The organism is Streptomyces mangrovisoli (assembly GCF_000974985.2).
GTDB classification, from domain to species: Bacteria; Actinomycetota; Actinomycetes; order Streptomycetales; family Streptomycetaceae; genus Streptomyces; species Streptomyces mangrovisoli.
On record NZ_LAVA02000005.1, the window covers coordinates 57,143 to 158,326 of the forward strand.

Genomic DNA, 101,184 nt, shown 5'->3' on the forward strand with positions numbered 1-101,184 from the left:
CGTCCGGCGCCACCTCGCCCTCCGGCGCCGCGCTGACCCTGGACATGTCCTTCGACACCGGCGGCACGGACGGCAAGGGCGTCGTACGGCTCGACCTCGACCCCGCGGCCACCGGCCCCAACACACTCGACCTCTACGTGCAGCGGCCCAACGGGCGGGCCTTCGACATCCCCGAGGTGAAGGTGGCCTTCACCCTGGAGACGAGGAACATCGGCCCGCTGACCGTCGCCCCCGACCATGTCGCCACCGGGCACTGGAAGGCCACCGGGGTCCAGCTCCCGCTGTCCGGCAGCTGGAAGGTCGCCGTGACCGTGCGCACCTCCGACATCGACCAGGTCACCATCTCCAAGAACGCGCAGATCGGCTGAACGCACCCATGCCTGAAAAGTCCGTCCCTCGGGCCCGCACCGCCGCCGCCGACGCGTCCGGTGCCGCGCCCGACACCGCCGAGAACGCCCGCGAGGGCGTCTCCCGGCGGCGGCTGCTCGGCACCGCGGGCGCGACCGGGCTGGTGCTCGGCGCGGCCGGTGCCGCCGCGGGCTACGCCTCCGCGCCCGCCGCCGCCACCCCCCTCACCTCGCTCGGCGCCGACCGCGCGATGTTTCACGGGAAACATCAGCCCGGCATCACCGAGGGCCTCCAGGCCAAGGGCCATCTCGTCGCCTTCGACCTGACGCCCGGCGCGGGCCGTACCCAGGCCGCCTCCCTGCTGCGGCGCTGGTCGGCGACGGCCGAACGGCTGATGGCGGGCGAGGCCGCCGACCACGACGACACGGACGTGGCCCGCGACGCCGGCCCCTCGTCCCTGACGGTCACCTTCGGCTTCGGGCACGGCTTCTTCTCCCGGACCGGCCTGGAGAAGCAGCGCCCGGCATCGCTCGACCCGCTGCCGGACTTCTCCTCCGACCACCTCGACAGGTCCCGCAGCGACGGCGACCTGTGGGTGCAGATCGGCGCCGACGACGCGCTGGTCGCCTTCCACGCGCTGCGCGCGATCCAGAAGGACGCGGGCGACGCGGCCCGGATCCGCTGGCAGATGAACGGCTTCAACCGCTCGCCCGGCGCCACCGCCCACCCCATGACCGCGCGCAACCTCATGGGTCAGATCGACGGCACCCGCAACCCCAAGCCGTCCGAGTCCGACTTCGACCAGCGGATCTTCGTCCCGGCCTCCGGGTCGAGCGACCCGGCCTGGATGGCGAACGGCTCCTACGCCGTCGTACGCCGTATCCGGATGCTGCTCGACGACTGGGAGAAGCTGTCGCCCGGCGCGCAGGAGGCCGTCATCGGGCGCCGCAAGTCCGACGGCGCCCCGCTGTCCGGCGGGACCGAGACGACCGCGATGGACCTCGACAAGGTCGACAAGAACGGGGACTACGTCGTTCCGCTCACCGCGCACGCCCGCATCACCCGGCCCGACCGCAACGGCGGCGCGGCGATGCTCCGGCGCCCCTTCTCCTACCACGACGGCTACGAGGCGGACGGCACCCCGGACGCCGGCCTGCTCTTCGTCTGCTGGCAGGCCGACCCGCTGCGCGGCTTCGTCACCGTGCAGCGCAAGCTCGACCGGGGCGACGCGCTGTCGAAGTACATCCGGCACGAGGCCAGCGGCCTGTTCGCGGTGCCCGGCGGGGCGGCGAAGGGCGAGTACGTGGGGCAGCGGCTGCTGGAGAGCTGAGGGATGCACCCTCTCGCCCGTGGGCCCGTCACCCGCGGGTGGCGCTCTCGTGAGACGCCCGCCCCGCGTTCCCGCGAGGCCACTAGGGTGAGGACATGCCTGCGAGCTACGCCTATCTGGGCCCCGAGGGCACCTTCACGGAGGTCGCCCTGCGTACGCTTCCCGAAGCGGCCACCCGGGAGCTGATCCCGTACGTGTCGGTGCAGTCCGCGCTGGACGCGGTGCGCGGCGGGGAGGCCGAAGCGGCGTTCGTGCCGATCGAGAACTCCGTCGAGGGCGGCATCACCGCCACGCTCGACGAACTCGTCGCGGGCAGCCCGCTGATGATCTACCGCGAGGTGCTGCTGTCCATCACCTTCGCGCTGCTGGTCAGGCCGGGCACGCAGCTGACGGACATCAAGACGGTCTCCGCCCACCCCGCAGCCCAGCCGCAGGTGCGCAACTGGCTGCGGGCCAACCTGCCCGACGCCGTCTGGGAGTCCGCCGCCTCCAACGCGGACGCCGCCCGGCTGGTCCAGGAGGGCCGCTACGACGCCGCCTTCGCGGGCGAGTTCGCGGCCGCCCGGTACGGACTCGTGGCCCTGGAGAGCGGGATCCACGACGCGGAGAACGCGCAGACGCGCTTCGTCCTGGTGGGCCGCCCGGCCCGGCCCGCGGCCCCGACCGGCGCCGACAAGACGTCCGTCGTGCTCTGGCAGAACGACGACCACCCCGGTGGGCTGCGCGATCTGCTGGGCGAGTTCGCCACCCGCGGCATCAACCTGATGCTGCTCCAGTCGCGTCCGACCGGCGAGGGCATCGGCAACTACTGCTTCTGCGTCGACGCCGAGGGCCACATCTCCGACCGCAAGGTCGCCGAGGCGCTGACGGGCCTGAAGCGGATCTGTCTCCAGGTGCGTTTCCTGGGCTCCTATCCGCGGGCGGACATCACGCTCGACGAGGTGCGCGCCCCGCTGCCGGGAACCTCGGACGAGGAATTCGTGGCTGCCTCCGACTGGGTGGCGCGCTGCCAGGACGGGCGTTTCTAGACCGCCCCTCCGGGTTGCCGGGAGGCCCCCATTCGGGCTGCCGAAACGTTTCGGGTATGTTTCCGGACGGTCCTACCTGCATATTGTGGTTATCCACAGGAGTTATCCACAGGGCCGCTTCTCGACCTGGGGACAAGTCGACAAGCAAGGGCCACTCAGTCGACAAATCCGCCTCGGGCGGCCCGACAGGGGCCACGCCACACGGGTCACCCTTCGTCCCTTCGTTTCCTTTGGTTCACCATATGGAGCGACCTTTTTCCACCCGAATGCGAGCTTCACGCCGGTTTACACCGGGAATTCGTCGGTACCCGCCGAACTACCGGAGTGATCAATTCCGATATCCACAGATCGTCCACACACCCTGTGGATAACTCCTCCGGAGCGGTGCCCGGCTGTGGACAACGACCCCCTCAAATCCCGGACCGCACAAGGGATGTGGGTCAACCCGCCGCCGCGCCCCTGCCTCCTCCCGGGGAGCGGGACCCACTTTATTGACACAGAGGGCAAATGCCGCATAACCGAACGTAAGCGGCGGTTCGGAATAGTGAGTCGTGAGCGATGACCACGCACCGGTAGCCTTGACCGCGTGATTGACCTTCGCCTGCTCCGTGAGGACCCCGACCGTGTGCGCGCCTCGCAGCGCGCCCGTGGAGAGGACGTCGCGCTCGTCGACTCTCTCCTCTCCGCCGACGAGCGGCGCAGGTCGTCCGGCGTCCGCTTCGACGAGCTGCGCGCCGAGCAGAGGACGCTCGGCAAGCTCGTCGCCAAGGCGTCCGGTGACGAGAAGGCCGAGCTGCTGAAGAGGGCCCAGCAGCTCGCCGCCGACGTCAAGACCGCCGACGCCGAGCGCGACGCGGCCGACACCGAGACCCAGGAGCTGCTGCTCCAGCTCGGCAACCTCGTCCACCCCGACGTGCCCGTCGGCGGCGAGGAGGACTTCGTCACCCTCGAGACGCACGGCACGATCCGCGACTTCGGCGCCGAGGGCTTCGAGCCCAAGGACCACCTGGAGCTCGGCCAGATCCTCGGCGCGATCGACGTGGAGCGCGGCGCCAAGGTCTCCGGCTCGCGGTTCTACTTCCTGACCGGCGTGGGCGCCCTGCTGGAGCTCGCCCTCGTCAACGCGGCGATCGCCCAGGCGACCGCGGCCGGCTTCACGCCGATGCTGACCCCCGCCCTGGTGCGCCCCCAGTCGATGGCGGGCACCGGCTTCCTCGGCCAGGCGGCGCAGGACGTCTACCACCTCGACAAGGACGACCTGTACCTGGTCGGCACGTCGGAGGTGCCGCTGGCGGCCTACCACATGGACGAGATCATCGAGGCGGACCGCCTGCCGCTGCGCTACGCGGGCTTCTCGCCCTGCTTCCGCCGCGAGGCCGGTTCGCACGGCAAGGACACCAAGGGCATCTTCCGCGTCCACCAGTTCGACAAGGTGGAGATGTTCACCTACGTCCTCCCCGAGGACTCGCAGGACGAGCACAAGCGCCTGCTGGAGTGGGAGAAGCAGTGGCTGACCTCGCTGGAGCTGCCGTTCCGGGTGATCGACGTCGCCACCGGTGACCTCGGCTCCTCGGCGTCGCGCAAGTTCGACTGCGAGGCGTGGATCCCGACCCAGGGCAAGTACCGCGAGCTGACGTCGACGTCGGACTGCACCGAGTTCCAGTCCCGCCGGCTCCAGATCCGGGTCCGCGACGGCAAGCAGGTCCGCCCGCTGGCCACGCTCAACGGCACCCTGTGCGCCGTACCGCGCACGATCGTGGCGATCCTGGAGAACCACCAGCAGGCCGACGGCTCGGTGTGGGTCCCCGAGGTGCTGCGCCCGTACCTCGGCGGCCGGGAGGTCCTGGAGCCGGTGTCCAAGTGAGCACGGCCTTTCCCTACCGGCTGATCGCCACCGATCTCGACGGCACGCTGCTGCGCTCCGACGAGTCGGTCTCCGCGCGCACCCGTGACGCGCTCGCCGCGGCCACCGCGGCGGGCGCCGCGCACATCGTCGTGACGGGCCGCGCGGTCCCTTGGACCCGGCACATCCTGGACGACCTCGGCTACCGCGGCCTCGCGGTCTGCGGTCAGGGCGCCCAGGTCTACGACGCCGGCGAGCACCGCCTGCTCACCTCCGTGACGCTGGACCGGCAGCTGGCCGCGGTGGCGCTCGCGAAGATCGAGGCGGAGGTCGGCCCGCTGTTCCTGGCGGCCAGCCGCGACGGCCTCGACGGCGACGTCCTGGTCGGCCCCGGCTACGCGGTCACGGGCCACCTGCCGTCGACGCCGTTCACCGACCCGGCGGACCTGTGGTCGGCCCCGCTGAACAAGCTCTACATACAGCATCCGGAGCTCTCGGACGACGAGCTGGCCGAGGCGTCCCGGCAAGCCGCGGGCGGCTTCGTCGAGGTCGCGATGGCGGGCGAGGGGATCGTCGAGCTGCTGCCGCTCGGGCTGTCCAAGGCCACGGGCCTGTCGCTGGCGGCCCGCCGGCTCGGCCTGAAGGCCGCGGACACGATCGCGTTCGGCGACATGCCCAACGACATCCCGATGTTCGCGTGGTCCGCCCACGGCGTCGCGATGGCCAACGCCCACCAGGAGCTGCACGCGGTGGCGGACGAGGTCACGGCCTCCAACGAGGAGGACGGCATCGCGGTCGTACTGGAGCGTCTGCTGCCCTGACGTGCGTTCCGGCGCCGTGTCGCTCTGACGTCCGTACCGGAGCCTGTGCCCGCCCCTACCGGGCGGTGCGGTCCCCGGGGGGCGTGTCGGCGGCACCGGGGGTGGGCGGCCCACGCGAGAGCGACGTCGCGTGCTCGAAGCGGCCGCCCCGGGCGTCCCCGTGCGGGGCGGGCTCCATGGAGGAGTGGCGATCACTCCGGAGCCCGCCGGGAACTGCCCTGTCGGAAACCGGGCGCACTGCCGTGCAGGGGCGTTCGCCCGGTTCCTCCCCCAGTCGGTGCCAACACCACTGTGCCGGTGGGCCGGGGGCGGACGCCATCGAATTACGCGCCCCCGGGCACGGATGCCTACGTGCGGCGCCACCTGCGCCGCCGCGCCTTGCTGAAGAACCAGCCCGCGGGCGGCTCGTCCGAACGCCACGGCTGCGGCTCGGGCCGCTCCGCGCGCCAGCGGGCGGCCAGCATCCTGGCCCGGGCGGACGGCTCGGAGGTCCCGGCGGCCCGTATGAAGTCCTCGTCGAGCACGACGCCGTCCCAGCCGTCGTGGCCCGCAACCTCTTCCGCCATCCCCGTTCCTCCTCGGACCGCCTCGCATCCCCTCGGCCCAGTGTGCCGGGAGGCAGGTGAAACCCCCGTCAAGAAGCCCGCGGCAGCGAAGCGAGCCGGTCTGAAGCCCGCTGGAGCGGAGCCCGCCGTCGGAGCGGAGCTCTCACTCCTCGCCCGCCAGCGTCAGCGACCGCAGCTTCTGGCCCGCGTACCAGGTGGCCCCGACGGTCACCGCCACCAGCAGCACCGTCGCGGTCGTCAGGCCCACGTCCGAGGTGATCAGGGTCTGGTCGCCGGAGACCTTGTGGGCGACGGCCAGCGACCACTGCTGGACGCTCAGCGTGCGCGCGCCCGGCACCAGGGAGCCGAACAGCGCCTCCCAGACCAGCGCGTAGACCAGACCGAACACGACGGCGTGCCGGGACACCGTGCCGAGCAGCAGGAACAGCGCCGCGTACGCGATCGAGGCGACCAGCGCGGCCACCGTGTAGGCGACGGCGACCTGCTGGCCGTTGCCGTTCAGGATCAGCCCGGCGATCAGGGTCGGCAGGGCGGAGAACACCATCGTCACGGCGATCGCCACGATGAGCTTGGTGAAGATGATCGTCGGCCGCTTCAGCGGCTTGGACAGCAGGTACACCACCGAGCCGTCGTCGATCTCCGGACCGATCGCGCCGGTGCCCGCGATGACGCCGATGATCGGCACCATGGTGGCGAGCCCGAGCCCGCCGAGCAGGTCTGCCGCGGTCTGGTCGTCGGCGCCCGCGAGGCCCCGTACCACCGCCGCGATCACGATCAGCAGCAGCGGCAGCGCGCCCAGGATGAGGGCGCGGCGCCGGCCGAGCAGGGCCCGGTACGTCAGCCGGGCGACTGTGGGGTCGTACATCGTTGGCCTCCTACGCCGCGACCAGATACGAGAAGACGGACTCGAGGGACTCGTCGGACGGCGAGACCGTGAGCAGCCGGATGCCGTGGTCCCTGGCCACGCGGGGCAGCAGGGTGGTGAACCGGGCGAAGTCGACCGCCTGGACGCGCAGCGCGCCCTCGGTGTGGTCGACCTCGATGCCGGACGTCGACGGGTCGGCGATCAGCGCGGCCGCCAGGGCGCGGTCGTCGCTGGAGCGCACCAGGTAGCGGTGCGGCCGGTCGGTCATGAGCCGGCGGATGCGGCGGAAGTCGCCGCTGGCCGCGTGCCGGCCGGCGACGATCACCTCGATGTGCCGGGCGAGCTGCTCGACCTCTTCGAGGATGTGCGAGGAGAACAGCACGGTGCGGCCCTCGTCGCCCATGCGCCGCAGCAGCTCCATGAGCTGCATGCGCTGGCGCGGGTCCATGCCGTTGAAGGGCTCGTCGAGCAGCAGCAGCGACGGGTCGTGGACGAGCGCGCTCGCCATCTTCACGCGCTGCCGCATCCCCTTGGAGTAGGTGGAGATCTTCCGGTCCTGCGCGTACTCCATCTCCACGGTGGCGAGCGCGCGAGCGGCGGCCTTGGGGCCCAGCCCGTGCAACTCGGCGTTGGCGACGACGAATTCGCGTCCGGTGAGGAAGTCGTACATCGCCTCGCGCTCGGGTACGACGCCGATCTGCCGGTAGATCTCCTCGTTGCGCCACACCGCCTTGCCGTCGAGGGTGACGGTGCCGGTGGAGGGCGCGAGGAAGCCGCCCATCATGTTGAGGAGGGTGGACTTGCCGGCGCCGTTGGGGCCGAGCAGTCCGGTGACGCCGGGGCCGACGGTCATGGTGATGTCGTTGACGGCGACCACGTTGCCGAACCAGCGGGAGACGTGGTCGAGCTGGAGCGTGGTCACAGGCCCACCTTCCGGTAGCGGCGGATCAGCAGGCCGTAGCAGGCCGCGACGAGCCCGAGGACGACCAGGACGTAGACGGCGCCCTGCGCGTGGCTCGGTCCGGCGGCCGCGCCGCCGGGGAAGGCGGAGGTCGCGCCGAGGAACGCGCTCTGCACCCCGTCGACGAGGGTGACCGGCGAGAACAGGCCGAACCAGGGCACGGTGTGCGTGCTGCCCTGGGCGTCGGCGATCGCCTGGACGGTGGAGACGGCGCCGTAGGAGATGGTCAGGACGGCGATGACGGCGGCGATGCCGAAGCCGCGGCGCGGGGTGACCGAGGCGATCACCAGGCCGATGCCGGCGAACAGCAGCGAGAGCAGGACGACGGACACGAGTCCCTGGCCGAATCCCTTGGTCTGGTCGGTGAAGTCCATCTTCGCCAGCAGCGCGCCGATGTAGAGCACGAGCAGCGGTGCGGCGGTGAGGACGAGGAGGGCGGACGCCAGCGCGGCGAACTTCGCCTGCACGTAGTCGGCCGCCCGGATCGGCCGCGAGAAGTACAGCGGCACGGTCTTGAAGCGCAGGTCGCGCGAGACCGACTGGGGCGCCTGCGAGGCGACGTACAGGCTGATGACGGCCTGCATGATGATCGCGTAGCGCGTGTAGTCGACCGGCAGGTCCTTCGCCTTCGTGGCGACGGCGACGGCCACCATGATGGCGGCGGGCACGCACATCACCGCGAACAGCAGCATGGGCAGCACCTTCGACTTCAGCGAGCGGCCGAGGCCGTAAGCGCCGCGCAGGGACTGCGAGTAGAGCGACAGACGGGCGTAACTGCGGCCGAGGCGCGGGCCGTCGTAGCCGCGGTAGCCGATGTCGTGGATGCGGGTCTGGTCGCCCTGGGGTGCCGCGGACGTCCGCATGGGCTGTTCAACCGCCATGGCCGGCCGCCTCCTTCGGGTGATGCGCGTGGTCCGCCGCCGCGTGCTGTGCGTGGCCGGCGGCGGGGGCGTTCGCGTGGTCCGCGCCGTCGTGGAAGACCTCGGAGATGTGGTGCCTGCGCTGTTCCATGCGGACCAGGCCGAGGCCGAGGTCGGCGACCACGTCGCGCACGACGTCGTACGTCTCCTCGCCCTCCGCGGTGAGCAGCAGGATGCGCCCGGCGCCGGGCAGGCCGGAGCCGTCGTGGGTGTCGAGCCCGCGCGCGGCCAGCGCCTCACGCACCGCGCGGGTGCCGTCGGGGTGCTCGTCGCTGTCGGTGACCTCGATCGCCAGGGTGGTCGTGGTCTGCGTGAACTCCCGTGTGGAGCTGGAGCGCAGCAGCTTGCCGCCGTCGACGACGACCACGTGGTCGCAGGTGCGCTCCAGCTCGCCGAGCAGGTGCGAGGTGACCAGGACGGAGATGCCGAAGTCGGTGTGGATGCGGCGGATCAGGCCGAGCATCTCGTCCCGGCCGACCGGGTCGAGGCCGTTGGTCGGCTCGTCGAGGAAGACCAGCTGGGGGTCGTGCACGAGCGCCTGGGCGAGCTTCACGCGCTGCTTCATGCCGGTCGAGTAGCCGCCGATGGGGCGGTACCGCTCCTCGTAGAGGCCGACATGGCGCAGGGTGTCCGCGGTGCGTTCGCGCGCTGCGGTGGCCGGCAGTCCCGACATCCGGGCCATGTGCACGACGAACTCGGTGGCCGAGACGTCGGGCGGCAGGCAGTCGTGCTCCGGCATGTAGCCGACCCGCTCGCGGATGGCGGCGCCCTCGGTGGCCACGTCGAGGCCGAGCACCTCGGCGCGGCCCTCGGAGGCGGGGGAGAGCCCCAGCAGGATCTTGATCAGCGTGGACTTGCCGGCGCCGTTGGCGCCGACCAGCCCCGTCACACCGGGTCCCACGTCCACGGAGAGCCGGTCGAGCGCGGTCACCCTCGGGAACCGCTTGCTCAGGCTTTCGGTCACGATCACAGTCACGTCCACGACGGTAGTGACGCGGGCCACGCCGGTCGTCAGACCGGAGAGCCGTCTTCGCGTCAGACTCCAGTCGTACGGGTCCTTAGGGGACACCCTGCCTGAGGGCTACCGGGGCGGGTCCGGCGAGGGGGCGGCGGGGCGGACCGGGGCGGGTCCGGCGAGCGGGCGGCGGGGCGGGTCCGGCGGGCGACGGGGTGGGGCGGGGCTGGTCGCGCTCGGCCCCGATCCGGCACCGAGGGCCCTGTTGACGAACTCTCTAACAACTGCGAGATTCACCGGTGTCACGTTACGGGCACGTACCGCCACCGAAGCGGACGATCCGGTGACGGACCGCAAGTGCCGTACGGAGCAGTCGGGTCGGGCACCAGGGGTGACCGGGGTGGAGGACGAGTGACGCTGGCAGGTGCGCGTGAGCGCCGGGTGCGGACCGGCGGGATCGAGCTGTGCGTGGCCGAGCTGGGCGCCCCCGAGCGGCCCACGGTGGTCCTGGTGCACGGCTACCCCGACTCCAAGGAGGTGTGGTCCGAGGTCGCGGCCCGGCTGGCGGACCGCTTCCACGTCGTGCTCTACGACGTCCGGGGCCACGGCCGCTCCACGGCGCCCCGCCCGCTGCGCGGCGGCTTCACCCTGGAGAAGCTGACCGACGACTTCCTGGCGGTGGTCGACGCCGTCAGCCCGGACCGGCCGGTGCACGTGGTGGGGCACGACTGGGGCTCGGTGCAGTCCTGGGAGTTCGTCACCGTGCGGCGCACCGAGGGTCGCGTCGCCTCCTTCACCTCGCTCTCGGGGCCGTCCCTGGACCACTTCGGCCACTGGATCGCCGGCCGGCTCCGCCGCCCGACGCCGCGCCGGGCGGCCCAACTCCTCGGCCAGGGAGCCCGATCCTGGTACGTCTACCTGCTGCACACCCCGGTCCTGCCCGAACTGGCCTGGCGCGGCCCGCTCGGCAAGCGGTGGCCGGCCCTCCTGGAGCGCTTCGAGAAGGTGCCCGGCGGCGACCACCCGGCGCCCTCCCTGCCCACGGACGCGGCCCACGGCGCCTGGCTCTACCGGGACAACGTCCGCGCCCGGCTGCGTCGGCCGCGCCAAGACCCCTACGCGCACGTGCCCGTTCAGCTGATCACGCCGCTCGGCGACGCCTTCCTCTCGCCGCAGCTCTACGACGAGCTGGAGCGGTGGGCGCCCCGGCTGACCCGTCGCACGCTGCCCGCCGGACACTGGACGCCCCGCACCCGCCCCGACCAACTGACTGCCTGGGTGACCGAGTTCGTGACCGCCGTCGAGGGCGGCAGGAGCGAGGTGACGACCGGCGGCCGCCATGCCGACCGGTTCGGCGGGCAGTTGGTCGTCGTCACCGGGGCGGGCGACGGGGTCGGACGGGCCACCGCACTCGCCTTCGCGGAGGCGGGCGCGCGCGTGATGGCCGTGGACCGGGACGCCGAGTCGGCCGCCCGCACCGCCGAACTGGCCCGGCTGATGGGCGCGTCGGCGGCTTGGGCGGAGACGGTCGACGTCTCCGACGAGCGCGCCATGGAGAAGCTCGCGGAGCGCACGGCCGCCGCGCACGGCGTGGTGGACGTGCTGGTGAACACCGCGGGCGTCGGCCTGTCGGGCTCCTTCCTCGACACCACGGCCGAGGACTGGCGCAGGCTCCTCGACGTCAACCTGTTCGGTGTGATCCACAGTTGCCGTCTCTTCGGCGGGCAGATGGCCGAGCGCGGGCAGGGCGGTCACATCGTCAACATCGCCGCGACGGCGTCGCACCGGCCGACCAGGGCGTCCCGGGCACTGCCCGCCTACATCACCTCCAAGACAGCGGTGTTGACCCTCAGCGAGTGCCTGCGCGCCGAGCTCGCGGACCGGGGGATCGGCGTGAGCGCGGTCTGCCACGGACCGGACCGATCCGCCAACTGGGCACCGGAGAAGGTGGCTCAGGCCGTGGTGGAGGCGGTGACGGACAACAAGGGCGTGGTGCGGCGCCGTTGGCCAAAGAGGGTACGAAATCGGTGATGTTGGGGCTTTGTCAGTCAAGTGGTGATGATCTTAATGATGTTGGGCAAATGGCTTCGAACGGAGGGTAGTTGTCCACAGGTTCGCCAATTAGCCTGTGGATAACACCACTTGGTTGTGGATCAAACCTCCGGCACAAAATCACATGCGTGATTCACGTCTCGACCGGCACGCTGGTGGGATGAACGAAGGACACGACAGCACGAGCGATACGAAGGACAGCTCGCGCGATCATGCGAAGAAGGATCGTCGGACAGACGCGGCCGACGACGAGCGGCGCACCGTGAAGGTGTCCAAGTACCTCTCCAAGCACCTGCGCCACCAGCCCGAGCGCATCGGGCTCACCCTCGACCCGGCCGGCTGGGTCGAGATCGACACCCTGCTCGCCGCGACCGCCGCGCACGGCTTCCGCATCACGCGTGCCGAGCTGGACCACGTGGTCGCGGCCAACGACAAGCAGCGGTTCGCCGTCGACGGCACCCGCATCCGCGCCAGCCAGGGACACAGCGTGGAGGTCGACCTCGGGCTGCCCGCCGCGGTCCCTCCGCCGTACCTGTACCACGGGACCGTGGCCCGCAATCTGGACGCCATCCGCGCCGAGGGGCTGCGGCCCATGAACCGCCACGACGTGCATCTCTCGGCCGACCGCGAGACCGCGACCCGGGTCGGGTCCCGCCGCGGACGCCCCGTCGTGCTCGCCGTCGACGCCGGCGCCATGCACCGGGACGGCCATGTCTTCCAGGTCAGCGCCAACGGCGTCTGGCTCACCCCATCGGTGCCGACGCGCTATCTGCGGTTCCCTGCGGGGCACTGAGCGGGGGGTGTCCGCCGGAGCCGGGGCCGCACCGGCGCGGGCCTGCTGCCTGCCTGGCAGGGCATTAGTCTCGGACGCATGAGCCTGCGTCTGAGCACCGTGATCCTCCCCCACCGCCGCTGGCACGAAGGCGGCCGCGCCACCTGGACACGTGCCGAGCAGCTCGGCTTCCACGCCGCCTACACCTACGACCACCTGTCCTGGCGCACCTTCCGCGACGGCCCGTGGTTCGGGGCGATCCCCACCCTGACGGCCGCCGCGTCCGTCACCGAGCGGATGCGCCTCGGCACGCTCGTGACCTCCCCCAACTTCCGCCACCCGGTGACCCTCGCCAAGGAACTGATCTCCCTCGACGACGTCTCCGGCGGCCGCGTCACGCTGGGCGTCGGCGCGGGCGGCACCGGCTTCGACGCCACCGCGCTCGGCCAGGAGCCCTGGACGCCCCGTGAGCGCGCCGACCGGTTCGCCGAGTTCGTGCCGCTGCTCGACCGCCTGCTCACCCAGGACGCGGTGTCCTACGAGGGCAACTTCTACTCGGCGCACGAGGCGCGCAACATCCCCGGCTGCGTGCAGCGGCCCCGGCTGCCGTTCGCGGTCGCCGCGACGGGCCCGCGCGGGCTGCGGCTGGCGGCGAGGTACGGCCAGGCGTGGGTGACCACGGGCGACCCGAAGCTGTACGAGACGGGTACGCCCGAGCAGTCCGTCCAGGCGCTGCGCGACCAGGGGGAGCGGCTCGCGGACGCCTGCGCCGCCCTCGGCCGGGACGCCGCGGAGCTGGACCGCGTCCTGCTCACCGGGTTCACCCCGGACCGCACCCGGCCGCTGGAGTCCCTCGACGCGTTCGTCGACTTCGCCGGCCGCCACCGCGCGCTGGGCTTCACGGAGATCGTGGTCCACTGGCCCATCCCCGGCACCGACTTCGCCGCCGACGAGAAGGTCTTCGAGCGCATCGCCCTGGAGGCGGCACAGCAGCTGGACTGACGCGGCGTCGCCGCGCACCGCCACGGCGAGCCACGGCCGTGGGGCCGCGCGCCGCCGCGGGCGCACGGCTGTGGCAGCCGTGGTGGAGCGGCCGTGGCGGCCGTGGCGGCCGGGCTGTGGATCGCCGTGGCCGCCGGGCTGTGGATCTCCGTGGCGGCCCGGCTGTGGCTCGTCCGTGCGCACCGCCGCACGGCCGTGCGGGCATATGCGGAAGAATGAGCCGGTGACCTCAGCGACCCGACAGCCCGAGACACCGCCGGCCGCCCTGCCCCCGCGGCTGATCGCCACGGACCTCGACGGCACCCTGCTGCGCGACGACAAGTCCGTGTCGCCGCGCACGGTCGCCGCCCTCGCCGCCGCCGAGGAGGCCGGCATCGAGGTCTTCTTCGTCACCGGCCGCCCGGCCCGCTGGATGGACGTGGTCAGCGACCACGTGCACGGCCACGGCCTGGCGATCGTCGGCAACGGCGCGGCCGTGGTCGACCTGCACGGCGGCCCCGGCGCCCACCGCTTCGTCAAGGTGCGCGACCTCGCCCCGCAGAACGCGCTGGACGCCGTACGGCTGCTGCGCGAAGCGGTGCCCGGCACGGTGTACGCCGTCGAGCAGACCTACGGCTTCCACCAGGAGCCGGACTACCCCCCGCTGCACATGGAGACGCCCGACAACCTGGCGCCCGCGGAGGAGGTGCTGCTGCCGGGCGGGGTCGCCGAGGGCGAGCCCGTGCTCAAGATCCTGGCCTACCACCCCACGATCGACCCGGACGCCTTCCTCACCCTGGCGCGCCTCGCGGTCGGCGACCGCGCCACGGTCACCCGCTCCAGCCCGAGCGCGCTGCTGGAGCTGAGCGGTCCCGGCGTCTCCAAGGCGAGCACCCTCGCCCTGTGCTGCGCCGAGCGCGGCATCGCGCCCGAGGAGGTCGTCGCCTTCGGTGACATGCCGAACGACGTCGAGATGCTCACCTGGGCGGGCCGCTCGTACGCGATGGGCAACGCTCACCCCGACGCCGTCGCCGCTGCGTCCGGCCGGACGACCGCCAACAACGAGGACGGCGTGGCCGTCGTGATCGAACGCCTGCTGGCCGAGCGGCTGTAGGACGCGCGGGGGGAGCGCGCCCCGCCCCGCCCCGCCTGGCACGCGAGCGGGGCGGCGGGCGGGGCGGCGGGCGGCGGCTGTGGAGCCGGCCGTACCGCCCTCAGCCTCCGATCAGCTCCCCCGCCCCCACCAGCGCGTCCGTCGCCCGCTCGCGTTCCAGCATCGTCCGCAGCGGCCCGTCCACGGCGGCCAGCTCGGCGTACGTCCCGCGCTGTGTCACCCGGCCCGCGTCGAGCACGATCACCTCGTCCACGGCGTCGAGCCCGGCCAGCCGGTGCGTGATCAGCAGGGTCGTCCGGCCCTCCGTGGCGGCGAGCAGGTCGGCGGTGAGCGCGTCCGCCGTCGGCAGGTCCAGATGCTCGGCGGGCTCGTCGAGCACCAGCACGGGGAAACCGGCGAGCAGCGCGCGGGCCAGCGCCAGGCGCTGACGCTGGCCCCCGGACAGCCGCGCGCCGTGCTCGCCCACCAGCGTGTCGAGCCCGTCGGGCAGCGAGTCGGCCCACGCGAGCAGCCGGGCCCGTTCCAGCGCGTCCCGCAGGTCGGCCTCCGTCGCGTCCTTCCTGGCCAGCAGCAGGTTCTCGCGCACGGAGCTGTCGAAGAGGTGTGCGTCCTGCGCGCACAGCCCGACCAGCCGCCGTACGTCGTCGCCGGCCGGCGCGTACGCGTCCACACCGCCCAGCGTGTAGGCGCCCGCGTCCGCGTCGAGGAACCGCAGCAGCACCTGCGCGAGGGTCGTCTTGCCGGAGCCGGACGGGCCGACCACGGCGATCCGGCGGCCCCGTGCGAGCGTCAGGTCGACCCCGGCGAGCGCGTCCCGGTCCTGTCCGGGGTAGCGGGCCGTCAGCCCCTTGAGGACGAGCGGGAACGGCGACGCGGGCGCCCGGCGCGGCGCGGCCGGTTCCCGGACGGGCTCGGGGGCGTCCAGGACCTCGTACACCCGCTCCGCGCTCCGGCGCACCCGCTGCCAGTACTGCGCCGCGAGCGGCAGCCCGAGGACCGACTCGAAGGCCGCCAGGGGGGTGAGGACGACGACGGCCGTCAGGACCCCGTCGAGCCGGCCCGCGGCGACGGCCTGGACGGCCACGAGCGCCATGCCCGTGACGGTCAGGCCGGACACCAGCGCGGTGAGCCCGTCGCCGAGCGCGGTGGCGGCGGCGGTGCGCCGGGCGATCCGGGTGAGCAGGCGGTCGGCGCCGCCCGCCTCGGCGGTGCGGGCGGGCAGCGCGCCCGCCACGGTCAGCTCCGCGGTGCCGGTGAGCAGGTCGGTGACCCGGGTGGCGAGCGCGCCGCGGGCGGGCGCCAGCCTGCGCTCGGCGCGGCGGGCCACCGCGTCGGTCACCAGCGGCACCCCCACCCCGGCGGCGAGGAGCCCGGCGGCGAGCACGGCGCCCGCCGCGGGCAGCAGCCAGGCCGTGAAGGCGACGGAACCGGCGGACACCGCGAGGGCCACGCCCGCGGGCAGCAGCCAGCGGAGCCAGTAGTCCTGGAGCGCGTCCACGTCCGCGACGAGCCGGGACAGCAGGTCGCCCCGGCGCGCGTCGCGCAGACCCGCGGGGGCCAGCCGCTCCAGGCGCCGGTAGACGGCCACCCGGGTGTCCGCCAGCATCCGCAGCACGGCGTCGTGGGAGACGAGACGCTCCGCGTACCGGAACACCGCCCGTCCGATGCCGAAGGCGCGCGTCGCGGTGACGGCCACCATCAGATACAGCACCGGCGGCTGCTGCGCGGCCCGGGAGATCAGCCAGCCCGACGTGGCCATGAGGCCGATCGCGCTGCCGAGCGCGAGCGTGCCGAGGAGCAGTGCGAGCGCCGGCCGGCCGCGCCGCGGGCCCGACATGGCCCGCACGCGGGCGAGCACATCTCGCCGGTCCCCGGACCCGGGGACGCCCGTACCGGCGTCCTCGCCGCCGCCGCGCGAGCCGGACCCGGCGTGTTCGGCGTGCTCCCCGCCGTCCCCGTACTCCCCGCCGTCGCCGTTCTGCCGGTCGTCTCGACCGGGAGCCTGCGTTCCTTCGTGGACACCGACGCCGACAGCAAGCGCATGGGTGGCGGTGGCGATGGCGGCCGGCACGGCATCGGCCGCGGCGGGCGCCGTGAGCGGCGGCGCCGCCCGCCGGGGTGCCTGCGTCGGCAGTTCGGCCGGTTCCAGCCGCACCACCCGGTCCGCCACGTCCAGCAGCGCCGGCCGGTGCACCACGAGCAGGACCGTCCGCCCCGCGGCCAGCCTGCGCACGGCCTCGACGACCTCGGCCTCGGTACGGCCGTCCAGCGCCGCCGTCGGCTCGTCGAGCAGCAGGACCGGGCGGTCGGCGAGAAAGGCGCGGGCCAGCGCCAGCCGCTGCCGCTGACCGGCGGAGAGCCCGGCCCCGTCCTCGCCGAGGACCGTCCGCACGCCCTCGGGCAGCGCGTCCACGAACTCCAGCGCCCCGGCGTCGCCCAGCGCCCGCCGTACGGCCGCGTCGTCCGCGTCGGGCCGGGCCAGCCGTACGTTCTCCGCGATCGTCCCGGCGTACAGATGCGGCCGCTGCGGCACCCACGCCACCTGGGCGCGCCACTGCTCCAGGTCGACGTCCGTGAGGTCGGCTCCCCCGATCCCCACCCGGCCCTCGGCCGGCCGTACGAACCCGAGCAGCACGTTCAGCAGCGTCGACTTGCCCGCGCCGCTGGGGCCGACGAGCGCGACGGTCTCGCCGGGCTCCACGGTGAACGACGCCCGGGTCACCGCGTCCCCGGAGCGGCCGGGGAAGCGGACCGTGACGTCCTCGAAGGCGACGGCTCCGGCCGGGACCGGCCGGGTGCCGGACGCGGGCACCTCGGTCTCCAGCACGGTGAAGAGTTCCTCTGCCGCGGCGAGCCCCTCCGCCGCCGCGTGGTACTGCGCCCCCACCTGACGCAGCGGCAGATACGCCTCCGGTGCCAGCACCAGGACCAGCAGGCCGTTGTAGAGGTCCATGTCACCGTGGACCAGCCGCATTCCGATGGTGACGGCGACCAGGGCGACCGAGAGTGTGGCCAGCAGTTCCAGCGCGAACGACGACAGGAAGGCGATCCGCAGGGTGCGCATGGTCGCCTGCCGGTAGGCGCCGGTGATGCGCCGGATGGACTCGGCCTGTGCCTTGGCCCGGCCGAAGACCTTCAGGGTGGGCAGCCCCGCCACCACGTCCAGGAAGTGTCCGGACAGCCGGGACAGCAGCCGCCACTGACGCTCCATCCGCGACTGGGTGGCCCAGCCGATGAGGATCATGAACAGCGGGATGAGCGGGAGGGTGGCGACGATGAGGGCCGCCGAGACCCAGTCCTCGGTGACGATCCGCGCGAGGACCGCGACCGGCACGACCACCGCGAGCCCCAACTGCGGCAGATAGCGCGAGAAGTAGTCGTCCAGGGCGTCGATGCCACGGGTGGCCAGGGCCACCAGCGATCCGGTCCGCTGCCCGCTCAGCCATCCGGGCCCGAGCGCGACGGCGCGCTCCAGCAGCCGTCCGCGCAGTTCGGACTTGACGGCCGCGCTCGCCCGGTGGGCGGCGAGTTCGGTGAGCCAGGCGACCAGCGCCCGGCCACAGGCGACGGCCACCAGCAGCAGCAAGGGCGTGCCCAGTGCACCGGCCGACCGGCCGTGCTGGAAGGCCCCGACCACGATCTCGGCGATCAGCATCGCCTGGGCGATGACCAGTCCCGCGCCGAGAGCGCCGAGGAAGACCATCGCCCCGAGGAAGAGGCGAGTGGCGTGTGCGTGACGCAGCAGGCGCGGATCGATTGGTTTCACGTGAAACATGCCTTTCGGCCCGAAGAAGGGTGTTTCACGTGAAACACGCTGAACACCCCTCCTGCCAGACTCAGTGCGCGGCTTCGGCGATGTGCTGCGTGCCGATCCGCTTGCGGAAGACCCAGTACGTCCATCCCTGGTAGAGCAGGACGATCGGCGTGGCGATGCCGGCGCACCAGGTCATGATCTTCAGGGTGTAGTGGCTCGACGAGGCGTTGGAGACGGTGAGGCTCCAGTCCGCGTTGAGGCTCGACGGCATGACGTTCGGGAAGAGCGTCAGGAAGAGCATCGCCACGGCGGCCACGATGGTGACGCCGGAGAGGGCGAACGCCCAGCCCTCGCGGCCGATCTGGTTCGCCGCCAGCGCTGCGACCAGCGCGACGACGGCCACGAGCATCGCGGCCAGGGACGCGCCGTCACCGTGGGCGGCCTGGGTCCAGATCAGGAAGACCAGGGCCAGCGCGGCCGTGACGAGTCCGAGCACCAGGGCGAGCCTGCGGGCCCGGTCACGGATGTCCCCGAGGGTCTTCAGGGCCGTGAACACCGCACCGTGGAAGGTGAACAGCGTCAGCGTGACCAGTCCGCCGATCACCGCGTACGGGTTGAGCAGATCCCAGAAGGTGCCGACGTACTCGTGATGCCGGTCGATCTTCACGCCGCGCACGATGTTGGCGAAGGCGACGCCCCACAGGAACGCCGGGATCAGGGAGGTCCAGAAGATCGCGTGTTCCCAGTTGGTCTGCCAGTTCTCCTCGGGCCGCTTGGCCCGGTACTCGAAGGCCACCCCCCTGACGATCAGGCAGACCAGGATGATCAGCAACGGCAGATAGAAGCCGGAGAAGAGGGTGGCGTACCACTCGGGGAAGGCGGCGAAGGTGGCGCCGCCGGCCGTGAGCAGCCAGACCTCGTTGCCGTCCCAGACGGGTCCGATCGTGTTGATCAGCACCCGCTTCTCGGTCCGGTCGCGGGCGAGCAGTTTGGTGAGGATGCCGACCCCGAAGTCGAACCCCTCCAGGAAGAAGTAACCGATCCACAGGACGGCGATCAGGACGAACCAGACGTCGTGCAGTTCCATGACTGTGCAGCTCCCTCGGCCTAGTACGAGAAGGCCATCGGCTTGTCGGCGTCACGGGAGTCGCCGCCGATCTTCGTGGGCGGGTTGAGGTCGTCGTCGGTGAGCTCGGGCGGACCGGCCTTGATGTACTTGACCAGCAGCTTGACCTCGATCACGGCGAGGATCGCGTAGAGCGCGGTGAAGACGGTCATCGAGGTGATGACCTCGCCCTGGGAGACGCCGGGGGAGACCGCGCTGCGCGTCTGGAGGACGCCGTAGACGACCCACGGCTGACGGCCCATCTCGGTGAAGATCCAGCCCCAGGAGTTGGCGATCAGCGGGAAGCCCAGGGTCCAGATGGCGATGAGCCAGTACAGCCTGGAGAGCTTCGGGCCGAGCGCCTTCTTCCGGAAGAGCACCAGGTGCGGCACCTCGTCCTCACCCACCCTCAGATGCTCGGGCAGCATGAACTTCTTGCGGGTGAGCCAGAGTCCGACCAGGCCGATGGCGAAGGACGCCATGCCGAAGCCGATCATCCAGCGGAACGCCCAGAAGGTGACGGGAATGATCGGCCGGTAGTCACCGGGACCGTACTTCTCCTGCTCGGCCTTGTTGGTGTCGTTGATGCCGGGGACGTAGGAGTTGAAGTCGTCGTCGGCGAGGAAGGACAGTATCCCGGGGATGGACAGTTCGACCGTGTTGTGGCCCTTGCTCACGTCGCCGTAGGCGAAGATCGAGAACGGGGCGGACTCCTGACCGTCCCACAGCGCCTCGGCCGCGGCCATCTTCATCGGCTGCTGCTTGAACATGACCTTGCCGAGGGTGTCACCGCTGATCGCGGTGAGCAGGCCCGCGATCACGACCGTGACCAGCCCCAGCCGCAGCGACGACTTCATCACCGCCACATGCCGCTTGCGGAACAGGTGGAAGGCAGCGATGCCGACCATGAACGCGCCACCGGTCAGGAACGAGGCGGTGAGCGTGTGGAACGCCTGGGCCAGCGCGGTGTTCTGGGTCAGCACCTGCCAGAAGTCGGTCAGTTCGGCACGGCCCCTGGCCTTGTTGATCTTGTAGCCGACCGGGTGCTGCATCCACGAGTTGGCCGCCAGGATGAAGTAGGCGGACAGGATCGTGCCGATCGAGACCATCCAGATGCAGGCCAGATGGATCCGCTTCGGCAGCTTGTCCCAGCCGAAGATCCACAGCCCGATGAAGGTGGACTCGAAGAAGAAGGCGATCAACGCCTCGAACGCCAGCGGAGCGCCGAAGATGTCACCGACGAAGCGCGAGTAGTCCGACCAGTTCATGCCGAACTGGAACTCCTGCACGATGCCGGTGACCACACCCATCGCGATGTTGATCAGGAACAGCTTGCCCCAGAACTTCGTGGCCTTGAGGTACTTCTCCTTCTCGGTCCGGACCCAGGCGGTCTGCAGGCCGGCCGTGAGCGCGGCCAGCGAGATCGTCAGCGGGACGAACAAGAAGTGATAGACGGTGGTGATGCCGAACTGCCATCGCGCCAGGGTCTCTGGCGCCAAAGCCAAATCCATGTCGTCGGTCTCCTAGTGTCGCCGTGGTCACAAGCGGCAGTTTGCCCCGGATTCAAAACACAAACTGGGACCAACCGGGACACGTTTGTGAACGCGTTCACATTCACAAGCAAGTATGACGCATGGCCGTTCGAACCCTCAGGGGTGGGGGGTCCCTTCTCCGCCCCGCCGGTCCCGCGCGGCAGGGACCGGTGGCCCTCTGGCGCGGCGGCAGGGGATGTGCGGAGGTCCGCCCCGCCTCGCGCTCCCGGCTTCGGCTTCCGGCTTCGGGCTTCCGGCTTCCGGCTTCCGGCTTCCGGCAGCACAACGGCCCCGTGCGGGGCGGCCCGAGAGCCGCCCCGCACGGGGCCGTACGACGTCTCGCGCCGGGCGGCGCGGGTGTCCCGCTAGAGCTCCTTGTTGAACCCTTCCGCCACCTTCAGGAAGATGTCGTTCGCCTCGGCCTCCCCGATCGTCACGCGCACTCCCTCGCCCGCGAACGGCCGGACCACCACACCGTGCTGCTCGCACGCCGCCGCGAAGGCGAGCGTCTGCTCCCCCAGCCGCAGCCAGATGAAGTTCGCCTGGCTCTCGGGCACCGTCCAGCCCTGTCCACGCAGGCCCTCGACCACCCGGTTGCGCTCGCAGACCAGCGAGCCGACCCGGCCGAGCAGTTCGTCCTCGGCGCGCAGCGAGGCGATGGCCGCCTCCTGCGCGAGCTGGCTGACGCCGAACGGCACCGCCGTCTTGCGCAGCGCCGCCGCCACCGGCTCGTGCGCGACGGCGAAGCCGATCCGCAGCCCGGCGAGGCCGTACGCCTTGGAGAAGGTCCGCAGGACGCAGACGTTGGGGCGGCTGCGGTACAGCTCGATGCCGTCCGGGACCTCGGGGTCGCGGATGAACTCCCGGTACGCCTCGTCGAGCACCACGAGCACATCGCCGGGCACCCGGTCCAGGAACCGCTCCAGCTCGGCCCGCCGCACGGCGGTGCCGGTCGGGTTGTTGGGGTTGCAGACGAAGATCAACCGGGTCCGGTCGGTGATCGCCTCCGCCATCGCGTCCAGGTCGTGCACCTCGTCGGGCGGCAGCGGCACCTGGACCGGGCGGGCGCCGCTGATCTGCGTGATGATCGGGTACGCCTCGAAGGACCGCCAGGCGTAGATCACCTCGTCACCGGGGCCGCTCGTGGCCTGGACCAGCTGCTGGGCGACGCCCACCGAGCCGGTGCCGGTGGCGATGTGCTCGACCGGCACCCCGAACCGCTCCGCGAGCTCCAGGGTCAGGCCGGTGCAGGCCAGGTCGGGGTAGCGGTTGAAGGACGCGGCCGCCGCCGTGACGCTCTCCATCACGCCGGGCAGCGGCGGATAGGGGTTCTCGTTGGAGGACAGCTTGTAGGCCACCGGTCCGCCGGCGGCCGCGGGCTTGCCCGGCTTGTAGGTGGGGATACCCTCCAGCTCGGCGCGCAGCTTGGGGCTCGTCTCGCTCACCGCAGTCCTCCTCGTGACCACCGGCGGCCCGTCCGCACCGCCGGCTTCCAATACTCCACACCTTATGAGGATTCGGCCCGGCTGCGAATAGCTGAGCGCCGCGTCGACCCGAGGGCCCCGGCCACGCGGATCCCGGACGCGGAATCAGGTGTTCCGACCGCTGTCGCGCATCCGAATCGGAAACCGGCTGTGAACCCCATATGTCACACCGACATCAGGGGCACCACTGTACGAATCCACACCAACAAGAGGGCGCGTCGCACATATATCTACGCGCCGGTGGCTCACGCCGTGGCGCGCATCCCTCGTACAGGTGAGTTGAGACCTCTTCGAGACATGGAGGGGGCGACAGGTCCATGCGCGGTGACACGTCACGTACCACTATTGGATCGTTCAACTGACTTTCATTCCCAGGCAGTTGAGGCCTTTTGACCTTGCAGAAACGTGCCTGTCAACGCCTGCATATGCGTCCGCCCTACCCCACCGCATGAGCCCTACTATCGGCTCGCCATGACAGCAGCAGGGAAGCACCAGGTGAGCCGCGCGGAAACCTCACGTCGAAGCAGCCGGCCGGGTCGGGCGGGCATCAGGGACGTCGCCGCCGCCGCCGGGGTCTCCATCACGACCGTCTCCGACGCCCTGAACGGCAAGGGCAGGCTCCCGGACGCCACCCGCCGCCATGTACGCGAGGTCGCCGACCGGCTGGGGTACCGCCCGTCAGCCGCGGCCCGCACGCTCCGCACCGGCAAGTCGGGCCTCATCGGCCTGACCGTGACGACGTACGGGGATGAACCTTTCACCTTCACCGAGTTCGCGTACTTCGCCGAGATGGCCCGCGCGGCCACCTCCGCCGCGCTCGCCCGCGGCTACGCCCTGGTGATCCTTCCGGCGACCTCCCGCCACGACGTGTGGTCCAACGTCGCCCTCGACGGCACGGTCGTCATCGACCCCTCCGACCAGGACCCGGTCGTCAGCGAGCTGGTCCGCCAGGGCCTGCCCGTCGTCTCCGACGGCCGCCCGGCCGGCTCGCTGCCGGTCACCGCCTGGGTGGACAACGACCACGAGGCCGCGGTCCTCGGCATCCTCGACCATCTGGCCGCCGCCGGCGCCCGCCGCATCGGCCTGCTGACCGGCACCACCACCGACACGTACACCCGTCTGTCGACCACCGCCTATCTGCGCTGGTGCGAGCGCGTCGGTCAGACCCCGGTCTACGAGGCGTACCCGGCGCACGACCCGTGCGCGGGCGCCGTGGCCGCCGACCGGCTGCTGGCCCGGCCGGACCGTCCCGACGCCGTCTACGGACTGTTCGACCCCAACGGCACCGACCTGCTCGCCGCCGCCCGCCGCTACGGCCTGCGCGTCCCCGACGACCTGCTGCTCGTCTGCTGCAGCGAGTCCGCGGTCTACGCCACCACCGAGCCGCCCATCACGACCCTGTCGCTGAAGCCGCGCCGCATCGGCACCGCCGTCGTGCAGCTGCTCATCGACGCCATCGAGGGGCTCGAGTCCGACCAGCCGGTCGAGCAGGTGATACCGACCGAGCTGATCGTGCGTACCTCGTCCCAGCGACGCCCGCCACGCACCACCGTCAGCCCGCCGCGGACCCCCGAAGAGGGGTAGCCTGCCCACCACGCAACGCCCGGAGCCCCACCCAAACGGGGCGAAAGCCGCGGTGAACCGGAGCCTTGCTCTGATTCACCACCCCTGGGTCATCACATGGCGCGATCCGCATTCCTATGATGGGCCCACGACACCGCGGGCCGCTGCGACCAGGCAGTCCGATGCGGTGCAGATGCGGCGCGATGGTGGAGGGGTCTGATGACTCAGGGGGCCGGTCAGGGACCCGAGACGGAGCGGACGGCGACGTTGCGCGACTTCCGGGTGCCGGGGTACGTCCATGAGACCGGTCCGTACGCCCAGAGCCCCCATGCCGAGGAGGCCGTACGCCCCGTCGAGGAGCCACCCGTGGAGCTCCCGGAGGGCTACACGCCCACCCAGCGCGACCTGCCGGTCATCAACCGCGGCGACACCGTCCAGGTCGCCGTGGCCCCGGTGCCCCGCCCGGCCCAGCCCGGTCAGGGACCCGGCCCGCTGTTCGTCGTGGGCGACGTGCACGGCTATCTCGACGAGCTGCTCGCCGCGCTGCGCGAGCAGGGCCTCGTCGACGAGGCCGGCCAGTGGTGCGCCGGCACCGCGCGGCTGTGGTTCCTCGGCGACTTCACCGACCGCGGCCCCGACGGCATCGGCGTCATCGACCTGGTGATGCGGCTGTCCGCCGAGGCGGCCGCGGCCGGCGGCTACTGCAAGGCGCTCATGGGCAACCACGAGCTGCTGCTGCTCGGCGCGAAGCGGTTCGCCGACACCCCCGTCAACTCCGGCGCGGGCACCGCCACCTTCCAGGCCGCCTGGCTGCTCAACGGCGGCCAGAAGACCGACATGGACCGCCTCCAGGACCACCACCTCCAGTGGATGGCGCGCCTCGACGCCGTGGAGGAGGTCGACGGCCATCTGCTCGTGCACTCCGACACCACCGCCTATCTCGACTACGGCGACTCGATCGAGGCGGTCAACGACACCATCCACGACACCCTCACCCGCAACGACGCGGACGAGGTGTGGGATCTGTTCCGCAAGTTCACCAAGCGCTTCTCCTTCCGCGACGAGGGCGGCGCGGACGCCGTGCGCTCCCTGCTCGATACGTACGGCGGCACCCGCATCGTTCACGGGCACAGCCCGATCCCCTATCTGCTGAGCGAGTCGGGCCCCGAGGAGGGCGACGAGACCGCGAGCCCCGTGATCGACGGTCCGCACGTCTACGCCGACGGACTCGCCATCGCGATGGACGGCGGCGTGACCATGGCCGGAAAGCTGCTGGTCCAGCAACTGCCGCTGCGCGACTGAGGGTTCACCCGGCCGGTTCCGCCCGGCCTGGGACCGTGCAGGGCAGGGGCCAATTTCCGGAAACCCCCTGTCACCGCGTGCCGTCCCCGCTCTACCATCGGCTTATCCGTAGCAGGCTCCCCTCCGTTTCTGCCCGACGGCTCGTCAGCGTGCGAGCCCCAAGCCCTACGGAGCATCGGGGGATGCACATGAACAGCGTTCCGCAGCACCTGCTGAGCGAGGACCGCCAGGAATACGAGCGGATCCTCGATGAGGCGCTGCGCTCCGCACCTCACCGCCCGGAACTGGCCGCTGTGGGTCAGCGGCTCAATGTCGAACAGCTGCGCACCATGGCGCTGAACGCCACCACCCTCATCACGGCGGCCGCGGCGACCGAGTACCAGCACTACGTGAAGGTCCGCGAGGAACTGCGCCGACCGGCGCCGTCCACCCCGTCCACCGCGACCGGCTCCGAAGAGCCGGGCGTCGGCGCGATGGGGCTCGCCACCACCATGGGAGAGGTCGCCGAGACCGCCGGCGCGGGCGCCGTCGCCGTCGTCGCCGTCCTCGCTCCCGTCCTCGCCGGCACGGCCGCGGCGATCTTCCTGCTCGTCGGGTACGTCCTGAAGATGCTGGACCCGGAGCCGGCGTTCGCCCGCACCATGCTCACCGCGGGCTGGGTGTTCGGCGCGATGACCGCGGCGGCGATCCTCGTAGCCGCGGTCGGGCTGCTGCTCACCGCGCTGCGCAACCGGCCCGCCTTCGAGCACGGGCCGTACGCGGAGCTCTCCGAGGAGGTCGCGCTCGCCAGGGAGTCCTGGCGCGAGGCCCTGCTCGAGCGGGGCGTCCTGCCCTTCCTGCGGGACGCCCTCGCCGACCCCGGCACCGCCGCCGCACTGCACCGCGTGGCGCCGGAACCGGAGCCGACCGGCCGTATGCCGCACCTGGGCTACGGCCGCCCCGGCTTCAGCAGCCCGGACGACGGCCCGGCACCCGGCCACCGCCCCAGCTTCACCAGCCCGGACTTCACCAGTCCGGACTTCGGCGGCCCGGAGCACCAGCCGGAATGACCCTCGGCTTGCGCGTCCCCGCTCCACGAGGGGAAGCGCAGGCCGAACCCCCGGCCCGAGGCCCCGCCCCCGCCTGCCCGCACGGCGGGTGACCCGTCATGCCCGCGCACGGCCGGGCCGGGGCCGCCGACCCGCCGTCAGTCCGCGATCGGCAGATAGACCCGGTTCCCGCTCGCCGCGAACTCCTTGGACTTCTGGAGCATCCCCTCGGCGACCTCCTCGGGCGAGGCGCCCTCGCCGGCCGCGCCGCCGAACTGCTCGGTGATGGTGTGGCTGATCTTCATCGAGCAGAACTTGGGCCCGCACATGGAGCAGAAGTGGGCCGTCTTCGCGGGCTCGGCCGGAAGGGTCTCGTCGTGGAACTCCCGGGCCGTGTCCGGGTCGAGGGCCAGGTTGAACTGGTCCTCCCACCGGAACTCGAACCGCGCGTCGGACAGGGCGTCGTCCCAGTCCTGCGCACCGGGGTGGCCCTTGGCCAGGTCGGCCGCGTGCGCCGCGATCTTGTAGGTGATCACGCCAGTCTTGACGTCGTCGCGGTTGGGCAGACCCAGGTGCTCCTTGGGCGTCACGTAGCAGAGCATCGCCGTGCCCCACCAGGCGATCATCGCGGCGCCGATACCGGAGGTGATGTGGTCGTAGGCCGGCGCGACGTCCGTGGTCAGCGGGCCGAGCGTATAGAACGGAGCCTCATCGCAGATCTCCTGCTGAAGGTCGATGTTCTCCTTGATCTTGTGCATCGGGACATGTCCCGGGCCCTCGATCATCGTCTGTACATCGAAACGCCTGGCGATCCGGTTGAGTTCCCCGAGCGTGCGCAACTCCGCGAACTGCGCCGCGTCGTTGGCGTCCGCGATGGACCCCGGGCGCAGCCCGTCGCCCAGCGAGTACGTGACGTCGTAGGCGGCGAGGATCTCGCAGAGCTCCTCGAAGTTCTCGTAGAGGAACGACTCCCGGTGGTGCGCCAGGCACCAGGCCGCCATGATCGACCCGCCGCGGGAGACGATGCCCGTCTTGCGGTTCGCCGTGAGCGGGACGAACGGCAGGCGGACCCCCGCGTGCACCGTCATGTAGTCCACGCCCTGTTCGGCCTGCTCGATGACGGTGTCCTTGTAGATCTCCCAGCTCAGTTCCTCGGCCCGGCCGTCGACCTTCTCCAGCGCCTGGTAGAGCGGCACCGTGCCGATGGGAACGGGGGAGTTGCGCAGCACCCATTCACGCGTGGTGTGGATGTTGCGCCCGGTGGAGAGGTCCATGACCGTGTCGGCGCCCCAGCGGGTGGCCCAGGTCATCTTCTCCACCTCCTCCTCGATGGAGGACGTCACGGCGGAGTTGCCGATGTTGGCGTTGACCTTCACCAGGAACCGCTTGCCGATGATCATCGGCTCGATCTCCGGGTGGTTGACGTTCGCCGGAAGCACCGCGCGGCCGGCCGCGATCTCCTCGCGGACCACTTCGGGGGAGACGTTCTCCCGGAGGGCGACGAACTCCATCTCCGGCGTCACCTCGCCCCGCCGCGCGTACGCCAGTTGCGTGACCGCCCCGCCGTCCCGGCTGCGGCGCGGCTGGCGCGGGCGGCCGGGGAAGACCGCGTCGAGGTTGCGCAGCCCGCCGCGCGGCGAGGTGTGCTTGATGCCGTCGTCCTCCGGGCGGACGGGGCGGCCCGCGTACTCCTCGGTGTCGCCGCGGGCGATGATCCAGTTGTCCCGCAGCGGGGCCAGCCCCCTGCGGACGTCGGTGTCGACGAACGGATCGGTGTACGGGCCCGAGGTGTCGTACAGCGTGACCGACTGCCCGTTGGTGAGATGCACCTGACGGACCGGCACCCGCAGATCGGGGCGCGAGCCCTCGACATACGCCTTGTGCCAGCCGTTGGACTTCCCGGCCTCCGTCGCGCTCGATCCCTCGGTGGAGATCTGCGTGGAGGCAGGCGTGCGTGCGTCCTTGTTGGTCATGAGACCTACTCCCTACGCCGGCATTACCCGGTAACAGGTTCGGCGGTCGACGCAGCGGTCACCGTCGGTCGAGGTCTCCGGGGAACATCGTCTGTTCCACGTGAAACATCGCAACGACGGAGGTCAGCGCCCTCTCAGCCCGGTGCTCCGAGCTCCCGCGTGTGCAAAGGTGCCTCCACGCTAGCGTCATGTGTGGCACGAAGAACAGTGCGCCTCCCGCGTTCTTGCGATGATGCGCCGGTGACCACGACACACCGGCCTCCGTTTCCCCCTCCCGATCAGGGCGGCCCGCATCACCATGGGCCGGGCGACGGGCAGCCGTACGAGGACGGCCGGCGACACGCACCGGACGGCGTCCATCGGCACACGTCCGACGGCGGCCACGGCCATCCACGCCCCGGCGGAGAGGGCCCCGGCGGCCACGGTGACCGGCGCCCGCAGGAACACGGCGCCGGACACGGGCACGGTCACAGCCACAGCCATGGCCCCGCAGCGCCCGTCTCCCGGCGGCTGCGCCGGGTGATCGCGGCGATCCTGATCCCCTTCGCCGCGGCGGTCGTGGTGGGCCTCGTCGTCCTCTGGCCCGGTGGCGCACCGCCGCACCAGCGCACGGGCGTCGGCTTCGACCGCCAGACCCAGCCGGCCACCGTCACCCAAGTGGTCAGCGTGAGCTGCAAGTCGGTGGGCGCCTCCAGCGGCGGCTCGGGCAGCGCCGATTCCGCCTCCGCCGATTCCGCCGGCTCCGCCGCGGACTCCGGCTCGGGCGGCACCTGCAAGAAGGCGACCGTCCGGGTCGACTCCGGCAAGAACAAGGGCCGTACCTTCACCGAGATCGTGCAGCCGGACCAGTCCCGTCAGCTGCACCAGGGCGAGAAGGTCGAGGCCGCCTACGAGCCGACCGCGCCCAAGGACCTGCAGTACTCGGTCGCCGATGTGAACCGCCGCTTCCCGGTCGCCCTGCTCGCCGGGATCTTCGCGCTCGCCGTCGTGGTGGTGGGCCGGATGCGCGGCGTCATGGCCCTGGTGGCGCTGACCATCAGCTTCCTGGTGCTGACGTTCTTCATCCTCCCGGCCGTCCTCCAGGGTTCCGACCCGCTGATCGTGGCCGTCGTCGGGTCGAGCGCCATCATGCTGATCGCCCTGTATCTGTGCCACGGACTGTCGGCCAGAACCTCGGTGGCCGTGCTCGGCACCCTGGTCTCGTTGTCGCTGATCGGCGTGCTCGGTTCCCAGTTCATCGACTGGTCGGCGCTCACCGGCAACACGGACGACAACACCGGTCTGATCCACGGCCTGTACCCGTCGATCGACATGAGCGGCCTGCTGCTGGCCGGCGTCATCATCGGCTCGCTCGGCGTCCTCGACGATGTGACGGTCACCCAGACATCCGCGGTCTGGGAGCTGCACGAGGCCAATCCAGCACTGGGGCGGCGCGAGTTGTACCGCGCGGGCATCCGGATCGGCCGCGACCACATCGCGTCCGTCGTCAACACCCTGGTGCTCGCCTACGCGGGTGCGGCGCTGCCGCTCCTGCTGCTGTTCTCGATCGCGCAGAGCAGCGTGGGAACGGTCGCCAACAGCGAACTGGTCGCCGAGGAGATCGTCCGCACGCTGGTCGGCTCGATCGGCCTGGTCGCCTCGGTGCCGGTCACCACGGCGCTCGCGGCCCTCGTGGTCGCCGCCGACCGTCCGCATCCGGAGACGGCGGCGGGTTCGGCGGCAGGGCACCCGCCGGCCGCAGGGACCATGGGCTCGGCGGCCGCCGGGACCGCACCGGTGCCGCCCGCCCGGGGCGGGCGGGGCCGACGCCGCAAGCGGTGACCGAGACCTTCGGCAGAAGCGTTACTGCGGAGCCCAGGACGGGCTGAAGCGACCACGGCACCGCCGTCGTGACCGCCGTGGCGCTTCAGCCCGCGCTCTGTTCCTCGGCCAGGATCCGGTCCAGGGCCTCGTCGAGATGCGCGTCGAAGTCGGCGAGCGCGCCCTCCTGGCCCAGCGGCACCAGTCGGTCGGTCCGGTCCAGGAACGCCACGAGCGGCGCCGCGCCGGAGCGGAACAGCGCGTGGTCGGTACCGACCTGAAGGCGGATCAGCACATCGCCCGCCGTCTCCGGCTCGGCCGGGGTGATCCGCACATCTCCGTCCCCGCTCGGCCCGCTGACTCCGTCGATCAGCAGCTCCCGACCGAAGGCCCAGGTCACCGGGGCGTCCCCGGGCAGATGGAAGGTCAGGCGCACCGCGTAGGGATCGCCGAGCTCGTACCGCAGTTCCACCGGGATACGAAAGGAGAGCTCCTCGGAGACGAGAAAGCTCATCATGACCTCTGCCTGTACGGACTCGCGCATCGCCTATCCCGTCATATGACACCGACTGGCCGGGAATCATCCCTTGGACCCCGATGGCATCTTGCTCAACGTGTATGCCAGATCACAAGGAGTGAGTTTTCAGATACTGATAGAGAGCGGGAAGGCCTCTGGCAGGCGCCCGATCTCCTGCTGCAGCCACTGCACCGCGGGCAGCAGACGGTCCGCCTGGTGGGAAGGGAGGGACAGAGCCACGGTGGCGGCCGTCGACCCCATCGTCAGGGGGATCGCGGCGCACACCACCCCCAGCGCGTACTCCTGCCGTTCGAGCACCGGTTCCATGCGTCCGACGCGCTCCAGGCGCCGCAGCAGTGCCTTGTCGTCACGGACCGTGTACGGGGTGAGGGACCGCACGGGATAGCGGCTGAGATGGTCGCGGCGGGCTTCCTCGTCCAGTTGGGACAGCAGGCACTGCCCGACCGCATGGGCGTGGGCGGTCTGCCGGAAGTCGGCCCACTCCTCGACCGCGGGGCTGCCCACGGAGTCGGAGACGGACAGGACGGTGATCTCGCCGTCGCGATAGACCGCGTAGTAGATCGGCGCACCGATCGAATCACGCCATCCTGCCAGGGTGTCGATCACCATGCTGCGACGTTTCTGCTCCGCTCCGCTGCTGTGGAGCCGGGCGGCCGCCTCGCCGAGGAAGAACAGGCCCTTGTCACGCCGTAGATAGCCCTCGTGGACCAGCGTGCGCAGCAGGTGGTAGGCGGTGGGCAGAGCGAGGCCGGTCTCGCGGGCCAATTGCTTTGCGGGGGCGCCCTGTTCGTGCGCGGCGACGGACTCCAGCAGCCGCATCGCGCGCTGCACCGAGCCGATGAGCGTGGCCGTCCGGTCCTGGGGCGGGTCCTGCGGCTCTTCCCGCGATCCCGGCTCCGCCGCGGCCCGGGGCTGGGTCGGCATCCCGGGGGGACACCGCTGGAGCGGTGGTACGGGGAAGGCGTGCGGTTGTGCGGTTGCGGTGTCAGCCGTGGCCAAGGGGGCACTCCCGGAGCGAGGGGGCAGCCCGTGTGGGGAGACACGGGTGGGGGGTGTACTCCGCCCGCGGGGCATCGACCCCGCGTCGATGCCCGGACTCTAACCGTGTGCCACCGTGTGACGTCGGCCTGTCAGCAAAACTTCCCTCCCGCGAGGGAACCGGCGTTACCTGTGACCGCCGGTCCCCGGGGTGCTCACCAGTCGCTGCGGGACGAGGAGCTCGACATGAACTTCCGCACCACGTAGATCAGACCGCCGACGAGGGCGACGAAGACCAGCAGCTTGAACAGCAGACCGATCACGAAGCCGACCACGGTCGCTATCAGTCCGCCGAAGACGACCAGGGCGATGACCGGCACCGCGACCCACTTCACCCACCACGGCAGACCCGAGAAGATCTCACCCATTGCCCTCGTCCCTTGCCTTCCTGCCCCGTCCTGTGTACCGGGTTCGGTCGAATGCCCGCACCTTCTGGTGCCGGATCATGCTGCCTTGCTGTCTTCGATGCTAGGGCCGGGAGGGGGTCCGGCGGACGTCTCGTATCCCTTGTCCTCCCCTGACCGATCCCCTAGGGAACCCGGAGACGCCGGCTCAGGCCTCGGGCGGAGAGAACACCACCAGGACCCTGAGGTCCTCGCTGATGTGGTGGAACTTGTGGGCGACCCCGGCCGGCACGTACACGACGCTGCCGCGGGCCACCTGCGTGGTCTCCAGGCCCACCGTGATCGCCGCGCGGCCGCTGACGACGAAGTAGACCTCGTCCTGCCGATGCGGGGACTGCGGGTCGTGGGCGCCCGCGTCGAGCGCGTACAGGCCGACCGACATGTTCCGCTCACGCAGAAACTGCAGGTACGCCCCGTCGTTGGCGGCGCGTTCCGCCTCCAGTTCATCAAGCCGGAATGCCTTCATGGTCCTTGCCCACACTCCTCATGGATCTCTTCTGTCACGATCAGACACATGAAGAATTTCGTAGTCAAGACGATAGCCAACGCCGGCGCCCTGGCGGTCGCCGTATGGCTGCTCGACAAGATCACCCTGACCGGTGACAGCACGGCCAAGAAGGCGTGGACGCTGCTCCTCGTCGCGTTGGTGTTCGGAGTGGTGAACTGGCTGGTCAAGCCGATCGTCAAGGTCCTGACCTTCCCCCTGTTCATCCTGACGCTCGGCCTGATCACCCTGGTGGTCAACGCGCTGATGCTGCTGCTGACCTCCTGGCTCTGCGACAAGCTGAATCTGAGCTTCCATGTCGAGGGCTTCTGGACGGCCGTATGGGGCGGTCTGATCATTTCGATCGTGTCCTGGGCGCTCAACATGGTCCTGCCGGACGAGGACTGAGGACGAAGAGAACCGGGAACCGAGGACGAGGACTGAGCACGATGACCTACCGCGTCTGTTTCGTCTGCACGGGCAACATCTGCCGTTCCCCGATGGCCGAATCCGTCTTCCGCGCGCGGGTGGCGGAGGCCGGGCTCGAGGATCTGGTGGAGGTGGACAGCGCCGGGACCGACGGCTGGCACGAGGGCGACGGCGCCGATCCGCGCACCGTCGACGTGCTGGATGAGCGGGGCTACGCCGTCGCGCACACCGCCCGGCGCTTCCAGCCGTCCTGGTTCTCCCGGCTCGACCTCGTGATCGCGCTCGACGCCGGCCACCTCAGGGCCCTGCGCCGGATCGCGCCCACACCCGAGGACGCGGCCAAGGTCCGGCTGCTGCGGTCGTACGACCCCGCGGCCGGCGACGACCTCGACGTGCCGGATCCGTACTACGGCGGCCGGGACGGCTTCGAGGAGTGCCTGGAGATGGTGGAGTCGGCGAGCACCGCCCTGCTCGCCGGCATCCGCGACGAGGTGGGAGGCCGGGCCGCATGAGCACGGCTTCCGATCACGACGGCACGCGTCCGGCGCCCGCCGGCGAGGGCACGCGCGCCGTGCGAGCGGGTCTGCCCGAGCCCGTCAAGCACGAACCCACGCTGCCGGGACCGGTCTTCGCCGCGCACTACCACCTGCCCGGCGACCCCACCGGCCCCTACACCTACGGCCGTGACGAGAACCCGACCTGGAGCCATCTGGAGCGGGCCGTCGGAGAACTGGAGGCACCCGGGCAGGAGGGCGTGCAGACCCTGGTGTTCGCCTCCGGCATGGCGGCGATCTCCGCGGTGCTCTTCTCCCAGCTGCGCTCCGGCGACGCCGTGGTGCTCCCGGACGACGGCTACCAGGCGCTGCCCCTGGTGCGGGCCCAGCTGGAGGCCTACGGCATCGAGGTGCGCACCGCGCCGACCGGCGGCGACGCCCAGCTCGGCGTCCTCGACGGGGCGCGGCTGCTGTGGATCGAGTCCCCGTCCAACCCGGGGCTGGACGTCGCCGACATCCACCGGCTCGCCGAGGCGGCCCACGCGCGCGGCGCCCTGGTGGCCGTGGACAACACGCTGGCGACACCGCTCGGACAGCGGCCGCTGGAACTCGGCGCCGACTTCTCCGTGGCGAGCGGCACCAAGCAGCTCACCGGGCACGGCGACATCCTGCTCGGCTACGTCACAGGACGGGACGAGCAGGCCATGGCCGCCGTACGCCGCTGGCGCAAGATCGTCGGTGCGATCAGCGGCCCCATGGAGGCGTGGCTGGCACACCGCTCCCTGGCCACGCTCGCGCTGCGGGTGGAGCGGCAGAGCGCGACCGCCCTCACCCTCGCGAAGGCCCTGCGCGAACGCCCGGAGGTGACCGGGCTGCGCTACCCCGGCCTGCCGGACGATCCCTCCCACGTCGTCGCGGCGCGGCAGATGCGGCGCTTCGGATGCGTGGTGTCCTTCACGCTGCCCACGCGCGCACGGGCCGACCGGTTCCTCGAGGCGCTGCGCCTGGTGGACGACGCCACCAGCTTCGGCGGGGTGCGCTCCACCGCCGAGCGGCGTGGCCGCTGGGGCGGGGACGCCGTACCGGAGGGGTTCATTCGTCTGTCGGTCGGTGCGGAGGACGCCGAGGACCTGGTGGCGGACGTGGTGCGTGCGCTGGACGAGTCGGCGCGGTGAGCGCTTTACGGACGCCCCGTCGGTGTACGGCTACGCACAACGGACGGTCCGAGCCTCCCCCCTCGTGGCTCGGACCGCCCTCGGTTCCGCGCGCGAAGAACCGCGCGAACCAGGCTAGTTGACTCTGCGTCAGTGTCCAATCACGGTAGCGACAGATCCCTATCGACTTATTTATAGTTGGGGCCCTGCCCAGGGGGCCGCGGCAAGGGCAGGGACTGGGGAGGACGTGCCATGGATCTGGCCTTGCTGCGCACTTTCGTGACCGTGCACCGGGCCGGCTCCTTCACCCGCGCCGCCGCCCTGCTCGGCCTCTCGCAGCCGGCCGTCACCTCCCAGATCCGCACCCTGGAACGGCAGCTGGGGCGCCCGCTCTTCCTGCGCCAGGCGCGTGGGGTGACCCCCACGACCATCGGCGACGAACTCGCGCACAAGGCCGCCCCGCATCTCGACGCTCTGGTGGAGATAGCCGAAACCGGCCTGGACGAGGACTCCTCTTTACGCACCCTGCACCTCGCCGGGCCGCCGGAGTTCACCGCCGAGCGGGCCCTGCCGGCCCTGACCGAGCTGACCGGCGACGACGGGCAGGGCTTCGCCCTGCGGGCCTCCTTCGGCAACGCCGAGGAGACGCTGGAGGGGCTGGCCGCCGGACATCATGATCTGGCCATCAGTACGGCCCGTCCGCGGGGTCCTCTGCTCACCGCGACTGCGCTCTGCGACGAGGAGCACGTCCTCATCGCCTCCTGCCGGTGGGCCAAACAGATCGAGGCCCCGACGCGGCCCGGCACCGGCGCCTCCGCACTGGCGGATCTTCCCCTCGTCGAGGTCCACGAGTCGCTGCCGTTCGTCTCGCGCTACTGGGCGTCCGTCTTCGACTCCCGCCCCTCGTCCTCCGGCACGGTGATCGTCCCCGATCTGCGGGCGGTCCTCGCCTGCGCGATCGCGGGCGCCGGGATCGCGGTGCTGCCGCGCTATCTGTGCGCTCCCGCGCTGGAACGGGGCGAGGTCGTCGCGCTGCACGAGCCCGCCGTGCCGCCGCTGCGGACCTATTTCCTGGTGGTGCGCACGGGCACGCTGGCCATGCCGCACATCGCGCGCGCTTACGACTGGCTGCAACGGGCGGCTTCGGAGTGGTCCTGACCGCCTCGGGACGTCGTGATGTTTCACGTGGAACCAGGCGGGCCACATTTCTCCCATGACCGTCCGACCCGTGGTCAAGCGCACCGCACGCGCCGTCCTGCTGGACGGCGACGACCTGATCCTGATCAAGCGCACCAAGCCCGGCGTCGATCCGTACTGGGTGACACCCGGCGGCGGCGTCGAGCCGACGGACGCGACCGTCGTCGACGCCCTGCACCGCGAGGTCTACGAGGAGCTCGGCGCCAAGATCTGCGATGTGGTGCCCTGCTTCGTCGACACCGTGGAACACATCGGCGAGGACGGCGGCGCGACCGGCGTGAAGGTGCAGCACTTCTTCGTCTGCCGCCTGGAGTCGATGGATCCCGCCCTGCGGCACGGGCCGGAGATCGAGGAGCCCCTGGGCGAGTACGAGATCGTGCGCGTGCCGTTCACGCGGGTCGGGATCGCGTCCGTGCACATGGTGCCGCTGTCGCTCCGCCACTACCTCGACGGCAATATCGAGGGTGTCCGTGCCATGCACGCGCCCGATCTCGGCTGACATGGCATGTTTCACGTGAAACACCCTGAATCCGTCGGGGACTTGTGCGCAGGGCCACGACATGGCCAAAAGCACGGGCGTCTCCCCTGAAACGGCTGGACGCCGGGGGTACCTGTCGGACAGCCTGACCTGCGTGCCGACCTCTCCCCTCGCCGCTCTGCCCATTCGCCGCCTGACGCTTCGCGATCTCACCGCCTGCGCCGACTTGTCCGAGGACCGGGGGTGGCCACGGGAGGAACACAAGTGGGGCTTCCTGCTCACCGCAGGACGCGGCTACGGCATCGACGACCCCGACGGCGGACTCGCCGCGGCCTGTGTCGTCACCGAGTACGGCGGACCCGGCTCCCGTATCGAACTGGGCGCCATCGGCATGGTGCTGGTCGCCGAGCGCCACAGTCGCCAGGGCATCGGACGGCGGCTGATGCACCACGTCGTCGCCACGATGGGGACCACCCCGCTCACCCTGCACGCGACCCCCTTCGGCCGCCCGCTCTACGAGGAACTCGGCTTCAAGGTCACCGGCCGCGCGGAGATGCTGCGCGGCCACTTCACCGCCGACGACACGGATCCGAGGGTTGCCACCCGGGCGGTCACCGCCGAGGACCTCACCACGATCATCAGGCTCGACGAAGAGGTCTTCGGCACCGATCGCACCCACATCATCACCCGGCTCCCCGCCTTCGCCGACCAGCTGCGGGTGGCCGAGGAACACGGCCGGATCATCGGTTACGCCGGCGCCTGGCCGAACATGCGCGACCTCGTCGTAGGCCCGCTGATCGCCCGCGACCCCGAGACGGCGAAGGCCCTCGTCGCCTCGATCGCGGCCCGCACGGACCGGCCGCTGCGCACCGACATCGACGTACGGCACGAAAGCCTGCTGGCGTGGGCGAAGGAGCACGGCCTGGCACCGGCCGGCTTCAACGCCGTCATGACGTACGGGATCACCGAGCTGCCCGGGGACTGGACGCGACGCTTCGCCCCGCTGACGGTCGCGGCGGGCTGAGCACGGCGGGGCGGCTCCTCCCCGGGGGAAGAGCCGCCCTTCTGCCTGCCGGGCCCGACGAGGGCCCGACGGGCGCCGTCAGCGGCCGCTGCGCACCGTCAGTGGCCGCTGTGCGCCTCCGGAGCAGCCGCCTGGCCCGACGGGCGCCTCGCGGAAGCGAAAGGCCGTCAGGCGAGCGTCTCGGCCGCCGCCGTCGCGAAGGAGTGGTCCTGCTCGGGAGCTCCGCCGCCGACGCCCACGGCGCCGACGAGCCGGCCGTCGCGCCGCACCGGGACACCTCCGGCGATGAACAGCAGCGGCCGGTCGAGGGCGGTGGGCAGGGTGTGGAAGAGCCCGCCCGGCTGCACGGCGTCCACGAGGTCGGCGGTGGGCGCGTTCAGCTGGAGCGCCGTGTATGCCTTGCGGGTGCTGGTCTCCCCGGAGATCAGCACGGCACGGTCGTCCCGCCGGAAGGCCAGCAGGTGGCCACCGGCGTCCAGCACGGTGACGCTGACGGCGACTCCGGCGGCGTCGGCGGCTTCACGGGCGGTGGCGACGAGGGCTTCCGCGTCCTCGATGGTCAGCGGGGCGACGGTGGTGGCGGTGGTCATGGGGTCGTTCTCCTTGCGTGTGGTGCTTGGGGTCGGGAGCCCGGTGCCCGGTCGTAGGGGCGGGGTTCAGCGACCGGTGGGGGTCAGGGGTGCGCCGGGCTGCGGCGCTCGGCGGGGACGGAGCCCGCGACGGCGGCGGTGGCCGAGGTGGCGGTGGACACCGGGGCGGTGGACACCGGTGCGGATGGGGCGACGCCACGGCGTTCGAGCGTGGCCGACAGGACCGCGAGCACGAGGGCGGCCGCCGCGAGTGCCGCACCGACCCAGTTGGGGGCGGTGTAGCCGAGGCCCGCGGAGATCACGAGGCCGCCGAGCCAGGCGGACAGTGCGTTGCCGAGGTTGAAGGCGCCGATGTTCACGGCCGACGCCAGCGTCGGGGCGCCGTGCGCCTGGTCCAGGACGCGCTTCTGGAGCGGGGGGACCGTGGCGAAGCCGAGGGCGCCGATCAGGGTGATCGTGACGGCCGCGAGGACCTTGTCGTGCGCGGTGACCGTGAAGAGCGCGAGCACCACGGCCAGGGCGCCGAGCGAGACGTACAGCATCGGCATCAGGGCGCGGTCGGCGAACCGCCCGCCGAGAAGGTTGCCGCCGACCATGCCGAGTCCGAAGAGGACCAGCAGCCAGGTGACCGAGCCGTCCGCGTAGCCGGCCACGTGGGTCATCATCGGCGCGATGTAGGTGACGGCCGCGAAGACGCCGCCGAAGCCGAGGACGGTCATCGCCATGGCGAGCAGCACCTGGGTGTTCCTGAAGGCGGCCAGTTCGTGACGCAGGCGCACACCCTCCGGCCGCGGCATCTCGGGGACGAGCCGGGCGACACCGGCCAGGCCCACCACGCCGAGGGCGGCGACGATGCCGAAGGTCACCCGCCAGCCGACATGCTGTCCGACGAGCGTGCCCAGCGGGACGCCGACCACATTCGCCACGGTCAGACCGGTGAACATCAGCGCGATGGCGCCGGCCTTCTTCTGCGGCGCGACCAGTTCCGCCGCGACCACCGAGCCGATGCCGAAGAAGGCGCCGTGGGCGAGGGACGCGACGATCCGGCCGATCAGCATCACGGCGAAGGTGGGGGCGACGGCCGAGAGCAGGTTCCCGGCGATGAAGAGGCCCATCAGCACCATCAGCATCCGCTTGCGCGGGACCTTGGTGCCGAGGACGGTCATCAGCGGAGCGCCGACCACCACGCCCAGGGCGTAGCCGGTCACCAGCAGGCCCGCGGTGGGGATGGAGACCCCGAAGTCGCCGGCGACCTCGGGCAGCAGGCCCATGATCACGAACTCGGTGGTGCCGATTCCGAAGGCCCCGATCGCGAGGGCCAGAAGCGCGAGAGGCATGTGGGGGTACACCTTCCCAGAGATTGCAGATGCGCTTTGCGTGCGTCCACAATAATTGCAGACGCGGGATACTTGCAAGCGACGGCTATCGCGGGGCTGCCCTATCCTGGACGCAGCCGCTCAGGGACGGAGGAAAGCCATGACAGCGACGGATCCCGCGCTCACCGCCCTCTCCCAGGGCTGGTGCGCCCTGTCTCTGCTGCACGGGAGGATCGAGGCGCACATCGAGCGCGCGCTCCAGGCCGGGCACCGGCTGAGCGTGCGGGAGTACTCGCTGCTCGACGTGCTCAGCAGGCAGCACGACGGCGAGGGGGGCCATCTCCAGATGAAGCAGGTCGCCGACGCGGTCGTGCTCAGCCAGAGCGCCACCACCCGCCTGGTCACCCGGCTGGAGGACCGTGGGCTGCTCGAGCGCTACCTCTGCCCGACCGACCGCCGCGGCATCTACACCAACGTCACGGAGACGGGCCGAGAGCTCCTGGAGGAGGCTCGCCCGACCAACGACTCCGCCCTGCGCGAGGCCCTGGACGAGGCGGCCCTGAACCCCGAACTGGCCCCGCTGGTCCGGGTCGTGGAGTCGCTGCACGCCCCGGCGGAGGGCGCGGGGCTGCCCGCATAGGGTGCGGGCATGGAAGATCTCGAAGGTGCCGGTCCGGATCTCGTCATACGTCCCGCCGTCGCCACCGATGTGCCCGCGATCGTCGCCCTGCTCGCGGACGATCCGCTCGGTGCGCAGCGCGAATCGCCGGACGACCCGGCCCCGTACCTGGCCGCGTTCCAGCGGATCGACGCCGATCCGAACCAGCATCTGGTCGTCGCGGTCCGCGCGGACCAATTGATCGGAACCCTCCAGCTCACGATCGTCCCGGGGCTGTCCCGGCGCGGCGCCACGCGCTCGATCATCGAGGCCGTCCGAATCCACGCGGACGAGCGCGGCAGCGGTCTGGGCAGCCGTTTCATCGAGTGGGCGGTCGCGGAGTCCCGGCGTCAGGGCTGCCGGTTGGTGCAGCTCACGTCCGACGCCTCGCGCACCGACGCCCATCGCTTCTACGAGCGTCTCGGTTTCACGGCGTCGCACGTGGGCTTCAAGCTCGCGCTCTGAGGGCGGCCACCGCCGCAGCCATGGCCACGAGCACGACCACGAGCCACAGCCACAGCCACGGACGCGCTCCGCGGCAGCACGTCCGAGGGGCCCTGTTTCACGTGAAACAGGGCCCCTCGGACGTCACCTCGTTCGCCGTGCCGTCATCCGATCCCCCGCCAGCCCTCCGGGTCGACCCCGCCGGGCACCGGAGCGCCCTCCTCGTACGGCTGGCGGGTGAACACGAACGACCCGAGGTCCAGATGGCTCACCGCCCCGTCGGGTCGGCGTACGGCCCTCAGGAGCTCTCCGGCGTAGTAGCCCTCCAGGCCGGTCCAGGTACCGTCGCCGTTCGCGCGGAACCGGGAGCGCCGGCCTTTGCCGGACAACGGCTCCAACGACAGCAGCCCGTCGGCCGTGAGACGCAGACCGTAGCCGTACGTCCCCCAGTACCACTGCCCGGCGAGTTCCAGCAGCGCCGGATCGACCTCGCGCAGCGGCCGCCACGGCTCGGGAATCCTGGGCTCGGCCTCGGCGACGATCCGCACGAGATCGGCTGCCACGGCGGACAGTTGGGGCCCGGAGGTGCAGTTGGCCAGCACCACGGCGGCGACATCGTCCTCGACGCCGAGGGTCAGGTTCGCGAGGAAACCCGGCAGCGAACCGGAGTGCCCCGCCAGCAGCCGGCCGTCCCGGTACTGAATCTGCATCCCCAGCCCGTACGCGACGCCGTCCGCCACGTCCGCGACCTCCATCGGCGTGGCGGGCGTACGCATCTCCGCCACCGAAGCGGCGCTCAGGACCCGTTCGTCGCCCCGCGTCAGGAAGGCGGCGAACCGCGCCAGGTCGCCCGTGGTGGACCAGAGCTGACCCGCGGGAGCCATCCGGCCGAGATCCTCGGAGGGCTCGGGCAGCAGGGCGTCGGCCCAGGGATGCACGGCCCAGCCCCCGGCGTGCGGCGCCTCGGGTCGACCGCTCGTGCGCAGCAGGCCCAGCGGCTGGAGCACCTCGGCGCGCAGCACGTCCTCCCAGGGCGCCCCGCGCACCTCCTCCACCAGCGCGCCGAGCAGGGTGAAACCCGGGTTGGAGTAGTGGTGGCGACGGCCGACGGGGTGCAGGAAGGGCCGTTCACCGAGCACGTCGGCCAGCTCGGGCCGCACCGAGCCGGGGGTCCGCTCCCACCACGGGCCCGGTGACTCCGCCGCCAGGCCGCCGCTGTGGGCGAGCAGTTCGGCGATCGTGGCCTCCCCCGCTCCGGTGCCCGGCAGATGCTTCTCCAGCGGGTCGGCCAGGTCGAGCAGGCCCTCGTCGCGCAGCCGCAGCACCAGGACGGCGGTGAAGGTCTTGGTGATGGAGCCGATCCGGTACTGCACGTCGTCGTCCGGCGCGTGCCCGTCGACGGAGGTGCGCGCACCCGTCCACACGGCCCGCCCGTCCCGTACGACCGTGGCCACGAGCGACGGCGCCCGCCCCTCGGCCTGCGCCACGGCGACCCGGTGCAGCAGAGCCCGTCGCGTACCGGGAAGCAGCTCTTCCTGAGGTGTTGTCATGGGCCCAGTCCACCTGCCGGGCCACCGCACGTCGAGCCCATTTCGCCGGGCGCGGCCCAGGTCAGGTCTGTGCCATGTCCACGAAGCGCGAGTAGTGGCCCTGGAAGGCGACCGTGATCGTCGCTGTGGGGCCGTTACGGTGCTTGGCCACGATGAGGTCGGCCTCGCCGGCGCGCGGGGATTCCTTCTCGTAGGCGTCCTCGCGGTGCAGCAGGATGACCATGTCCGCGTCCTGCTCGATGGAGCCGGACTCACGCAGGTCGGACACCATGGGCTTCTTGTCGGTGCGCTGCTCGGGGCCACGGTTCAGCTGGGAGAGCGCGATCACCGGGATCTCCAGCTCCTTGGCGAGCAGCTTGAGGTTACGGGACATGTCCGAGACCTCCTGCTGACGGCTCTCGGCGCGCTTGGAGCCGCCGGACTGCATCAGCTGGAGGTAGTCGATGACGACCAGCTTGATGTCATTGCGCTGCTTGAGGCGGCGGCACTTGGCACGGATCTCCATCATCGACAGGTTCGGGGAATCGTCGATGAACAGAGGGGCCGCGGACACGTCGGGCATCCGACGGGCGAGCCGGGTCCAGTCCTCGTCGGTCATGGTTCCGGAGCGCATGTGGTGCAGGGCGACCCGGGCCTCCGCCGACAGCAGACGCATCGCGATCTCGTTGCGGCCCATCTCCAGGGAGAAGATGACGCTGGGCAGGTTGTGCTTGATCGACGCGGCACGCGCGAAGTCCAGCGCGAGCGTCGACTTACCCATGGCGGGACGGGCCGCGATGACGATCATCTGCCCCGGGTGCAGACCGTTGGTGAGGGAGTCGAAGTCGGTGAATCCCGTGGGCACACCGGTCATCTCGCCGCTGCGCGAGCCGATCGCCTCGATCTCGTCGAGCGCGCCCTCCATGATGTCGCCGAGCGGGAGGTAGTCCTCGCTGGTGCGCTGCTCGGTGACCGCGTAGATCTCGGCCTGCGCGCGGTTGACGATCTCGTCGACGTCGTCGTCCGCCGCGTACCCCATCTGGGTGATGCGGGTGCCGGCCTCGACCAGGCGGCGCAGCACGGCGCGTTCGTGGACGATCTCCGCGTAGTACTCGGCGTTGGCCGCCGTGGGCACGGTCTGGACGAGCGTGTGCAGGTACGCCGCGCCGCCGACCTTGTTGATCTCGCCGCGCTTGGTCAGCTCGGCCGCGATGGTGATGGGGTCGGCCGGCTCGCCCTTGGCGTAGATGTCCAGGATCGCCTGGAAGATCGTCTCGTGGGCGGGCTTGTAGAAGTCGTGGCCCTTGATCACCTCGACGACGTCGGCGATGGCGTCCTTGGACAGGAGCATGCCACCGAGCACGGACTGCTCGGCGTCGAGGTCCTGCGGGGGGAGCCGCTCGAAGGAGGGACCCGCACCGTCCCACGCGCCGCCCTCGCGACCACGGTCGTGCTGCTCGTCACGTGTCCGGCCGCCGTCCCGGCGGCGGGTGGCGGGCAGGCGATCACTGGGACCACTGTCGGCCCACGGATCGTCCAAGGGCTCGGAAATGCTCACCGAACCGCCTCCTCCCGTCCGCGCTGCGGACCTCGCCGTGCCTCTTTGTTCTACGGCACAGCACTGACAACTAAGGGACCCAACTCCGGTTGTGGCGCGTCGGTTTTGTGGTGGTTCCGAGGCCTGGGGATGGAAGCGGGCGCCGGACCACGTTAGGCCCGTCGGCACCGTCAGCCAATCTGGTTATCCACAGGCCATGTGGACGACGGCCCCGATGCTGTGGAGAACTCGGCAAAACCTGTGTACGAGTCGGTGGACAGCCCTGTGAACAAGACCTCGGAACTTCCGCGCAACAGTCTCTGACCTGCATCTTTCCCATCCACCGGCTGTGCAGAAGAAAAACTTCCCCAGTCGGCGCAAGATCCCCTCCCACAAGCCGGGCGAGCGCCCGCCACCGAAGGATCAGTAAGGGTCAGTATGGGATTGCATCTCTTACCTGTGGACGATTAGATTAGTGCGTATGACACAGGCTTCCGAAGCGACCCGGGCAACCCGGCGACAGCACGACCGCGAGATCGTGGCACTGGCCGTCCCGGCCTTCGGCGCACTGGTCGCCGAGCCCCTCTTCGTCATGGCCGACAGCGCGATCGTCGGCCATCTCGGCACGGCCCAGCTCGCCGGACTCGGCATCGCCTCGGCCCTGCTCACCACCGCGGTGAGCGTCTTCGTCTTCCTCGCCTACGCCACCACGGCGGCCGTGGCCCGGCGGGTCGGCGCGGGCGATCTGCCGGCCGCCATCCGTCAGGGCATGGACGGCATCTGGCTCGCCCTGCTCCTGGGCGCCGGGGTGATCGTCGTGGCTCTGTCCACGGCACCCGGGCTGGTGGACCTCTTCGGCGCCTCCGACACCGCGGCGCCGTACGCGACGACCTATCTGCGGATCTCGTCCCTCGGCATCCCCGCGATGCTCGTGGTGCTGGCCGCCACCGGGGTCCTGCGCGGACTCCAGAACACCCGCACCCCGCTGTATGTCGCCGTCGCGGGCTTCGTCGCCAACGCCGCTCTCAACGCGGCGCTCGTCTACGGCGCGGGTCTCGGTATCGCGGGCTCCGCGTGGGGGACCGTCATCGCCCAGTGCGGCATGGCCGCGGTCTATCTCGCCGTCGTCATCCGCGGCGCCCGCGAGCACGGCGCCTCCCTGCGCCCTGATGCCGCCGGCATCAGGGCGTCGGCCCAGGCAGGAGTGCCTCTGCTGATCCGCACGCTCTCCCTGAGAGCGATCCTCCTGATCGCCACTGCCGTGGCCGCCCGGCTCGGTGACGCCGACATCGCCGCGCACCAGATCGTGCTGTCGCTGTGGAGCCTGCTCGCCTTCGCCCTCGACGCCATCGCCATCGCCGGTCAGGCCATCATCGGCCGCTACCTCGGGGCGGACGACGCCCCCGGAGCACGGGAAGCCTGCCGCAGGATGGTGCAGTGGGGCATCGCGACGGGGACCGTGCTCGGTCTGCTGCTGGTGCTGGCCCGGCCGTTGTTCCTGCCGCTGTTCACCAGCGACTCCTCGGTGACGGACGCGGCGCTTCCCGCACTGCTGCTGGTGGCGCTCTCCCAGCCGCTCTGCGGCATCGTCTTCGTCCTGGACGGCGTCCTGATGGGCGCCGGTGACGGGCCCTATCTGGCGGGCGCGATGGTGATCACCCTGGCGGTGTTCGCCCCGGCCGCTCTGCTGGTGCCCGTGCTGGGCGGCGGACTCACCGCGCTCTGGGGAGCCATGGCACTGATGATGGCCGTGCGGACGCTGACCCTCTGGCTGAGGGCACGCTCGGGCCGCTGGATCGTGACCGGCGCGACCCGCTGAAGCGGTTTCACGTGAAACAGCGCACCACGGCACGTTTCACGTGAAACGTGCGCTCGGCGCGGAGACGGAAGGCAAGCGAAAGGGGCCGCACCAGGCAGGTGCGGCCCCTCTACGACTGCTCAGCGCGACGATCAGGCCGCGACGACCTCGATGTTGACCTTGGCGGCAACCTCGGGGTGCAGACGCACGGACGTCTCGTGGGCGCCCAGGGTCTTGATCGGCGAACCGACCTCGATGCGACGCTTGTCGACGTCGGGGCCACCGGCAGCCTTGATCGCGGAAGCGATGTCGGCCTGGGTGACGGAACCGAACAGACGGCCCGCGTCGCCCGAACGGACGGCCAGACGGACCTTGACGCCCTCGAGCTGGGCCTTCACAGCGTTGGCCTGCTCGATGGTCTGGATCTCGTGGATCTTGCGAGCGCGACGGATCTGCTCGACGTCCTTCTCGCCACCCTTGGTCCAGCGGATAGCGAACTTCCGCGGGATCAGGTAGTTGCGAGCGTAGCCGTCCTTGACGTCAACGACGTCGCCGGCGGCACCGAGGCCAGAGACCTCGTGGGTCAGGATGATCTTCATGTTTCTGTCACCCTTCCCTTAGCGCGCGGTGGACGTGTAGGGCAGCAGCGCCATCTCACGGCTGTTCTTCACGGCCGTGGCGACGTCACGCTGGTGCTGCGTGCAGTTGCCGGTCACGCGGCGGGCACGGATCTTGCCGCGGTCGGAAATGAACTTCCGCAGCATGTTCGTGTCCTTGTAGTCCACGTACGTGACCTTGTCCTTGCAGAAAGCGCAGACCTTCTTCTTCGGCTTGCGCACAGGCGGCTTCGCCATGGTGTATCTCCTGTGTGATCAAGAAGTTTGGGTACGACCCGCCCTCCGGCCCGGGGGCCTAGAAGGGGGGTTCGTCCGAGTAGCCGCCGCCGGAACCGCCGGAGCCACCGCCCCAGCCGCCGCCGCCACCCTGGTTGCCACCGGCGGGAGCGCCGGAAGCCCACGGGTCGTCGGCCTGCTGGCCGCCCTGCTGGCCGCCACCGGAGCCGCCGCCCCAGCCGCCGCCCTGCTGGCCGCCACCGCCGCCGTAGTTGCCGCCGCCACCCTGGCCACCGCGGCCGGAGGTCTTGGTGACCTTGGCCGTGGCATTGCGCAGGCTGGGACCGACTTCCTCGACGTCCAGCTCGTAGACCGTGCGCTTGACGCCGTCGCGGTCGTCGTAGGACCGCTGCTTCAGCCGGCCCTGCACGAGAACGCGCATGCCCTTCTGAAGCGACTCGGCGACGTTCTCCGCCGCCTGGCGCCAGACCGAGCAGGTCAGGAACAGGCTCTCGCCGTCCTTCCACTCGTTCGTCTGACGGTCGAAGGTGCGGGGAGTGGACGCGATGCGGAACTTCGCGACCGCCGCACCGGACGGGGTGAAGCGCAGCTCGGGGTCATCGACAAGATTGCCGACAACCGTGATGACGGTCTCGCCTGCCATGGGGGAACCTCTCGGCGGGTTTGCTGCTGGCTGCTGGTGCTGCTACTCGAAATCCCGAGAACGACTGAGCGGAGGCTCAGTGGGTCTCGGGACGGAGGACCTTGGTCCGGAGGACCGACTCGTTCAGGTTCATCTGGCGGTCGAGCTCCTTGACGACCGCAGGCTCGGCCTGCAGGTCGATGACCGAGTAGATGCCCTCGGGCTTCTTCTTGATCTCGTACGAGAGACGACGACGGCCCCAGGTGTCGACCTTCTCCACCTTGCCGCCGCCATCGCGGACGACAGAGAGGAAGTTCTCGATCAGCGGGGAGACAGAACGCTCCTCGAGATCGGGGTCGAGGATGACCATCACCTCGTAGTGACGCATGTGGAACCCACCTCCTTCGGACTCAGCGGCCACGGTCGTTCCGTGGCAGGAGGGTTGTGATGCGTACGCAACGGTATCGGCCGCCACTGACAATCGGGGTTCCCTCTCGGGTTCCGCGTCAGGGCATGGGCAGACACCGGTGCAGACGGTACAGAGTACCCGCACACCCGCTTCCGGTTGAAATCCTGCGGTGGGGACCGTCAGTCTGTACGCATCGGGTGTGTATGGCGCTACGATGCGCCGCCTTCCGCAGGAGGTGCCCCATGGCACAGGCATTGCGACCGAACACCGCCGGATCCCTCTTCGCCACCGATGGCAAGGCCCATCCCGTCCAGGACACGCTGATGGCCGTGACCCTGGTGCTGGGTGTGGTGGCCTTCGTCACCGGGTTCTTCGACAACCTGCATCTGCTCGCCTCCTGGGCCGGCCTGGTGGGCATCCTCACCGGCGCCTACGGCCAGTGGATCTCGGAGACCACGCGGGAGCGCTTCGGCCTGATCCTGGGTCTCGGTGCCTCCGGCGTGGGCTTCTTCCTCGGCATGGCCAACGGCGGGCTCTTCTGACAGAAACCACCACGGAACGCCCCGACCGCGGCCTGGCCGGGGCGTTCCTCCCGTACGCACGGTCGGGTCGCGGGCGAGGCGCAGTAGGCTTCGCGCGAGAGCCGGAGCCCCTGAACCCATGGGGACACACCAGCCCGAGGAGCCTCCCGAATGAGCCTGACCCTGAGGACGATCAGCCGCGAGCAGCATCTGGCATACATCCAGAGTCTGCCGTCGGCCAGCCACATGCAGGTCCCCGCATGGGCCGACGTCAAGGCTGAGTGGCGCTCCGAGAACCTCGGGTGGTTCGACGACCGCACCGGCGAGCTGGTCGGTGCGGGCATGGTCCTCTACCGCCAGCTGCCGAAGCTCAAGCGCTACCTCGCGTACCTGCCCGAGGGCCCGGTCATCAACTGGTACGCGCCGAACCTCGACGAGTGGCTCCAGCCGATGCTCGCGCACCTCAAGCAGCAGGGCGCTTTCTCGGTGAAGATGGGTCCCCCGGTGATCATCCGGCGCTGGGACGCGCCCTCCATCAAGCAGGGCATCCAGGACCCGGACGTGAAGCGGCTGCGCGACATCGAGGCCGACTTCATCGAGCCGCGCGCCTTCGAGGTGGCCGACAAGCTGCGCCGCATGGGCTGGCAGCAGGGCGAGGACGGCGGCGCCGGCTTCGGCGACGTCCAGCCGCGCTACGTCTTCCAGGTGCCGCTGGCGAATCGTTCCCTGGAGGAGGTCCACCGGGACTTCAACCAGCTGTGGCGCCGCAACATCAAGAAGGCCGAGAAGGCGGGCGTGGAGGTCGTCCAGGGCGGCTACCACGACCTGGAGGAGTGGCAGCGGCTGTACGAGATCACGGCCGTGCGCGACCACTTCCGGCCGCGCCCGCTGTCGTACTTCCAGCGCATGTGGACGGCCCTCAACACCGAGGACCCCAACCGCATGCGGCTGTACTTCGCGCGCCACAACGGCGTGAACCTCTCCGCGGCGACCATGCTGATCGTCGGCGGGCACGTCTGGTACTCCTACGGCGCCTCCGACAACATCGGCCGCGAGGTGCGGCCGTCCAACGCCATGCAGTGGCGGATGCTGCGCGACGCCTACGCGCTCGGCGCCACCGTCTACGACCTGCGTGGCATCTCCGACTCGCTGGACGAGACCGATCACCTCTTCGGTCTGATCCAGTTCAAGGTGGGCACCGGCGGACAGGCCGCCGAGTACCTCGGCGAGTGGGACTTCCCGCTCAACAAGCTGCTCCACAAGGCGCTCGACATCTACATGTCGCGTCGCTGACCGCGCCACCACACCTTCACCCCCTACACCGCTGCAACCAGAAAGGTTCCGGGTCCGGCCATGGCGCTCACGCTCTACGTCGACACCGCGCGCTGGCGGGCGCACCACAAGCACGTGCAGGAGCAGTTCCCGGGCCTCGTCCCGGTCTGCAAGGGCAACGGCTACGGCTTCGGCCACGAGCGGCTGGCCGAGGAGGCCACCCGCCTCGGCTCGGACGTGCTCGCTGTCGGCACGACGTACGAGGCCGCGCGGATCAAGGACTGGTTCGGCGGCGATCTGCTGGTGCTGACGCCGTACCGACGCGGCGAGGAGCCCGTCCCGCTGCCCGACCGGGTCATCCGGTCGGTCTCCTCCGTCGACGGCGTGTACGGCCTCGTGGGCGCCCGTGTGGTCATCGAGGTCATGTCCTCGATGAAGCGGCACGGCGTCAGCGAGCAGGAGCTGGCGCAGCTGCACTCCGCCATCGAGAACGTGCGCCTGGAGGGCTTCGCGATCCATCTGCCGCTGGACCGCACCGACGGCTCGGACGCCGTCGAGGAGGTCATCGGCTGGATGGACCGGCTGCGCGCCGCCCGGCTGCCGCTGCACACGATGTTCGTCAGCCACCTCAAGGCCGAGGAGCTCCACCGGCTGCAGCAGCAGTTCCCGCAGACCCACTTCCGCGCCCGCATCGGCACGCGGCTGTGGCTGGGTGACCACGACGCCACCGAGTACCGGGGCGCCGTCCTGGACGTCACGCGCGTGGCCAAGGGCGACCGCTTCGGCTACCGCCAGCAGAAGGCGGCCTCGGACGGCTTCCTGGTGGTCGTGGCCGGCGGTACCTCGCACGGCGTGGGCCTGGAGGCCCCGAAGGCGCTGCACGGCGTCATGCCGCGCGCCAAGGGTGTCGCCCGGGCCGGTCTCGCGACGGTGAACCGCAACCTCTCCCCGTTCGTCTGGGGTGGCAAGCAGCGCTGGTTCGCGGAGCCGCCGCACATGCAGGTCTCGATCCTCTTCGTGCCCTCGGACGCGCCCGAGCCCCAGGTGGGCGAGGAGCTGGTGGCCCATCTGCGTCACACCACCACGCAGTTCGACCGGATCGTGGACCGCTGACGGTCCAACAGCAACGCGAAGGGCCGTACACGGATCGCCGTGTACGGCCCTTTCGCTTGGCCCGCGGCCGTGCCGGCGGACTCTCGTGACCCCGCCGGCACGGCCGCTTCCGTTCGTGTTCGCTCAGAGCGAACTACCGTCGCCCGGCTGCTCCTTGCCCCAGTCCACGGTGGATCCGCCGAGCGGAGCGGCATGCCGCGGGGGCCGGGCGGCACCACCCAGGACGAAGACGTCCTCCGCGCCGTCGAGCACGCCTCCCGAGGGGTCGTCGTCGCCGGCCAGGCGCACCACGTCCCGCTCCGGCATCAGGATGTCCCGTACGACCACGGCGCACAGGTAGAGCGTGCCCAGCAGGTGCACGGCGATCGCCCAGTGGTAGCCGTGCGTGGGCAGTCCCTTGTGGGCGTCCCCGCTCGTCGTGTACGCGAGGTACATCCAGATGCCCAGGTAGTACGCCACCTCGCAGACCTGCCAGACGAGGAAGTCGCGCCACTTGGGCCGGGCCAGCACCGCCAGGGGGACCAGCCAGAGCACGTACTGCGGCGAGTACACCTTGTTGGTGAGGATGAAGGCGGCCACGACCAGGAAGGCGAGCTGGGCGAAGCGGGGGCGGCGCGGGGCGGTCAGCGCGAGCACCCCGATACCGACGAAGCAGAGCAGCACCAGCACGGTGGCGGCGGTGTTGACGAAGTCGGTGGTCGGCGGCGTGGTCGAGTTCTGGGCCCAGATGAGCCAGAAGGAGCCGAAGTCCACGCCCCGCTCCTGGCTGAAGCGGTAGAACTTCGACCACCCGTCGAAGGCGAACAGCATCACGGGCAGGTTCACCACGAGCCAGGCGACGACGGCGCCCCCGACGGCCTTCCCGAAGTCCCGCCACTTGCCGGCACGCCAGCACAGCAGGAACAGCGGGCCCAGCAGGAAGACGGGATAGAGCTTGGCGGCCGTGGCGAGGCCCAGGAGGACACCGAAGGCCAGGGAGCGACCGCGGGCCCACATCAGCATCGCCGCGGCCGTCAGAGCGACCGCCAGCAGGTCCCAGTTGATCGTGGCGGTGAGCACGAAGGCGGGCGCCAGAGCGACCAGCAGACCGTCCCAGGGGCGCCGGGCGTGCGTACGCGAGACGCATACGGCGATGACGGCCGCGCAGGCCATCAGCATCCCCGCGTTGACCATCCAGTACCACTGCTCCTGGTGCTGGAGGGTGCCACTGCCCGGCGTGAGCCAGGCGGCCACCTCCATGAACACACCGGTGAGCACCGGGTACTCGAGGTAGTCCATGTCGCCGGGCAGCTTGTCGAAGTACGGCACCAGCCCGTCGGCGAATCCGCGGCCCTGGTAGAGGTGCGGGATGTCCGAGTAGCAGGCGTGCGTGTACTGCGTGCTGGCGCCGAAGAACCAGCCGCTGTCGTAGCAGGGCGCCTTCTGGATCAGACCGAGGGCGAACATGCCGATCGCCACGAGCACGACGACCCGCACGGGGGTCCACCAGGTCGTGCCGAGCAGCGCACGCCGTCCGATCGGTCCACCGATCAGCTCGCTGCCGCGCGCGGCGATCTCGTCCTCCCGCGTGGGCCGTACCGTCTCGGCCTCGGCCTCGGCCTCGTGAACGCTCGCTGGCGTCGATTCTGCACTGGGCATGGGCACATCCTGCCGTACGTGTCTGGGAATACGCCGAGGGCCGCCGCACCTGGTCGGTGCGGCGGCCCGTGTTTCACGTGAAACACCCGCAGCGGGCGAAAACCGGCTAAGGGGTCCGGGTGGCGCTAATTGTTCCCGCCACCGGTCACGAGGCCGCCGTTGCCGTTGCCTCTGGTGGTGGTGCCGGTCGACTCCGTGGCGCTCGGTGAAGAGGACGTACCGCCGTCGGTGGTTCCTCCGTCGGTACCTCCGTCCGTCGAGTCGCACTTCCACGAGTTGAACGCGTTGCAGGTGTCCGTCGCGGTGGGTGTCGGCGACTCGTACGTCTCGCTGGGCGTGGCACTCGGCGACTCCGTGGCCGTCTCGCTCGGCGTGGCGCTGACGGTCGGGGTCGGCGACGGGGCGCCGGACTCGTCATCGACGACACCGATCTTCTCGGCGTCGGGGAAGCCGCTGTCCGACTTGCCGTCCAGAGCGACCTTCATGTACTCGGTCCAGATCGACGTCGGGATGTCACCACCGTGGATGGACTCGACGCCCGCGGTGCCGTTCATGGAGAGCAGCTTGTGGTCCTTGGGGTCCTCGCGGAACATCGCGACCGAGGTCGACAGCTGCTGGGTGTAGCCGACGAACCAGGCCGACTTGTTGCTGTCGGTGGTACCGGTCTTGCCGGCCGCCGTACGGCCCAGGGCCAGGGCGTTCTTACCCGTACCGTTCTTGATGACGTTCTCGAGGGTGTCGGTGACGTTGTTCGCCACGTTCTCCGGCATCGCCTGCGTGGCCTTCGCGGGCTTGGTGAAGCTGGGCACCGGCTGACCGTCGTGGTTGACCGAGGTCACCGAGTACGGGTCCGTGTGCTTGCCCGACGCGGCGAACGTCGAGTAGGCGTCGGCCATACGGATCGCACTCGGGGTCGAGGTGCCGATCGCGAAGGACGGGTTCAGCGTGGAGAAGCTCGCGTCCAGGATGCCCGACGCCTTGGCGACGTCCCGCACCTTGGTCATCCCCACGTCCATGCCCAGCTGCACGAAGGGCGTGTTGATGGACTGCTCCATCGCCTTGCGCAGCGTGATGTAACCCCAGGCGTGGTCGCTCTCGTTGCGCTGCCGGAAGATCGACTGGTCCTTGTTCAGGTAGTACGAGCCGTCGGCGTTCTTGACCTTGAGGTTGTCGTTGCCGTTGTACTTGGCCAGCGGCGACAAGCCATCGGGACTGGTCTTGGCCGTGCCGTACTCCATGGCGGCCGCCAGCACGAACGGCTTCCACGTCGAGCCGACGGGGACACCGGAGGTGTCGGCGTTGTTCGTGAAGTGGCCGTTCTCGTAGCCGTCACCGCCGTAGAGGGCGACGATCGCTCCGTCGTTGGGCACCACCGACGCGGCACCGAACTGCACGTTCTTGTCGAGGTCGCGCTTCTTCGGGTCGAGGCGCGCCTTCTGGATCTTCTTGACGGCGGCGCTCAGAGCGTTGACGTCCTTCTTCACGAAGGTCGTACGGATCTGGTAGCCGCCCTGGTCGAACTGGGCCTCGGTGATGTCGGAGTGGGCCAGGACGTACTTCTTGGCCGTGTCCGCCAGGTAGCTGATCTGGCCGGTCATGCCCTTGGTCGCCTTGCGGCCGTCGGGCATCGGGTACTTCTTGATCGCCGTCTGGTACTTGGCGTCGGTGAGGTGCCCGTCCTTGTGCATCTCCTCGAGGATCCAGCTCCAGCGTTCCTCGGAGCGCTCACGGTTGGCCTTGGGCGTGGCCGTGCTGTCGAGGCTCTCGTTGCCCGCGGGGTCGTAGTACGTCGGACCCTTGAGCAGAGCCGCGAGGAAGGCGCACTGGCTGTCCGTCAGCTTCACCGCGTCCACGCCGTAGTAGGTCCGGGCGGCGGCCTGGATGCCGTAGGCGCCACGGCCGTAGTACGAGGTGTTCAGGTAGCCCTGGAGGATCTGCGACTTGGAGAGCTTCGTGCCCACCTTGATGGAGATGAACATCTCCTTGAACTTGCGCGAGATCGTCTGGTCCTGGCTCAGGTAGGTGTTCTTGACGAACTGCTGGGTGATCGTCGAACCACCCTGCGTCTCACCACCGCGCGCCATGTTGACCAGGGCTCGGGCGATACCCGTGGGGTCGACACCGGAGTCCTGGTAGAAGCTCTTGTTCTCGGCCGAGATGACCGCGTACTGCATGGACTTCGGGATCTGGTCGATGGTGACGTTCTGCCGGTTCACACCGGTGCCGGTCGCCACCATCTGTTCACCGTTGGACCAGTAGTAGACGTTGTTCTGCGACTTGGCGGCGTCGTTCTCGCTGGGGATGCCGACCATCGCGTACGCGACGCCGACCATCGCCACGAGGCTGCCGAAGAAGAAGATGCTCAGTCCGGAGACGAGCTTCCACGACGGCACCCATCGACGCCACCCGTACTTGTCGAAGCGCGGGTAGTCGATGATCCGCTTCTTGCCGGGGCCCTGACCGCCGTTACCTCCGCGTCCCGGGCCGTTCGGGCCACCGGGACCACCGGGTCCACGGCGGCCGTTGTCCGCCGCTCTGCGGCGGTTCCCTGTGCTTCTCTGAGCCGCGCGCCGGGCCTCGGCCCGGCCGGCGTACGGACGCTCGTCGTCTTCATGGGCACTCGGCCCATAGGAATCGGAAGGAGATCCGGTGGCGCCACGCGGATCCGCGCGGCGGCCGGAGGACGAGCCGGACTGGCCGCGTCGGGCCGCGGCACGTCCGCCTCCCTGCGGCGGCGGCGGTTTGCGACGGTGCTCGCTCATCGAACGATTACTCCTCGGGCAGGCGCACCCTTGCGCGCCTGGAAACGGCGGCTGGTTTCCGGTCCCCCCGAAGTACGGATGTGGTCGGTCTCTCATTCACCCGTACTGCACCGAGGCCGAGGACGTCCCCAGGCGTCACTCGGTTCCCGGCGGTATGCATGCCGCACAGGCTACGCGCCGTCAAAACCTGCCTAGCCCCGAACTTCACCCCAAATCAGGCACTTTGCCGCCGACGAATCAGTGATGTGATCCCGTTCACCCTCCCCCCTCTTGTCGCATCCGCAAGGTCGTTCTATCGTGCTGATGTATCGAGTCGATACATCAGCGCGAGATAAGCGGTTCCGAGACCGAGAGGAGGCGACCATGAGCCGGCGTTCCGGCATCCTCGAGTTCGCCGTACTCGGTCTCCTCCGCGAGTCCCCGATGCACGGCTACGAGCTGCGCAAGCGCCTCAACACGTCACTGGGCGTGTTCCGCGCGTTCAGCTACGGGACGCTGTACCCCTGCCTGAAGACGCTGGTCGCCAACGGCTGGTTGATCGAGGAGTCGCACAGCGGCCCCGAGGACGCCCTCGCCGCTCCACTGGCCGGCCGCCGCGCCAAGATCGTCTACCGGCTGACGGCGGACGGTAAGGAACACTTCGAGCAGCTCCTGTCCCAGACGGGCCCGGACGCGTACGAGGACGAGCACTTCGCCGCGCGCTTCGCCTTCTTCGGGCAGACCTCGCGCGATGTGCGGATGCGGGTGCTCGAGGGCCGCCGCAGTCGGCTGGAGGAGCGCCTGGAGAAGATGCGCGCCTCGCTGACGCGGACCCGGGAACGACTCGACGACTACACGCTTGAGCTCCAGCGCCACGGAATGGAGTCCGTGGAGCGCGAAGTGCGCTGGCTGAACGAGCTCATCGAGAGCGAGCGGGCCGGGCGGGACCTGAAAGGTCCTGCTTCCGGGGGGTCCGCTCAGCAGGACACATCCAATGGATCGACGGGCGTCCTGCCCCGGCCCGGGGACGCCCCCAGGACGGATGCGCCCGGCGAAACCGCCACGTGATGGCCCATTCAGGGCGTCACCCGTACACACAGGGAGCAACCGGAATGGGTTCGGTTCGCGTAGCCATCGTCGGCGTGGGCAACTGCGCCGCCTCGCTGGTTCAGGGCGTCGAGTACTACAAGGACGCCGACCCGGCGACCAAGGTCCCCGGCCTGATGCACGTGCAGTTCGGCGACTACCACGTCGGTGACGTCGAGTTCGTCGCCGCGTTCGACGTCGACGCGAAGAAGGTCGGCCTCGACCTCTCCGACGCCATCGGTGCCAGCGAGAACAACACCATCAAGATCTGCGACGTCCCGAACAAGGGCGTCACGGTCCAGCGTGGTCACACCCTGGACGGTCTCGGTAAGTACTACCGCCTGACCATCGAGGAGTCCGCCGAGGCCCCGGTCGACGTGGTCCAGGTCCTCAAGGACCAGCAGGTCGACGTTCTCGTCTGCTACCTGCCCGTGGGCTCCGAGGACGCGGCGAAGTTCTACGCCCAGTGCGCCATCGACGCCAAGGTCGCCTTCGTCAACGCCCTCCCGGTCTTCATCGCCGGCACCAAGGAGTGGGCGGACAAGTTCACCGAGGCCGGCGTGCCGATCGTCGGTGACGACATCAAGTCGCAGGTCGGCGCCACCATCACGCACCGCGTGATGGCGAAGCTGTTCGAGGACCGCGGTGTCCGTCTCGAGCGCACCATGCAGCTCAACGTCGGCGGCAACATGGACTTCAAGAACATGCTCGAGCGTGACCGCCTCGAGTCGAAGAAGATCTCCAAGACGCAGGCCGTCACCTCCCAGATCCCCGACCGGGACCTCGGCGAGAAGAACGTCCACATCGGCCCGTCCGACTACGTCGCCTGGCTCGACGACCGCAAGTGGGCGTACGTCCGCCTCGAGGGCCGCGCCTTCGGTGACGTCCCGCTGAACCTGGAGTACAAGCTCGAGGTCTGGGACTCCCCGAACTCCGCGGGTGTGATCATCGACGCGCTGCGCGCCGCGAAGATCGCCAAGGACCGCGGCATCGGCGGCCCGATCCTGTCGGCCTCCAGCTACTTCATGAAGTCCCCGCCGGTCCAGTACTTCGACGACGAGGCCTTCGCCAACGTCGAGAAGTTCATCAAGGGCGAAGTCGAGCGCTAAGCACCGCGAACGCTCCTGCCAGGGCTGAAAGGGTCCCCGGGTATCTGCCCGGGGACCCTTCCCATATGTGAGGCTGTGCCCCATGTCCGTCGCGCGCGACCTGCGGGTCCTGCTCCGCCTTCGGAACTTCCGGCGGCTGCTCGCCGTACGGCTGCTCTCCCAGGGCGCCGATGGGGTCTACCAGGTCGCGCTGGCGGCCTACGTGGTGTTCTCACCGGAGAAGCAGACCTCCCCCGCGGCGATCGCCTCGGCCATGGCGGTCCTGCTGCTGCCCTACTCGCTGGTGGGCCCGTTCGCCGGTGTCCTCCTCGACCGCTGGCGGCGGCGCCAGGTCTTTCTGTACGGCAATCTGCTGCGCTCCGTGCTGTCGGTGGCGACGGCCCTGCTGATGCTCAGCCCGGCGCCCGACTGGCTGTTCTACCTCTCCGCCCTCTGCGTCACCGCGGTCAACCGCTTCGTCCTGGCCGGCCTGTCCGCCGCGCTGCCCCGGGTGGTGGACAGCGAGCGCCTGGTGACGGCCAACTCCCTCTCCCCGACGGCCGGCACGCTGGCCGCCTCCGTGGGCGGCGGACTCGCCTTCGTCGTCCGGCTGGCGGTCGCGGACACCGACGCCGCGGTGGTGCTGCTCGCGGCCGCCCTCTACCTGTGCGGAGCGTTCGCGTCGCTCTCCCTGGCGCCGGAACTGCTCGGGCCGGACCGCGCGATGGTCCAGCCCCGGCTGCGCGAGGCACTCGCGGGCACCAGCCGCGATCTCGCCGCGGGCGTACGGCATCTCGCGGCGCCCGGCCGACGCGCGGCCGCCTGGGCGCTCCTCGCGATGACGCTGATGCGCTTCTGCTACGGCGCCCTGCTCGTCATGCTGCTGATGCTGTGCCGCTACACGCTGACCTCGACCACGGACGACGGGCTCCGGCTGCTCGGACTCGTCCTGGGTGTCTCCGCGGCCGGATTCTTCGCCGCCGCGGTGATCACCCCCTGGGCCGTCGAGCGCCTCGGGCCGGGCCGCTGGATCGCCGTCTGCGCCGGATCGGCGGCCGTCCTGGCACCCGCCCTCGGCCTGTCCTTCGCCACGGTGCCGCTCCTCGCCGCGGCGTTCGTCCTCGGCGTCACCACGCAGGGCGCGAAGATCGCGACCGACACGATCGTGCAGTCCACGGTCGACGACGCCTTCCGGGGCCGGATCTTCTCCGTCTACGACGTGCTGTTCAACGTGGCGTTCGTGGGCGCCGCCGCGGTGGCCGCCCTGATGCTGCCGCCGGACGGGAGATCGGTCGTGCTGGTGGTCGCCGTCGCTCTTGTGTACAGCGTGGTTGCGGCGACTATGGCCCGTTTTGAGCGCGGCCGAGTGTCACATCAGTGACACAGACACCCCCCTTGGTCGGTGGCATGTCAGACCGGCCGGATACCTTACGTGGGTCTTATCTCGCGCACAGCGCATCCACATTCCTTGGGGGACCCCCGTGACCGTTCCGCCGCCTCCGCAGGGCCAGAATCCATACGCCCAGACGCCTCCGCCGCCCGCGGGGCAGCAGCCCGGCCAGCCGTACCCGCCGCAGCAGCCGTACGCGCCGTTCCCGCAGCAGCAGGGCGCCCCGCTGCCGCCGGCGCCCGTGCCGCCCCGCAAGGGCGGAAAGAAGGCGCTGCGGGTCATAGGCTCGATCGCTGTCGTGCTTGTCGTCGCCCTTCTGAAGTTCGGCGCCTTCTTCGGCATCAGCTGGTTCTTCGACCGCGACGACGCGGAGAAGACCTCTGTCGGCTCCTGCATGCACAACGACGGCACCTACTCCAGCCCCGACCTCAACGAGGTCGACTGCTCGTCGAGCGACGCCCAGTACAAGGTTCTCCAGAAGTTCGATGACTCGAGCGACGAGGACAAGTGCAAGGCGGTCACGGACTCGACGATCTACTACGTCCAGTCCGGCAACGGCCACGACGTGGTGCTGTGCCTGAAGGAGACCAAGTAGTCACCGGCACCAGGCAAGCAAGAGGGGCGATGTTTCACGTGAAACATCGCCCCTTCTACATGTCCGCCCCAGCCTCGGTCCGGACGCGGTCCTGTTTCACGTGAAACATGGGACCCGACCACCCGGCCTCGACCTCAGTTCTGCTCGGCCCACCACTCCTTGAGGGCGGTCACCGCAGCGTCGTAGCCCATGGGGCCGTGTTCCAGGCGCAGCTCCATCATGTGCGAGTACGCCTTGCCGACGACCGGTCCGGGGCGGACGTCCAGGATCTGCATGATCTGGTTGCCGTCGAGGTCCGGGCGGATCGCGTCCAGCTCCTCCTGCGCCTGAAGCTCGGCGATCCGCTCCTCCAGGCCGTCGTACGCCCGGGAGAGGGCCGCGGCCTTGCGCTTGTTGCGCGTGGTGCAGTCGGAGCGGGTCAGCTTGTGGAGGCGGTCGAGGAGCGGGCCGCCGTCACGGACATAGCGGCGGACCGCCGAGTCCGTCCATTCCCCGGTGCCGTAGCCGTGGAAGCGGAGGTGGAGTTCGACCAGGCGTGAGACGTCCTTCACGAGCTCGTTGGAGTACTTGAGCGCCGTCATCCGCTTCTTGGTCATCTTCGCGCCGACCATCTCGTGGTGGTGGAACGAGACCCGGCCGTCCCCCTCGAAGCGGCGGGTGCGCGGCTTGCCGATGTCGTGCAGCAGGGCGGCCAGCCGGAGGGTGAGATCGGGGCCGTCCTGCTCCAGCGCGATGGCCTGCTCCAGAACGATCAGCGAGTGGTCGTAGACGTCCTTGTGCCGGTGGTGCTCGTCGCTCTCCAGCCGGAGCGCCGGCAGCTCGGGCAGGACCCGGTCGGCGAGGCCGGTGTCGACGAGCAGGCTCAGGCCCTTGCGCGGGTGCTCGGAGAGGATCAGCTTGTTCAGCTCGTCCCGGACCCGCTCGGCCGACACGATCTCGATGCGGTCGGACATCTCCTTCATCGCCGTGACGACCTCGGGGGCGACCTCGAAGTCGAGCTGGGCGGCGAAGCGGGCGGCCCGCATCATGCGCAGCGGGTCGTCCGAGAAGGAGTCCTCGGGGGTCCCGGGGGTGCGCAGCACGCGGGCGGCGAGATCGCCGAGTCCGTCGTGCGGATCGACGAACTCCTTCTGCGGGAGAGCCAGCGCCATCGCGTTCACGGTGAAGTCCCGGCGGACGAGGTCCTCCTCGATGGAGTCGCCGTACGACACCTCAGGCTTGCGTGAGGTCCGGTCGTAGGCCTCCGACCGATAGGTCGTGACCTCGATCTGGTAGCCGTCCTTCTGCGCACCCACCGTGCCGAAGGCGATCCCCACCTCCCACAGGGCGTCCGCCCACGGCCGCACGATCTTCAGTACGTCCTCGGGACGGGCGTCGGTCGTGAAGTCCAGGTCGTTGCCGAGCCGGCCGAGCAGCGCGTCCCGGACCGAACCGCCGACCAGGGCGAGCGAGAACCCGGCCTGCTGGAAGCGGTGGGCGAGGTCGTCGGCGACCGGAGCGACCTGTAGCCGCTCGCTCACGGTGCGCTGCCGCTCCTGACTCGGGGCGGTGGTGGGGGTGTCTTCGTTGGCGTTCGGCACAACAGAAGAGGGTACGTGCCCCGGGCCGCTCACTGCTTCTGCAATACCCACGCGGGTAGACCGCCGTATATCCGGGCAAGGCGAGTTCCTGTGACTTTCACCCCGTGTCCTCTGGATACGGGTACATAGAGGACGCGAGACGGTGCCGCCCCGATCTTGTGGGCCGGTCCGCGGCACTTCCCCTCAGCGCGCATCGTTACCATGCGTGGACGCACATGGGGACGACCAGACGACCACTGACGACGAGGGACGGGCGAGCGCGTGGCCGAGGCGGCAGACTTCCAGGGGATGAGTCCCTCACCTGCCCGCCGCTGGCTGCGGCGCACCGGGGCATTGCTCGCCGGAGCGCCGCTGCTGGTCGGCCTGCTCCAGCTGCCCGCCGCCACGGCCGCCCAGGCCGCTCCAGAGGCGTCCCCGAAGGCGGCGTCCGGCTCCAGCACGGTCTCCGTCTCCCTGGACACCCTGAGCCCCAGCGCGCCGACGGACGGGGACACCCTGACCGTGTCCGGCACGGTGACCAACAACGGCAAGCAGACCGTCACCGACGCCCACGTGGGCCTGCGGGTGGGTCCCTCACTGACCACGCGCTCGGAGATCGACAACGCCGCCAAGCGCACCGGCTACACCCCGGGGGCCGACCCCGAGGAGGTCGGCGACAAGTACCAGGAGAAGTTCTCCTCGCTCACTCCCGGGGTCGCCGAGCACTTCAGCATCTCGGTGCCGGTCGACAAGCTCGATCTCGGTGACGACGGGGTGTACCAGCTGGGCGTCTCCCTCACCGGTGAGACCTCCGCGCAGCCCTGGGAGCAGGTCCTCGGCATCCAGCGGACGTTCCTGCCCTGGCAGGCCGACGAGGCCGACACCAAGACGAAGACGACGTTCCTGTGGCCGCTGATCTCCACCGTCCACATGACGGCCGAGTCCGGACCCGGCGACAAGCAGACCCCGGTCTTCACCAACGACGACCTGGCGAAGGAGATCTCCCCGGGCGGCCGGCTGAGCGAGATGCTGTCGCTCGGCAAGGGCCTCGACGTCACGTGGGTGATCGATCCCGACCTGCTGGCGTCCGTCGACGCGATGACGGGCACCTACAAGATCCGCAACAGCGACGGCACGACCACCGTCGGCACGCACCAGGCGGTCGCCAACCAGTGGCTGGCCGCGTTGCAGGAGGCGGTGACCGACCAGGAGGTCGTCGCGCTGCCCTTCGCCGACCCCGACCTCGCCTCGCTCGCCCACAACGGCACGAGCACCACCGGTTCGCTGAGCCAGCTCAAGGCCGCCACCGACGTGGCCGCCGACACCGTCGAGACGGTGCTGCACGTCAAGCCCCGCACCGACTTCGCCTGGCCCGTCGAAGGCGCCGTCGACCCCTCGATCGTCAAGGTCGCCACCTCCGCGGGCGCGGACAAGGTGATCGCGCGCAGCGACAGCCTCCAGGAGTCCGGCAGCCTGTCCTACACGCCCTCGGCGGCCCGTCCGATCGGCGGCGGCACCACCGCGGTGGTGGCGGACGCCCGGATGTCCACGGCCTTCCAGGGCGACCTGACCCGGGCCGGGGCCAGCACGCTCGCGGTGCAGAAGTTCCTCGCCGAGAGCCTCTCCCTGAACCTTCAGGTCGACAAGGGGCGCAGCATCGTCGTCGCCCCGCAGCGGATGCCGTCGGCGAGCCAGGCCCAGGCGATGGCCGCGGCGATCAGCGCGCTGCAGAGCGGCAACTGGTCCGAGTCGCAGAGCCTCGGCTCGGCCGCCAAGGCCAAGCCGGATCCGGGTGCCAACTCCCACGTCCCCTCGACGTCCGCCTACCCGTCCTCGCTGCGCAAGCAGGAGCTGCCGAGGACGGCCTTCGAGCAGATCGCGACCACGCAGGACAAGCTCGACAACTTCAAGGTCATCCTGACCGACGAGTCCCGGGTGGTGACCCCGTTCGGGCGGGCCATCAACCGGGAGATGGCCACGTCCTGGCGGGGCCGGGGCAGCGAGGCCGCGGCCTTCCGCGAGAACGTGGAGAGCTATCTCGACGATCTCTCCCAGCAGGTCAAGCTGATCGACAAGTCGGAGGTCAAGCTCTCCGGCCGCAGCGCGACCATCCCGGTCACCGTGCAGAACAACCTGGTGCAGGGCGTGCAGCACCTGGTGCTGCGGCTCACCTCGACCAGCCCCCGGCTCACCATCGGCGGGCACCCGTACATGGAGCAGCCGGTGGCCGTCTCCGGCGGGCACAGCCAGACGGTGAAGTTCACCACCTCCGCCAAGGCCAACGGCCCGGTCTCCGTGATCGCCCAGTTGTACACGGAGGACGGCCAGGAATACGGTCAGCCCGTCAAGTTCGACGTGCAGGTCACGGAGATCACGGCCACCGTCATGCTGGTCATCGGCGGCGGCGTGCTGCTGCTGGTCCTCGCCGGCTTCCGGATGTACACCCAGCGCAAGCGGGCGGCCGCCCGGGACGCGGAGCAGGGCGGACCCGACGGGAGCGAGGGGGGCGAGGCGGACCCGCGGAACCCCGAAGGTCCCGGAGACCGTCCTGAGGACCAGTCCGGCGTGTCGCCTCAGGACGACGACCCGGAGCAGCCGAGTGACCCGACACCGGACACCGCACCGGAAAGCGCCGACCCGTCCCGGACCGGTGAGAGAGTTGACCGTTGAGCGATGTCGTGGCCGGTGGGCCGGGGACGATGAGGTGGGGTAAGCATGAACGCGCCGTACGAAGGTGACCGTGGCCAGGCCGCGGGCAGCTCGGGCTTCCCCGAGGGCCCGCCGCCGGAGCACGGTCAGCTGCCGCCGCAGCCCCCCGCCGACATGTACCTCCAGGACGCCTACGACCAGGACCCCTACCGGGCCCAGGACCTCTCCGCGCAGGACCCGGTCGCCGAGGCGCTCTACGACCGTGCCGCGCACCCGCCGCCGGCCCCGGGCAGCTACGAGCCCCAGCAGCCGCTGTACGGCCGTCCGCAGAGCTCGCCGCACGCCCCCGACCCGCGTCTGTGGGCGCGGACCCCTGCGCCGGAGCCCTCCGGGCCGAGCCGGCACCTGCCGCACGGCGACGACCCCCGCACCACCCAGTACGTGGGCGTGGACGACCTGGTCAGCAACTCCGGCGAGGAGAACCACGAGCCGGACGCGTTCGCCCATCTCTTCCGCGACCAGCAGCAGGGCGGTCCCCGGCCCCCGATGGACTCCGCGGCCGTCCCCGGCCCGTCGGCGGCCCCGGGCGGGCCGGGACCGGCTCGGCAGAGCCCGATCCCGGCCGCCGCGCCCGCACCCGGGCCCGCCGAGTCGACCATGAACCTCACGGTCACCCCCGCCGCCCCCGCGGCGAAGAAGGCCGGCCGCGCCTCGGGGCTGCTCAAGTCGAGCGCCGTGATGGCCGCGGGCACGATGGTCTCCCGGCTCACCGGCTTCGTCCGCTCCGCGCTGATCGTCTCGGCGCTGGGCATCGGCCTGCTCGGCGACACCTTCCAGGTCGCCTACCAGCTGCCGACCATGATCTACATCCTGACCGTCGGTGGCGGTCTCAACTCCGTCTTCGTGCCGCAGCTGGTGCGGGCCATGAAGGAGGACGAGGACGGCGGCGAGGCCTACGCCAACCGCCTGCTGACGCTGGTGATGGTCGCGCTCGGCGCGCTCACGGCGGTCGCGATCCTGTGTGCCCCGCTGCTGATCCGGGTGCTGTCGAACTCGGTCGCGAACGACCCCGCGGCCAACGAGGTCGGGGTCACCTTCGTCCGCTACTTCCTGCCCTCGATCTTCTTCATGGGCATCCACGTGGTGATGGGCCAGGTCCTCAACGCGCGCGGCAAGTTCGGCGCGATGATGTGGACGCCGGTCCTCAACAACATCGTCATCATCGTCACCCTCGGCGCCTTCATCTGGGTGTACGGCACCGCCTCCAGCTCCGGCATGAAGGTCGACACCATCCCGGCCGAGGGACAGCGCCTGCTCGGGATCGGCATCCTGCTCGGTCTGGTCGTCCAGGCCCTGGCGATGATCCCCTACCTGCGGGAGACCGGTTTCCGGCTGCGGCTGCGGTTCGACTGGCGGGGCCACGGCCTCGGCAAGGCCGCGACCCTCGCCAAGTGGACCGTGCTGTTCGTTCTCGCCAACCAGGCGGGTGCCCTGGTGGTCTCCCAGCTGTCCACCTCGGCGGGCAAGGACTCCTCGGTCGACGGCACCGGCTTCTCCGCCTACGCCAACGCCCAGCTGATCTGGGGCCTGCCCCAGGCCATCATCACGGTGTCCCTGATGGCGGCCCTGCTGCCGCGCATCTCGCGCTCGGCCGCCGAGGGCGACAGCGGTGCCGTCCGGGACGACATCTCCCAGGGCCTGCGGACCACGGCCGTCGCCATCGTGCCGATCGCCTTCGGGTTCCTCGCCCTCGGCATCCCGATGTGCACGCTGATCTTCGGCTCCTCGGGCACCAGCGAGGCGACCAACATGGGCTTCATGCTGATGGCCTTCGCCCTCGGCCTGATCCCCTATTCGGTCCAGTACGTCGTCCTGCGTGCCTTCTACGCCTACGAGGACACCCGCACCCCCTTCTACAACACCGTCATCGTGGCCGCGGTCAACGCGGGCGCCTCGTGGCTGTGTTACATGCTGCTGCCCGCCCGCTGGGCGGTGGTCGGCATGTCCGCCGCGTACGGCCTCGCCTACGCCATCGGAGTGGGCGTCGCCTGGCGGCGGCTGCGGGTGCGGCTCGGCGGCGGGGACCTCGACGGGGTCCGTGTCATGCGGACGTACGCCCGTCTCTGCATCGCCTCCGTACCGGCCGCCCTCATCAGCGGCGCGGCCTGCTACGGGATCGGACACTCCATCGGTCAGGGCGTCGTCGGCTCGTTCGCCGCGCTGCTGGTCGGTGGCGCCCTGCTTCTCGGGGTCTTCTTCGTCGCCGCGCGGCGCATGCGCATCGAGGAGCTCAACTCGCTCGTCGGCATGGTGCGCGGGCGGCTGGGGCGCTGAGGAGGGGGTAAGCGCACAACCATCGGCCTCCGCTGTGTGTCGTGCATAGCGGCAGACTGTGGGCACAATTGGTTTCGGCGTCGTACAGCGTGCAACGGATGGGGAGGCAGGAACGACGGTGGCGGAACGGAGCACGGCTGCCGTCGACGTGGCAGACAACAGCGGTGACGAACCGCTGACCGCCCAGGCGGACCAGTCCACGGCCGACGAGGTGGCCCAGAACCCGCAACGGGACACGGACAACGACCAGGTGCAGGGGGGCGGCGGGACGGAGGGCCCGGGCAAGGCCGCACCGCCCGAACTGCACAGCGGTCACAAGCTCGCCAGACGCTATCGGCTGGAGGAGTGCGTCACCCGACTGGACGGCTTCAGCAGCTGGCGGGCGGTCGACGAGAAACTGCGGCGCGCCGTCGGCGTGCACATCCTCCCCTCCGACCATCCGCGGGCCCGTTCGGTGCTGGCCGCCGCCCGGTCCTCGGCGCTGCTCGGCGACCCCCGGTTCGTCCAAGTCCTCGACGCCGTCGAGGAGAACGACCTGGTGTACGTCGTCCACGAGTGGCTGCCCGACGCCACGGAGCTGACCGCGCTCCTGGCCGCCGGCCCGCTGGAGGTGCACGAGGCGTACCAGATGGTCAGCCAGGTCTCCTCGGCCATGGCGGCCGCGCACCGCGAGGGGCTCGCCCATCTGCGGCTCAACCCCAACGCCGTGCTGCGTACGTCCAGCGGTCAGTGGCGCATCCGGGGCCTCGCCGTGAACGCGGCGCTGCGCGGGATCAGCTCCGACACCCCGCAGCGCACGGACACCGAGGCGATCGGCGCACTGCTGTACGCGGCGCTCACCCAGCGCTGGCCGTACGAGAACGACGCCTACGGGCTGTCGGGTCTGCCCAAGGACATCGGGCTGATCGCTCCCGACCAGGTGCGGGCCGGCGTCCACCGGGGGCTCTCCGAGCTCGCGATGCGCGCGCTCGCCAACGACGGCGCGACGGCGTCCCGTCACGAGTCGCCGTGCACCACGCCCGAGGAGCTGGTGAAGGCGATCGGTGAGATGCCCCGCATCCGCCCGCCGGAGCCCACGTTCACCGCTCCGCCGGAGTACCAGCGCACGACGTATCAGCAGGGCACGTACGGCCGTCAGACGGCCCGTCCGGGCGCCCCGCAGCCGATGTCCGCGCCGCCGCCCCCGTTGCAGAGCCGTACCGGCAAGGCGTTGAAGTGGGCCGTGTCCGCCCTGCTCATCGCCGCGCTCGGCCTGGGCAGCTGGCAGCTCGCCGACGCCCTGATGGACCACGGCGGCAAGTCGGACGACACCAACCAGACGCAGACGACGGACGGCAACGACAAGAACGCGAAGAAGGTGACGTCGAACGGCCGGCCCATCGCCGTCCAACGCGCCCGTGACTTCGACCCGTTCGGGGACCAGTCGGAGAAGCCCGCCGACATAGGGAAGGTCTTCGACGACAGCACGTCCACGTACTGGCAGACCGACTTCTACAAGGGCGCCAACTTCGGCAACCTGAAGCCCGGTCTGGGCGTCATCGTGGACCTCGGCAAGGTGCAGCAGGTCGGCAAGGTCACCATCTCCTTCGTGGGCTCCACCGCGGTGGAACTGCGGTCGGTGAGCTCCGCCGGCGACACCTGGCCGACGTCGTACGACTCGTACACGACGGTCGCCAAGGGCGAGGGGGAGAGCGTCACGCTCAAGCCCGGCCAGACCCTCAAGACGCGGTACCTGCTCGTGTGGCTCACCAAGCTGCCGCTTCAGGCCGACGAGGGCACCTACCGGGGGAGAGTCGCGGACATCAAGGTGACGGGCTAGTTTCCCCGCTGGGGAGGGGACGATGGCAGAAGGCGCCGGGTACGGCGACGCCAAGGACGAGGATCTGCTCGCCCGTCACGTCGACGGGGATCCCGACGCCTTCGGTGAGATCGTGCGACGCCACCGTGACCGGCTCTGGGCGGTCGCCCTGCGCACGCTGGGCGACCGCGAAGAGGCCGCGGACGCGGTGCAGGACGCCCTCGTGTCCGCCTATCGCGCCGCCCACACCTTCCGCGGTCAGTCGGCCGTCACGACCTGGCTGCACCGGATCACGGTGAACGCCTGTCTCGACCGGGCCCGCAAGACGGCCTCGCGCAAGACCTCACCGGTCGACGACACCGAGCGGCTGGAACAGTTGCTGGAGCCGCACGAGTCGGCCTCCGCCCCGGCCGAACGCAACGATCTGCACCGTCAGCTGCTCGAAGCCCTCGGCACCCTGCCACCCGACCAGCGGGCCGCGCTCGTCCTGGTCGACATGCAGGGCTACCCCGTCGCGGAGGCCGCTCGGATGCTCGACGTGCCCACCGGGACGGTCAAGAGCAGATGCGCCCGCGGCCGGGCCAGACTGCTGCCTCTCCTCACTCATCTACGGCCGGAAAACGCGGCCGCCGGCGGGGAAAGTCCGGACACGGGACGGAACCAGGGGCCGGGGAGTTCCGTCCCACCGGCAGCGGGTTCTCGGGACGGGGGTCCCGGCCATGCGGGACCGAGCGATTCAGCTGCTGTGAAGGGCGGAGGCGGGCGAGCGTGACTTCCACGACAGACGCGGCCGGACACCCGGACGTCGAGGAGATCTCCGACCTCACCGAGGGTCTGCTCGCGCCGTCCCGGGCCGTCGAGGTGCAGGGGCATCTCGAAGCGTGCGCCCTCTGCTCGGATGTCCACGCCTCGCTGGAGGAGATCCGGGAACTGCTGGGCGACCTTCCCGAACCGCAGCCGATGCCGGCCGATGTGGCAGAACGCATCGATGCCGCCCTCGCCGCGGAGGCCCTGACCCCGACGACATCCGAAGCGCATGTTTCACGTGAAACATCGCTCGCCGCGGATCGTCCCGCCGGACGTGCACATGGGACGCCCGTGCCGGGCGGGGTATCGACCGGTCCGGGATCGACGGCCGGCGGGGGCGCGACCACCGGCCCGGGGCGCGGACGGGTCAGGCGGCGCAGGAGGATCGCCCTGGGGACCGCCCTCACGGCCGCGGTCCTGGGGGCCGGTGCCCTTCTCGTCCAGTCGCTGGGCGGCTCCACCGGTTCCGGCGCCACGGACACGTTCTCTCACGAGAAGCTCCAGAACCAGGTCGCGGATCTCCTCGGCACCAAGAGCCCGAGCCCCAGCCCCTCCCCGAGCGGCGACACGAAGAAGCCCTGGGGAGTCCAGTCCGATGGGGACGGGGCCACGGCCAACACCTTGATCGCTCCCTCGCCGTCCGTCCCCGACTGCGTCCGCAAGGGCATCAACCGCACGGACACCGTCCTCGGGGCCAAGAAGGGCACCTACCAGGGCGACGCGGCCTATCTCGTGGTCCTCCCGGATGCCACCGACACCCGGCGCGTCACGGCCTACGTCGTCGATGCCGCCTGCGCCGGCAAGAAGCCGGCCACCCCGGGCAAGATCCTGCTGAAGCGGTCCTACGCGAAGCCCTGACGCACGGCTCGCCCTTCCCTGTCTCCGCCGGTGTTCCTCTCCCGTGTGGCAACCCCGTGTGCCCGGACACACCGGGAATGCGCGCCCCGTAGGATCCGTTGGGTGGGGTGAGAGCTCAGAGAGACGCTCCCACCGGCCGTACGACGCAGTCCAGAGACGAGGAAACAAGCCGTGAGCGACGTCCGTAACGTGATCATCATCGGCTCCGGGCCGGCCGGCTACACGGCGGCGCTCTACACCGCGCGCGCCTCGCTGAAGCCGCTGGTCTTCGAGGGCGCCGTCACCGCCGGCGGTGCGCTGATGAACACGACCGAGGTGGAGAACTTCCCGGGCTTCCGCGACGGCATCATGGGCCCCGACCTGATGGACAACATGCGCGCCCAGGCGGAGCGCTTCGGCGCCGAGCTGATCCCGGACGACATCGTCTCCGTCGACCTCACGGGCGAGATCAAGACCGTCACGGACACCGCGGGCACCGTCCACCGCGCGAAGGCCGTCATCGTCACCACGGGCTCCCAGCACCGCAAGCTGGGCCTGCCCAACGAGGACGCCCTCTCCGGCCGTGGCGTCTCCTGGTGTGCGACCTGTGACGGGTTCTTCTTCAAGGACCAGGACATCGCCGTCATCGGCGGTGGCGACACGGCGATGGAAGAGGCCACCTTCCTCTCCCGCTTCGCCAAGTCCGTGACGATCGTCCACCGTCGGGACACGCTGCGCGCCTCCAAGGCGATGCAGGAGCGCGCCTTCGCCGACCCGAAGATCAAGTTCGTCTGGGACAGCGAGGTCGCCGAGGTCCAGGGCGAGCAGAAGCTGTCCGGTCTGAAGCTGCGCAACCTCAAGACCGGCGAGCTCTCCGACCTGCCGGTGACGGGCCTGTTCATCGCGATCGGCCACGACCCGCGCACCGAGCTCTTCAAGGGCCAGCTCGACCTGGACGAGGAGGGCTACCTCAAGGTCGCCGCCCCCTCGACCCGCACCAACGTCACCGGGGTCTTCGCCGCGGGCGACGTGGTCGACCACACCTACCGCCAGGCGATCACGGCGGCCGGTACCGGCTGCTCCTCCGCCCTGGACGCCGAGCGCTACCTCGCCGCGCTCGCGGACGAGGACACGGCTGAGCCCGAGAAGACCTCTGTCTGACCTCCCCGACCCGCCCCACCGCATCACCGAATTGATTAAGGAGCCCTCCGTGGCCGGCACCCTGAAGAACGTGACCGACGACTCCTTCGACGAGGACGTCCTCAAGAACGACAAGCCCGTCCTGGTGGACTTCTGGGCCGCCTGGTGCGGTCCGTGCCGTCAGATCGCTCCGTCCCTCGAGGCCATCGCCGCCGAGTACGGAGACAAGATCGAGATCGTCAAGCTCAACATCGACGAGAACCCGGGCACGGCCGCGAAGTACGGCGTCATGTCGATCCCGACCCTGAACGTCTACCAGGGCGGCGAGGTCGCCAAGACCATCGTCGGCGCCAAGCCGAAGGCCGCGATCGTGCGCGACCTCGAGGAGTTCATCGTCACCAAGTGACGTTTCACGTGAAACATCGAAGGGGCCGACCCGGAAGGGTCGGCCCCTTCGCTCTGCCGACTCAGAGCGGCCGAAGCGCTGGTTCCTTCTGTACGGCCCCCAGCAACCGGTCGAGCGCCATCTCCACGTCTTCCTTCCAGGAGAGCGTGGAGCGCAGCTCCAGCCGCAGCCTGGGGTGTGTGGGGTGCTGCCGGACGGTCTTGAACCCCACGGCGAGAAGATGGTCGGCCGGAAGAATGCAGGACGGCCCCTTCCACCGGGCGTCGCCGAAGGCCTCGATCGCCTTGAAGCCCCGCCGCAGCAGATCCTTGGCGACCGTCTGGACCATCACTCTGCCGAGCCCCTGACCCTGATAACGGGGCAGGATGAAGCTCGTCATCAACTGGACCGCGTCCGGGGAGACGGGGCTGGTGGGGAAGGCAGTGGAACGCGGGACATAGGCCGGCGGCGCGTAGAGCACAAAGCCCACCGGCACGTCATCGACATAGACGACTCTGCCGCAGGAACCCCAGTCGAGCAGGACGGCGGAGATCCAGGCTTCCTTCTCCGTGGCCGCCGTGCCCGCCTTTACCGCGGCTTCTCCTCTGACGGGGTCCAGCTCCCAGAAGACGCAGGAGCGGCAGGGCTGGGGAAGGTCCGCAAGGTTGTCCAGCGTGAGCGGTACAAGCCGACGCCCCATGAAGGCGGTTCCTCGCTTCCTTCGCCCGCTGCGTCGCGAGCGGCCGTCAGAGCGCTCCGTTCTCTGAGCAGGCTACCGACGAATCCGCCGACGGCCCCCAGGCCGAGGCCCGCGCTCACCAGTCCGGTCCGGCTCACCGTTCGCATGGCCCCCGCCTCCCCAAGAGGTGTTGCCGGGTGGATGCGCCATACCCGATCGCATCGTATCCACGATGTGATTCCATCGATACCGGCAGAAAGCAAAGAGCGGACCGTGTTCCGGTACACACCGGACACCGTCCGCTCCACTGCTCGGCGGGGCCTTGCGGAGGATCAGTCCTCCGTCTCCTCCCCACCGCCGTCGTGCAGGCTCTTCTCGAACACGGGACCCTCACCCGGGGCGAGCGTGCCGAGGATCCGCTCGAGGTCCTCCATGGAGGCGAACTCGACGGTGATCTTGCCCTTCTTCTGCCCGAGGTCGACCTTCACCCGGGTCTCGAAGCGGTCGGAGAGGCGCGTGGCGAGATCCGTCAGCGCCGGGGAGAGCCGGGCACCGGCACGCGGCCCCTTGGCCCGCTGAGGCGCCTCCGGACGCGAACCCATCAGGGTCACGATCTCTTCCACGGCCCGCACCGACAGCCCCTCGGCGACGATCCGGTGGGCCAGCCGGTCCTGCTCCTCGGAGTCCTCCACCGACAGCAGCGCACGCGCGTGGCCGGCCGAGAGGACACCCGCCGCGACCCGGCGCTGCACGGCCGGCGAAAGCTTCAGCAGGCGCAGGGTGTTGGAGACCTGCGGGCGGGACCGGCCGATGCGGTCCGCCAGCTGGTCGTGGGTGCAGTTGAAGTCCTTCAGCAGCTGGTCGTAGGCGGCGGCCTCTTCCAGCGGGTTCAGCTGCGCCCGGTGCAGGTTCTCCAGCAGGGCGTCCAGCAGGAGCTTCTCGTCGTCCGTGGCCCGCACGATCGCCGGGATGGCGTCGAGGCCGGCCTCACGGCAGGCCCGCCACCGGCGCTCGCCCATGATGAGCTCGTAGCGCCCGGAGCCGATCTGGCGGACGACCACGGGCTGGAGCAGGCCGACCTCCTGGATGGAGGTGACGAGCTCGGCCAGGGCGTCCTCGTCGAAGACCTCGCGAGGCTGCCGCGGGTTCGGCGTGATGTCGTCGAGAGGGATCTCGGCAAAGTGCGCGCCGACCGGAGACGACGGGGTCTCGCTCAGGCCGAACGCCGAGAAGTCGTCGGAGTCCTGGACCACCGGCGGCAGGGTGGCCACCTTCGCCGTGGCCAGGCCGCGGTCGGTCAGTGTCGGGACTCCGGCCGAGCCGGAGGACGGGGAAACCGTGCCACCCAGGGCGGCCGGAGCCACCGTCTTCTCCGTCGGTGCTGCGGGGATCAGTGCGCCGAGTCCACGGCCCAAACCCCTCCGTCGCTCACTCACTGCATCCCCTCCACCATGCTCGGGTCGCTCTGGGCGCCGATGTGGGCGTGCGTCGCGTCATAGCTGACGCCGACACCCCTCAGCGCGATTTCTCGGGCCGCCTCAAGATAGGAGAGGGCACCGCTCGAACCAGGATCGTAAGTCAGGACCGTCTGCCCATAGCTCGGCGCCTCGGAGATACGGACGGAGCGGGGAATGCTCGTCCGCAGCACCTCGTCGCCGAAGTGGGTCCGCACCTCTTCCGCCACCTGCGAGGCCAGGCGCGTCCGGCCGTCGTACATGGTGAGCAGGATGGTCGAGACATGAAGGCCGGGGTTGAGGTGCCCCCGCACCAGGTCGACATTGCGCAGCAGCTGGCCGAGGCCCTCCAGCGCGTAGTACTCGCACTGGATCGGGATCAGGACTTCCTGCCCCGCGACAAGCGCGTTGACCGTGAGCAGACCGAGCGACGGCGGGCAGTCGATCAGGACATAGTCGAGCGGCTGCTCGTACGCCTGGATGGCCCGCTCGAGACGGCTCTCACGTGCCACCAGGGACACCAGCTCGATCTCCGCACCGGCAAGGTCGATCGTCGCCGGGGCACAGAAGAGTCCTTCGACATCCGGGACCGGCTGGACCACGTCGGCGAGAGGCTTGCTCTCCACCAGCACGTCGTAGATGGAGGGCACCTCGGCGTGGTGGTCGATCCCCAGCGCGGTGGAGGCATTGCCCTGCGGGTCGAGGTCGATCACCAGCACGCGGCCGCCGTGCAGAGCCAGCGACGCGGCAAGATTGACGGTCGTCGTCGTCTTGCCCACGCCACCCTTCTGGTTGGCGACCACGATCACTCGGGTCTGCTCAGGCCGCGGCAGACCCTCGCCGGCGCGACCCAGAGCCTCGACCGCCAGCTGGGCAGCGCGACCGATGGGAGTGTCGTCCATCGGGGGCGGTGTTTCACGTGAAACATCCATCCCCATCGATTCGGTACGGGGACCGGGGACCGGGTCGGTCATCGGTCCCGCGATGTTGGCGTCGGACCGCAAGGATTCACTCTCCTCGACTTCAGGCTCGCAATGAACAGAGCCTCCCATGTCTTCGGGGTCGTGAACCAGTGAGGCCAGTTCTTCTGTGGAGAAATCCACCTCTGTGGACAACTCCATTCCCCCTGAGGGGGACGACGTCTCATCCGAAGGCGACACTCCGTCGACGATCCGAGACGGAGCGTCGACCGAGGGAGGCGGAGTCTTCGCCGCACGGGGCGGAAGACCGGAGGGGCGGGGTTTCTCCCCGGAGGGAGCCGAGGGCTTCCGGTCACGGGGCGCGGCGGCGGCCCGGCCCCGGCTGATGATGCCGTGCAGCAGTGAGCGACGTTTCACGTGAAACACGATGCACAGCAGCCAAGGCCGGGTTGTCGCGACACTCCGGCATGTACGGGTCGGGCAGCTTGTGTGGAGTACGCCTCACCCGAAGAAAAGAACTGGAATGGATCAACGCCGTCGGCGCGTACGGCCCGTGCGGGCCGCCTTGGCCCGCTTCGCCGCGAACCGCACACCACCGGGGCTCTCTCCGACCTCCACACGCACCACGGTGGAGAGCGGATCGACGATCCCGTCACCCACTTGGTGGATGGACGTCCCCACCGCACCGAGCTTGCTGAGCGCCGTGGACGCGGCCTTCAGCTCCTCCTCGGCGGTGTCGCCCTTGAGGGCCAGCATCTCCCCGTAGGGCCGCAGCAGAGGGATGCCCCAGGTGGCGAGGCGGTCCAGCGGTGCCACCGCGCGAGCGGTCACGACATGGACCGGCGGCAACTTGCCCATGACCTCCTCGGCCCGACCCCGCATCACGGTGACATGGTCGAGGCCCAGCAGCTCGACGACCTCGGTGAGGAAGTTCGTCCGCCGCAGCAGGGGCTCAAGGAGCGTGATCTTCAGATCCTCGCGGACGAGGGCCAGGGGGATGCCGGGCAGTCCGGCACCCGAGCCCACGTCGCAGACGGTCACACCGTCCGGCACGACCTCGGAGAGCACCGCACAGTTGAGCAGATGCCGCTCCCAGAGGCGGGGCACCTCCCTCGGGCCGATCAGACCGCGCTGCACACCGGCCTCGGCGAGCAGCTCCGCGTAGCGGACCGCATCGGCGAAGCGTGCACCAAAGACCTCGCGCGCCTGTTCGGGCGCGGGAGGGAGCTCCGCTGCCTCCGTCACGGGGACCGTCCTTCCGTACCGCGCCGGCGCTTCGGGCGCCGACCCTCAGAACTACCAGGCTGACAAAGTTCGGCCCCGCCTGCTGCACAGACGGGGCCGTTGAACCGTAGGACCGCTCAGGCGGGCAGCACGACGACGAAGCGCTGCGGCTCCTCGCCCTCCGACTCGCTGCGCAGGCCGGCGGCCTTGACCGCGTCGTGCACGACCTTGCGCTCGAAGGGGGTCATCGGCTTCAGCTTCACGGCTTCACCGCTGCTCTTGGCCTCGGCGGCGGCCTTGGCACCCAGCTCGGAGAGCTCGGAGCGCTTCTGGGCCCGGTATCCCGCGATGTCCAGCATCAGCCGGCTGCGGTCGCCGGTCTCCCGGTGCACCGCCAGACGCGTCAGCTCCTGGAGGGCCTCGAGCACCTCACCGTCGCGCCCGACCAGCTTGTTCAGATCGCGGCTGTTGCTGTCGCTGATGATCGAGACGGACGCCCGATCGGCCTCGACGTCCATGTCGATGTCGCCGTCGAGGTCGGCGATGTCCAGCAGACCCTCGAGGTAGTCCGCCGCGATCTCGCCCTCCTGCTCCAGGCGGGTCAGGGTGTCTGCGCCCTCGGCAGCAGCGGAGGTGGTGCCTTCCGTCACGGGATGGGCTCCTTCTTACTTCTTGGACGGGGACTTGGGCCGCTGCGGGCCGCCCTTGCGCTGGCCGGAGGCGGCCTTGCTGCGGGTGCCGGTGCCCGGCTTCGCGGAGGTGGCCTTCTTGGCCGCGGCGGGGGCGGCGTCCTGCGGCTCGGCGGACTCGGCGGAGTCGGTCGCGTCGTCAGGCTCGTCGGACTTCTCCAGCGAGGTGGACGGCGTGGCGTCGTCCACCCCCTTGGCAAGACCGGACTGGCGCTGCGCCTTGCTCTGCCGCTTGGGCTGCTGACGCTTGACCGGAGCCGCGGCCGTGCTCGTCGTACCGTCCTCGTTCTCCACGGTGACGGCGGTGTCGCTCTTCACCACGGTGCCGTCCGCCTGAGCGGCGAGACCCGCCTTGGTCAGAGCGTTGACGAACTTCCGCTCGAACTCGTTGCGGTCGCGGCCCTTGGTGACGATCGCCTTGACGATGGCCTTCTCGCTGCGCCGGCGGACCTTGCCGTGCTGCGTCACGTGCTTGGTCAGACGCTCCAGGTAGGAGGCCTGAGCCTTGGAACCCGGGGTCGGGTTGTTGTGGATGACGTACATCTGCTGGCCCATGGTCCACACGTTCGTGGTCAGCCAGTAGATGAGGACACCGACGGGGAAGCGGATGCCGAAGAAGGCGAACATGATCGGGAAGACGTACATCAGCATCTTCTGCTGCTGCATGAACGGCGTCTTCACCGTCGTGTCGACGTTCTTGGTCATCAGCTGGCGCTGCGTGTAGAACTGCGACCCCGACATCAGCACGATCATGATCGCGGTGACGACGCGGACGTCCGTCACCGAGGCGCCGAGGGCGGCGACCGTGTCAGCGCTGTCCAGGAACTTCGCGGCGAGCGGAGCGCCGAAGATGTGCGCCTTCTGCGCGCTCTCCAGCAGGTCCTGGTTGATCACGCCGATGGTCTGACCCGACGCGATGCCGTTGAGCACGTGGTACAGGGCGAAGAAGAACGGCGACTGCGCCAGGATGGGAAGGCACGAGGAGAGCGGGTTGGTGCCCGCCTCCTTGTACAGCTTCATCATCTCTTCGGACTGGCGCTGCTTGTCGTTCTTGTAGCGCTCCTGGATCTTCTTCATCTCCGGCTGGAGCGTCTGCATCGCGCGCGTCGCCTTGATCTGCTTCACGAAGAGCGGGATCAGGCAGATACGGATCAGAATCACCAGGGACACGATGGACAGGCCCCAGGCCCATCCCGTGTCCGGGCCGAAGATCTTCCCGTACACGGCGTGGAACTGGACGATGACCCAGGAGACGGGTGTCGTGATGAAGCTGAAAAGACTGGCAATCGTGTCCACTAATCATGCTCCTTGGGCATGGGACGGTGTCTCTGCGGCCGGGCTCGACGAGGTGTCAGCCCCGTCGGTGGCCGGTTCGGCGGCGGAGGTCCCGCCCCTGCGTGCACGCCAGGCGTCACGCAGCATTTCGTGCCATCGCGGGCGCTTGCGCGGCGGGACATGGTCCACGCCGCCGAGCGACCACGGATTGCACCGCAGGATGCGCCAGGCGGTGAGTGCCGTGCCCTTGATCGCACCGTGCCGGTCGATGGCTGTATAGCCGTAGTGGGAGCACGACGGGTAGTACTTGCACACCGGCCCCAGCAGTGGGCTGATGGTCCACTGGTAGATCTTGATCAGAGCCAGCAGCGGGTACTTCATCGCGCGCCCCCTCCCAACAGCCGTTGCAGGGCGGCATCCAGGTCTCGGGCCAGCTGTGCATGGTCGGCGTCGCCCGCGCCGGGCAGCGCTCGTACGACTACCAGGCTACCGGGGGGAAAGAGGACGACCCGCTCCCGCATCAGATGACGCAGTCTGCGCCTGACGCTGTTGCGGACGACCGCCTTGCCCACGGCCTTGCTGACGACGAAACCCGCACGCGTCGGGGGAGCGCTCTCCCCAGGCGCGTGCGGGTCCGTGGCACCGCTACGAAAATGGACGACGAGAGTCGGGCGTCCAGCCCGGCGTCCTCGTCGGACCGCGGTCGCGAAGTCCTCGCGCCGCCTCAGCCGGTTCTCGGTGGGCAGCACGACGGCATGACCTGACCGGGATCAGGCGGACAGACGGGCGCGACCCTTGCTACGGCGGGACGCGAGAATCGCGCGGCCGGCACGGGTGCGCATACGCAGCCGGAAGCCGTGGGTCTTCGCGCGACGACGGTTGTTCGGCTGGAAGGTGCGCTTGCTCACTCGGGGGCTCCAGAAATTTATCGGTAGTGGCGGGGTGCCGTCCTGGCTGTCACCGTGCGCCCACGAGTAGCTCGCAGTAACGCCCGTGTGCACCGCTTCCCGATCACCTGACGCGATCTGTGCCCATCGGAGGCAGGCGGCAGCAGCCATCGACAACTCGACCTGGTTACGGTACGCGGGGCTACGCCATCCGGTCAAACCAGGAGCCACGGAGAGACACTGTCCACAGGCTGGGGACAACAACTTGAACCGCACCACCCACGCTGACTACCGTGGCTGAACTCTGATTCGTTCCGTTATCCCCACCCGACCCGATTTACATCCCGATCCGTCTCACGATCACACGTTCGTGGGACCAGCGAGAGAGCGTGCCCTGTGGCTGACGTACCTGCCGATCTTGCCGCAGTGTGGCCACGAGTTCTGGAAGAGCTTCTCGGCGAGGGCCGCGGGCAGGGTGTCGAGGCGAAGGACGAGCACTGGATCCGCCGCTGCCAGCCACTGGCGCTGGTCGCGGACACGGCCCTGCTCGCCGTACCGAACGAATTCGCGAAGAAGGTGCTGGAGGACCGTCTGGCCCCGATCGTGAGCGAGACGCTGAGCCGCGAGTGCGGCCGCCCGATCCGCATCGCGATCACCGTCGACGACTCCGCCGGCGAACCCCCGTCGCCGCCGGCCCCTCCGCTCCAGCAGCAGCCGCGCTACGAGGAGACCGAACTCCCCGCCGGCCGCGACCCGTACGAGGGCTACGGCCGCCACCGGGCCGAGCCCCCGGCCGGCGGCGAGCAGATGCCCACGGCCCGCCCCGCCTACCCCGGCGAGTACCAGCGGCCCGAGCCCGGCGCCTGGCCGCGCCCCTCGCAGGACGACTACGGCTGGCAGCAGCAGCGACTCGGCTTCCCCGAACGCGACCCGTACGCCTCGCCCTCGCAGGACTCCTACGGCGACTCCGGGCGCGAGACGTACGGCACCCCCTCCCGGGACCCCCGGGAGGGATACGGCGGCGACTCGGGCCGCGACTCCTACGGCGAGCAGCACCGCGACACCTACGGCGACTCCGGCCGCGACACCTACGGCGACTCCGGCCGCGACGCGTACGGCGACTCGGGCCGCGACGGCTACGGGCCGTCCTCCGACTACCGCCCGCAGGGCATGGACCGCCCGTCCTACGACCAGCAGCGCCAGGACTACGACGGCGGGCGGGGCGACTACGACGGCCGCGGCCGCCGCGAGCTGCCCGAGCCGCCCGCCGGCGCGGGCCCCGTCCACCGGGGCGGACCGGGTGGTCCCGCCGTCCCGGGCGGCGGCCCCGGCCCGCTGGGCGCGAAGCCGGCGCCCGCGTCCGGGCCCGGCGAACCGACCGCGCGCCTCAACCCGAAGTACCTCTTCGACACGTTCGTCATCGGCGCGTCCAACCGCTTCGCGCACGCGGCCGCGGTCGCCGTCGCCGAGGCGCCCGCGAAGGCGTACAACCCCCTCTTCATCTATGGCGAGTCGGGGCTCGGCAAGACGCACCTGCTGCACGCGATCGGACACTACGCGCGGAGCCTCTACCCGGGCACCCGCGTGCGGTACGTGAGCTCCGAGGAGTTCACCAACGAGTTCATCAACTCCATCCGCGACGGCAAGGGCGACAGCTTCCGCAAGCGCTACCGCGAGATGGACATCCTGCTCGTCGACGACATCCAGTTCCTGGCGGACAAGGAGTCGACGCAGGAGGAGTTCTTCCACACCTTCAACACGCTCCACAACGCGAACAAGCAGATCGTGCTGTCCTCCGACCGGCCGCCCCGGCAGCTGGTGACGCTGGAGGACCGGCTGCGCAACCGCTTCGAGTGGGGACTGACCACCGACGTCCAGCCGCCCGAGCTGGAGACCCGTATCGCGATCCTGCGCAAGAAGGCGGTGCAGGAGCAGCTCAACGCCCCGCCGGAGGTGCTGGAGTTCATCGCCTCCCGGATCTCGCGCAACATCCGCGAGCTGGAGGGCGCGCTGATCCGGGTGACGGCGTTCGCCTCGCTCAACCGGCAGCCGGTGGACCTCGGCCTCACGGAGATCGTCCTCAAGGACCTGATCCCGGGCGGCGAGAACGCGGCGCCGGAGATCACGGCCTCGGCCATCATGGCGGCGACCGCGGACTACTTCGGCCTGACGGTCGAGGACCTGTGCGGCACCTCGCGCGGCCGCGCGCTGGTCACCGCCCGGCAGATCGCCATGTACCTGTGCCGGGAGCTGACCGATCTGTCGCTGCCCAAGATCGGGGCGCAGTTCGGCAACCGCGACCACACGACGGTGATGCACGCCGACCGCAAGATCCGCGCGCTGATGGCCGAGCGCCGCTCGATCTACAACCAGGTCACCGAGCTCACCAACCGCATCAAGAACGGCTGACGGCGGCCGGACCGCAGCACCACGGCGTACGCACGAGGGCGCCCACGGGAGGACATCCCGGGGGCGCCCTTCCGCCGTTCCCAGTGGCGCGTGGACGGCGCTCGGGCGGCGCGAGGAAGCATTCGGAGAGCGGCACGAGGCAACTCGGAAGGCGTCCTGGAGGGCACTCAGAGGGCGAGGAGGGTGCCCGGAGGGCGTCGGAAGAGTGCCCGGAGGGGCGGCCGGTGGGGTGGACACCCGTCCAACCTGTTCGATTGCGCCGCAGGTTACGGCCTTCGTCCACAGATTCGGCGACTTTTTTCCGTCCACATCCTGGGGACTGAGAAGTTATCCAGAACGTATCCACAGGCCAGCCGGGTGACAGGGCATCAGCCCAGCTCAGGTGGTTGTGGATTCGTGGATGAACGATCTCCACAGACTGTGGACAAACCGGAGATCCACAACCTGTGGACCGAGTTGTCCACCGGCTGCCCACAGGCTGAGGCCGGTTGTCCCCAGCGATCGCCGGCTTCTCCACATGCCTGTCCACTGTTCGGCAACGCGACGCCCCCTCTCACCGCGTCGAGTGAAAGGCGTCACACAAAGGTGCCGGGTTGGCCTGTGGGAAAGGTGGGTAAACCTGGGGACGGCGCTGGGGAGAAGTCGCCTCGTCCTGTGCATGGAGTGTGCAGAACTTTCTTTTCTCCACAGACAGGCCCCGTCTGTCCACCGCTCCACCCACAGGCCCGGTGGACAAAATTTGGGCCCTGACCTGGGAAAACGGAGTTATCCACGGTTTCCACAGGCCCTACTACTACTCCCAACTAGAGAGAGCCCGGAATCCGTTTCGAAGTGGGTCCTGTGCACAACTCGCTGCTCGGCGCCCGGCTGCCCCTCATCACGACTTGACCGCGACAGGCACCTGATGTCAGTGCGGTGCGTCAGACTGGTCCCCGGTGTCCTTCCCCTCGCCGAGGGCAACGACACCGAGTCAGACGACGAAGGCGAAGCAGGGCGAGAAGCGCCGGCAACAGCAGGAGGCGGCTTACGGTGAAGATCCGGGTGGAACGCGACGTACTCGCGGAGGCAGTGGCCTGGGCGGCTCGCAGCCTCCCGGCCCGTCCACCGGCGCCGGTCCTCGCCGGCCTGCTCCTGAAGGCCGAGGACGGCCAGCTGAGCCTGTCCAGCTTCGACTACGAGGTCTCGGCGCGGGTCAGCCTGGAGACCGAGGTCGAGGAGGAGGGCACGGTCCTCGTCTCCGGCCGCCTGCTCGCCGACATCTGCCGCGCCCTCCCCAACCGGCCGGTGGAGATTTCCACAGACGGTGTACGGGCGACAGTGGTCTGCGGCTCCTCGCGGTTCACGCTCCACACCCTGCCGGTGGAGGAGTACCCGGCCCTGCCGCAGATGCCGAACGCGACGGGCACGGTCCCCGGCGAGGTCTTCGCCTCCGCGGTCTCCCAGGTGGCCATCGCGGCCGGCCGTGACGACACGCTGCCCGTGCTGACCGGTGTGCGCATCGAGATCGAGGGCGACACGGTCACCCTGGCCTCCACCGACCGCTACCGCTTCGCGGTCCGCGAGTTCCTGTGGAAGCCGGAGAACCCGGACGCCTCCGCGGTCGCCCTGGTGCCCGCGAAGACGCTCCTGGACACCGCCAAGGCCCTCACGAGCGGCGACAGCGTGACGCTGGCGCTGTCCGGCTCGGGTGCCGGCGAGGGCCTGATCGGTTTCGAGGGTGCCGGGCGCCGTACGACGACCCGCCTCCTCGAGGGCGACCTGCCGAAGTACCGGACGCTGTTCCCGACGGAGTTCAACTCCATCGCCGTGATCGAGACCGCCCCCTTCGTGGAGGCCGTCAAGCGCGTGGCCCTGGTCGCCGAGCGCAACACCCCGGTGCGGCTCAGCTTCGAGAAGGGCGTACTCATCCTCGAAGCGGGTTCGAGCGACGACGCACAGGCTGTGGAGAGGGTCGACGCCCAGCTCGACGGCGACGACATCTCGATCGCGTTCAACCCCACCTTCCTGCTCGACGGCCTGAGCGCCATCGACTCCCCGGTGGCCCAGCTGTCCTTCACGACGTCCACCAAGCCCGCGCTGCTCAGCGGCCGGCCGGCGATGGACGCCGAGGCGGACGACGCGTACAAGTACCTGATCATGCCGGTGCGCCTCAGCGGCTGACCCGGCTCGACGGCCGGCCGCGGAACCGTGGCCGGCCGCACCCTTCAGTGGCCCTGAGCGGGGCATACGAATGAGCGCGTATGCCCACAGGTGTGCGTAAGGGTCCGGGTTTAGGCTCGGACACGGGTACGAATGTGCCCCCACGTCACACCGCGACCTAAGGAACCAACTGATGGAGCTCGGTCTCGTCGGCCTCGGCAAGATGGGCGGCAACATGCGCGAGCGGATCCGCCGCGCAGGCCACACCGTCGTCGGATACGACCGCAACCCGGACCTCGCCGATGTCCACAGCCTCGAGGAGCTTGTGGGCAAGCTCAGCGGTCCGCGCGTGGTCTGGGTCATGGTCCCGGCCGGGGCGCCGACGCAGTCCACGATCGACGAGCTGGCCGAGCTGCTGGAGCCCGGTGACGTGGTGGTCGACGGCGGCAACTCCCGCTGGACGGACGACGAGAAGCACGCCGCGGAACTCGCCGCCAAGGGCATCGGGTTCGTCGACTGCGGTGTCTCCGGCGGCGTCTGGGGCCTGGAGAACGGCTACGCGCTGATGTACGGCGGCGACGCGGAGAACGTCGCGAAGGTGCTCCCGGTCTTCGACGCCCTCAAGCCGGAGGGCGACTTCGGCGCCGTGCACGCCGGCAAGGTCGGCGCGGGCCACTTCGCGAAGATGGTCCACAACGGCATCGAGTACGCGATGATGCAGGCGTACGCCGAGGGCTGGGAGCTGCTGGAGAAGGTCGACTCCGTGACGGACGTCCGGGAGGTCTTCCGCTCCTGGCAGGAGGGCACCGTCATCCGCTCCTGGCTGCTCGACCTCGCGGTGAACGCCCTCGACGAGGACGAGCACCTCGACAGGCTCCGGGGCTTCGCGCAGGACTCCGGCGAGGGCCGCTGGACGGTGGAGGCCGCGATAGACAACGCGGTGCCGCTGCCCGCGATCACCGCGTCGCTGTTCGCCCGGTTCGCCTCGCGGCAGGAGGACTCGCCGCAGATGAAGATGATCGCCGCGCTGCGCAACCAGTTCGGTGGCCACGCCGTAGAGAAGAAGTAGTCCACAGGGTCGCCCCGCGATCCACAGCCGCTGAGGGAGGTCGGCGAACGACCATGCACGTCACGCATCTTTCGCTGGCCGACTTCCGTTCGTACGCCCGGGTCGAGGTACCGCTCGACCCGGGCGTCACCGCCTTCGTCGGCCCCAACGGGCAGGGCAAGACCAACCTCGTCGAGGCGATCGGCTATCTCGCCACCCTCGGCAGCCACCGGGTCGCCTCCGACGCGCCGCTGGTGCGCATGGGCGCCGACCGCGCGATCGTCCGGGCCCAGGTCCGGCAGGGCGAGCGGCAGCAGCTGGTCGAGCTGGAGCTGAACCCCGGCAAGGCCAACCGCGCCCGGATCAACCGGTCCTCGCAGGTCAGGCCCCGGGACGTGCTGGGGATCGTACGGACCGTGCTGTTCGCGCCCGAGGACCTCGCCCTGATCAAGGGCGACCCCGGGGAGCGGCGCCGGTTCCTCGACGAGCTGATCACCGCGCGCTCCCCGCGGATGGCGGGCGTCCGCTCCGACTACGAGCGGGTGCTCAAGCAGCGCAACACCCTGCTCAAGACGGCGGCGCTGGCCCGGCGGCACGGCGGGCGCTCCATGGACCTGTCCACGCTGGACGTGTGGGACCAGCATCTCGCGCACGCGGGTGCCGAACTGCTCGCCCAGCGCCTCGACCTGATCGCCGCGCTGCAGCCGCTGGCCGACAAGGCGTACGAGCAGCTGGCCCCCGGCGGCGGCCCGGTCGGGCTGGAGTACAAGCCCTCGGCGTCCGGTGAGGCACAGACCCGCGCCGACCTCTACGAGCAGTTGATGGCCGCGCTCGCGGAGGCCCGCAAGCAGGAGATCGAGCGGGGCGTCACGCTGGTCGGCCCGCACCGCGACGACCTGGTGCTCAAGCTCGGCGAGCTGCCGGCCAAGGGGTACGCCTCCCACGGCGAGTCCTGGTCGTACGCGCTGGCGCTGCGGCTGGCGTCGTACGACCTGCTGCGCGCCGAGGGCAACGAGCCGGTGCTGATCCTCGACGACGTCTTCGCCGAACTGGACGCGCGGCGCCGCGAGCGGCTGGCCGAGCTGGTCGCGCCCGGCGAACAGGTCCTGGTGACCGCGGCCGTCGACGACGACGTACCGCATGTGCTCGTGGGGACCCGGTACCGGGTGTCGGACGGGGCGGTGGAGCGGGCATGAGCGGCGACATCTCACCCGAGGGCCCACGCGAGCGGTCCGGCGCCCCCCAGCCCGCCGAGCCCTCCGGTGTCGATCTGGCGCGGGTGGCGCTGCGGGCGGCCAAGGAGGCGGCCCGTGCGCGCGGCGACGCGGCCCAGCAGCGCAAGCAGGCCCGGCGCGGCGGTGGGCTGCGCTCCGGCGCGCGTGCCGACGGGCGTGACCCGATGGCGCTGGGCGCCGCGATCAACCGGCTGCTGACCGAGCGCGGCTGGGAGGCCCCGGCGGCGGTCGGCGGGGTGATGGGCCGCTGGCCGCAGATCGTCGGCGAGGACGTCGCCAAGCACTGCGAGCCGGAGCGGTACGACGAGGACGAGCGGGTGCTGATCGTGCGCTGCGACTCCACGGCCTGGGCGACCAACCTGCGGCTGCTCGTGCCGACCCTGGTCGCGCGGCTCAACGAGGACCTGGGGCACGGCACCGTACGGCTGATCAAGGTGAACGGTCCGGGCGGCCCCGCCCGCCGTTACGGCCCGCTGCGGGCCCCCGGCAGCACGGGTCCCGGCGACACCTATGGGTGACCTCCGTCACATCTGACGCGGGCGGACCTCTCCCACCTGGCGCTCCGGCCGCGCCCGGGACCCCCTGCGCGTTGCTTGTGCACAGGCTGTGGACGAGCCGGCGATCGCTCCCCGAGGGGTTCCGCGGGCCCGGTCGGACACCTCCCGGCGGCGCCCCGAGCCCGCATCGAGGCCCGGTGGAGGATCCCTCGGCGGCCCCCGGGCCGCCGCGAGGGGATGCGGGCGCGGCGTCCGAACCACCCCCGAGCCTTACGGCATGGCCTCTGACCTGCGCATACGTGCTCGCTGGACATCTCCTGCCCGGCGCCGGGGACCGGCCTCGGCCGCCCCGCGAACGACCCCCGCGCCCCTTCCGTCCGTGCTCGAACATGTGTGCAGCGAGTGTTGTGACGCCCGAGTAGCCAAGGGTTGACACCTCGAAGCGCTGAGTGCCTCCGTGAGCCTCTTGGAGCCCCCTTCCGTATATCGGGAGTCGGGAGAGGCCGGTTGAGGGCGGCACATGGGGACTCAGGTACCGGCAAACCCCCATCACTGTCAGTGCTACCGGTAGACTGGAACACAATCCCGCCCCAACCGTGGGGACCGTCCGGGAAAAGCTGAGCAACGCTGACAAGGCTTACCAACGCAACATGCCGCAGCCGCTCCGGCAACCCTCCCCGGAGGGGGCACCCCCAGGAGCCCGGCTCGTGCTGTGCCAGAAAGGGCGCTTCGTGGCCGATTCCGGCAACCCCAACGAGAACATCCCGTCCACCGACGCCGGCGAGTCCGGCGCGGTGACCTCGTCGAGCAGCGAGGTCACCGCCTCGTACGACGCCAGCGCCATCACCGTCCTCGAGGGTCTGGACGCGGTCCGCAAGCGACCCGGTATGTACATCGGTTCGACCGGCGAGCGCGGCCTGCACCACCTGGTGCAGGAGGTTGTGGACAACTCCGTCGACGAGGCGCTGGCGGGCCACGCGGACACCATCGACGTGACGATCCTGGCCGACGGCGGTGTGCGCGTCGTCGACAACGGCCGTGGCATCCCGGTGGGCATCGTCCCGTCCGAGGGCAAGCCGGCGGTCGAGGTCGTGCTGACCGTGCTGCACGCGGGCGGCAAGTTCGGCGGCGGCGGCTACGCGGTCTCCGGCGGCCTGCACGGCGTGGGCGTGTCCGTGGTGAACGCCCTGTCGTCGAAGGTCGCCGTGGAGGTGCGCACCGACGGCCACCGCTGGACGCAGGACTACAAGATGGGCGTCCCGACCGCTCCCCTGGCGCAGCACGAGGAGACCGCCGAGACCGGCACCTCGGTCACCTTCTGGGCCGACGGCGACATCTTCGAGACCACGGAGTACTCCTTCGAGACGCTCTCGCGGCGCTTCCAGGAGATGGCGTTCCTCAACAAGGGCCTGACGATCAAGCTCACCGACGAGCGGGAGCAGGCCAAGGCCACCAGCGGCGCCGACGAGGCCGGAGCCGACGAGAAGGCCGAGGTCAAGAGCGTCACGTACCACTACGAGGGCGGCATCGTCGACTACGTGAAGTACCTCAACTCCCGCAAGGGAGAGGTGGTGCATCCGACGATCATCGACCTGGAGGCCGAGGACAAGGACAAGAGCCTGTCCCTCGAGGTCGCCATGCAGTGGAACAGCGGCTACAGCGAGGGCGTGTACTCGTTCGCCAACATCATCCACACCCACGAGGGCGGCACGCACGAAGAGGGCTTCCGCGCGGCGCTCACCAGCCTGATCAACAAGTACGCGCGCGACAAGAAGCTGCTGCGCGAGAAGGACGACAACCTCACGGGTGACGACATCCGCGAGGGTCTGACGGCGATCATCTCGGTGAAGCTGAGCGAGCCGCAGTTCGAGGGCCAGACGAAGACCAAGCTGGGCAACACGGAGGCCAAGACCTTCGTCCAGAAGGCGGTCTACGAGCACCTCAACGACTGGCTGGACCGCAACCCGAACGAGGCGGCGGACATCATCCGCAAGGGCATCCAGGCGGCCACCGCGCGCGTGGCGGCCCGCAAGGCCCGCGACCTCACCCGCCGCAAGGGCCTGCTGGAGTCGGCGTCCCTGCCGGGCAAGCTCTCCGACTGCCAGTCCAACGACCCCACCAAGTGCGAGATCTTCATCGTCGAGGGTGACTCCGCCGGCGGCTCGGCCAAGTCCGGCCGCAACCCGCAGTACCAGGCGATCCTCCCGATCCGCGGCAAGATCCTGAACGTCGAGAAGGCGCGGATCGACAAGATCCTGCAGAACCAGGAGATCCAGGCGCTGATCTCCGCGTTCGGCACCGGCGTGCACGAGGACTTCGACATCTCGCGGCTCCGCTATCACAAGATCATCCTGATGGCGGACGCCGACGTCGACGGCCAGCACATCTCCACCCTGCTGCTGACCTTCCTGTTCCGCTTCATGCGGCCGCTGGTCGAGGCCGGGCACGTGTACCTCTCCCGTCCCCCGCTCTACAAGATCAAGTGGGGCCGGGACGACACCGAGTACGCCTACTCGGACCGCGAGCGGGACGCCCTGATCGAGATGGGCCGGCAGCGCGGCAAGCGCGTCCGCGAGGACTCCATCCAGCGCTTCAAGGGCCTCGGCGAGATGAACGCCGAGGAGCTGCGCGTGACCACCATGGACCAGGAGCACCGCGTCCTCGGCCAGGTCACCCTCGACGACGCCGCCCAGGCCGACGACCTGTTCTCGGTGCTCATGGGCGAGGACGTCGAGGCCCGCCGCGCGTTCATCCAGCGCAACGCCAAGGACGTCCGCTTCCTCGACATCTGAGTCGGTCTCAGCTGACCGCACAGGGAAGGATCTTCACCAGCAATGGCCGACGAGAACACTCCCGTCACCCCTGAAGAGGGCGGCGAAGTCGCGATGCGTGTCGAGCCCGTCGGGCTCGAGACGGAGATGCAGCGCTCCTATCTGGACTACGCGATGTCCGTCATCGTGTCCCGCGCGCTGCCCGACGTCCGCGACGGACTCAAGCCCGTCCACCGCCGCGTCCTGTACGCCATGTACGACGGCGGCTACCGCCCCGAGCGCGGCTTCTACAAGTGCGCCCGCGTCGTCGGCGACGTCATGGGCAACTACCACCCGCACGGCGACTCCTCGATCTACGACGCGCTGGTCCGCCTCGCGCAGCCGTGGTCGATGCGGATGCCGCTGGTGGACTCCAACGGCAACTTCGGCTCGCCGGGCAACGACCCGGCCGCCGCCATGCGCTACACCGAGTGCAAGATGGCGCCGCTGTCGATGGAGATGGTCCGCGACATCGACGAGGAGACCGTCGACTTCACGGACAACTACGACGGCCGCTCCCAGGAGCCGACCGTCCTGCCGGCCCGGTTCCCGAACCTGCTGATCAACGGCTCGGCCGGCATCGCGGTCGGCATGGCCACCAACATCCCGCCGCACAACCTGCGCGAGGTCGCGGCGGGCGCCCAGTGGTACCTGGAGAACCCCGAGGCCTCCCACGAGGAGCTGCTGGACGCGCTCATGGAGCGCATCAAGGGCCCCGACTTCCCGACCGGCGCCCTCGTCGTCGGCCGCAAGGGCATCGAGGAGGCCTACCGCACGGGCCGCGGCTCGATCACCATGCGCGCGGTCGTCGAGGTCGAGGAGATCCAGAACCGCCAGTGCCTGGTGGTGACGGAACTGCCGTACCAGACCAACCCCGACAACCTCGCGCAGAAGATCGCCGACCTGGTGAAGGACGGCAAGGTCGGCGGCATCGCGGACGTCCGCGACGAGACGTCGTCGCGCACCGGCCAGCGCCTGGTGATCGTGCTCAAGCGTGACGCGGTCGCCAAGGTCGTGCTGAACAACCTGTACAAGCACACGGATCTCCAGACCAACTTCGGCGCCAACATGCTGGCGCTGGTCGACGGCGTTCCGCGCACGCTCTCCCTGGACGCGTTCATCCGGCACTGGGTGACGCACCAGATCGAGGTCATCGTGCGCCGGACCCGCTTCCGGCTGCGCAAGGCCGAGGAGCGCGCGCACATCCTGCGCGGCCTGCTGAAGGCGCTGGACGCCATCGACGAGGTCATCGCGCTGATCCGGGCCAGCGACACGGTCGAGATCGCGCGCACGGGCCTGATGCAGCTCCTGGAGATCGACGAGATCCAGGCCAACGCCATCCTGGAGATGCAGCTGCGCCGGCTGGCCGCCCTGGAGCGCCAGAAGATCATCCAGGAGCACGACGAGCTCCAGGCGAAGATCAACGAGTACAACGCGATCCTGGCCTCGCCGGTGCGCCAGCGCGGCATCGTCAGCGCCGAGCTCGCCGCGATCGTCGAGAAGTTCGGCGACGACCGCAAGACCATGCTGGTGCCCTACGACGGCGACATGTCCATCGAGGACCTCATCGCCGAGGAGGACATCGTGGTCACCGTCTCGCGCGGCGGCTACGTGAAGCGGACCAAGACCGTCGACTACCGGGCGCAGAAGCGCGGCGGCAAGGGCGTGCGCGGGACGAAGCTCAAGGAAGACGACATCGTCGACCACTTCTTCGTCTCCACCACGCACCACTGGCTGCTGTTCTTCACCAACAAGGGCCGGGTGTACCGGGCCAAGGCGTACGAACTGCCGGACGCCGGGCGGGACGCGCGCGGTCAGCACGTGGCCAACCTGCTGGCCTTCCAGCCGGACGAGGCCATCGCGGAGATCCTCGCGATCCGCGACTACGAGGCGGCGCCCTACCTGGTGCTGGCCACCAAGGCCGGCCTGGTGAAGAAGACGCCTCTGAAGGATTACGATTCGCCGCGTTCCGGCGGTGTCATCGCCATCAACCTGCGGGAGCAGGAGGACGGTTCCGACGACGAGCTGATCGGTGCCGAACTCGTGTCCGCGGACGACGATCTCCTGCTGATCAGCAGGAAGGCGCAGTCGATCCGGTTCACGGCCTCGGACGACACGCTGCGGCCCATGGGCCGGGCCACCTCGGGCGTGAAGGGCATGAGTTTCCGTGGTGGTGACGAACTCCTGTCGATGAATGTTGTCCGGCCCGGTACGTTCGTGTTCACTGCCACCGACGGCGGGTACGCGAAGCGGACCGCCGTCGACGAGTACCGCGTCCAGGGTCGCGGCGGCCTCGGCATCAAGGCCGCCAAGATCGTGGAGGACCGGGGTTCCCTCGTCGGCGCGCTGATTGTCGAGGAGACGGACGAGATCCTCGCCATCACGCTCGGCGGTGGCGTGATTCGTACGCGAGTCAACGAGGTCAGGGAGACGGGCCGTGACACCATGGGCGTCCAACTGATCAACCTGGGCAAGCGCGATGCCGTCGTAGGCATCGCACGTAACGCCGAGGCGGGGCGTGAGGCCACGGAGGTCGACGGCGACGACGCCGTGGACGAGGGCGTCGAGGGCACCATGCCCATCGGCACGGACGAGGGTGAGGCGCCCTCGGCCGAGTAGCACGAGGAGTGAGTCACGTGAGCGGAGCCACGGGCGCTGGATCGTCCGGTACCACGACGGGTACGGAGACGGACGGCGGCGGCCGTGGCTCCGCCGCGAGCGCGCGCGAGCAGGACACGCACACGACCAACCTCCAGGCGATCAAGCCTGGTCAGCCGGCGCCCGGCGGCCCGGGGTCGCAGGGCGGCCCGGGGACGGACGGGCGCGGCGCGCAGCAGCAGTACCCGGCGGGTCCGCCCCCGGGCACCACGCAGGCCGCCCAGCAGCAGGCGGCCGCCGCGCAGTCGGCGTCCCCGCTGCCGGGCGAGCGCCGGGCGCAGCAGGCCTCGGGGCCCTATCACCCGCCGCAGGCCTACCCGGCCCAGCAGGCCGCCGCCACGGGCGCCGTACGGCGCCCCCGCACGGGAGCGCGCACCGTGCCGCGCACCCGCAAGGCGCGGCTGCGGGTGGCGAAGGCCGACCCGTGGTCGGTGATGAAGGTCAGCTTCCTGCTCTCCATCGCGCTCGGCATCTGCACGATCGTGGCGGCGGCGGTGCTGTGGATGGTCATGGACGCGATGGGTGTGTTCTCCACGGTCGGCGGCACCATCTCGGAGGCCACCGGCTCCACGGACTCCAACGGCTTCGACCTCCAGACCTTCCTGTCGCTGCCGCACGTGCTGATGTTCACGGCGATCATCGCGGTCATCGACGTCGTCCTCGCGACGGCGCTCGCGACCCTCGGCGCGTTCATCTACAACCTGTCGGCGGGCTTCGTCGGCGGTGTGGAGCTGACGCTCGCCGAGGACGAGTGACCCCTCCGGGGGCCGTGGCGACTATCGATTTTGGGACTGCGCACGTCGTGCGCTAATCTTCAGGAGTCAGCGCGCGGGACACACACCGCAGAGCGCGGCGGGGCTATAGCTCAGTTGGTTAGAGCGCATCCCTGATAAGGATGAGGCCACAGGTTCAAATCCTGTTAGCCCCACCAGCACGAAGACCCCCGGTCCACTTGCGCCGGGGGTCTTCGGCGTTTCCGGGCGGCGGCCGGCGGTGGCGCGGGGCGAAGGGGCGAGCGGGGAGGCCCGGCGAAACAGCGGGCGGGGGAAAAGAAAGCGCCCGATCGCTGGCGACGGGGGATGCACCAGCGATCGGGCTTCCTCAACAGTAACAAGGGCGTCCGGGGTGTGGGGGCCGAGTGTTCGATGGTGGCGATCAGTTGTGATCGGGATCACGCAAGCGCTGTCAGAAGTCAGTCGTCACAAGGGGGTTCGTACGACAGGCGCGGCAGGTACTCGTGCCATTTCTGCGGTGTCAGGACGCCACGGGTGACCGTGCAGATGTGGGCGGCGGCCCGGTCGGCGTCCAGGTTCCACAGCCGTACGGTGTCCGAGCCGCTGGAGACGCCCAGCATCCGGCTGTTGGGGCTGAACGACAGGAAGTTCCCCGTACGGGCGTTGGGGCTCATGGACTGGCCGATGGCGTCCGCGGCCGAGGCGGACGTGACGTTCCACAGCCGTACGGTGTCGTCGTTGCCGCCGCTGGCCAGGGTGCGGCCGTCCTTGCTGAACGTCAGCGAGACGACCGCCTCGGTGTGGCCGGAGAGGGTGTCCTGCCGGGTCGCCGCCGCCGGGTCGGCGACGTTCCACAGCCGTACCGTGCCGTCGTCGCTGCCGCTGGCGAGGGTCTCGCCGTCGGGGCTGTACGCGAGCGCGTTGACGGGCCCCTTGTGGCCCCTGAGCGGGACGCCGACGGCGCTCGCGGCACCCGGGTCGGACACGTTCCACAGCCGTACGGTGTTGTCGGCGCTGCCGCTGGCCAGGGTCCGGCCGTCCGGACTGAACGCCAGGGCGTAGACGTAGCCGGTGTGGCCCGTCAGCGGGGCACCCGCGCGGCGCAGGTGCGCCGGGTCGGAGGCGTCCCACAGCTGGACGGTGTGGTCGTCGTACGCGGTGGCGAGGGTGCGGCCGTCGGGGCTGTAGGCGAGCGCGTCGGGGCCCGCGTACCGGTTGTGCAGCTCCACGGGGGAGGCGTCGGGCACCGGGTGCGTGGGGTCGGAGACGTCCCACAACTGGACCTCGTGGCTGCCGGTGAGCACCGCCAGGGTGCGCCCGTCCGGTGAGAAGACCAGCGAGCGCTCGTCGCCCGACCCGGGCATGAACGGGCCGCCCAGGGCCCGGGGACGGTCCGGGTCGCGGACGTTCCACAGCCGTACCCGGCCGTCGGTCGCGGCCGTGGCGAGCACCTCGCCGTCCGGGCGGAACACACCGATCCGGCCGGTCATGTCGGACGCCGGCACCGACCACAGGCGGACCTTGTTGTCGCCGCTGCCGGTGGCCAGGGTGTGCCCGTCGGGGCTGAAGCCCACGGCGTACATCTCGCCGCTCGCGCCCGCGAGGGGCTCGCCCACCTCCGAGGGGTACGCCGGGTTGCCGACGTTCCACAGGCTCGCCGTGCTGTCCGCGCTGCCCGCCGCGAGCATGGTCCCGTCCGGGCTGAACGCCACCGACCAGACGGGCCCGGTGTGGCCGGTGAGCGGGCCGCCGAGCGGGCCGGCGTGGTGCGGGTCGGAGACGTTCCACAGCCGGATGGTGTCGTCCGCGCCGCCGCTGGCGAGGGTGCGGTCGTCCGGGCTGAAGGTCACGGAGTGCACCGTGTTGGTGTGCCCGGTCAGCGGCTCGCCCACCGGCTTCGGGCGCGCGGGCCGGGTCATGTCCCACAGCCGGATCGTCATGTCGTCGCCGCCCGCGGCCAGCGTGCGGCCGTCGTGGCTGAAGGCCAGGGAGCGCACCGCCGCGTGGAAGCCGGTCAGCGAGCCCAGCGGGCGCGGCCGGCCGGTCCCGCCCACGTTCCACAGGCGTACGACGTGGTCCTCGGTGGCCGCGGCGAGGGTGCGGCCGTCCGGGCTGTAGGCGATCAGGTAGATCGTCCCGGCCCGGCCCTTCAGCGGGGCGCCGAGGGAACGCGGGTGGGCCGGGTCACGGATGTCCCAGAGCCGGACCGTGCCGTCGTCCCCGGCGCTCGCGAGGGTGTGGCCGTCGGGGCTGAAGACCGCGCTGCTCACCCAGCTGGCGTTCGCGGCGAGCGGCTTGCCGAGGGGCTTCGGCCTGGTGGGGTCGGCGACGTTCCACAGGCGGACCGTGCGGTCGTAGCTCGCGGTCGCGAGGATCTTGCCGTCCGGGCTGAAGGTGGTGAGGTAGACGGCGCCGGTATGCCCGGTCAGCGGGGTGGCCAGCGCGGCGTTGACGATGGAGACCAGGCGGTTGTTGGTGCCCTCGTCGTCCGGCCGCAGCCGGTGCGCCACCAGGTCGAGCTGGGCGGAGAGCGACGGGTCGGTGTACTGGACCCGGTCGGCCTCCGCGATGACCTGCTGGAACACGGCCTCGTCCCGCTGGCGGAAGGCGACCACGGCGACGCTCGCGGCCAGGACGGCGAGCACCACCAGCGCGGACACCGCGGCCCGGCTCAGCCACACCGTGCGTCGCCGCAGCCGCACCGAAGCGGCCAGGAACTCGGCCGCGCTGCGGGTCAGGAAGGTGTCCCCGGCCGACCGCGCCCAGGCGTGCGCCTGCTCCAGACGCGAGCCGCGGTAGAGCAGCGAGGCATCGCGCTGCGAGCCCTCCCAGGACCGGCTGTCCTCCTCCAGGCGCTGGCGCAGCAGGTGGTCCTTGCGGTCCTCGTCGATCCAGTCGCGCAGCCTCGGCCAGGCGTGCAGCAGCGCCTCGTGGGTGATCTCCACGGTCTCCGCGTCGAGCGTCACCAGCCGGGCCCGGACCAGCGCCTCGAGGGACTCCTCGGTCTTGCCCGGGTCGCTCGACTCCTCCGCGAGCCGGCGCCGGGTGCCGCGACGGCGGGTGGCCTGGGTGTCCTCGCCGAGCCGCACCAGGCGCAGCAGGAGCAGCCGGGCCGCCGTGCGGGCGGCGGGGTCGAGCCCCGACCAGGCCCGTTCGGCGGACGCGGCGACCGCGCCCTGGATGCCGCCGGCCGCGCGGTAGCCGGCCAGGGTCAGCCGGCCCGCCTTGCGCCGCTGCCAGGTGGCGAGCATCGCGTGCGAGAGCAGCGGCAGGACGCCCGCGTCGTGCGCGCCGCGCGGGCCGTCGGCGCTCACCTCACGGACGATCAGCTCCGCGAGCCCCGGCTCCATCTCCAGGCCCACCGCCCTGGCCGGACCGGTCACCGCCTCCCGCAGTCCGGCGCCGGTCAGCGGGCCGAGCACCATGTGCCGGTGCTGGAGCGCGTCCGCGAGTTCGGGGTGGTCGAGGCACTCGTCGTAGAAGTCGGCACGGACGCCGAGGACGACCAGGGCGGGGGCTTCGGGGGCCTGCCCGGCGCGGGTGGCGGCGGTGGCCTGCCCCGCGGGGGCGGCGGTCGGCTCGGGCGGTGTCGCGGCGGCGTGCAGGACGCGGATGAAGGTGCGCCGGGCGGCCGCGTCCGGGCAGAGGGTGAAGGTCTCCTCGAACTGGTCCACGATGAGCACCGGCCGCGTCTCGGACGCCGTCCCGGCCCCCGACCAGGCGGCGACCGCCGCCCGCACCCGCGCGGCGAACTCCGCGCCGCCCGGGTCCCCGCCCCCCGAGACGACGGGGGCGAGCTCGGGTATGCGGTGGGTCAGCTCGGTGAGCGGGTCGGCCCCGGGGACCAGCGGGACGACCTCCGTCCTGGGGACGCCGCGCGCGGCCCCGCGCTCAAGGCCGTCGGCCTCCAGCGCCCCGTTCTGGAGGGCGGGCACCAGACCCGCGTTCAGCAGGGAGGACTTGCCCGCGCCCGAGGCGCCGACCAGCATCACCACGCCGCCGGACGGCTCGGCCGTGCGCAGCTGCGCCACCAGGGCCTCGGTGCTGCGCTCGCGCCCGAAGAACCAGCGGGCGTCCTGCTCGCGGTAGGAGGCCAGGCCCCGGTAGGGGCAGACGCCGGGCACGGACCGGGCCTCGGCCGGGGACTGTTCGGCGTCCTCCTCGGGGGAAGCCTCGGCGGAGCTCCCGGCGGCGGTCCTCGGGCGGTCGGCGGCGACCGGGTCGGCCACGGCGCGCTCCCACAGCTGCTGCCAGTGCGCCATGTCGTACAGGCCGGTGGAGACCGGCGCGGGCTGCGCCCGGCGGGCCTCGGGGATCAGGATCTGCAGCACCGCCGCGAGCACCGTGAACTGGGCGGGCACGTTGCGGGCCCGCCGCCAGTCGCTGATCCGCTGGGCGGAGACCCGTACCGGGCGCCCCCGCTCGTCGATCCGGTGAAGCCGTACGACCGCTTCGGAGACGCGTTTGAGCGGCGGGTTGCCTGCTTCCCGGTACAGCAGCGCGAGTCGTTCCGCGAAGGCGGTGCGTGCCCCAGAGTCGGCACTCAAAGCCGTGACCCCTTACTTCCGCCGTGCGGGACATCCGGACCGGAAAAGTCACTTTATACGGCTGACCTGCGGCGAAGGGGTGAACAGGACGCCGGGGGCCTCCTCCGCGGGAGCCTCAACTGGCAGGATCACGACGCAATCGAGGTTCACCCGGGCCGACGCCCGGACAGGCCACCAGCTCACGCCACGCGGACCGTCCACGCCGTCATACGTTCTCGGCCAACTTCCGCCCGGGATGCGGACGGCGGTGCCGGTCCCGCCGCACGAGCCGTGCTCCGTCCGTGCCGCCACGCCGATTCGGCACGGGTCGAGACGCCGCCCCCGCCGTTCGGCACCGGTCCCCACGAGGGGAGGGACCGGTGCCGGACGGTTCTTCTCGTTGTGGGTCTTCTCAGCCGATGCCTCTTGTCGTTGCACGGGCCCCGCTCTAGCCTGCCAGCACACAATCTGACGACCCATCAGATCTGGTGAGTCTCGGAGTCTCAGTCTCAGCGGGAAGTCGAGGGCGGCCGTGACGAGTACCACGAGCAGCGCAAGGGAGATCCCGAAGGTCATCAGCGTGGACGATCACGTGATCGAGCCCGCGCACCTCTTCGCGACATGGCTCCCGGCCAAGTACCGGGACCGCGGGCCGAAGCCGTTCACCGCGGGCATCGGCGAACTCGCCTACGTAGGCGGAAAGTACCGGTTCACCACCGATCCGGAGGGCCAGCTCACCGACTGGTGGGAGTACGAGGGCGAGCTGTTCCCGTACAAGCGCATCATCGCCGCCGTCGGCTTCTCCCGGGACGAGATGACGCTCGACGGCATCACCCGCGAACAGATGCGGCCCGGCTGCTGGGACCCCGCCGAGCGGCTCAAGGACATGGACCTCAACCATGTCGAGGCGTCCCTGTGCTTCCCGACCTTCCCCCGGTTCTGCGGCCAGACCTTCGCGGAGGCCAAGGACAAGGAGGTCGGCCTGGCGTGCGTGCGCGCCTACAACGACTGGATGGTCGAGGAGTGGTGCGGGAACAGCGGCGGCCGGCTGATCCCGCTCTGCCTGATCCCGCTCTGGGACGTCGACCTGGCCGTCGCGGAGATCCGGCGCAACGCGGCCCGCGGGGTGCGGGCGGTGACGTTCAGCGAGATCCCGACCTATCTGGGGCTGCCGTCGATCCACACCGGCTACTGGGACCCGTTCTTCGCGGCCTGCGAGGAGACCGGCACGGTGGTCAACATGCACATCGGGTCCTCGTCGCAGATGCCCGCCGCCTCCCCCGACGCGCCGCCCGCGGTCCAGGCGTCGCTGAGCTTCAACAACGCGATGGCCTCGATGATGGACTTCCTCTTCTCGGGGGTCCTGGTGCGCTTCCCGCGCCTGAAGCTCGCCTACAGCGAGGGCCAGATGGGCTGGATCCCCTACGCCCTGGAGCGTGCGGACGACGTCTGGGAGGAGCACCGGGCCTGGGGCGGGGTGAAGGACCTCATCCCCGACCCGCCGTCCACCTACTACTACCGGCAGATCTTCTGCTGCTTCTTCCGGGACCGGCACGGCATCGAGGCCATCGACACGGTGGGCGTGGACAACGCGACCTTCGAGACCGACTACCCCCATGTCGACTCGACCTGGCCCGAGACCAAGCGGGTGGCGGAGGAGCATGTGGCGGGACTGTCCGACGAGGTGACGTACAAGCTGCTGCGGGGCAATGCGATCCGGATGCTGGGGCTGTCGTTCACCTGAGGGGTACCCGGTCGGCGGTGGTCTCGCCCTCCGGTCCGGTGCACTCCGCATGTTTCACGTGAAACATGCGGTGTGCGCGAGGAGAGGTCACTCCGGCGTGACAACCGCCCCGGCATCCGCCGAGGCGAGCACCGCGGTGTCCTCCGCCCCGGCATCCGCCGTATGGCGCCAGGCCAGGCCGGTCAGTGCGTGGGCCCGTGCCTCGACCACCGCCATGCGGGTCTCGCGTTCCCCGGGATCGACATGGGCGGCCTGCCCGGTCACCTGGCCCTCCCACTTCCGGTAGAGCAGCCCCGGCTCGGCCGTGAACCAGCCACGGCTCACCGAGTCCAGCGCCAGCAGCAGACCGGTGTCCTCCGAGGCGGGTAACGCCATCCAGCCGCCGAGGGCGAGCAGCAGCTCCCGGCGGACGAAGAGGGTGGCCGGGTGCACCTGGGCCAGACAGTCATTGGCCTTCCAGTGCGCGAGCACGGCCCCGCGCTCCAGGGGCCCTTGCTCGGGATCCCCGGGGAACCCGGCCGTGGTGCCGTCGGGGAGCAGGTCCAGGGCCCTGCTGGTGGCCCAGCCGAGGGTGGGGTCCGCCTCCAGTGCCGCCAGGTCGCGGGCGAGGGCTCCCGGGGTCAGCAGGTCGTCCGCGTCGAGGATCTTCACGTACGGGCCCTCGGCCTGGGCCAGGGCGATCGTGCGGGCGACCCCCGGACCGCCGGGACGGCCCTGGCGGAACGTGACGCGCTCGTCGGCGGGGACGTAGGGCCGTATGCCGTCCGTCCGGCCGTCCTCCTGGACGACCCAGTGCCACTCCCAGCCGTCGGGCAGCCGCTGCGCGCGGAGGGAGGCGTACGCCTCCGGCAGGAAGCCCGCCGAGGGGGCGTGGACGGCGGTGATGACGGTGATGCGCCGGGGCACGGCGGCACTCACCACCTTTCCGGTGGGGGTCCGACCAGACTATGACGGACCGCCAACTGCCGGTGTGAGGGGGGTCGTTGGCGCGATGCCGAACGGACCGGCCGTTTCCGGGCATGGCGAAGGCCCGGCGGCTCGGGGAGTCGCTGGGCCTTTGGTACGCGGCAGAGCTGTACGCAAGTTCGCCGTGGGTGAAGCAGTGGTGAGAGTGAAGGGTGAAAGTAAAGGGGCTGATGGCGGAGCCGCCGGGAAGCAGCCGGCAGTCGGCTGGGAAGCGGCCCGAGGAGAAGCAAGGAGGAGCAAAGGGGAGCAAGGAGGAGCAGGAGAAGCCGCCGGTGCGACGAGCTGGGGAAGCAGCGGGAGAAGCAGCCGGGGCGAGAGCCTGAGGAGCAGCCGGGGCGACAGCCTGGGAAGCAGCTGGAGCGACAGCCGGTGCGACAGCTGGAGGAGCAGCTGAAGATCAGGCCCGGGGGTGAGCGCCTGTCAGCGCTGGAGCCGGCCCGCGAGTTCCGCCGGGGCGAAGATCTCGTCCAGCGTGTCGGCCAGGCCCGGGAAGCGGTTCAGTCGATCACCGTCGAGCGAGTGGTGGCGGCAGCTGGGGGACGAGCCGTGGGCCTCGGCGTGGATGCGCTGCTTCATCGTGGGGGGCAGGGACCGGGGGTGGCAGCGGGGCCAGTGGGGTGTCGCCGTCTCGGGGACGATCGAGGCCGCGCTGCTGTTGCGGACGGTCCCGGTCTGCGCTACCGCGGTTCCCGCGGTCGTGGTGATCAGGCCGAGCGCCGAGAACAGCGCGAGGAATGCGGTGACGACGGTGGTCCACAGCTTCATGACCTTGTTCTGGGCCATGGCCCCTCACTTTCGGGTTGGGCGATTTGCGTACTTTCCTCATGATGTGTATGGCGGCGACGAAGTGGTGGACCTCCGGCCGTGGCGCGTCGATGTTCCGATGAACACCACCCGGATGGCCGCAAGGGCCCAGAAAAGCCGGGAAAGCCAGGGAAAAGGTGTGAAAGGTGACGTTCCGTGGAGGTGTGATCACCCTCCGATCGGAGCGCCGGAGTCCGCTCCTACGGCGGTGAGCCGGGCGGCAGTTGGACCCGGAAGCAGGTCACCGATCGATATCGGTCGGTGTGTATAGTCGGGCGCCAGAGGTCCCCTACGTCAAGGAAAGACGAGGTCGCGCGGTGAAGAAGCTTCTCCTGGTCGCACTGGCCGCCATCGGCGGGCTCCTCGTGTACCGCCAGATCCAGGCGGATCGCGCCGAGCAGGATCTGTGGACGGAGGCGACTGACTCCGTGCCCACGGGTTCGTGAGTACCGACATCCGACTCTGAAGACCCCGGCCGCCTCAGCGGTCGGGGTTTCGCATATCGCGACGACGGACGACAGGCCCTAGGGGTGGCGTGTGACGGTGCGACGGGGTAAAGCGGCGCGACGGGGCAGGGCGGGACGGCGGGCGGACGGGCGCGGTGGAGCCCGCAGGGTCGCGTCCGGATGCGGCGCACTCCTGGGCGCGCTCCTGTGCGCCGCGGCCTCGGTGCCCGCCGCGGCGGCCACGGACGTCTCCTATGCCTACGACCCCCAGGACCGCACCGTCACCGGGGCGGACGGCACCACGGACGCCCCGGCGCTGAGCTTCGGGACCTCGTACCGCAGCTCGCTGGCCAGGGGCACCACCGTGTACTACGGCGTCGATCTGGACGCGAGGAGCACCGCGTACGTCTCCGTCACCGCCGTACCCCCGGCCGGCGGGTCCGTCTCCGCGACCGACGGCGTGAAGGTCTCCTTGCAGGACGGGGGCGGCCGCTCCTGCTCGCTGTCCACCGAGGGCTTCGGCCCCGGCCGCAGTCCGCACCCCGTCACCGCGCTCGTGGCGCGCGAGACCTCCCCCGGCCGCACGCTGTGCCGGGACGCCGGCCGCTACTACGTCGTCGTCGAGCGCCGCGACGCGGTCAGCTCCTCCTCCGGCGACTGGGGGCTGGAGATCACACCGGTCTCCGAGGCCCCGCTCCAGGGCGGCGCGCTGGCCGGTTCGCCCGAGCCCTGGGACTCCGCGTCGCCCGAACCGCTCGCCGGCGCCGCCCGGGTCCGCCGCGGCGGGGCGGGGTTCGCGTCCGCGGCACCGCTCGGGCAGGGCGTCTGGCGGGACGACATCGCCCCCGGTCAGACCCTCTTCTACAAAGTGCCGGTCGACTGGGGCAGGCAGTTGTCCGCCACCGCGGAGCTGGGCGGTTCCGGTACCGGGCACGGTTATGTGGGTGGCGCCCTGGAGATCACCCTGTGCAACCCCGCGCGCGGCCCCGTGACCGACACGGCGCTCTCCTACGACGGCTCCCCGAAGTCGGCCGCGCTCGACCCGCTGCCCCCCGTCCGCTACGCCAACCGCAACGGCGTCCTCGACCAGGTCGGCGAGGTGCGGTTCGCGGGGTCGTACTACCTCGTGGTGCACCTCAGCGCGCAGATGGCCGCGACCTACGGCGACGGGCCGTTCTCCGTGACCCTGCGGGTGCGCATCGACGGCACGGTGCAGCCCGGCCCGGCGTACGCGGGGGAGTCGGTGCCGAAGGGCCTGTTCGCCGTCTCCGCCGCCGAGCGGCGGGCGGCGGACACGGGGGTGTCCGCGGACGGCACCACGGCGATGAGAGCGCTCGCGTACGGCGGCATCGGCGGCGGTACGGCGCTGCTGCTGGGCCTCGCGCTGTGGACGCTCGCGCTGCGGCGCGGGACACCGGCCTGAGCCCCGGGCACCGGGTTCAGATGCGGGCCAGCGCCCAGAAGCCGACGGCGTAGCAGGCGAGGGCGAGGAGCAGGACCGGGACGACCACCTTGGCCGGGGGCCCGGGGCGGCGGCGCGCCCGGCGCCGGGCGGCCCGCCCCTCCGGTGGCTCGGAGGGGGCCGCCGGGATCCGTGGAGCGACCGGCGCGACGGCGGTGTACGCGGCGGTGGGGCCGTCCGCCCGCCCGGCCGCAGCGGGCTGCCAGGGGGTGCCGGGGTGCGGGAGGTGTGGGGGCTGCGGGAGGGGCGTCCGACCCTCCTGGCTCAGGACCTGGGTGGTCGCGGTGGGCTGTGGGGGCGGCAGGGGGAAGCCGCCGTCCGTGTCCGACGGGGCGGAGGCGGCCGAGGGGGCGGCGGCGCCGGTGGGGGGACGCGCGGGGGGCGGCGGAACGGGCGGCGCGGCGGTCGGGGCCGCGGGCTCCCCGGTGGCGGACGGAGCGGCTGTGGGCGGACCGGGTTCGAGTGGACGGGCTTCGAGCGGACCGGCTTCGAGCGGACGGGCTTCAGGCGGCGGGCCGGGCCGGCCGGGTC

At 70.5% G+C, this 101,184-nt stretch carries 85 protein-coding genes, 1 tRNA gene and 1 pseudogene (1 of these 87 running past the window's edge); 49 read left to right on the forward strand and 38 right to left on the reverse strand.

The window, feature by feature from the left end; all coding sequences use genetic code 11:
• The 5 genes from WN71_RS39475 to WN71_RS03325 form a co-directional block, all read left to right on the forward strand.
• A protein-coding gene (locus WN71_RS39475; protein WP_046583739.1) for a copper resistance protein CopC crosses the window boundary here: on the forward strand, window positions 1–368 show its final stretch. 2,077 nt of this gene lie to the left of the window's left edge; 368 of the gene's 2,445 nt are visible here — the last part of the coding sequence; its start codon lies beyond the left edge, outside the window; the stop codon is at window positions 366–368.
• An 8-nt stretch (window positions 369–376) separates the two neighbouring features.
• Window positions 377–1,678 carry an iron uptake transporter deferrochelatase/peroxidase subunit gene (gene efeB / locus WN71_RS03310; protein ID WP_046583738.1) on the forward strand — a complete coding sequence of 434 codons (1,302 nt, stop codon included), beginning with the start codon at window positions 377–379 and terminating at the stop codon, window positions 1,676–1,678.
• 95 nt (window positions 1,679–1,773) lie between these two features.
• Entirely contained in the window at window positions 1,774–2,706 is a 933-nt protein-coding gene (gene pheA / locus WN71_RS03315; protein WP_046583737.1) for a prephenate dehydratase, read from the forward strand.
• Between the two features lie 586 nt (window positions 2,707–3,292).
• Complete coding sequence (gene serS / locus WN71_RS03320; RefSeq protein WP_046583736.1) at window positions 3,293–4,570, forward strand: serine--tRNA ligase; 1,278 nt, start codon at window positions 3,293–3,295, stop codon at window positions 4,568–4,570.
• On the forward strand, window positions 4,567–5,370 hold the full coding sequence (locus WN71_RS03325; protein WP_046583735.1) for an HAD family hydrolase: 804 nt from the start codon (window positions 4,567–4,569) through the stop codon (window positions 5,368–5,370). Before serS ends, WN71_RS03325 begins: the two co-directional genes overlap by 4 nt.
• Before the next feature lie 347 nt (window positions 5,371–5,717).
• Here the strand turns inward: WN71_RS03325 and WN71_RS03330 are convergent, their stop codons facing one another.
• The 5 genes from WN71_RS03330 to WN71_RS03350 form a co-directional block, all read right to left on the reverse strand.
• On the reverse strand, window positions 5,718–5,936 hold the full coding sequence (locus WN71_RS03330) for an SGM_3592 family protein (RefSeq protein WP_046583734.1): 219 nt from the start codon (window positions 5,934–5,936) through the stop codon (window positions 5,718–5,720).
• A 142-nt stretch (window positions 5,937–6,078) separates the two neighbouring features.
• On the reverse strand, window positions 6,079–6,801 hold the full coding sequence (locus WN71_RS03335) for an ABC transporter permease subunit (protein ID WP_046583733.1): 723 nt from the start codon (window positions 6,799–6,801) through the stop codon (window positions 6,079–6,081).
• A 10-nt stretch (window positions 6,802–6,811) separates the two neighbouring features.
• Complete coding sequence (locus WN71_RS03340) at window positions 6,812–7,723, reverse strand: ABC transporter ATP-binding protein (protein ID WP_046583732.1); 912 nt, start codon at window positions 7,721–7,723, stop codon at window positions 6,812–6,814.
• Window positions 7,720–8,643 (reverse strand): ABC transporter permease subunit, encoded by a 924-nt coding sequence (locus WN71_RS03345; RefSeq protein ID WP_046583731.1) that lies wholly within the window; start codon window positions 8,641–8,643, stop codon window positions 7,720–7,722. Before WN71_RS03345 ends, WN71_RS03340 begins: the two co-directional genes overlap by 4 nt.
• A complete protein-coding gene (locus tag WN71_RS03350; protein WP_046583785.1) occupies window positions 8,633–9,652 on the reverse strand; it encodes an ABC transporter ATP-binding protein in 1,020 nt (339 codons plus the stop codon). The genes WN71_RS03345 and WN71_RS03350 overlap by 11 nt, the downstream gene beginning before the upstream one ends.
• A 396-nt stretch (window positions 9,653–10,048) precedes the next feature.
• Between WN71_RS03350 and WN71_RS03355 the strand changes: the two genes are divergently transcribed.
• The 5 genes from WN71_RS03355 to WN71_RS03370 all read left to right on the forward strand — a co-directional run bounded on the left by WN71_RS03355 (window position 10,049) and on the right by WN71_RS03370 (window position 14,556).
• Window positions 10,049–11,668: an SDR family oxidoreductase gene (locus tag WN71_RS03355; RefSeq protein WP_046583730.1), complete on the forward strand. Its 1,620-nt coding sequence runs from the start codon at window positions 10,049–10,051 to the stop codon at window positions 11,666–11,668.
• Window positions 11,669–11,849: 181 nt separating this feature from the next.
• Window positions 11,850–12,482 (forward strand): RNA 2'-phosphotransferase, encoded by a 633-nt coding sequence (locus WN71_RS03360; protein ID WP_079177615.1) that lies wholly within the window; start codon window positions 11,850–11,852, stop codon window positions 12,480–12,482.
• Window positions 12,483–12,560: 78 nt separating this feature from the next.
• Complete coding sequence (locus WN71_RS03365) at window positions 12,561–13,463, forward strand: LLM class flavin-dependent oxidoreductase (RefSeq protein WP_046583728.1); 903 nt, start codon at window positions 12,561–12,563, stop codon at window positions 13,461–13,463.
• Window positions 13,464–13,556: 93 nt separating this feature from the next.
• Window positions 13,557–13,682, forward strand: a complete 126-nt coding sequence (locus WN71_RS43165; protein ID WP_276208069.1) for a hypothetical protein — start codon at window positions 13,557–13,559, stop codon at window positions 13,680–13,682.
• Window positions 13,669–14,556, forward strand: a complete 888-nt coding sequence (locus WN71_RS03370) for an HAD hydrolase family protein (RefSeq protein ID WP_079177616.1) — start codon at window positions 13,669–13,671, stop codon at window positions 14,554–14,556. Before WN71_RS43165 ends, WN71_RS03370 begins: the two co-directional genes overlap by 14 nt.
• Window positions 14,557–14,656: 100 nt before the next feature.
• Here the strand turns inward: WN71_RS03370 and cydD are convergent, their stop codons facing one another.
• From cydD to hisC, 4 genes are all read right to left on the reverse strand, one after another.
• The gene (gene cydD / locus WN71_RS03375) at window positions 14,657–18,322 is read right to left on the reverse strand and encodes a thiol reductant ABC exporter subunit CydD (RefSeq protein ID WP_046583726.1); all 3,666 of its coding nucleotides are present in this window, start codon (window positions 18,320–18,322) and stop codon (window positions 14,657–14,659) included.
• A gap of 70 nt (window positions 18,323–18,392) precedes the next feature.
• Window positions 18,393–19,397: a cytochrome d ubiquinol oxidase subunit II gene (gene cydB / locus WN71_RS03380; protein ID WP_046583725.1), complete on the reverse strand. Its 1,005-nt coding sequence runs from the start codon at window positions 19,395–19,397 to the stop codon at window positions 18,393–18,395.
• Window positions 19,398–19,417: 20 nt separating this feature from the next.
• On the reverse strand, window positions 19,418–20,926 hold the full coding sequence (locus tag WN71_RS03385) for a cytochrome ubiquinol oxidase subunit I (protein ID WP_046583724.1): 1,509 nt from the start codon (window positions 20,924–20,926) through the stop codon (window positions 19,418–19,420).
• A gap of 386 nt (window positions 20,927–21,312) precedes the next feature.
• A complete protein-coding gene (gene hisC, locus WN71_RS03390; protein WP_046583723.1) occupies window positions 21,313–22,392 on the reverse strand; it encodes a histidinol-phosphate transaminase in 1,080 nt (359 codons plus the stop codon).
• Between the two features lie 510 nt (window positions 22,393–22,902).
• Between hisC and WN71_RS03395 the strand changes: the two genes are divergently transcribed.
• The 3 genes from WN71_RS03395 to WN71_RS03405 all read left to right on the forward strand — a co-directional run bounded on the left by WN71_RS03395 (window position 22,903) and on the right by WN71_RS03405 (window position 26,345).
• Complete coding sequence (locus tag WN71_RS03395; RefSeq protein WP_046583722.1) at window positions 22,903–24,015, forward strand: LacI family DNA-binding transcriptional regulator; 1,113 nt, start codon at window positions 22,903–22,905, stop codon at window positions 24,013–24,015.
• Between the two features lie 198 nt (window positions 24,016–24,213).
• A complete protein-coding gene (locus tag WN71_RS03400) occupies window positions 24,214–25,296 on the forward strand; it encodes a metallophosphoesterase (RefSeq protein WP_046583721.1) in 1,083 nt (360 codons plus the stop codon).
• A 182-nt stretch (window positions 25,297–25,478) separates the two neighbouring features.
• Entirely contained in the window at window positions 25,479–26,345 is an 867-nt protein-coding gene (locus WN71_RS03405) for a hypothetical protein (RefSeq protein ID WP_046583720.1), read from the forward strand.
• 137 nt (window positions 26,346–26,482) lie between these two features.
• Here WN71_RS03405 and thiC read toward each other — a convergent pair whose 3' ends face one another.
• Window positions 26,483–28,297 (reverse strand): phosphomethylpyrimidine synthase ThiC, encoded by a 1,815-nt coding sequence (thiC, locus tag WN71_RS03410; RefSeq protein ID WP_046583719.1) that lies wholly within the window; start codon window positions 28,295–28,297, stop codon window positions 26,483–26,485.
• A 240-nt stretch (window positions 28,298–28,537) separates the two neighbouring features.
• Here thiC and WN71_RS03415 point away from each other — a divergent pair, with 240 nt between their 5' ends.
• Window positions 28,538–30,118, forward strand: coding sequence for a YibE/F family protein (locus tag WN71_RS03415; RefSeq protein WP_046583718.1), 1,581 nt, complete (start codon window positions 28,538–28,540; stop codon window positions 30,116–30,118).
• An 85-nt stretch (window positions 30,119–30,203) separates the two neighbouring features.
• Here WN71_RS03415 and WN71_RS03420 read toward each other — a convergent pair whose 3' ends face one another.
• The 4 genes from WN71_RS03420 to WN71_RS03435 all read right to left on the reverse strand — a co-directional run bounded on the left by WN71_RS03420 (window position 30,204) and on the right by WN71_RS03435 (window position 32,543).
• Window positions 30,204–30,641 (reverse strand): SsgA family sporulation/cell division regulator, encoded by a 438-nt coding sequence (locus WN71_RS03420; protein WP_046583717.1) that lies wholly within the window; start codon window positions 30,639–30,641, stop codon window positions 30,204–30,206.
• A gap of 99 nt (window positions 30,642–30,740) precedes the next feature.
• Window positions 30,741–31,559 (reverse strand): IclR family transcriptional regulator, encoded by an 819-nt coding sequence (locus WN71_RS03425; protein WP_046583716.1) that lies wholly within the window; start codon window positions 31,557–31,559, stop codon window positions 30,741–30,743.
• 269 nt (window positions 31,560–31,828) lie between these two features.
• Complete coding sequence (locus WN71_RS03430) at window positions 31,829–32,041, reverse strand: DUF5326 family protein (protein ID WP_046583715.1); 213 nt, start codon at window positions 32,039–32,041, stop codon at window positions 31,829–31,831.
• 184 nt (window positions 32,042–32,225) lie between these two features.
• Window positions 32,226–32,543: a cupin domain-containing protein gene (locus WN71_RS03435; protein WP_046583714.1), complete on the reverse strand. Its 318-nt coding sequence runs from the start codon at window positions 32,541–32,543 to the stop codon at window positions 32,226–32,228.
• A 48-nt stretch (window positions 32,544–32,591) separates the two neighbouring features.
• Between WN71_RS03435 and WN71_RS03440 the strand changes: the two genes are divergently transcribed.
• The 6 genes from WN71_RS03440 (at window position 32,592) to WN71_RS03465 (ending at window position 37,337) form a co-directional block, all read left to right on the forward strand.
• Window positions 32,592–32,969, forward strand: coding sequence for a phage holin family protein (locus tag WN71_RS03440; protein ID WP_046583713.1), 378 nt, complete (start codon window positions 32,592–32,594; stop codon window positions 32,967–32,969).
• Between the two features lie 41 nt (window positions 32,970–33,010).
• Complete coding sequence (locus WN71_RS03445; RefSeq protein WP_046583712.1) at window positions 33,011–33,502, forward strand: low molecular weight protein-tyrosine-phosphatase; 492 nt, start codon at window positions 33,011–33,013, stop codon at window positions 33,500–33,502.
• On the forward strand, window positions 33,499–34,659 hold the full coding sequence (locus WN71_RS03450) for a cystathionine gamma-lyase (RefSeq protein ID WP_046583711.1): 1,161 nt from the start codon (window positions 33,499–33,501) through the stop codon (window positions 34,657–34,659). The genes WN71_RS03445 and WN71_RS03450 overlap by 4 nt, the downstream gene beginning before the upstream one ends.
• Window positions 34,660–34,890: 231 nt before the next feature.
• A complete protein-coding gene (locus tag WN71_RS03455) occupies window positions 34,891–35,796 on the forward strand; it encodes a LysR family transcriptional regulator (protein WP_046583710.1) in 906 nt (301 codons plus the stop codon).
• Between the two features lie 55 nt (window positions 35,797–35,851).
• A complete protein-coding gene (locus tag WN71_RS03460; protein ID WP_046583709.1) occupies window positions 35,852–36,334 on the forward strand; it encodes an NUDIX domain-containing protein in 483 nt (160 codons plus the stop codon).
• 133 nt (window positions 36,335–36,467) lie between these two features.
• The gene (locus tag WN71_RS03465; RefSeq protein ID WP_046583708.1) at window positions 36,468–37,337 is read left to right on the forward strand and encodes a GNAT family N-acetyltransferase; all 870 of its coding nucleotides are present in this window, start codon (window positions 36,468–36,470) and stop codon (window positions 37,335–37,337) included.
• Between the two features lie 167 nt (window positions 37,338–37,504).
• Here the strand turns inward: WN71_RS03465 and WN71_RS03470 are convergent, their stop codons facing one another.
• Both WN71_RS03470 and WN71_RS03475 read right to left on the reverse strand, forming a co-directional pair.
• A complete protein-coding gene (locus WN71_RS03470; protein ID WP_046583707.1) occupies window positions 37,505–37,927 on the reverse strand; it encodes a GlcG/HbpS family heme-binding protein in 423 nt (140 codons plus the stop codon).
• Between the two features lie 83 nt (window positions 37,928–38,010).
• Window positions 38,011–39,264: an MFS transporter gene (locus WN71_RS03475; protein ID WP_046583706.1), complete on the reverse strand. Its 1,254-nt coding sequence runs from the start codon at window positions 39,262–39,264 to the stop codon at window positions 38,011–38,013.
• A 139-nt stretch (window positions 39,265–39,403) separates the two neighbouring features.
• Between WN71_RS03475 and WN71_RS03480 the strand changes: the two genes are divergently transcribed.
• Together WN71_RS03480 and WN71_RS03485 are read left to right on the forward strand one after the other, a co-directional pair.
• Window positions 39,404–39,883, forward strand: coding sequence for a MarR family winged helix-turn-helix transcriptional regulator (locus WN71_RS03480; RefSeq protein ID WP_046583705.1), 480 nt, complete (start codon window positions 39,404–39,406; stop codon window positions 39,881–39,883).
• Between the two features lie 9 nt (window positions 39,884–39,892).
• Complete coding sequence (locus WN71_RS03485) at window positions 39,893–40,366, forward strand: GNAT family N-acetyltransferase (RefSeq protein WP_046583704.1); 474 nt, start codon at window positions 39,893–39,895, stop codon at window positions 40,364–40,366.
• 143 nt (window positions 40,367–40,509) lie between these two features.
• Here the strand turns inward: WN71_RS03485 and WN71_RS03490 are convergent, their stop codons facing one another.
• Window positions 40,510–41,895: a serine hydrolase domain-containing protein gene (locus WN71_RS03490; protein ID WP_046583703.1), complete on the reverse strand. Its 1,386-nt coding sequence runs from the start codon at window positions 41,893–41,895 to the stop codon at window positions 40,510–40,512.
• Between the two features lie 61 nt (window positions 41,896–41,956).
• A complete protein-coding gene (gene dnaB / locus WN71_RS03495) occupies window positions 41,957–43,432 on the reverse strand; it encodes a replicative DNA helicase (protein ID WP_046583702.1) in 1,476 nt (491 codons plus the stop codon).
• Between the two features lie 460 nt (window positions 43,433–43,892).
• On the opposite strand from dnaB, the gene WN71_RS03500 reads away from it, so the two are divergent.
• Window positions 43,893–45,230: an MATE family efflux transporter gene (locus WN71_RS03500; RefSeq protein ID WP_046583701.1), complete on the forward strand. Its 1,338-nt coding sequence runs from the start codon at window positions 43,893–43,895 to the stop codon at window positions 45,228–45,230.
• A 131-nt stretch (window positions 45,231–45,361) separates the two neighbouring features.
• Here WN71_RS03500 and rplI read toward each other — a convergent pair whose 3' ends face one another.
• From rplI to rpsF, 4 genes are all read right to left on the reverse strand, one after another.
• Window positions 45,362–45,808: a 50S ribosomal protein L9 gene (gene rplI / locus WN71_RS03505; protein WP_046583700.1), complete on the reverse strand. Its 447-nt coding sequence runs from the start codon at window positions 45,806–45,808 to the stop codon at window positions 45,362–45,364.
• A gap of 18 nt (window positions 45,809–45,826) precedes the next feature.
• Window positions 45,827–46,063, reverse strand: coding sequence for a 30S ribosomal protein S18 (gene rpsR, locus WN71_RS03510; protein ID WP_003949403.1), 237 nt, complete (start codon window positions 46,061–46,063; stop codon window positions 45,827–45,829).
• A 58-nt stretch (window positions 46,064–46,121) separates the two neighbouring features.
• On the reverse strand, window positions 46,122–46,706 hold the full coding sequence (locus WN71_RS03515) for a single-stranded DNA-binding protein (protein WP_046583699.1): 585 nt from the start codon (window positions 46,704–46,706) through the stop codon (window positions 46,122–46,124).
• 76 nt (window positions 46,707–46,782) lie between these two features.
• Complete coding sequence (gene rpsF, locus WN71_RS03520; protein WP_019324683.1) at window positions 46,783–47,073, reverse strand: 30S ribosomal protein S6; 291 nt, start codon at window positions 47,071–47,073, stop codon at window positions 46,783–46,785.
• A 263-nt stretch (window positions 47,074–47,336) separates the two neighbouring features.
• Here rpsF and WN71_RS03525 point away from each other — a divergent pair, with 263 nt between their 5' ends.
• From WN71_RS03525 to WN71_RS03535, 3 genes are all read left to right on the forward strand, one after another.
• Window positions 47,337–47,636, forward strand: coding sequence for a hypothetical protein (locus WN71_RS03525; RefSeq protein WP_046583698.1), 300 nt, complete (start codon window positions 47,337–47,339; stop codon window positions 47,634–47,636).
• A 150-nt stretch (window positions 47,637–47,786) separates the two neighbouring features.
• Window positions 47,787–48,908 (forward strand): peptidoglycan bridge formation glycyltransferase FemX, encoded by a 1,122-nt coding sequence (femX, locus tag WN71_RS03530; protein WP_046583697.1) that lies wholly within the window; start codon window positions 47,787–47,789, stop codon window positions 48,906–48,908.
• Window positions 48,909–48,968: 60 nt separating this feature from the next.
• Window positions 48,969–50,000 carry an alanine racemase gene (locus tag WN71_RS03535; protein WP_046583696.1) on the forward strand — a complete coding sequence of 344 codons (1,032 nt, stop codon included), beginning with the start codon at window positions 48,969–48,971 and terminating at the stop codon, window positions 49,998–50,000.
• Window positions 50,001–50,123: 123 nt separating this feature from the next.
• Here WN71_RS03535 and WN71_RS03540 read toward each other — a convergent pair whose 3' ends face one another.
• Window positions 50,124–51,638, reverse strand: coding sequence for a glycosyltransferase family 87 protein (locus WN71_RS03540; RefSeq protein ID WP_046583695.1), 1,515 nt, complete (start codon window positions 51,636–51,638; stop codon window positions 50,124–50,126).
• A gap of 125 nt (window positions 51,639–51,763) precedes the next feature.
• Window positions 51,764–54,031, reverse strand: coding sequence for a transglycosylase domain-containing protein (locus WN71_RS03545; RefSeq protein ID WP_046583694.1), 2,268 nt, complete (start codon window positions 54,029–54,031; stop codon window positions 51,764–51,766).
• Between the two features lie 732 nt (window positions 54,032–54,763).
• Here WN71_RS03545 and WN71_RS03550 point away from each other — a divergent pair.
• The 4 genes from WN71_RS03550 (at window position 54,764) to WN71_RS03565 (ending at window position 58,538) form a co-directional block, all read left to right on the forward strand.
• Window positions 54,764–55,447 (forward strand): PadR family transcriptional regulator, encoded by a 684-nt coding sequence (locus tag WN71_RS03550; protein WP_046583693.1) that lies wholly within the window; start codon window positions 54,764–54,766, stop codon window positions 55,445–55,447.
• A 44-nt stretch (window positions 55,448–55,491) separates the two neighbouring features.
• A complete protein-coding gene (locus WN71_RS03555; protein ID WP_046583692.1) occupies window positions 55,492–56,574 on the forward strand; it encodes an inositol-3-phosphate synthase in 1,083 nt (360 codons plus the stop codon).
• 82 nt (window positions 56,575–56,656) lie between these two features.
• Window positions 56,657–57,934, forward strand: a complete 1,278-nt coding sequence (locus WN71_RS03560; RefSeq protein ID WP_046583691.1) for an MFS transporter — start codon at window positions 56,657–56,659, stop codon at window positions 57,932–57,934.
• Window positions 57,935–58,034: 100 nt separating this feature from the next.
• The gene (locus WN71_RS03565; protein ID WP_046583690.1) at window positions 58,035–58,538 is read left to right on the forward strand and encodes an LppU/SCO3897 family protein; all 504 of its coding nucleotides are present in this window, start codon (window positions 58,035–58,037) and stop codon (window positions 58,536–58,538) included.
• Between the two features lie 134 nt (window positions 58,539–58,672).
• Here the strand turns inward: WN71_RS03565 and WN71_RS03570 are convergent, their stop codons facing one another.
• Window positions 58,673–60,118, reverse strand: a complete 1,446-nt coding sequence (locus WN71_RS03570) for a CCA tRNA nucleotidyltransferase (protein ID WP_046583689.1) — start codon at window positions 60,116–60,118, stop codon at window positions 58,673–58,675.
• A gap of 261 nt (window positions 60,119–60,379) precedes the next feature.
• On the opposite strand from WN71_RS03570, the gene WN71_RS03575 reads away from it, so the two are divergent.
• From WN71_RS03575 to trxA, 7 genes are all read left to right on the forward strand, one after another.
• Window positions 60,380–62,767 (forward strand): DUF6049 family protein, encoded by a 2,388-nt coding sequence (locus tag WN71_RS03575; protein WP_046583688.1) that lies wholly within the window; start codon window positions 60,380–60,382, stop codon window positions 62,765–62,767.
• A gap of 45 nt (window positions 62,768–62,812) precedes the next feature.
• On the forward strand, window positions 62,813–65,080 hold the full coding sequence (gene murJ / locus WN71_RS03580) for a murein biosynthesis integral membrane protein MurJ (RefSeq protein WP_046583687.1): 2,268 nt from the start codon (window positions 62,813–62,815) through the stop codon (window positions 65,078–65,080).
• A gap of 118 nt (window positions 65,081–65,198) precedes the next feature.
• Window positions 65,199–66,899: a protein kinase family protein gene (locus WN71_RS03585; protein ID WP_046583686.1), complete on the forward strand. Its 1,701-nt coding sequence runs from the start codon at window positions 65,199–65,201 to the stop codon at window positions 66,897–66,899.
• A gap of 22 nt (window positions 66,900–66,921) precedes the next feature.
• Window positions 66,922–67,650 carry an RNA polymerase sigma factor SigM gene (sigM, locus tag WN71_RS03590; protein ID WP_046583685.1) on the forward strand — a complete coding sequence of 243 codons (729 nt, stop codon included), beginning with the start codon at window positions 66,922–66,924 and terminating at the stop codon, window positions 67,648–67,650.
• Window positions 67,647–68,543: an anti-sigma factor family protein gene (locus WN71_RS03595; protein WP_046583684.1), complete on the forward strand. Its 897-nt coding sequence runs from the start codon at window positions 67,647–67,649 to the stop codon at window positions 68,541–68,543. Before sigM ends, WN71_RS03595 begins: the two co-directional genes overlap by 4 nt.
• A 171-nt stretch (window positions 68,544–68,714) precedes the next feature.
• A complete protein-coding gene (gene trxB / locus WN71_RS03600; RefSeq protein ID WP_046583683.1) occupies window positions 68,715–69,683 on the forward strand; it encodes a thioredoxin-disulfide reductase in 969 nt (322 codons plus the stop codon).
• A gap of 49 nt (window positions 69,684–69,732) precedes the next feature.
• The gene (gene trxA, locus WN71_RS03605; protein ID WP_046583682.1) at window positions 69,733–70,068 is read left to right on the forward strand and encodes a thioredoxin; all 336 of its coding nucleotides are present in this window, start codon (window positions 69,733–69,735) and stop codon (window positions 70,066–70,068) included.
• A gap of 61 nt (window positions 70,069–70,129) precedes the next feature.
• Here trxA and WN71_RS03610 read toward each other — a convergent pair whose 3' ends face one another.
• The 9 genes from WN71_RS03610 to rpmH all read right to left on the reverse strand — a co-directional run bounded on the left by WN71_RS03610 (window position 70,130) and on the right by rpmH (window position 77,196).
• Window positions 70,130–70,747, reverse strand: a complete 618-nt coding sequence (locus WN71_RS03610) for a GNAT family N-acetyltransferase (protein WP_046583681.1) — start codon at window positions 70,745–70,747, stop codon at window positions 70,130–70,132.
• Between the two features lie 311 nt (window positions 70,748–71,058).
• Window positions 71,059–72,162, reverse strand: coding sequence for a ParB/RepB/Spo0J family partition protein (locus tag WN71_RS03615; RefSeq protein ID WP_046583680.1), 1,104 nt, complete (start codon window positions 72,160–72,162; stop codon window positions 71,059–71,061).
• Complete coding sequence (locus tag WN71_RS03620) at window positions 72,159–73,232, reverse strand: ParA family protein (protein ID WP_079177623.1); 1,074 nt, start codon at window positions 73,230–73,232, stop codon at window positions 72,159–72,161. The genes WN71_RS03615 and WN71_RS03620 overlap by 4 nt, the downstream gene beginning before the upstream one ends.
• Before the next feature lie 396 nt (window positions 73,233–73,628).
• Entirely contained in the window at window positions 73,629–74,345 is a 717-nt protein-coding gene (gene rsmG / locus WN71_RS03625) for a 16S rRNA (guanine(527)-N(7))-methyltransferase RsmG (RefSeq protein ID WP_046583678.1), read from the reverse strand.
• Window positions 74,346–74,461: 116 nt separating this feature from the next.
• A complete protein-coding gene (locus WN71_RS03630; RefSeq protein ID WP_046583677.1) occupies window positions 74,462–74,974 on the reverse strand; it encodes a Jag family protein in 513 nt (170 codons plus the stop codon).
• A gap of 15 nt (window positions 74,975–74,989) precedes the next feature.
• Window positions 74,990–76,309 carry a membrane protein insertase YidC gene (yidC, locus tag WN71_RS03635; protein ID WP_046583676.1) on the reverse strand — a complete coding sequence of 440 codons (1,320 nt, stop codon included), beginning with the start codon at window positions 76,307–76,309 and terminating at the stop codon, window positions 74,990–74,992.
• A 3-nt stretch (window positions 76,310–76,312) separates the two neighbouring features.
• Window positions 76,313–76,669, reverse strand: a complete 357-nt coding sequence (gene yidD / locus WN71_RS03640; protein ID WP_046583675.1) for a membrane protein insertion efficiency factor YidD — start codon at window positions 76,667–76,669, stop codon at window positions 76,313–76,315.
• Complete coding sequence (rnpA, locus tag WN71_RS39480; protein ID WP_079177617.1) at window positions 76,666–77,037, reverse strand: ribonuclease P protein component; 372 nt, start codon at window positions 77,035–77,037, stop codon at window positions 76,666–76,668. Before rnpA ends, yidD begins: the two co-directional genes overlap by 4 nt.
• A 21-nt stretch (window positions 77,038–77,058) precedes the next feature.
• The gene (rpmH, locus tag WN71_RS39485) at window positions 77,059–77,196 is read right to left on the reverse strand and encodes a 50S ribosomal protein L34 (RefSeq protein WP_003956500.1); all 138 of its coding nucleotides are present in this window, start codon (window positions 77,194–77,196) and stop codon (window positions 77,059–77,061) included.
• Between the two features lie 375 nt (window positions 77,197–77,571).
• Between rpmH and dnaA the strand changes: the two genes are divergently transcribed.
• From dnaA to WN71_RS03690, 9 genes are all read left to right on the forward strand, one after another.
• Window positions 77,572–79,584, forward strand: a complete 2,013-nt coding sequence (gene dnaA / locus WN71_RS03650; RefSeq protein WP_079177618.1) for a chromosomal replication initiator protein DnaA — start codon at window positions 77,572–77,574, stop codon at window positions 79,582–79,584.
• 1,029 nt (window positions 79,585–80,613) lie between these two features.
• A complete protein-coding gene (gene dnaN / locus WN71_RS03655; protein WP_046583672.1) occupies window positions 80,614–81,744 on the forward strand; it encodes a DNA polymerase III subunit beta in 1,131 nt (376 codons plus the stop codon).
• Between the two features lie 172 nt (window positions 81,745–81,916).
• A complete protein-coding gene (gnd, locus tag WN71_RS03660) occupies window positions 81,917–82,792 on the forward strand; it encodes a phosphogluconate dehydrogenase (NAD(+)-dependent, decarboxylating) (protein ID WP_046583671.1) in 876 nt (291 codons plus the stop codon).
• A 53-nt stretch (window positions 82,793–82,845) separates the two neighbouring features.
• Complete coding sequence (gene recF, locus WN71_RS03665; RefSeq protein WP_046583670.1) at window positions 82,846–83,967, forward strand: DNA replication/repair protein RecF; 1,122 nt, start codon at window positions 82,846–82,848, stop codon at window positions 83,965–83,967.
• Entirely contained in the window at window positions 83,964–84,524 is a 561-nt protein-coding gene (locus WN71_RS03670; protein ID WP_046583669.1) for a DciA family protein, read from the forward strand. Before recF ends, WN71_RS03670 begins: the two co-directional genes overlap by 4 nt.
• Window positions 84,525–85,234: 710 nt before the next feature.
• Entirely contained in the window at window positions 85,235–87,295 is a 2,061-nt protein-coding gene (gene gyrB / locus WN71_RS03675) for a DNA topoisomerase (ATP-hydrolyzing) subunit B (protein ID WP_206300008.1), read from the forward strand.
• 42 nt (window positions 87,296–87,337) lie between these two features.
• Window positions 87,338–89,932, forward strand: coding sequence for a DNA gyrase subunit A (gyrA, locus tag WN71_RS03680; protein ID WP_046583667.1), 2,595 nt, complete (start codon window positions 87,338–87,340; stop codon window positions 89,930–89,932).
• 17 nt (window positions 89,933–89,949) lie between these two features.
• On the forward strand, window positions 89,950–90,726 hold the full coding sequence (locus WN71_RS03685) for a DUF3566 domain-containing protein (RefSeq protein ID WP_046583666.1): 777 nt from the start codon (window positions 89,950–89,952) through the stop codon (window positions 90,724–90,726).
• Window positions 90,727–90,825: 99 nt separating this feature from the next.
• Window positions 90,826–90,902: transfer RNA gene (locus WN71_RS03690), tRNA-Ile, on the forward strand.
• A gap of 261 nt (window positions 90,903–91,163) precedes the next feature.
• Here WN71_RS03690 and WN71_RS03695 read toward each other — a convergent pair.
• Window positions 91,164–95,252: an nSTAND1 domain-containing NTPase gene (locus WN71_RS03695; RefSeq protein WP_046583665.1), complete on the reverse strand. Its 4,089-nt coding sequence runs from the start codon at window positions 95,250–95,252 to the stop codon at window positions 91,164–91,166.
• Window positions 95,253–95,763: 511 nt separating this feature from the next.
• On the opposite strand from WN71_RS03695, the gene WN71_RS03700 reads away from it, so the two are divergent.
• On the forward strand, window positions 95,764–96,975 hold the full coding sequence (locus WN71_RS03700; protein WP_046583664.1) for an amidohydrolase family protein: 1,212 nt from the start codon (window positions 95,764–95,766) through the stop codon (window positions 96,973–96,975).
• An 87-nt stretch (window positions 96,976–97,062) separates the two neighbouring features.
• Here the strand turns inward: WN71_RS03700 and WN71_RS03705 are convergent, their stop codons facing one another.
• Window positions 97,063–97,881 (reverse strand): glycosyltransferase family 2 protein, encoded by an 819-nt coding sequence (locus WN71_RS03705; protein WP_079177625.1) that lies wholly within the window; start codon window positions 97,879–97,881, stop codon window positions 97,063–97,065.
• Between the two features lie 480 nt (window positions 97,882–98,361).
• Window positions 98,362–98,724 (reverse strand): DUF6344 domain-containing protein, encoded by a 363-nt coding sequence (locus WN71_RS03710; protein ID WP_206300005.1) that lies wholly within the window; start codon window positions 98,722–98,724, stop codon window positions 98,362–98,364.
• A gap of 338 nt (window positions 98,725–99,062) precedes the next feature.
• Here WN71_RS03710 and WN71_RS42510 point away from each other — a divergent pair, with 338 nt between their 5' ends.
• Both WN71_RS42510 and WN71_RS03715 read left to right on the forward strand, forming a co-directional pair.
• A complete protein-coding gene (locus WN71_RS42510) occupies window positions 99,063–99,191 on the forward strand; it encodes a DLW-39 family protein (RefSeq protein WP_003999697.1) in 129 nt (42 codons plus the stop codon).
• 223 nt (window positions 99,192–99,414) lie between these two features.
• Window positions 99,415–100,614 (forward strand): hypothetical protein, encoded by a 1,200-nt coding sequence (locus tag WN71_RS03715; protein WP_240529547.1) that lies wholly within the window; start codon window positions 99,415–99,417, stop codon window positions 100,612–100,614.
• Window positions 100,615–100,630: 16 nt separating this feature from the next.
• Here the strand turns inward: WN71_RS03715 and WN71_RS42515 are convergent.
• Window positions 100,631–101,184, reverse strand: a pseudogene (locus WN71_RS42515) (serine/threonine protein kinase); the annotation flags it as partial.

Bases quoted from the DNA above. Each gene is read 5' to 3' on its own strand.
- efeB (WP_046583738.1), top strand. From the start codon at position 377: ATGCCTGAAAAGTCCGTCCCTCGGGCCCGCACCGCCGCCGCCGACGCG.
- pheA (WP_046583737.1), top strand. From the start codon at position 1,774: ATGCCTGCGAGCTACGCCTATCTGGGCCCCGAGGGCACCTTCACGGAG.
- WN71_RS03330 (WP_046583734.1), bottom strand. From the start codon at position 5,936: ATGGCGGAAGAGGTTGCGGGCCACGACGGCTGGGACGGCGTCGTGCTC.
- WN71_RS03335 (WP_046583733.1), bottom strand. From the start codon at position 6,801: ATGTACGACCCCACAGTCGCCCGGCTGACGTACCGGGCCCTGCTCGGC.
- WN71_RS03345 (WP_046583731.1), bottom strand. From the start codon at position 8,643: ATGGCGGTTGAACAGCCCATGCGGACGTCCGCGGCACCCCAGGGCGAC.
- WN71_RS03360 (WP_079177615.1), top strand. From the start codon at position 11,850: ATGAACGAAGGACACGACAGCACGAGCGATACGAAGGACAGCTCGCGC.
- WN71_RS03365 (WP_046583728.1), top strand. From the start codon at position 12,561: ATGAGCCTGCGTCTGAGCACCGTGATCCTCCCCCACCGCCGCTGGCAC.
- WN71_RS03370 (WP_079177616.1), top strand. From the start codon at position 13,669: ATGCGGAAGAATGAGCCGGTGACCTCAGCGACCCGACAGCCCGAGACA.
- cydB (WP_046583725.1), bottom strand. From the start codon at position 19,397: ATGGAACTGCACGACGTCTGGTTCGTCCTGATCGCCGTCCTGTGGATC.
- WN71_RS03385 (WP_046583724.1), bottom strand. From the start codon at position 20,926: ATGGATTTGGCTTTGGCGCCAGAGACCCTGGCGCGATGGCAGTTCGGC.
- WN71_RS03395 (WP_046583722.1), top strand. From the start codon at position 22,903: ATGACAGCAGCAGGGAAGCACCAGGTGAGCCGCGCGGAAACCTCACGT.
- WN71_RS03400 (WP_046583721.1), top strand. From the start codon at position 24,214: ATGACTCAGGGGGCCGGTCAGGGACCCGAGACGGAGCGGACGGCGACG.
- WN71_RS03405 (WP_046583720.1), top strand. From the start codon at position 25,479: ATGCACATGAACAGCGTTCCGCAGCACCTGCTGAGCGAGGACCGCCAG.
- thiC (WP_046583719.1), bottom strand. From the start codon at position 28,297: ATGACCAACAAGGACGCACGCACGCCTGCCTCCACGCAGATCTCCACC.
- WN71_RS03420 (WP_046583717.1), bottom strand. From the start codon at position 30,641: ATGCGCGAGTCCGTACAGGCAGAGGTCATGATGAGCTTTCTCGTCTCC.
- WN71_RS03425 (WP_046583716.1), bottom strand. From the start codon at position 31,559: ATGCCGACCCAGCCCCGGGCCGCGGCGGAGCCGGGATCGCGGGAAGAG.
- WN71_RS03430 (WP_046583715.1), bottom strand. From the start codon at position 32,041: ATGGGTGAGATCTTCTCGGGTCTGCCGTGGTGGGTGAAGTGGGTCGCG.
- WN71_RS03435 (WP_046583714.1), bottom strand. From the start codon at position 32,543: ATGAAGGCATTCCGGCTTGATGAACTGGAGGCGGAACGCGCCGCCAAC.
- WN71_RS03440 (WP_046583713.1), top strand. From the start codon at position 32,592: ATGAAGAATTTCGTAGTCAAGACGATAGCCAACGCCGGCGCCCTGGCG.
- WN71_RS03445 (WP_046583712.1), top strand. From the start codon at position 33,011: ATGACCTACCGCGTCTGTTTCGTCTGCACGGGCAACATCTGCCGTTCC.
- WN71_RS03450 (WP_046583711.1), top strand. From the start codon at position 33,499: ATGAGCACGGCTTCCGATCACGACGGCACGCGTCCGGCGCCCGCCGGC.
- WN71_RS03455 (WP_046583710.1), top strand. From the start codon at position 34,891: ATGGATCTGGCCTTGCTGCGCACTTTCGTGACCGTGCACCGGGCCGGC.
- WN71_RS03460 (WP_046583709.1), top strand. From the start codon at position 35,852: ATGACCGTCCGACCCGTGGTCAAGCGCACCGCACGCGCCGTCCTGCTG.
- WN71_RS03470 (WP_046583707.1), bottom strand. From the start codon at position 37,927: ATGACCACCGCCACCACCGTCGCCCCGCTGACCATCGAGGACGCGGAA.
- WN71_RS03475 (WP_046583706.1), bottom strand. From the start codon at position 39,264: ATGCCTCTCGCGCTTCTGGCCCTCGCGATCGGGGCCTTCGGAATCGGC.
- WN71_RS03480 (WP_046583705.1), top strand. From the start codon at position 39,404: ATGACAGCGACGGATCCCGCGCTCACCGCCCTCTCCCAGGGCTGGTGC.
- WN71_RS03485 (WP_046583704.1), top strand. From the start codon at position 39,893: ATGGAAGATCTCGAAGGTGCCGGTCCGGATCTCGTCATACGTCCCGCC.
- WN71_RS03490 (WP_046583703.1), bottom strand. From the start codon at position 41,895: ATGACAACACCTCAGGAAGAGCTGCTTCCCGGTACGCGACGGGCTCTG.
- WN71_RS03500 (WP_046583701.1), top strand. From the start codon at position 43,893: ATGACACAGGCTTCCGAAGCGACCCGGGCAACCCGGCGACAGCACGAC.
- rplI (WP_046583700.1), bottom strand. From the start codon at position 45,808: ATGAAGATCATCCTGACCCACGAGGTCTCTGGCCTCGGTGCCGCCGGC.
- rpsR (WP_003949403.1), bottom strand. From the start codon at position 46,063: ATGGCGAAGCCGCCTGTGCGCAAGCCGAAGAAGAAGGTCTGCGCTTTC.
- WN71_RS03515 (WP_046583699.1), bottom strand. From the start codon at position 46,706: ATGGCAGGCGAGACCGTCATCACGGTTGTCGGCAATCTTGTCGATGAC.
- rpsF (WP_019324683.1), bottom strand. From the start codon at position 47,073: ATGCGTCACTACGAGGTGATGGTCATCCTCGACCCCGATCTCGAGGAG.
- WN71_RS03525 (WP_046583698.1), top strand. From the start codon at position 47,337: ATGGCACAGGCATTGCGACCGAACACCGCCGGATCCCTCTTCGCCACC.
- femX (WP_046583697.1), top strand. From the start codon at position 47,787: ATGAGCCTGACCCTGAGGACGATCAGCCGCGAGCAGCATCTGGCATAC.
- WN71_RS03535 (WP_046583696.1), top strand. From the start codon at position 48,969: ATGGCGCTCACGCTCTACGTCGACACCGCGCGCTGGCGGGCGCACCAC.
- WN71_RS03540 (WP_046583695.1), bottom strand. From the start codon at position 51,638: ATGCCCAGTGCAGAATCGACGCCAGCGAGCGTTCACGAGGCCGAGGCC.
- WN71_RS03550 (WP_046583693.1), top strand. From the start codon at position 54,764: ATGAGCCGGCGTTCCGGCATCCTCGAGTTCGCCGTACTCGGTCTCCTC.
- WN71_RS03555 (WP_046583692.1), top strand. From the start codon at position 55,492: ATGGGTTCGGTTCGCGTAGCCATCGTCGGCGTGGGCAACTGCGCCGCC.
- WN71_RS03560 (WP_046583691.1), top strand. From the start codon at position 56,657: ATGTCCGTCGCGCGCGACCTGCGGGTCCTGCTCCGCCTTCGGAACTTC.
- murJ (WP_046583687.1), top strand. From the start codon at position 62,813: ATGAACGCGCCGTACGAAGGTGACCGTGGCCAGGCCGCGGGCAGCTCG.
- sigM (WP_046583685.1), top strand. From the start codon at position 66,922: ATGGCAGAAGGCGCCGGGTACGGCGACGCCAAGGACGAGGATCTGCTC.
- WN71_RS03610 (WP_046583681.1), bottom strand. From the start codon at position 70,747: ATGGGGCGTCGGCTTGTACCGCTCACGCTGGACAACCTTGCGGACCTT.
- WN71_RS03620 (WP_079177623.1), bottom strand. From the start codon at position 73,232: ATGGGAGGCTCTGTTCATTGCGAGCCTGAAGTCGAGGAGAGTGAATCC.
- yidD (WP_046583675.1), bottom strand. From the start codon at position 76,669: ATGAAGTACCCGCTGCTGGCTCTGATCAAGATCTACCAGTGGACCATC.
- gnd (WP_046583671.1), top strand. From the start codon at position 81,917: ATGGAGCTCGGTCTCGTCGGCCTCGGCAAGATGGGCGGCAACATGCGC.
- recF (WP_046583670.1), top strand. From the start codon at position 82,846: ATGCACGTCACGCATCTTTCGCTGGCCGACTTCCGTTCGTACGCCCGG.
- WN71_RS03670 (WP_046583669.1), top strand. From the start codon at position 83,964: ATGAGCGGCGACATCTCACCCGAGGGCCCACGCGAGCGGTCCGGCGCC.
- gyrA (WP_046583667.1), top strand. From the start codon at position 87,338: ATGGCCGACGAGAACACTCCCGTCACCCCTGAAGAGGGCGGCGAAGTC.
- WN71_RS03710 (WP_206300005.1), bottom strand. From the start codon at position 98,724: ATGGCCCAGAACAAGGTCATGAAGCTGTGGACCACCGTCGTCACCGCA.